The organism is Rhodococcus sp. WB9, from assembly GCF_007558985.1.
GTDB lineage: Bacteria > Actinomycetota > Actinomycetes > Mycobacteriales > Mycobacteriaceae > Rhodococcus_F > Rhodococcus_F opacus.
Map to the genome: position 1 here is coordinate 1,805,832 of NZ_CP041769.1, position 113,572 is coordinate 1,919,403.

Annotated in this window: 108 protein-coding genes and 1 pseudogene (2 of these 109 only partly in view); 53 read left to right on the forward strand and 56 right to left on the reverse strand. The window is 68.3% G+C overall.

Annotated features, from left to right (window positions below; translation table 11 throughout):
* The 6 genes from couL to FND50_RS08420 form a co-directional block, all read right to left on the reverse strand.
* Positions 1–888, reverse strand: the 5' portion of a protein-coding gene (gene couL / locus FND50_RS08400; RefSeq protein ID WP_144285424.1) for a p-hydroxycinnamoyl-CoA synthetase. 648 nt of this gene lie to the left of the window's left edge; 888 of the gene's 1,536 nt are visible here — the first part of the coding sequence; it begins with the start codon at positions 886–888; its stop codon lies off the left edge, out of view.
* Positions 889–943: 55 nt separating this feature from the next.
* A complete protein-coding gene (gene couT / locus FND50_RS08405) occupies positions 944–2,272 on the reverse strand; it encodes a p-hydroxycinnamate MFS transporter (protein WP_144285425.1) in 1,329 nt (442 codons plus the stop codon).
* Between the two features lie 127 nt (positions 2,273–2,399).
* On the reverse strand, positions 2,400–3,566 hold the full coding sequence (gene couH, locus FND50_RS08410; RefSeq protein WP_144285426.1) for a dihydro-p-hydroxycinnamoy-CoA dehydrogenase: 1,167 nt from the start codon (positions 3,564–3,566) through the stop codon (positions 2,400–2,402).
* Between the two features lie 116 nt (positions 3,567–3,682).
* Positions 3,683–3,838 (reverse strand): DUF6131 family protein, encoded by a 156-nt coding sequence (locus FND50_RS36030; RefSeq protein ID WP_005263616.1) that lies wholly within the window; start codon positions 3,836–3,838, stop codon positions 3,683–3,685.
* Positions 3,839–3,869: 31 nt separating this feature from the next.
* The gene (locus tag FND50_RS08415) at positions 3,870–4,076 is read right to left on the reverse strand and encodes a hypothetical protein (protein WP_005571421.1); all 207 of its coding nucleotides are present in this window, start codon (positions 4,074–4,076) and stop codon (positions 3,870–3,872) included.
* Positions 4,077–4,148: 72 nt separating this feature from the next.
* Positions 4,149–4,685: a hypothetical protein gene (locus tag FND50_RS08420; RefSeq protein ID WP_144285427.1), complete on the reverse strand. Its 537-nt coding sequence runs from the start codon at positions 4,683–4,685 to the stop codon at positions 4,149–4,151.
* A 104-nt stretch (positions 4,686–4,789) separates the two neighbouring features.
* On the opposite strand from FND50_RS08420, the gene FND50_RS08425 reads away from it, so the two are divergent.
* From FND50_RS08425 to FND50_RS08435, 3 genes are read left to right on the forward strand one after another with little or no spacing between them, the layout of a single operon-like run.
* Complete coding sequence (locus tag FND50_RS08425; RefSeq protein WP_397493567.1) at positions 4,790–5,122, forward strand: alpha/beta hydrolase; 333 nt, start codon at positions 4,790–4,792, stop codon at positions 5,120–5,122.
* Positions 5,119–5,757: an alpha/beta fold hydrolase gene (locus FND50_RS08430; protein WP_144285428.1), complete on the forward strand. Its 639-nt coding sequence runs from the start codon at positions 5,119–5,121 to the stop codon at positions 5,755–5,757. Before FND50_RS08425 ends, FND50_RS08430 begins: the two co-directional genes overlap by 4 nt.
* Positions 5,758–5,798: 41 nt before the next feature.
* Complete coding sequence (locus FND50_RS08435; protein WP_144285429.1) at positions 5,799–6,695, forward strand: alpha/beta fold hydrolase; 897 nt, start codon at positions 5,799–5,801, stop codon at positions 6,693–6,695.
* A gap of 1 nt (position 6,696) precedes the next feature.
* Here FND50_RS08435 and FND50_RS08440 read toward each other — a convergent pair whose 3' ends face one another.
* The gene (locus FND50_RS08440) at positions 6,697–7,284 is read right to left on the reverse strand and encodes a phosphoribosylanthranilate isomerase (protein WP_005571426.1); all 588 of its coding nucleotides are present in this window, start codon (positions 7,282–7,284) and stop codon (positions 6,697–6,699) included.
* 67 nt (positions 7,285–7,351) lie between these two features.
* Here FND50_RS08440 and FND50_RS08445 point away from each other — a divergent pair, with 67 nt between their 5' ends.
* The 5 genes from FND50_RS08445 (at position 7,352) to FND50_RS08465 (ending at position 11,559) form a co-directional block, all read left to right on the forward strand.
* The gene (locus FND50_RS08445; protein WP_144285430.1) at positions 7,352–8,656 is read left to right on the forward strand and encodes an esterase family protein; all 1,305 of its coding nucleotides are present in this window, start codon (positions 7,352–7,354) and stop codon (positions 8,654–8,656) included.
* A gap of 27 nt (positions 8,657–8,683) precedes the next feature.
* On the forward strand, positions 8,684–9,409 hold the full coding sequence (locus FND50_RS08450; RefSeq protein WP_144285431.1) for an ABC transporter substrate-binding protein: 726 nt from the start codon (positions 8,684–8,686) through the stop codon (positions 9,407–9,409).
* Positions 9,406–9,816, forward strand: coding sequence for a hypothetical protein (locus FND50_RS08455; protein WP_144285432.1), 411 nt, complete (start codon positions 9,406–9,408; stop codon positions 9,814–9,816). Before FND50_RS08450 ends, FND50_RS08455 begins: the two co-directional genes overlap by 4 nt.
* Positions 9,817–9,872: 56 nt before the next feature.
* Positions 9,873–11,111 (forward strand): acyl-CoA dehydrogenase family protein, encoded by a 1,239-nt coding sequence (locus FND50_RS08460; RefSeq protein WP_144285433.1) that lies wholly within the window; start codon positions 9,873–9,875, stop codon positions 11,109–11,111.
* A 70-nt stretch (positions 11,112–11,181) separates the two neighbouring features.
* Positions 11,182–11,559 (forward strand): VOC family protein, encoded by a 378-nt coding sequence (locus FND50_RS08465; RefSeq protein ID WP_005263638.1) that lies wholly within the window; start codon positions 11,182–11,184, stop codon positions 11,557–11,559.
* Positions 11,560–11,562: 3 nt separating this feature from the next.
* On the opposite strand, the gene FND50_RS08470 is transcribed toward FND50_RS08465, so the two are convergent.
* Genes FND50_RS08470 through FND50_RS08480 form a run of 3 tightly spaced genes read right to left on the reverse strand, consistent with a single transcriptional unit; the run spans position 11,563 to position 13,811 of the window.
* Positions 11,563–12,369, reverse strand: a complete 807-nt coding sequence (locus tag FND50_RS08470; protein ID WP_144285434.1) for an alpha/beta fold hydrolase — start codon at positions 12,367–12,369, stop codon at positions 11,563–11,565.
* Complete coding sequence (locus tag FND50_RS08475) at positions 12,370–13,383, reverse strand: aldo/keto reductase (protein ID WP_144285435.1); 1,014 nt, start codon at positions 13,381–13,383, stop codon at positions 12,370–12,372.
* Entirely contained in the window at positions 13,380–13,811 is a 432-nt protein-coding gene (locus FND50_RS08480; protein ID WP_144285436.1) for a MerR family transcriptional regulator, read from the reverse strand. Before FND50_RS08480 ends, FND50_RS08475 begins: the two co-directional genes overlap by 4 nt.
* A gap of 139 nt (positions 13,812–13,950) precedes the next feature.
* On the opposite strand from FND50_RS08480, the gene FND50_RS08485 reads away from it, so the two are divergent.
* A complete protein-coding gene (locus FND50_RS08485) occupies positions 13,951–15,375 on the forward strand; it encodes a cytosine permease (protein WP_144285437.1) in 1,425 nt (474 codons plus the stop codon).
* Here the strand turns inward: FND50_RS08485 and FND50_RS08490 are convergent.
* Positions 15,340–16,869: a PucR family transcriptional regulator gene (locus FND50_RS08490; RefSeq protein ID WP_144285438.1), complete on the reverse strand. Its 1,530-nt coding sequence runs from the start codon at positions 16,867–16,869 to the stop codon at positions 15,340–15,342. The two genes, FND50_RS08485 and FND50_RS08490, sit on opposite strands and share 36 nt — an antisense overlap.
* 104 nt (positions 16,870–16,973) lie before the next feature.
* Between FND50_RS08490 and FND50_RS08495 the strand changes: the two genes are divergently transcribed.
* A complete protein-coding gene (locus tag FND50_RS08495) occupies positions 16,974–17,453 on the forward strand; it encodes a nucleoside deaminase (protein WP_052024015.1) in 480 nt (159 codons plus the stop codon).
* Positions 17,450–18,406, forward strand: a complete 957-nt coding sequence (locus tag FND50_RS08500; RefSeq protein WP_144285439.1) for an isopenicillin N synthase family oxygenase — start codon at positions 17,450–17,452, stop codon at positions 18,404–18,406. The genes FND50_RS08495 and FND50_RS08500 overlap by 4 nt, the downstream gene beginning before the upstream one ends.
* 32 nt (positions 18,407–18,438) lie before the next feature.
* Here the strand turns inward: FND50_RS08500 and FND50_RS08505 are convergent, their stop codons facing one another.
* A complete protein-coding gene (locus FND50_RS08505; protein WP_144285440.1) occupies positions 18,439–20,037 on the reverse strand; it encodes an ABC-F family ATP-binding cassette domain-containing protein in 1,599 nt (532 codons plus the stop codon).
* A 141-nt stretch (positions 20,038–20,178) separates the two neighbouring features.
* Positions 20,179–20,745, reverse strand: coding sequence for a hypothetical protein (locus FND50_RS08510; protein WP_005243791.1), 567 nt, complete (start codon positions 20,743–20,745; stop codon positions 20,179–20,181).
* A gap of 95 nt (positions 20,746–20,840) precedes the next feature.
* On the opposite strand from FND50_RS08510, the gene FND50_RS08515 reads away from it, so the two are divergent.
* The 3 genes from FND50_RS08515 (at position 20,841) to FND50_RS08525 (ending at position 25,253) form a co-directional block, all read left to right on the forward strand.
* Positions 20,841–22,649 carry a penicillin-binding transpeptidase domain-containing protein gene (locus tag FND50_RS08515; protein ID WP_144285441.1) on the forward strand — a complete coding sequence of 603 codons (1,809 nt, stop codon included), beginning with the start codon at positions 20,841–20,843 and terminating at the stop codon, positions 22,647–22,649.
* Between the two features lie 96 nt (positions 22,650–22,745).
* Entirely contained in the window at positions 22,746–24,425 is a 1,680-nt protein-coding gene (locus tag FND50_RS08520; RefSeq protein ID WP_081276677.1) for an NTF2-like N-terminal transpeptidase domain-containing protein, read from the forward strand.
* A 90-nt stretch (positions 24,426–24,515) separates the two neighbouring features.
* Positions 24,516–25,253, forward strand: coding sequence for a sulfite exporter TauE/SafE family protein (locus tag FND50_RS08525; protein WP_144285442.1), 738 nt, complete (start codon positions 24,516–24,518; stop codon positions 25,251–25,253).
* Between the two features lie 8 nt (positions 25,254–25,261).
* On the opposite strand, the gene FND50_RS08530 is transcribed toward FND50_RS08525, so the two are convergent.
* Together FND50_RS08530 and FND50_RS08535 are read right to left on the reverse strand one after the other, a co-directional pair.
* Positions 25,262–26,734 carry a peptide MFS transporter gene (locus tag FND50_RS08530; RefSeq protein WP_005263665.1) on the reverse strand — a complete coding sequence of 491 codons (1,473 nt, stop codon included), beginning with the start codon at positions 26,732–26,734 and terminating at the stop codon, positions 25,262–25,264.
* A gap of 56 nt (positions 26,735–26,790) precedes the next feature.
* Positions 26,791–27,171, reverse strand: coding sequence for a DUF3054 domain-containing protein (locus tag FND50_RS08535; RefSeq protein WP_007299218.1), 381 nt, complete (start codon positions 27,169–27,171; stop codon positions 26,791–26,793).
* Between the two features lie 105 nt (positions 27,172–27,276).
* Here FND50_RS08535 and FND50_RS08540 point away from each other — a divergent pair, with 105 nt between their 5' ends.
* Positions 27,277–27,912: a TetR/AcrR family transcriptional regulator gene (locus FND50_RS08540; RefSeq protein ID WP_144285443.1), complete on the forward strand. Its 636-nt coding sequence runs from the start codon at positions 27,277–27,279 to the stop codon at positions 27,910–27,912.
* On the opposite strand, the gene FND50_RS36695 is transcribed toward FND50_RS08540, so the two are convergent.
* On the reverse strand, positions 27,868–28,374 hold the full coding sequence (locus FND50_RS36695) for a hypothetical protein (RefSeq protein ID WP_260850941.1): 507 nt from the start codon (positions 28,372–28,374) through the stop codon (positions 27,868–27,870). The two genes, FND50_RS08540 and FND50_RS36695, sit on opposite strands and share 45 nt — an antisense overlap.
* A 93-nt stretch (positions 28,375–28,467) precedes the next feature.
* Here FND50_RS36695 and FND50_RS36700 point away from each other — a divergent pair, with 93 nt between their 5' ends.
* On the forward strand, positions 28,468–28,929 hold the full coding sequence (locus FND50_RS36700; protein WP_260850942.1) for a flippase-like domain-containing protein: 462 nt from the start codon (positions 28,468–28,470) through the stop codon (positions 28,927–28,929).
* 23 nt (positions 28,930–28,952) lie between these two features.
* On the opposite strand, the gene FND50_RS08550 is transcribed toward FND50_RS36700, so the two are convergent.
* Both FND50_RS08550 and FND50_RS08555 read right to left on the reverse strand, forming a co-directional pair.
* The gene (locus FND50_RS08550) at positions 28,953–29,507 is read right to left on the reverse strand and encodes a YceI family protein (protein ID WP_144284550.1); all 555 of its coding nucleotides are present in this window, start codon (positions 29,505–29,507) and stop codon (positions 28,953–28,955) included.
* Positions 29,508–29,608: 101 nt separating this feature from the next.
* Positions 29,609–30,187 carry a TetR/AcrR family transcriptional regulator gene (locus tag FND50_RS08555; RefSeq protein WP_144285444.1) on the reverse strand — a complete coding sequence of 193 codons (579 nt, stop codon included), beginning with the start codon at positions 30,185–30,187 and terminating at the stop codon, positions 29,609–29,611.
* A gap of 77 nt (positions 30,188–30,264) precedes the next feature.
* Between FND50_RS08555 and FND50_RS08560 the strand changes: the two genes are divergently transcribed.
* Complete coding sequence (locus FND50_RS08560) at positions 30,265–31,104, forward strand: alpha/beta fold hydrolase (RefSeq protein WP_144285445.1); 840 nt, start codon at positions 30,265–30,267, stop codon at positions 31,102–31,104.
* A 21-nt stretch (positions 31,105–31,125) separates the two neighbouring features.
* Here the strand turns inward: FND50_RS08560 and FND50_RS08565 are convergent, their stop codons facing one another.
* Positions 31,126–32,259, reverse strand: coding sequence for a YbhN family protein (locus FND50_RS08565; RefSeq protein WP_144285446.1), 1,134 nt, complete (start codon positions 32,257–32,259; stop codon positions 31,126–31,128).
* A gap of 28 nt (positions 32,260–32,287) precedes the next feature.
* Positions 32,288–33,745 carry an adenylate/guanylate cyclase domain-containing protein gene (locus tag FND50_RS08570; protein WP_005258596.1) on the reverse strand — a complete coding sequence of 486 codons (1,458 nt, stop codon included), beginning with the start codon at positions 33,743–33,745 and terminating at the stop codon, positions 32,288–32,290.
* Positions 33,746–33,933: 188 nt separating this feature from the next.
* Between FND50_RS08570 and FND50_RS08575 the strand changes: the two genes are divergently transcribed.
* From FND50_RS08575 to FND50_RS08595, 5 genes are all read left to right on the forward strand, one after another.
* Positions 33,934–35,184 (forward strand): AI-2E family transporter, encoded by a 1,251-nt coding sequence (locus FND50_RS08575; RefSeq protein ID WP_144285447.1) that lies wholly within the window; start codon positions 33,934–33,936, stop codon positions 35,182–35,184.
* On the forward strand, positions 35,168–36,370 hold the full coding sequence (gene macS / locus FND50_RS08580) for a MacS family sensor histidine kinase (RefSeq protein ID WP_144285448.1): 1,203 nt from the start codon (positions 35,168–35,170) through the stop codon (positions 36,368–36,370). Before FND50_RS08575 ends, macS begins: the two co-directional genes overlap by 17 nt.
* Positions 36,363–37,031, forward strand: coding sequence for a response regulator transcription factor (locus FND50_RS08585; protein WP_144285449.1), 669 nt, complete (start codon positions 36,363–36,365; stop codon positions 37,029–37,031). Before macS ends, FND50_RS08585 begins: the two co-directional genes overlap by 8 nt.
* Positions 37,032–37,092: 61 nt before the next feature.
* Positions 37,093–37,743: a DUF1707 domain-containing protein gene (locus FND50_RS08590; protein WP_144285450.1), complete on the forward strand. Its 651-nt coding sequence runs from the start codon at positions 37,093–37,095 to the stop codon at positions 37,741–37,743.
* 66 nt (positions 37,744–37,809) lie between these two features.
* Positions 37,810–39,681: a DUF2339 domain-containing protein gene (locus FND50_RS08595; RefSeq protein ID WP_144285451.1), complete on the forward strand. Its 1,872-nt coding sequence runs from the start codon at positions 37,810–37,812 to the stop codon at positions 39,679–39,681.
* Here the strand turns inward: FND50_RS08595 and FND50_RS08600 are convergent.
* From FND50_RS08600 to trmB, 3 genes are read right to left on the reverse strand one after another with little or no spacing between them, the layout of a single operon-like run.
* A complete protein-coding gene (locus FND50_RS08600; RefSeq protein WP_144285452.1) occupies positions 39,656–42,619 on the reverse strand; it encodes an MMPL family transporter in 2,964 nt (987 codons plus the stop codon). The genes FND50_RS08595 and FND50_RS08600 overlap by 26 nt on opposite strands.
* Positions 42,620–42,629: 10 nt before the next feature.
* On the reverse strand, positions 42,630–43,361 hold the full coding sequence (locus tag FND50_RS08605; protein WP_005258582.1) for an NYN domain-containing protein: 732 nt from the start codon (positions 43,359–43,361) through the stop codon (positions 42,630–42,632).
* Positions 43,358–44,134, reverse strand: coding sequence for a tRNA (guanosine(46)-N7)-methyltransferase TrmB (gene trmB / locus FND50_RS08610; RefSeq protein ID WP_186301322.1), 777 nt, complete (start codon positions 44,132–44,134; stop codon positions 43,358–43,360). Before trmB ends, FND50_RS08605 begins: the two co-directional genes overlap by 4 nt.
* 122 nt (positions 44,135–44,256) lie before the next feature.
* Here trmB and FND50_RS08615 point away from each other — a divergent pair, with 122 nt between their 5' ends.
* The 5 genes from FND50_RS08615 to FND50_RS08635 all read left to right on the forward strand — a co-directional run bounded on the left by FND50_RS08615 (position 44,257) and on the right by FND50_RS08635 (position 49,748).
* A complete protein-coding gene (locus FND50_RS08615) occupies positions 44,257–45,132 on the forward strand; it encodes a hypothetical protein (protein ID WP_144285454.1) in 876 nt (291 codons plus the stop codon).
* Positions 45,129–46,577 carry a hypothetical protein gene (locus FND50_RS08620; protein ID WP_144285455.1) on the forward strand — a complete coding sequence of 483 codons (1,449 nt, stop codon included), beginning with the start codon at positions 45,129–45,131 and terminating at the stop codon, positions 46,575–46,577. The genes FND50_RS08615 and FND50_RS08620 overlap by 4 nt, the downstream gene beginning before the upstream one ends.
* Before the next feature lie 105 nt (positions 46,578–46,682).
* The gene (locus tag FND50_RS08625) at positions 46,683–46,994 is read left to right on the forward strand and encodes a DUF6802 family protein (protein ID WP_144285456.1); all 312 of its coding nucleotides are present in this window, start codon (positions 46,683–46,685) and stop codon (positions 46,992–46,994) included.
* A gap of 274 nt (positions 46,995–47,268) precedes the next feature.
* A complete protein-coding gene (locus FND50_RS08630) occupies positions 47,269–49,098 on the forward strand; it encodes a phosphoenolpyruvate carboxykinase (GTP) (protein WP_144285457.1) in 1,830 nt (609 codons plus the stop codon).
* A gap of 149 nt (positions 49,099–49,247) precedes the next feature.
* Positions 49,248–49,748 (forward strand): hypothetical protein, encoded by a 501-nt coding sequence (locus FND50_RS08635; RefSeq protein WP_037204339.1) that lies wholly within the window; start codon positions 49,248–49,250, stop codon positions 49,746–49,748.
* A 29-nt stretch (positions 49,749–49,777) separates the two neighbouring features.
* Here the strand turns inward: FND50_RS08635 and FND50_RS08640 are convergent, their stop codons facing one another.
* From FND50_RS08640 to FND50_RS08665, 6 genes are all read right to left on the reverse strand, one after another.
* Positions 49,778–50,737, reverse strand: a complete 960-nt coding sequence (locus tag FND50_RS08640; RefSeq protein ID WP_144285458.1) for a cation diffusion facilitator family transporter — start codon at positions 50,735–50,737, stop codon at positions 49,778–49,780.
* A gap of 71 nt (positions 50,738–50,808) precedes the next feature.
* Positions 50,809–52,257 carry an aldehyde dehydrogenase gene (locus FND50_RS08645; protein ID WP_005258574.1) on the reverse strand — a complete coding sequence of 483 codons (1,449 nt, stop codon included), beginning with the start codon at positions 52,255–52,257 and terminating at the stop codon, positions 50,809–50,811.
* 28 nt (positions 52,258–52,285) lie between these two features.
* Entirely contained in the window at positions 52,286–53,431 is a 1,146-nt protein-coding gene (locus tag FND50_RS08650) for a hypothetical protein (RefSeq protein ID WP_054248604.1), read from the reverse strand.
* Entirely contained in the window at positions 53,428–54,597 is a 1,170-nt protein-coding gene (locus tag FND50_RS08655) for a phosphotransferase family protein (protein ID WP_144285459.1), read from the reverse strand. Before FND50_RS08655 ends, FND50_RS08650 begins: the two co-directional genes overlap by 4 nt.
* 80 nt (positions 54,598–54,677) lie before the next feature.
* Positions 54,678–55,565, reverse strand: a complete 888-nt coding sequence (locus FND50_RS08660; RefSeq protein WP_144285460.1) for an ROK family protein — start codon at positions 55,563–55,565, stop codon at positions 54,678–54,680.
* A 2-nt stretch (positions 55,566–55,567) separates the two neighbouring features.
* Positions 55,568–56,323, reverse strand: a complete 756-nt coding sequence (locus FND50_RS08665) for a class I SAM-dependent methyltransferase (RefSeq protein WP_005566981.1) — start codon at positions 56,321–56,323, stop codon at positions 55,568–55,570.
* A gap of 174 nt (positions 56,324–56,497) precedes the next feature.
* Between FND50_RS08665 and FND50_RS08670 the strand changes: the two genes are divergently transcribed.
* Positions 56,498–57,718, forward strand: a complete 1,221-nt coding sequence (locus FND50_RS08670; protein ID WP_144289006.1) for a glycosyltransferase family 4 protein — start codon at positions 56,498–56,500, stop codon at positions 57,716–57,718.
* Here the strand turns inward: FND50_RS08670 and FND50_RS08675 are convergent.
* Positions 57,659–59,380, reverse strand: a complete 1,722-nt coding sequence (locus FND50_RS08675; protein WP_144285461.1) for a hypothetical protein — start codon at positions 59,378–59,380, stop codon at positions 57,659–57,661. The two genes, FND50_RS08670 and FND50_RS08675, sit on opposite strands and share 60 nt — an antisense overlap.
* Positions 59,381–59,443: 63 nt before the next feature.
* Here FND50_RS08675 and FND50_RS08680 point away from each other — a divergent pair, with 63 nt between their 5' ends.
* A complete protein-coding gene (locus FND50_RS08680) occupies positions 59,444–60,643 on the forward strand; it encodes a polysaccharide biosynthesis protein (RefSeq protein WP_144285462.1) in 1,200 nt (399 codons plus the stop codon).
* Between the two features lie 138 nt (positions 60,644–60,781).
* On the opposite strand, the gene FND50_RS08685 is transcribed toward FND50_RS08680, so the two are convergent.
* Entirely contained in the window at positions 60,782–61,936 is a 1,155-nt protein-coding gene (locus FND50_RS08685; RefSeq protein ID WP_144285463.1) for a DUF3068 domain-containing protein, read from the reverse strand.
* Between the two features lie 286 nt (positions 61,937–62,222).
* On the opposite strand from FND50_RS08685, the pseudogene FND50_RS08690 reads away from it, so the two are divergent.
* Positions 62,223–63,152, forward strand: a pseudogene (locus tag FND50_RS08690) (acyltransferase family protein); the annotation flags it as partial.
* A 71-nt stretch (positions 63,153–63,223) separates the two neighbouring features.
* On the opposite strand, the gene FND50_RS37565 reads toward FND50_RS08690, so the two are convergent.
* The 4 genes from FND50_RS37565 to FND50_RS08710 all read right to left on the reverse strand — a co-directional run bounded on the left by FND50_RS37565 (position 63,224) and on the right by FND50_RS08710 (position 69,473).
* A complete protein-coding gene (locus FND50_RS37565) occupies positions 63,224–67,537 on the reverse strand; it encodes a DUF3367 domain-containing protein (RefSeq protein WP_144285464.1) in 4,314 nt (1,437 codons plus the stop codon).
* A 46-nt stretch (positions 67,538–67,583) separates the two neighbouring features.
* Positions 67,584–67,757, reverse strand: a complete 174-nt coding sequence (locus tag FND50_RS08700; protein ID WP_005258546.1) for a DUF2613 domain-containing protein — start codon at positions 67,755–67,757, stop codon at positions 67,584–67,586.
* 127 nt (positions 67,758–67,884) lie between these two features.
* A complete protein-coding gene (locus FND50_RS08705) occupies positions 67,885–68,976 on the reverse strand; it encodes an isochorismate synthase MenF (protein WP_144285465.1) in 1,092 nt (363 codons plus the stop codon).
* Between the two features lie 29 nt (positions 68,977–69,005).
* Positions 69,006–69,473, reverse strand: coding sequence for a universal stress protein (locus FND50_RS08710; protein WP_144285466.1), 468 nt, complete (start codon positions 69,471–69,473; stop codon positions 69,006–69,008).
* Between the two features lie 118 nt (positions 69,474–69,591).
* Here FND50_RS08710 and FND50_RS08715 point away from each other — a divergent pair, with 118 nt between their 5' ends.
* Positions 69,592–70,773, forward strand: coding sequence for a glycoside hydrolase family 3 N-terminal domain-containing protein (locus FND50_RS08715; protein WP_005575010.1), 1,182 nt, complete (start codon positions 69,592–69,594; stop codon positions 70,771–70,773).
* Between the two features lie 102 nt (positions 70,774–70,875).
* On the forward strand, positions 70,876–71,475 hold the full coding sequence (locus tag FND50_RS08720; protein ID WP_005258535.1) for a TetR/AcrR family transcriptional regulator: 600 nt from the start codon (positions 70,876–70,878) through the stop codon (positions 71,473–71,475).
* Positions 71,476–71,523: 48 nt separating this feature from the next.
* On the opposite strand, the gene FND50_RS08725 is transcribed toward FND50_RS08720, so the two are convergent.
* Entirely contained in the window at positions 71,524–72,387 is an 864-nt protein-coding gene (locus FND50_RS08725) for a MaoC/PaaZ C-terminal domain-containing protein (RefSeq protein WP_005258534.1), read from the reverse strand.
* A complete protein-coding gene (locus FND50_RS08730) occupies positions 72,387–73,733 on the reverse strand; it encodes a 3-oxoacyl-ACP reductase (protein ID WP_144285467.1) in 1,347 nt (448 codons plus the stop codon). The genes FND50_RS08725 and FND50_RS08730 overlap by 1 nt, the downstream gene beginning before the upstream one ends.
* A 130-nt stretch (positions 73,734–73,863) precedes the next feature.
* On the opposite strand from FND50_RS08730, the gene FND50_RS08735 reads away from it, so the two are divergent.
* The gene (locus FND50_RS08735; RefSeq protein ID WP_144285468.1) at positions 73,864–75,198 is read left to right on the forward strand and encodes an acetyl-CoA C-acetyltransferase; all 1,335 of its coding nucleotides are present in this window, start codon (positions 73,864–73,866) and stop codon (positions 75,196–75,198) included.
* A 330-nt stretch (positions 75,199–75,528) separates the two neighbouring features.
* Entirely contained in the window at positions 75,529–77,802 is a 2,274-nt protein-coding gene (locus FND50_RS08740) for a VanW family protein (protein ID WP_144285469.1), read from the forward strand.
* Positions 77,803–77,874: 72 nt separating this feature from the next.
* Here FND50_RS08740 and FND50_RS08745 read toward each other — a convergent pair whose 3' ends face one another.
* The 5 genes from FND50_RS08745 to FND50_RS08760 form a co-directional block, all read right to left on the reverse strand.
* Complete coding sequence (locus FND50_RS08745) at positions 77,875–78,660, reverse strand: hypothetical protein (RefSeq protein WP_260850944.1); 786 nt, start codon at positions 78,658–78,660, stop codon at positions 77,875–77,877.
* 43 nt (positions 78,661–78,703) lie between these two features.
* On the reverse strand, positions 78,704–78,856 hold the full coding sequence (locus tag FND50_RS36710) for a hypothetical protein (RefSeq protein ID WP_260850945.1): 153 nt from the start codon (positions 78,854–78,856) through the stop codon (positions 78,704–78,706).
* Positions 78,857–79,086: 230 nt separating this feature from the next.
* Entirely contained in the window at positions 79,087–80,922 is a 1,836-nt protein-coding gene (locus tag FND50_RS08750; RefSeq protein ID WP_005575004.1) for an acyl-CoA dehydrogenase, read from the reverse strand.
* Positions 80,923–81,004: 82 nt separating this feature from the next.
* Positions 81,005–81,628, reverse strand: coding sequence for a bifunctional 2-polyprenyl-6-hydroxyphenol methylase/3-demethylubiquinol 3-O-methyltransferase UbiG (locus FND50_RS08755; RefSeq protein ID WP_005575002.1), 624 nt, complete (start codon positions 81,626–81,628; stop codon positions 81,005–81,007).
* A 21-nt stretch (positions 81,629–81,649) separates the two neighbouring features.
* Positions 81,650–82,765 carry a DUF4185 domain-containing protein gene (locus FND50_RS08760; protein WP_025431974.1) on the reverse strand — a complete coding sequence of 372 codons (1,116 nt, stop codon included), beginning with the start codon at positions 82,763–82,765 and terminating at the stop codon, positions 81,650–81,652.
* Positions 82,766–83,050: 285 nt separating this feature from the next.
* Between FND50_RS08760 and FND50_RS08765 the strand changes: the two genes are divergently transcribed.
* Together FND50_RS08765 and FND50_RS08770 are read left to right on the forward strand one after the other, a co-directional pair.
* Positions 83,051–84,070, forward strand: a complete 1,020-nt coding sequence (locus tag FND50_RS08765; RefSeq protein WP_005574998.1) for a beta-ketoacyl-ACP synthase III — start codon at positions 83,051–83,053, stop codon at positions 84,068–84,070.
* A gap of 34 nt (positions 84,071–84,104) precedes the next feature.
* The gene (locus FND50_RS08770) at positions 84,105–84,728 is read left to right on the forward strand and encodes a DUF3060 domain-containing protein (RefSeq protein ID WP_007299181.1); all 624 of its coding nucleotides are present in this window, start codon (positions 84,105–84,107) and stop codon (positions 84,726–84,728) included.
* Here the strand turns inward: FND50_RS08770 and FND50_RS08775 are convergent, their stop codons facing one another.
* The 3 genes from FND50_RS08775 to FND50_RS08785 form a co-directional block, all read right to left on the reverse strand.
* Positions 84,729–85,490 carry an HNH endonuclease family protein gene (locus tag FND50_RS08775; RefSeq protein WP_144285470.1) on the reverse strand — a complete coding sequence of 254 codons (762 nt, stop codon included), beginning with the start codon at positions 85,488–85,490 and terminating at the stop codon, positions 84,729–84,731.
* A 73-nt stretch (positions 85,491–85,563) separates the two neighbouring features.
* The gene (locus tag FND50_RS08780) at positions 85,564–86,724 is read right to left on the reverse strand and encodes an alkaline phosphatase family protein (protein WP_144285471.1); all 1,161 of its coding nucleotides are present in this window, start codon (positions 86,722–86,724) and stop codon (positions 85,564–85,566) included.
* Positions 86,725–86,796: 72 nt separating this feature from the next.
* On the reverse strand, positions 86,797–88,155 hold the full coding sequence (locus tag FND50_RS08785; RefSeq protein WP_005574990.1) for a cytochrome P450: 1,359 nt from the start codon (positions 88,153–88,155) through the stop codon (positions 86,797–86,799).
* Between the two features lie 86 nt (positions 88,156–88,241).
* On the opposite strand from FND50_RS08785, the gene FND50_RS08790 reads away from it, so the two are divergent.
* A complete protein-coding gene (locus FND50_RS08790) occupies positions 88,242–88,859 on the forward strand; it encodes a TetR/AcrR family transcriptional regulator (protein ID WP_144285472.1) in 618 nt (205 codons plus the stop codon).
* Positions 88,860–88,908: 49 nt separating this feature from the next.
* Complete coding sequence (locus FND50_RS08795) at positions 88,909–89,838, forward strand: alpha/beta fold hydrolase (RefSeq protein WP_005258512.1); 930 nt, start codon at positions 88,909–88,911, stop codon at positions 89,836–89,838.
* A gap of 33 nt (positions 89,839–89,871) precedes the next feature.
* On the opposite strand, the gene FND50_RS08800 is transcribed toward FND50_RS08795, so the two are convergent.
* Positions 89,872–90,645, reverse strand: coding sequence for a VOC family protein (locus tag FND50_RS08800; RefSeq protein WP_144285473.1), 774 nt, complete (start codon positions 90,643–90,645; stop codon positions 89,872–89,874).
* Between the two features lie 110 nt (positions 90,646–90,755).
* Between FND50_RS08800 and FND50_RS08805 the strand changes: the two genes are divergently transcribed.
* Entirely contained in the window at positions 90,756–92,042 is a 1,287-nt protein-coding gene (locus FND50_RS08805; protein WP_144285474.1) for an alpha-hydroxy-acid oxidizing protein, read from the forward strand.
* A gap of 4 nt (positions 92,043–92,046) precedes the next feature.
* On the opposite strand, the gene FND50_RS08810 is transcribed toward FND50_RS08805, so the two are convergent.
* The gene (locus FND50_RS08810; RefSeq protein WP_005574983.1) at positions 92,047–92,343 is read right to left on the reverse strand and encodes a response regulator transcription factor; all 297 of its coding nucleotides are present in this window, start codon (positions 92,341–92,343) and stop codon (positions 92,047–92,049) included.
* Positions 92,344–92,450: 107 nt separating this feature from the next.
* On the reverse strand, positions 92,451–93,527 hold the full coding sequence (locus FND50_RS08815) for a DUF1524 domain-containing protein (protein WP_144285475.1): 1,077 nt from the start codon (positions 93,525–93,527) through the stop codon (positions 92,451–92,453).
* Between the two features lie 173 nt (positions 93,528–93,700).
* Between FND50_RS08815 and FND50_RS08820 the strand changes: the two genes are divergently transcribed.
* From FND50_RS08820 to FND50_RS08830, 3 genes are all read left to right on the forward strand, one after another.
* Positions 93,701–94,693: an alpha/beta hydrolase family protein gene (locus tag FND50_RS08820; RefSeq protein WP_144285476.1), complete on the forward strand. Its 993-nt coding sequence runs from the start codon at positions 93,701–93,703 to the stop codon at positions 94,691–94,693.
* Positions 94,690–95,151 carry an alternative ribosome rescue aminoacyl-tRNA hydrolase ArfB gene (gene arfB, locus FND50_RS08825; protein WP_005258505.1) on the forward strand — a complete coding sequence of 154 codons (462 nt, stop codon included), beginning with the start codon at positions 94,690–94,692 and terminating at the stop codon, positions 95,149–95,151. The genes FND50_RS08820 and arfB overlap by 4 nt, the downstream gene beginning before the upstream one ends.
* Before the next feature lie 125 nt (positions 95,152–95,276).
* Positions 95,277–95,759 carry a sigma factor-like helix-turn-helix DNA-binding protein gene (locus tag FND50_RS08830; RefSeq protein WP_144285477.1) on the forward strand — a complete coding sequence of 161 codons (483 nt, stop codon included), beginning with the start codon at positions 95,277–95,279 and terminating at the stop codon, positions 95,757–95,759.
* Positions 95,760–95,765: 6 nt separating this feature from the next.
* On the opposite strand, the gene FND50_RS08835 is transcribed toward FND50_RS08830, so the two are convergent.
* The 4 genes from FND50_RS08835 to FND50_RS08850 are packed head-to-tail and all read right to left on the reverse strand — an operon-like array spanning position 95,766 to position 97,684.
* A complete protein-coding gene (locus FND50_RS08835) occupies positions 95,766–96,116 on the reverse strand; it encodes a VOC family protein (protein WP_144285478.1) in 351 nt (116 codons plus the stop codon).
* 40 nt (positions 96,117–96,156) lie between these two features.
* Positions 96,157–96,720 carry an SRPBCC family protein gene (locus FND50_RS08840; RefSeq protein ID WP_144285479.1) on the reverse strand — a complete coding sequence of 188 codons (564 nt, stop codon included), beginning with the start codon at positions 96,718–96,720 and terminating at the stop codon, positions 96,157–96,159.
* Positions 96,717–97,034: a helix-turn-helix transcriptional regulator gene (locus FND50_RS08845; RefSeq protein WP_005258499.1), complete on the reverse strand. Its 318-nt coding sequence runs from the start codon at positions 97,032–97,034 to the stop codon at positions 96,717–96,719. The genes FND50_RS08840 and FND50_RS08845 overlap by 4 nt, the downstream gene beginning before the upstream one ends.
* Before the next feature lie 32 nt (positions 97,035–97,066).
* Positions 97,067–97,684, reverse strand: a complete 618-nt coding sequence (locus FND50_RS08850) for a TetR/AcrR family transcriptional regulator (RefSeq protein WP_144285480.1) — start codon at positions 97,682–97,684, stop codon at positions 97,067–97,069.
* 125 nt (positions 97,685–97,809) lie between these two features.
* Here FND50_RS08850 and FND50_RS08855 point away from each other — a divergent pair, with 125 nt between their 5' ends.
* The 10 genes from FND50_RS08855 (at position 97,810) to FND50_RS08900 (ending at position 109,381) form a co-directional block, all read left to right on the forward strand.
* Positions 97,810–98,736, forward strand: a complete 927-nt coding sequence (locus tag FND50_RS08855; RefSeq protein WP_144285481.1) for a diiron oxygenase — start codon at positions 97,810–97,812, stop codon at positions 98,734–98,736.
* Positions 98,733–100,544 (forward strand): DUF4873 domain-containing protein, encoded by a 1,812-nt coding sequence (locus FND50_RS08860; protein ID WP_144285482.1) that lies wholly within the window; start codon positions 98,733–98,735, stop codon positions 100,542–100,544. Before FND50_RS08855 ends, FND50_RS08860 begins: the two co-directional genes overlap by 4 nt.
* A 51-nt stretch (positions 100,545–100,595) precedes the next feature.
* Positions 100,596–101,738 carry an XdhC/CoxI family protein gene (locus tag FND50_RS08865; RefSeq protein WP_186301255.1) on the forward strand — a complete coding sequence of 381 codons (1,143 nt, stop codon included), beginning with the start codon at positions 100,596–100,598 and terminating at the stop codon, positions 101,736–101,738.
* Positions 101,739–101,814: 76 nt separating this feature from the next.
* The gene (locus tag FND50_RS08870; RefSeq protein ID WP_005566273.1) at positions 101,815–102,720 is read left to right on the forward strand and encodes a xanthine dehydrogenase family protein subunit M; all 906 of its coding nucleotides are present in this window, start codon (positions 101,815–101,817) and stop codon (positions 102,718–102,720) included.
* A gap of 2 nt (positions 102,721–102,722) precedes the next feature.
* Complete coding sequence (locus FND50_RS08875; protein ID WP_005258492.1) at positions 102,723–103,307, forward strand: (2Fe-2S)-binding protein; 585 nt, start codon at positions 102,723–102,725, stop codon at positions 103,305–103,307.
* Positions 103,304–105,706 (forward strand): aerobic carbon-monoxide dehydrogenase large subunit, encoded by a 2,403-nt coding sequence (locus FND50_RS08880; protein ID WP_144285484.1) that lies wholly within the window; start codon positions 103,304–103,306, stop codon positions 105,704–105,706. The genes FND50_RS08875 and FND50_RS08880 overlap by 4 nt, the downstream gene beginning before the upstream one ends.
* Before the next feature lie 29 nt (positions 105,707–105,735).
* Complete coding sequence (locus FND50_RS08885) at positions 105,736–106,629, forward strand: XdhC family protein (protein WP_144285485.1); 894 nt, start codon at positions 105,736–105,738, stop codon at positions 106,627–106,629.
* Positions 106,626–107,513, forward strand: coding sequence for a MoxR family ATPase (locus tag FND50_RS08890; RefSeq protein WP_005258486.1), 888 nt, complete (start codon positions 106,626–106,628; stop codon positions 107,511–107,513). The genes FND50_RS08885 and FND50_RS08890 overlap by 4 nt, the downstream gene beginning before the upstream one ends.
* A 12-nt stretch (positions 107,514–107,525) precedes the next feature.
* Positions 107,526–108,167, forward strand: a complete 642-nt coding sequence (locus FND50_RS08895; protein WP_144285486.1) for an SRPBCC family protein — start codon at positions 107,526–107,528, stop codon at positions 108,165–108,167.
* Positions 108,164–109,381: a VWA domain-containing protein gene (locus FND50_RS08900; RefSeq protein ID WP_144285487.1), complete on the forward strand. Its 1,218-nt coding sequence runs from the start codon at positions 108,164–108,166 to the stop codon at positions 109,379–109,381. The genes FND50_RS08895 and FND50_RS08900 overlap by 4 nt, the downstream gene beginning before the upstream one ends.
* 421 nt (positions 109,382–109,802) lie before the next feature.
* Here FND50_RS08900 and ligD read toward each other — a convergent pair whose 3' ends face one another.
* From ligD to FND50_RS08915, 3 genes are all read right to left on the reverse strand, one after another.
* On the reverse strand, positions 109,803–110,774 hold the full coding sequence (gene ligD, locus FND50_RS08905; RefSeq protein WP_144285488.1) for a non-homologous end-joining DNA ligase: 972 nt from the start codon (positions 110,772–110,774) through the stop codon (positions 109,803–109,805).
* 117 nt (positions 110,775–110,891) lie between these two features.
* On the reverse strand, positions 110,892–111,326 hold the full coding sequence (locus FND50_RS08910) for a PAS domain-containing protein (RefSeq protein ID WP_039952173.1): 435 nt from the start codon (positions 111,324–111,326) through the stop codon (positions 110,892–110,894).
* A gap of 57 nt (positions 111,327–111,383) precedes the next feature.
* Complete coding sequence (locus FND50_RS08915; protein WP_144285489.1) at positions 111,384–112,415, reverse strand: serine/threonine-protein kinase; 1,032 nt, start codon at positions 112,413–112,415, stop codon at positions 111,384–111,386.
* 187 nt (positions 112,416–112,602) lie between these two features.
* On the opposite strand from FND50_RS08915, the gene FND50_RS08920 reads away from it, so the two are divergent.
* Entirely contained in the window at positions 112,603–113,091 is a 489-nt protein-coding gene (locus tag FND50_RS08920; protein ID WP_144285490.1) for an FBP domain-containing protein, read from the forward strand.
* A gap of 207 nt (positions 113,092–113,298) precedes the next feature.
* Here FND50_RS08920 and FND50_RS08925 read toward each other — a convergent pair whose 3' ends face one another.
* Positions 113,299–113,572 carry the 3' portion of an AbrB family transcriptional regulator gene (locus FND50_RS08925; RefSeq protein ID WP_144285491.1) on the reverse strand. The gene runs 845 nt beyond the window's last position, so 274 of the gene's 1,119 nt are visible here — the last part of the coding sequence; the start codon falls outside the window, past its right edge; its stop codon occupies positions 113,299–113,301.

Consider the following 113,572-nt stretch of genomic DNA (forward strand, 5'->3'; position numbering starts at 1 on the left):
GTTCTGCCACGGGGAGATCAACGCTTCGGGCAGGGGAGCCCCCGCAACGCAGATGGCCCGCAGACTGGACAGGTCGGCGTCCGCGAACCGGGGGTGGTGCCACAGTTCCTGGATCATCGTGGGGACCGCGAAGAACGTGGTGATGCGTTCCTTCTCGATCGTGTCGAGCACGACGCCGGCATCGAACTTGCGCAGCAGCACCACGGTGCCGCCGTTGAGCAGTGTCGGTGTGACGGCGCCGCCGATCCCGCCGATGTGGAACAGCGGCGCCACCGACAGTGTGCGTTCCTTCGACGTCATGTCCTGGGCGAGAAGCTGGTTCAGCGCGTTCCACAGCATGTTTCCGTGGCTGAGCATGACGCCCTTCGGTGCGCCGGTGGTGCCCGACGAGTACATCAGCACGGACAGGTCGTCGAGGCTCACGTGCTCGTCGATGCGGGTGTCCGGCTGCCCGGCGCGCACGCCCTCGTACGTGCGGGTGGACCACGAGTCGCTTAGGCCGATCCAGGTGGTGACCGGGGTGTCCGACTTCGCCAGCTTCTGCGCGACGTCGGCCTGCTGATCGCCGAAGATCACTGTGGTGCAGCGTGAATCGCCGAGCACGTAGCGGGCTTCCTCGGCGGTGAGGCGTGCGTTGAGCGGGAGATACGTGGCGCCGAGCAGCCCAGCCGCGAACATCACCTCGAGCGCCGCGGGGTCGTTGAAACCGAAGAAGCCGACGCAGTCACCCTTCTCGACGCCGAGGGCGCGCAGGCCGTGGGCGAGTCGGCGGGTCCGCAGGGCCATCTCCTCGTACGTGACGGCCCGTCCGTCGAAGACGAGCGCCTCGTTCTTCGGCGTCATGGTGATGCGGCGCTCGAGCCACGAGCCGATGCCTTCGTTGTCCATGGTGACTCCTCGTTCTCTTCGAAGCTACTCTCGAGCTTGTGGCGGGATGGGTGTGTCAGGCCGACGGGGTCTCGGCGCTCAGGTCGTTGTCCTTGCTCTCCTCCGTCGCGACGAGGAAGACGGCGCTGACCACGCACAGTGCGATGATGAACAACCCGACCGGGAGGATCGACTTGCCGGACGACGCGAACAGCGACGCGAGGATGACGGGGGTGAATCCCGCGCCGATGAGGGTGGCGAGCTGGTATCCGAGCGACGCTCCGGTGTAGCGCGCCCGGGTGCCGAACTGCTCGGAGATGAACGCGGCCATCGGACCGTAGGTGGCCGAGTGGCAGAGGGTGTAGCCGACGAAGGCGAGCGCGACGAACAGGAAGTGTCCCGTGCTGAGCAGCAGGAACAGTGGGTAGACGCTGAGGATCATCGCGCCGAGTCCCGCGAGCATGACCGGGCGGCGGCCGATCCGGTCGGACAGTCGCGCAGATCCGAGGACCAGGAAGATCGCACAGAACTGGCAGAAGGAGAACGCCAGCAGCGCGTCGGACCGCGGGGCGCCGCTCGACACGGCGTAGGTGATGGCGAATGTGGTGAATGCGGTCTGCATTCCGAAGCTCGCGATGCAGCTCATCGACGCCACGACGACCGCGCGGGGCCGCTTCAGGATGGTGACGATGGGCGGGGTGGTCTCCTTCTTCGCGGATTCCTTCAGCGCCGCCGTGAACAGCGGGCTCTCCGACACCTTGGACCGGATGAACAGGCCGAGGGCCAGCATGAATGCCGAGATCAGGAACGGGATGCGCCAGCCCCACGTCAGGAACTGCTCGTCGGGGAGAAGCGACACGGCCGCCAGAGCGAGCGTGCCGAGCAGCGCGCCGGTGGGGGCGCCCGCGTTGGTGAACGCCGCGGCGAATCCGCGCTTACCTGATTCGGCGTGCTCGAGCGACATCAGCGCTGCGCCACCCCATTCGCCGCCGACGGCGAGTCCCTGGCAGACGCGGAGCAGTACGAGGATCACCGCGGCCCAGGACCCGATCATCTCCGGCGGCGGAATGAGCCCGATCGCGAACGACGCGATGCCCATGACGGTCATCGAGATCAGCAGCATGGCCTTGCGGCCGACGGTGTCCCCGAAGTGACCGAAGACGATTCCGCCCAGGGGGCGCGCGACGTAGCCGGCGGCGAACGTTCCCATCGACGCGATGCTCGCGGCCAGAGGGTCCAGATCGGCGAAGAACACCGGACCGAAGACGAGGGACGCTGCGGTGGCGTAGAGCAGGAAGTCGTAGAACTCGATGGTGCTGCCCAGGTAGCTCGACAGGATCACCCTGCGAACTTCCTTCTTGCGTTGGGTGGCCGACATGGTGCCGGCGGTGGCGGTGACCGTCATCGATACTCCTTGGCCGAGCGTGGGACAACAGAGCGGATCGCGCGTGTAGCGCGGATCACAATTAAACATTAATCATTGAAGTTGTCAATGGAAGAGATCGCCAACGCTTCGGCTGCAATCGGACCCGTCAGGCGCGCGTGAGCTTGCGCCCGATGATTTCCTTCATGATCTCGGTGGTGCCGGCGTAGATCGGCCCGCCGCGGCAGTCGAGGTAGTCCTGGGCGACGTCGTACTCGCGCATGTATCCGTAGCCGCCGTGCAGTTGAACCGCGCGCTGGACGACCCGCTGCTGCAGCTCGGTGATCCACCATTTGGCCATCGCCGCGGTCACCTCGTCGAGGGTGCCGTGTGCGGCGTCGAGGATGCAGCGGTCGGTGAAGCACTGCGCGATCTCGATCTCGGTGGCGAGTTCCGCGAGGTAGAAGCGGTTGGCCTGGAAGTCGGCTACCCTCTGGCCGAACGCGGTCCGATCGCAGCTGTACGTCAGGGCCTGGTCGAACGTGCGTCGCATCGACGCCATGGACGTGACGGCCACGCTGAGGCGCTCCTGGGGCAGATTGTGTCGCAGGTAGCCGAAGCCGTCGTTCAGTTCACCCAGGACGTTCTTGCGGGGGATGCGGACGTCGTAGAATACGAGCTCGGCGGTGTCCTGGGCGGTCAGGCCGACCTTGTGCAGCGGCCCGTTGCGGGTGAAGCCGGCCGTCCCGTCCTCGACCACCAGCAGGCTCACGCCCTTCTTGCCCGCTGCCGGATCCGTCCTGGCTACGACGATCACGAAGTCGGCGAGCATTCCGTTGCTGATGAAGATCTTGGTGCCGTTGAGGACCAGATCGTCCCCGTCGGGGAGGGCGGTCGTGGAAATCGCGGCCAGGTCGCTGCCCGCACCCGGCTCCGTCATGGCGATGGCGCCGATCTTCTCGCCGGTGCACAAGGGCGTCAGGAACCGATGCTTCTGCTCCTCGTTCGCCACCGAGACGAGGTAGGGGGTGACGAGGTCGTTGATGCCCGCCAGGCCCATCACCACGGCGGGGGCCCCGACGCGGCAGAGTTCTTCGATGACGATGGCGTTGAAACGGAAGTCGTCGATTCCGCCGCCGGCGAATCGCTCCTCGACATTGATCCCGAGGAGTCCGAGCTTGCCGGCCTGGCGGAAGACGTCCCGGTCGACCTGTCCCGCGTCGGCCCAGTCGCGAAGATGCGGGGCGACGTCACGTTCGGCGAACCGGCGCACCGTTTCCCGAAACGCATCGTGATCGGCGTCGAAAATGGTCCGTTCCAGTGCAACCGAAGACATGCGAGGTTCCTTTCGACGGCACGCGTGCGGCGCACGCATGCATACTCGAAAGGAACCTAACTATCAATCATTGATAATGTCAATGATTGATTATGTCGAACGGATGAGCGCCGACGTCAATACCAGTACTTCCGCCCGCCGACCGCGCGGCCCGTCGTGCCCAGCAGTAGCAGCACGAGGCCGATGACGAGAAGGATGATTCCAATCGTCGTGAGGATGGAAATCCCCGCGACGAGGCCGATGACGAGCAGGATGATCCCGAGAACGATCACGGTCTTCCCTCTTTCGGTTGACGGTCTGGAACTACTGACTCGGTTGCGGCACTTCACAATCGATCTTCGGGTTCACACCCGCGTAGTTGAGTGGTCCGGCGATCACGGTGACCGCGATCGTTCCGGCGCTGGCGCAATCGGCCGTCGTGTCCTTGAAGTAACCGCGCTGCCACACGGCAACGGCGCCGATGATCAGCCAAATGATCACGATGAGCGTCACGAGCCGTCCGATACGCATTTCCGACCTCCCGTGTGGGCACCGGCGCAAGGCTGATGCACGTGTCGTACTCGAACGCTATGTCCTCGAACGCTATGTCGACGACGTGTCGGTCGGCTTCGCGTGTGCTCCATGGGTATTCGTGGAGTCCGTGCCGGTGGGCCGACCGTTGGCAGGCCCTGCACCCGTGGTTCGGGCATCGGTGGCGCGAGCGTTCGTCGGCCCCGTTCCAGTGGTCCGAGCGTCGGTGGCTCTGGCGTCGTTTGGCGGAGTGTCCGTCGTCTTGACGTCGGGATCGAGCTCGTCGGCCCGCTGCCACTCGCGCTTCAGGTCGTCCCGAGACGTGGTCGCCGTGTTCTGGTGCGTTTGCGCGTCGACCTGCAGTCTCTTGGCCTCGGCCGCCTTGGCCTCTGCTTCCGCTCGAGCCCTTCTGGCGTCGGCCGCAGTCTCCTCCGCGATCGCCTCACGCTTCTCGACGACGGATGTCTGCTCCTGTGCCCTCGCGCGGATGCTGTCGGCCTCCTGGTGGCGGCGCTCGTTGCGCTTGCGTGATGCGGCAACGAGCAGCGCGATGACGGCGAGCACGACGACGATCGCGACGATGATCCAGATGATGGTCATGGTGTCCATTGGCTACTCCCAGCAGTCGTGTTGTTAAGGTACCCCGCACCGAAACCCGGCAAACAGACCGAGAGCCAATCGCAATCAACCGTCGGATTTCGGCACGACAGAGGGTGCGGGCGAATGAGGACATGGGGGCCGGCTACCTCCTAGACCGCAGCCTGTCTCTCGACCCCCGCGTCTCACCGATCGAGGGCGACCTGACGGCAGTGGCTCCCGCCATCGTGTGCGGGGCCGGATGTGATCCCCTCCGAGATCACGCCCCCGCGTACGCCGCTGTGCTGGAGGCCGCGGGCGTGCCGGTTCGACTCCGGATCTTCCCGGGCATGCTGCGCGGGTACTGGAGCATGGGCGTCGTGCCACGCGCCAACGAACTCGCGGACCAGCCGTGCGAAGAACTGGCGGAGTTGCACGCGCCGGAGCACACCGACATTCCACTACCGTGAACCGCATGAGCGAGTTGCTGGAACGTGACGGTGTGCGCGGACATCTCCATCACCCCGAGGGTGACGGGGTGGCGGGGCTGGTCCTGACGCATGGAGCGGGAAGTGACTGCGACACAAAGCTGTTGCGCGCCTTGACCGATGGGTTCGTGGAGCGGGGGGTCCTCGTGCTGCGGTTCGATCTCCCGTTCCGTCAGCGCCGCGCGTCGGGTCCGCCGCATCCGTCGAAGGCAGCGGAGGACCGGGACGGCATCGCGGCCGCGGTGGCCGTGATGCGGGAGCTGGTGACGGCGCCGGTGTGGGCCGGCGGGCACTCGTACGGCGGGCGGCAGGCGTCCATGTTCGCTTCGGAGCGACCGGGTCTCGTCGACGCCCTGCTGTTGCTGTCGTACCCGCTGCATCCGCCGGCCAAGCCGGAGAAGCTCCGCACCGAGCACCTGCCCGGTCTCCGCACCCCGTCCGTGGTGGTGCACGGTTCGAAGGACCCGTTCGCGAGCACCGACGAGATGCGGTCGGCGGTCGAACTGATCCCCGCACCGACGACGCTCGTCGAACTCGAGGGAGCCCGCCACGATCTGGCCCCGGACCGGTTCCCGGTGGTCGAACGAGCGGTCACAGCCATGCTCGACCTTCTTTAGGGCGGTCGGGGACGGCCGCACGTGGTCGGTATGTTCGGTGAATGAGCAACCTGCAGATGGACGCGCCCCGCTGGTTCACCACGGCGTTGGCGTCGCCGGTCGACACCGGCCGGGTCGACGTCGCCGGTGCACAGGTCCACTACCGTGCGTGGGGGCCGCCGGGATCACCGGGAATCGTGCTCGTTCACGGCGGCGCCGCCCACAGCAGGTGGTGGGACCATGTGGCACCCATGCTGGCCACGGACCGTCGCGTCGTCGCACTCGACCTCACCGGGCACGGCGACAGCGACCGGCGCGCGGAGTACGGCCTGGAACAGTGGGCGGAAGAAGCCCTGGCGGTGGCGAAGCCGGCGGGCATCTCGGGGGCGCCGGTGTTCGTCGGGCACAGCATGGGCGGCATGGTGTCCTACGTGGCCGCGCAGCTGTTCGGCGAGGATCTGGCGGGTGTCGCGCTGATCGATTCGCCCGTCCTCGCCCGCACACCGGAGGAGGAAGAAGCGCGGAAGCAGCGTGCCTTCGGTCCGAAGAAGGTCTACCCGTCCAGGGCCGAGGCTCTCGAGCGGTTCCGGTTCGTCCCGCCGCAGGACACCGCGGTGCCCGCGGTTCTGCGGCACGTCGCCGAGAACTCGATGGAGGAGGTGGACGGCGGCTGGGCGTGGAAGTTCGACTCCGCGTTCTTCGCGCGTCACGGCAGCGATCACCTGGGCGGATCCGACCCACGCTGCCGGATCGCCTACTTCCGCGCCGAGAACGGCATCGTCACCGACACCATGATGGACGGCATGCGCCGCCGGTTCGGGCCCACGGCGGTGGTGGTCGAGATCCCCGACGCCGGACACCACGTGATGATCGACCAGCCGCTCGCGCTGGTCGTGGGTATCCGGACGGTGCTCGCGTCGTGGGACGTCGAAGATTCAGTGGCCGGGATGCCGGGCTGACTCAGTCGCCGGATCGGACGGCGGCGACGAACTGCTCGATCAGCGCCGCATCCTTCACACCACGCGAGGATTCGACACCGCTCGACACGTCGACACCCCACGCGCCGGTCGCGTCGACGGCAGCCCGCACGTTGCCCGGATGAAGTCCGCCGGCCAGGATCCACTCGCCGTCGGGTCGGCTCTGGTTCGCCCAGTCCCAGGGCACGCCTGCCCCGGCGGTCGCTCCGTCGACCAGGATGCGGTCGGCGCCGAAATCGCCCGACGTGTCACCGGCGACCACGGCACGGATCACGCCGAGCCCCGCCTCCCGCAACCGGGCCACGTCGTCGGCGGACTTCAGGTCGTGCATCTGAACGGTTCCGAGACCTGCGGTGGCGGCGACCTCGATCACCTCCGACACGGGACTCCCCTTGAACACGCCCACCGCGACGGTGTGACCGGTGACCCGGCGGACCAGCGGCGCGGCGTCCTCGGGGGAGATCCGGCGGACGCTGTCGGCGAACACGAACCCCACGGCGTCGACGCCGAGTCGCACGGCCAGATCGACGGAGGCCACGTCTCGCAGACCGCACACCTTGATGAATGTCACCCGCGCAATTTTACCGGTCGTTCCGAGTCGCCGACGTAGTGTGGGTTCGCGCTCTAGGCTTCGTGACGTGGAATGGCTCAGCGACCTCAGCGTGATCTCAGGGCCTCTGCCCTGGATCCTCACGGTGATCGGTGTGCTCGGCGGCGTGTGGCTGCTCGCCGCCCGCGCACCCTGGTACCCCAGGAAAGCGATTCCGATCTGCCTGGCCGTGTCGGTGGTGGTCACCGTCGTCCTGTACGTGACGGTCGAGAAGGTGCTCCGGCCGTTCCCCGATCCCATCGAGATTTCCATCTACGTGTGGATCGGTCTGGGGCTCTTCGCGATCGTCCTGCTCGTGCCGAGGATCCGCGCCGGCCGGACGGTGAAAGCCGCCGTCGTGTCGGTTCTCGCGGTATTCGCCGTCCTTCTCGCGTCCGCGACGCAGATCAACCTGGTGTTCGATGCCTATCCCACGGTGGGCACGGCATTCGGGGCGGAGCCGTTCGACCGGGTTCAGATGAACGACCTCGGCAGCACCACCGAGACCGTGGTGACGGGAACGCCTCTCGACGCGTCGTGGACCGCCCCGCCCGGAATGCCGAGCGAGGGGCGGGTCCTGACGGCGGCCGTTCCCGGGACGGCGTCGGGTTTCGCCGCCCGCGACGCCGAGATCTACCTCCCGCCCGCCTACTTCGCCAACCCACGCCCCCTGTTGCCGGTGCTCGTGATGCTGGCCGGTCAGCCCGGTTCGCCGGAGGACTGGTTCGCCGGAGGCAAGCTCGCCACCACGATGAACGAGTTCGCTGCGAAGCACGGGGGACTGGCCCCGATCGTGGTGGTGGCGGACGGCACCGGCTCGCAGATCGCGAACCCCCTGTGTGTCGATTCGAAGCTGGGCAACGTGGCCACGTATCTGGCGAAGGACGTTCCGTCCTGGGTGAAGTCGAACCTGCAGGTCAACCCGGACCCCAAGGCGTGGGCGATCGGCGGCCTCTCCTACGGCGGCACCTGTTCGCTCCAGATGGCCACCAACTATCCCGACGTGTACCCGACGTTCCTCGACATCTCGGGTCAGGAAGAACCCACGCTCGGTGACCACCAGCGCACCCTCGACGACGGATTCGGCGGTGACGAGGCGGCGTTCAAGCGGGTCAACCCGCTCGATCTGATGGCGTCGAAGCAGTACCCGGATTCGGCCGGGGTCTTCGTGATCGGCAGCGACGACGACGCCTACAAGCCGGGTGCCCAGAAGGTCTATCAGGCCGCGAAGGACGCGGGCATGGACGTGCAGTACGTGGAAGTGCCGGGCGGGCACAGCTTCGCGGTGTGGTCTGCCGGACTGGAGAAGGAATTGCCTTGGCTGGCACAGCGGTTGGGGCTGATCGGCTCGTAGGTACTCGTGACGGCGGAGAGGGATGGCATGACGGCGGCAGCGCGGGTACTGCGGGTGGGTTCGGCGTTGCCCGACCCGCCGTTCGAATTCCGGGACGGTGGGGCTCCGGCGGGTTTCGATGTGGAGTTGACGCGGGCGGTCGCGCAGGTGCTCGGCGTCGAATGGTCGCTCGTCCCGTACCGGGGCACCGACTTCAACGGCATTTTCGACGCGCTGACGGACGGTGAATTCGACTGCATCGCCTCGGGAACCACCGTGACGTCGGAGCGGCGGGCGCGCGCGGATTTCTGCGCTCCGTACCTCGTGTCGGGTCAGTCCCTCGCCGTCGACACGTCGCGGCATCCCGGAGTGCGCGGGGTGGACGATCTGGCTGGTCTGACCGTCGGTGTCCAGCACGGCAACACCAGTCAGCCGATCGTGGAGAGGCTGGTCGCGGAGGGCCGCGCGGGCGCGATCCGGGTGTATGCCTACGACCGGATCGGCCAAGCCCTCGACGACCTGTCCTCGGGCGGGTGCGATGCCGTCATGAAACTCGCGCCGGTCCTCACCTGGCTCGTCCGGGATCGTCCGCACGTGGAGGTGGTCGAACGGGGAATCTCCCGCGAGGAGATCGCCGTCGCCGTCCGCACGGGTGATGACGCGCTGCGCGAACGCATCGAGTCGGCGCAGCGCACCCTGGCCGCGGACGGCACCCTCGCCCGGCTGAGGTCGAAGTGGCTCGGGATCGGTGAAACGAAAGGTGGCTCGGCATGATTCGATGTGTGCGGCTGTGGACCGGGGCGGACGATGCGTCCCACGTCGAGTTGGGTTTCCTCGCCATGGACCCGGGGCGGAACGGCGATCTCTGCACCGCGGGTGTAGACGTGACCCGCGTCAGCTTCGAGGAGACGACTTCGGGCGGATCCTTCGACTGGCACACCGCGCCGGTGCGGCAACTCGTGCTGACCCTCAGCGGCACCCTCGACTTCCGGACCCGCAACGGTGAGCAGTTCCGCCTCCGTGAGGGCGACGTCCTGCTGGCCGAGGACACCGCCGGGAGCGGGCACGAGTGGACGCTCGTCGGGACGGACCCGTGGCGTCGCGCGTACGTGGTGCTGGCCGAAGGGGCTCCGGTGCCGTTCCGAACGGGTGCGCCGGCCGGCACACCTGTCCAAGAATAGGAACGTGTTCTATATTTGCGGCAACCGTTTGTCTCTCAGTGACTGGAGTGCCCGGCATGTATGAGTGGTCAGATACCGACCTGATGTTCCGCGATGCGATCCGCGGCTTCATCGACAAGGAGATTCGACCGCACGTCGACAAGTTGGAGACCGGCGAGCTGCCTCCGTTCGACATCATCCGCAAACTCTTCGCCACCTTCGGCCTGGACGAGATGGCCCGGGACGCGCTGACGAAGTCGCTGGACCGCGAGCGAAATGGGGACGCCGCGTCCGGCGCGAAGGAGGAGAAGTCCGGCGCCCTCGGCGGTGCGGGCAGCATGGGCGTCATCATGAACGCCGAACTGGCCGGCGTCAGCCTCGGACTCGTCGCTTCGCTCGGGGTCAGCCTCGGGCTGGCGGCGGGCACCATCCGCAGTCGCGGGACGCTGGCGCAGAAGGAGCGCTGGCTACCCGGACTGGTCACGTTCGAGAAGGTCGGAGCCTGGGCCATCACCGAGCCCGACTCCGGCTCGGACGCGTTCGGCGGCATGAAGTCGTACGTGCGCCGCGACGGCGAGGACTACATCCTCAACGGGCAGAAGACGTTCATCACCAACGGTCCCTACGCCGACGTCATCATCGTCTACGCGAAGCTCGACGAGGGGGATTCGTCCGTCGATCGCCGCGACCGGAAGGTTCTCGCCTTCGTCCTGGACGCGGGCATGGAGGGGCTCACCCAGGGGGCGCCGTTCAAGAAGATGGGCATGAACTCCTCACCCACGGGAGAACTGTTCTTCGACAACGTGCGCCTCACCCGCGACCGCCTGCTCGGCGAGACCGAGGACGGCGGCAAGTCCGACGGCAAATCCAGCGCGAAGGAGAGTTTCGCGGCCGAACGGATCGGCATCGCGTCGCTGTCGCTCGGGATCATCAACGAGTGTCACCGGCTGTGCGTCGACTACGCCAAGTCCCGAAAGTTGTGGGGTAAGGAGATCGCCCAGTTCCAGCTCATCCAGCTCAAGCTCGCGGAGATGGAAATCGCCCGCATCAACGTGCAGAACATGGTCTTCAACGCCATCGAGCGCACCGCGGCGGGCGATCAGGTGAGCCTCGCGGAGGCGTCGGCGATGAAGCTCTACTCCTCGCGGGCGGCTACGGAGGTGGCGATGGAGGCGGTGCAGTTGTTCGGCGGCAACGGGTACATGGCCGAGTATCGGGTCGAGCAACTCGCGCGCGATGCGAAGTCGCTGATGATCTACGCCGGCAGCAACGAGATCCAGGTGACGCACATCGCGAAGGGTTTGCTGGCGATGTGATGCCGGGCCCTCGGGAACAAATATCGTACGTCGTACGTTAGTGGGGTCTCGTCAACGAAAGGACACCACCGTGAAGGTCACCGCGAGCGCACTGTCGCTGAACGTCGCAGATCCCAGTGCGTCGGCCGAGTTCGCCAAGTCCCACCTCGGCTTCGTCGAGGAGATGGCCGCAGAGGGCTTCGTGTCACTGAAGCGCGCGGACGTCGGCTTCAATCTGGTCTTCCTGAAGACCGGACTGGAGACCTTCAAGCCGGCGCGGATCGCCGGTGACGCCGGCCAGGGGTTGCTGATCGCGCTCGTCGTCGACGGTATCGACGGCGAATACGAGCGACTGCAGGCGGAGGGCGTCCCGATCGTGACGCCCATCGAAACCGAGCCCTGGGGCGAACGCTACTTCCAGATGAGCGACCCCAACGGGGTGATCATCCAGCTGGTCGAATGGATGTAGGGGTCACACCGAGGCGAGGAACGGCTCGACGGCCGCGAGTACTTCGGTGCTCGCGGCCACCGTCGTCGAGTGGTCGAACCCGGGCAGGACCGTCAGCGACGCACCGGGAATCAGTGCCGCCGCCCGCTGGGTATCGCGGATCCGCTCGGCGTCGTTCGAACCGACGAACAACAGGGTGGGGACGGCGATCCCGCGCAGGACCTCGTCGTCCACACCCGGCTCCACACCGGAACGCCGCATGTACGCGGCGAGTGCCTTCGCGTCGTTCGCCATGAACGCCGCCCGGGTGCCGGCGTCGATCGGCCACGCGCGCCGGGCATTCCACTGCCCCAGGAACGCATCCATGCCGTCCCGCTCGAGGACGTCGATGCAGCCCGGGAAGAACAGACGGTCGAACGCGCCGGCCTGCGGTCGGCTGCTGCCGCCGCCGACGATCAGGCTCTCCAGTCGTTCGGGCGCCCCGACCGCCAACGCCAGCGCGACCCGGCCGCCGAGCGAGTACCCGAGAACATGTGCGCTGGGAAGGTCCAGGTGGTCGAGGACCGCCAGGACGTCGCCGCTGACCAGATCCATCGCGTATGCGTCCTCGTCGTGCGGCTTGTCGCTGCGCCCGTGGCCCCGCAGATCGACAAGGATCAGCCGGTACCGATCACGCAGCGCGGCGACGTAACCGAAACCCCGCCAGATCGCGTGGGAAAGCGCCGTGCCGTGAAGGAGAACGAGCGGCTCACCGTCGCCGACGGTCTTGTGCGCGATCCGGACACCGTCGACGGGATTGGTAGCGTGCTGCACCCGCCCAGTCTGCATCACTCAGAAGTCGCGGCCCTCCGACACCCACTGCAGATCCTCCGAACGCGCACCCTCCACGTGCTCCCCGGCCGAGTTCAGCACCGCCAGCTGCGCCGCATCGAGTTCGATACCGAGAGCACCGGCGTTCTCCGTCACCCGTTCCGCACTGCGGGTTCCGGGGATGGGTACGACCGGAAGTCCGAACGCGCGGCCTTGCGCGTAGAGCCACGCCAGCGCAACCTGTGCGGGCGTGGCACCCAGGTCGCCTGCGACCGAATTCACCGCGTCCACCACGCCGAGATTCCGCTGCAGCGTGCCCGCCGCGAACCGGGGGAGGGTCCGGCGGAAGTCGTTGGGCGCCAAGGTGTCGACGCCGGTGACGGTCCCGGTGAGGAACCCCCGGCCGAGCGGCGAGTAGGGGACGAACCCGACACCCAGTTCGGCCGCCGCCGGCACGACCCGCGCCTCGACGTCGCGGCTCCAGATGCTCCACTCCGACTGGACTGCCGTGATGGGATGCACCGCGTGCGCGGACGCCAGCTCCCCGGCCGTCACCTCCGACAGTCCGAGGTGTCGCACCTTGCCCGCCGCCACCAGTTCGGCCATCGCACCGACGGTGTCCTCGATCGGAACCGAGGGGTCGGGGCGGTGCAGGTAGTAGAGGTCGATCGTGTCGATGCCGAGTCGGCGCAGGCTGGCGTCCACCGCCTCGTGGACGTAGGCGCGGTCGCCGCGGGTCGAGGCGCCGCCCTCGCTCCGCTTCCTCGGATCCCCCACAATCCCGAACTTGGTTGCCAGCGTGACTTCCTCGCGCCGGTCCCTCAGTAACTGCGCGATCAACCGCTCGTTGTCGCCGGCCCCGTACACGTCGGCGGTGTCGAGGAAACTCACTCCGAGATCCACCGCGTGATGCAGCGTCGCGAGCGCCTTTCCCGGTTCCACCCCGCCATAGACGGGTGTGAGGGCCATTCCTCCGAAACCCATGTCGGAGACGGTGATCGAGTCACCCAGGGTGGTCGTACCGATGTCGGTCATGCTTCTCCTCGTCGTTGTCGGGCACGGTCTTCGTCGGTCCCTGCGATGAGGGCGCGGTAGTGATCCACCTTCGTGTCGAGGGCCGCCAGAGCGTCGTCGAGCCTCGCCTGCTGGGCGAGGATGCGTTCGCGGTGCTCGATCAGTAGCGACAACCGCCGCTCGTGGGTCTCGGCGCCCCCGGCCAGCAGCACCGCGAAACGCTGCATGTCACTGGTCGGCATGCCCGTGGTCCGCAGTTTCACCAGCAATTCGATGAGCCGCACGTCCCGCTCGCTGTAGCGGCGACGACGGTCCGAACCCCGCGCGATCCTGGGAATCATCCCCTCGCGCTCATACCAGCGAAGGGTGTCCTGCGTGAGGCCCGTGATGGCCGAGACCTCCGAGATGCTCGCGAACGCTCCGGGTGACTGCTCCAACTGTGTGGCCATGACTGAACAGTACGACCTGGTGTGCACTCCAACGCAAGACCCGGGGCGACTGCGTCCCGTCGATCTGTCCGCCCCGAGCGCACGTTTGACGGACACATTGTCGGTTGTCGGCGCCGGCCTGGGCGAACACAGTGCTTCTATGGCAATTACCGAGGGCACCACCAGCGATGCGACCGCTGCCGAACGCGAGTACGGCGACCGCGTCCTGGCCGTCGAACCGGGCGGAAACGAGTTCATTCCGCACGAGGTCCGCCACGGAACTCCACGCCAACTCTTCTGGACGTGGATGTCGCCGAACCTCGAGTTCGCCACGATCTTCATCGGCGTCCTGTCCGTGTCGGTGTTCGGGATGACGTTCTGGCAGGCGACGCTCGGGCTCGTCCTCGGGACGGGTCTCGGGGCTGCCGCGCATTACGTTCTATCCGCGCGCGGTCCCCTGCACGGCGTTCCGCAGATGGTGCTCGGACGCCTCGGCTTCGGGTATTGGGGCAACGCCCTTCCGTCGGCGTTCATGTCGATCATGTGCGGCGTCGGCTGGTTCGCCACCAACAGCGTCAGCGGCGCGTTCGCACTCAACACGCTGACCGGTCTGGCGCCCCTGCCCTCACTGCTCGTGATCGTCGTCGTCCAGACCGTGTTCGCGTTCTTCGGGCACAACCTGGTCCAGGCGTTCGAGCGTTACGCGTTCCCCGTGCTGGCCGTGATCTTCGCGATCACCGCAGTGGTAATACTCGCGAAGTCGAACCCGGGCGCGCCCGCGGTCGAGGGTGGTGTCGGCGGAATGGGCGGGTTCCTCCTCACCGTCGGAACGGCGTTCGGCTACTCGGCCGGGTGGACGCCGTACGCCGCCGACTACACCCGGTATCTGCCGGCCACCGTGTCGAGGGTCCGCACCGGGCTGTTCGCCTCGGCCGGGCTGTTCGTCTCGTGTGTCGCACTGTCGGTCGTCGGCGCCGCCTCCGTGACGATCGGCGCACCGTCCTCCGACAACCCGACCGACGCGTTCACCGCGAATCTGCCCTCGGCACTGGCGAACCTGACGCTGCTCGCCATCGCCCTCGGGGCGGTCGCCGCCAATGCCCTCAACGTGTATTCCGGGTCGATGGCCTTCGTGACCATCGGGCTGAGGTTGCCGCTGAAGACGCAGCGGGCGGTGGTCACCATGATGTTCGGAGTCGTCGGATTCCTCGTGGCGTGGTGGGCGCTCGCCGACGCCGCCGCGAGCTACGAGGCCTTCCTGCTCATCGTCGCCTACTGGATCGGACCGTGGCTGGGCATCATGTTCGCCGACCAGTATCTGCGCCGCGGACAGCGGATCGACAACCTCCTGTACAACCGCGAGTACAGCAACTGGGGTGGTCTGACCGCGTTCGTGGTCGCCCTCGTCGGCTCTGTTCTGTTGTTCTCCAATCAGGAGAAGTTCGTCGGCTTCGTGGTGCGCGCGGTACCCGAACTCGGCGACATCACGTTCTTCGTCGGCTTCGTGCTGGCCGGAGCGCTGTACCTCGCGATCAACGGTGCGAAGATCTCACGTGGCCAACCTGTTGGCGCACAGGGCAAGTAGCAGCGAACCGTACATCGACGGTGAACCCGGGTCGTATCCGAGGAGGGTCCGGATACGCTCGAGTCGCTGGTACAGCGATTGCCGGCCGAGATGCAGCGCCGACGCCGAACTGGTGGCGCTGCACCCGTGCCGAAGGTGCACCTCCAGGGTACGGACCAGGTCGCTCGAATGGGTTCGATCCCACTCCACCAGCGGCGCAATGGTTGTCGCGACCATCCGCTCCCTGACGTCGGGAGGCAGCCGATCGAGCGCGAGTTCCGGGGCGAGTTCCCGCGTCGTCGTCACTACCTGGCCCGACAGCCACGACCGCCGGGCAGACATCGCGAGGCGCAGTCCCGAGCGGGCGGTGTGCAGCGCGGTGCCGACGTCTCCGGGAGCGAAGTCGCACGGATCGCCGACCACCACCGTCACCCCGTCGGTGATGTTGGACGCCAAAGATTCCTGAAAGCAGTCGACGGCAGTCCCCACCGGGTCGACCACGGGTGCGGGGACCGCGATCAGGCCGAACGTGCTCGCGTGCACCTCCGCACGCAGGCACGGCTGCCCGAGCAGTTTGGCGGCCGAATCCAGCAACCGGGTCGCGATGCGCGAACCCGGCGAATCGATGGCGACCGCGACCACCCGGTTGCCCGGCGCGGGATGGAACCCCGCCGCGGCGGACCGCACCGTGAGGTCGATCTGCCGAACGTCTTTGCGGTCCAGCAAGTCCGACACCAGTGCGGCTGCGGCGCGCTGCGGACGTCCCGCGAGGCTGCCCGAGTAGGTGAGTGCGAGCCCCAGCGACGCCGTGGACCGTTCGAGTAGCGCACGCAACACGGGCGAGTCCATCGTGGAACCCGGCCCGGCCGTCAACGTCCCCCACGCGCCGTCCCGCGAATGGATGGTGGCCGTGACGGTTCCGGCGTCGGCTGCTGCCCAGGCCGCGCGGTCGTCGTCGACGCCGTGCGCCGCGACCAGCGCCCCGCTGCCGCTGGTGACGATCAGCGGGCAGCCGGTCGCTTCGCTGATGCGCTCGAGCAACCGGGCCACCCCGTTGCCTGCCATCAGTTCGGCCTCCAGGACGCGGGACAGTTCGTTCTGGGTCCGCAGGGCAGACACCTCCCGGGAGATGATCTCCGTATTGGCGTTCTGGCAGAGTTCGATGAACGGGACCACTGTCCGTAGCGCGATCAGCGGCAGGTCCAGGGCGGCCGCCTCCTCGATCATGTCGCCCGGAACGGCGTCGAACGTCCGGCCCAACTCGATCGCCACGGCCGCCACATTGCGTTCCCCGACCTCGCGGAGATAGTGCCTGCGGGTGCCGGGATCCACACCGGACAGACCCAGCCCGGTGGTCAGCAGCAACTCGTCCCCGGACAGCAGCGGGCTGATCTCGTAGATTTCACTGGAATGTACCCAGCGCACCGTGCGGCCGAGCTGCGACTTCCCGGCCAGAACCTGCGGGTTCGCGCTGAAGAACTGGTTCCGGAGCAACTCGCGCACGGTCAACGACATCGTCGAACCCTCCTCGGGAGGCGGACAGTCTGTACAGGTTAAGGCCCGTTCGTTACCACAGTGTGTCCGTTGTGGTCGCGGCGTCCGAGACGCAAGGTAGAGGCATGTCGATCTCTGTGAACTCTGCGCGGATGGCCCTCGACCCCGAGGAACTGCTGACCGTGGCGATCGCCGAAGCCGAACTCGGCAAACGCGAGGGCGGGATACCGATCGGGGCCGCGCTCTTCGCCGGCGACGGAACCCTGCTGGGCAGTGGCCGCAACCGACGGGTCCAGCACGCCGATCCGTCCGTCCACGGTGAGACGGACGCGTTCCGGGCCGCCGGGCGCCAGCGCGACTACCGCTCGACGATCATGGTGACGACGCTGTCACCGTGCTGGTACTGCAGCGGTCTGGTCCGGCAGTTCAACATCGGCGCGATCGTCGTGGGGGAGAGCGTCACGTTCACCGGCGGCCACGAATGGCTCCGCGAGAACGGCGTGGACGTGACCGTCCTGCGCGATCAACACTGCATCGACCTCATGACCGAATTCATCGAGAACCAGCCCGAACTCTGGAACGAAGACATTGGAGTAGCCGAATGACCCCGATCGCCACCGTCGACATCGCACTCTGGCGGGCGGGCGGACCCTCCGCCGCGGCCGTCGCCCGGGACGTCGACGAGGGACTGCAGCGCGCCGGTTTCCTCCTCGTCCGCGGCCACGGGGTGACGCGCGAACTGGCCGCGGACGTGCGGGTCGCCGCGCGCCGGTTCTTCGCACTTCCCGAAGAGGTGAAGGCGCGGTACTCGGCGATCGTGGGCGAACGCGGCTGGATCGGGCCCGGGGTGGAGGCCAACGGCTATGCCGAGGGCACCGAGACGCCCCCGGACCTCAAGGAGACGTTCGCCATCGGGGCCGAGACGCGCACCGGGGATCCCCTCGTCGACGACGTGTGGTTCAAGCCCAACGTGTGGCCCACCGAAGTGGTGGAACTGCGCGCCCTTCTCACCACCTACACCGAGGCGATGCGCCGGCTCTCGGATGACCTCCTCGCCCTGTTCTCGGCGGCACTCGCACTGCCCGTCAACCCCTTCGACGGGCTCGCGGACCGCCCGACGTGGACGTGCAACATCAACCACTACCCGCCGATGTCGTCGGTGGGCGAGCCTGAGCCGGGCCAGTTCCGCATCGGGCCGCACACCGACTTCGGCACCGTCACCGTCCTGGACCGGCAACCCGGCGCAGGCGGACTCCAGGTGTACACCGACGAAGGCGGCTGGGAGGACGCGCCCTACGACCCCGACGCTGTCACCGTCAACATCGGTGACCTTCTCGAGTACTGGAGCGGCAAGCGCTGGCCGTCGGGCCGGCACCGCGTGCTGCCGCCGCAGGCCGACGCCCCCGAAGAAGACCTGGTGTCGCTCATCTACTTCTACGAACTCAACCACGACGCGCAGGTGACACCTCTGGAACCGCCGATCGGAACCGTCGCCGGGCTCGGGCCCGTCACGTCGGCGGATTTCATCAAGACCCGCCTCGACGCGATCACGCTTTAGGCTCCGCCCGTGCGCCTTTCTGGTAGCCGGAGCTACCGAAAAGGCGCACAAGCCCGAAGGGCCTCGTCGGTCAGTTCCAGCCACCGGGTGACGCCGATGTCGTGGAGGAACTGCCGGTCGTGGCTGACCACGATCAGCGCGCCGCGGTAGCTGCGGAGCGCCTGCGTGAGGTGGGCGAGACTCGGCAGGTCGAGGTTGTTCGTCGGCTCGTCCAGCAGCAGCAGCCGCGGGGCGGGTTCGGCCAGCAAGATGGTCGCCAGCGCCGCCCGCAACCGTTCCCCGCCCGACAACGCCGATGCGAGCACGTCGGAATCGTTGCCCCGGAACAGGAACCGGGCCAGCTGCGCGCGGATCTGTTCCTGCGACGCGTGGGGCGCCGCCGCCGCCACGTTCTCGGCGACCGTCAGCGACTCGTCGAACACGTCGAGTCGCTGCGGCAGGGCCTTGAACGGAACCCGCGGTCCCGCGGCCACGACGGCGTCGAGCAGGGTCGTCTTCCCGACGCCGTTGCGTCCGACGAGGGCGATCCGCTCGGGACCGACGACGTCCAGAGACACCTCCTGTCCGCTGAGCAGGCTCACGTCCCGGACCGAGACCACCTCCTGGCCCGAGTGCACCTCCGTGGCCGGGAGGTCGATGCGCACCTCGCGGTCGTCCCGCAGGGCACTCTCCGCTTCCGTCAACGACTCCCGCGCCTCGTCGACCTTCGCGATGTGGTTGTTTCGCAGCTTCCCCGCGGATTCCTGCGCCTGGCGCTTCCGCAGTCCCATCACGATCTTCGGCTCGCGCTTGTTCTCGAACATCTTCTGCCCGTACCGCTTACGACGGTCGATCTTGATGCGGGCCTCGACGAGCTCCCGCTTCTGCTTCTGCACGTCGCTGCGGGCATCGCGCACCGCAGCCCGCGCGGCCTCCTGCTCCGCCTCGACGATCTCCTGGTAGGCACTGAAGTTCCCGCCGAACATGCGGATCTCTCCACCGCGCAGCTCCGCGACGGAATTCATGAGATCGAGCAGGTCACGGTCGTGGCTGACCACCAGCAGGGTGCCCGGAAACTGTTGCACCACCTCGTAGAGCTTGCTGCGGGACGCGCTGTCGAGGTTGTTGGTGGGCTCGTCGAGGAGCAGCACCTCCGGTTCCTTCAACAGCTGCGCGGTGAGGCCGAGCAGCACGGTCTCACCGCCGGACAGGGTGCCGACGGTGCGATCGAGATCGGACGTGCTGCCGAGCACGCGTTCGAGACCGAGGCGGTGCAGGGTCGACACCGCCCGCTCCTCGATGTCCCAGCGGCCGGTCGCGGCATCGAAATCCTCGGGTGTGCCGTCGCCGGACTCGATGCGGTGCAACGCCGCCCGGAGGTCGGCGATGCCCAGGATCCGGTCGACCTTCAGTGCGGGATCGAGCGTGATGTCCTGCGGCAGGTACGCCACCTCGCCCTGCGCCGTCACCGACCCGCGGTCGGGGTGCAGGCGGCCGGCAATCAGCCGGAGCAGGGTGGATTTACCGGAACCGTTCAGACCGACCACCCCGGTGCGTCCGGGGCCGAAGACGGCGTCGAGGCTGTCGAAGACCGGCTCGCCGTCGGGCCAGGTGAACGTGAGGTCGGACAGGGACAGATATGACTGGGCCATAGGGGACTCCCGAGGTGTGTGCGGATGAAGACTCGCGTGACTACCTCGTCAGGAGCAATGGACCGTTCCCCTCTGTCAAACGCGCCCGGTGCGCATCGGTGCCGTTCACGATAGGACGGCGCCGATGCCCGCGCAATCGAATTAAATCTGGGGGCCGTCGGCCCTGAGTTCGTCCACCTTGGCCATGGCGTCGCGGAGTTCGGCGAGCCACTGTTCGCTGTGCTGGCCGGCCAGGCGCACCGTCCACATCAGGGCGTCCGATCGCGACCGCGCCACACCGGCGTCGACGAGCGTGTCGAGAACCTTGCGTTCTGGTTGGCGGAGCCGGGTCATCACCGGAACGGCGAGGTGGGTGAACAGCGTCTTGTGGCCGTCGAGGCTGACGCCCCACGCGACCTTGCGCCCGTATCGTCTCTCGGCCTCGTCGGCGATGCGCATCCGATCGCCCCGGGTCGTTTCGCGGAACCGGGAGATGCGTCCGTCGATCGCCGCCTCGGAACCGGAGTCGGCGGACTCGACGGGCGGCAATTCGCCGACCACCACGATCTCCTCGCGGTCGACCTCGACGGTCGCGGGGCCGGTGAACCAGTCGTCGGGAAGACGGCCGGCGAACCATTCGGCCGCGTCGCTCGCATCGGGGACATCCGCCTGCTGCCATCCACCGGGCCGGCCGAAGCGGCGCGGGCCCGGACCTTGTGTGTTTCTCATGGCGTCCTCCTGGGGACCCTGGTGCCGCGATCACTGCGATGCAGCACTGATTACATGATTACACCGATTATTCGAAGCGCGCCACCACGTCAGGCATGATCGAGTCCGTGCGCACCTCAACCGTTCGTCACAGCCCCATCCGTCCCACCCCCACCCGGAAGGCAGCGGCCGGAATCGCCGTCCTCGCGACGGTGCTCTCCGCCTGCGGACTCTTCGGACCGGACCAGCCCGACACCGTCTCGCAGCAGTTTGCAGACGCCCTGAACAGCGACGACGTGCAGGCCGCCGCCGAACTCACCACCGATCCGGCCGCCGCCACCGCCGCGATCACGGCGATGTACGACGGGCTCGGAAACAAGGACGGGACGTTCATCCGCACCGACGTGCAGGAGTCCGGCGACGACGGCGGCACGTTCACGATGGACGTGTCGTGGCCGTTCGCCCCGGGGCAGGAGTGGAAGTACAGCACCACCGGCAACGCCACCAAGGAAGGCGACGACTGGAAGATCGTCTGGGACCCGGCCGTGCTCGCACCCGGTCTCACCGACGACACCACCGTCCGGTACACCACCACGACCGGGACGCCACCGAAGGTCCTCGCCGCGGGTGGGGCACCGATCCTCGAGCAACAGGTCGTGACGCTGGTCAACCTCGAACAGGGGGCCGACACCGCGGCGGTGGCGGCGTTGCTGTCACCCATCGCGCCGACGATCACCGCGGCCTCGCTCCAGCAGGATCTGGCCGACGCCCAGGGCAAGCCGGTCACGGCCATCTCGTTGCGCGCCGAGGACCTGGCGCCGATCGAACCGCAGCTGCGGCAACTCGCCGACGTGACGCTGGCGCCGCAGACCAGGCTGCTCAGCACCGACAAAGCGTTGGCCTCACCCACACTGGCGGGCCTCGGTGACCTGTGGCAGGAGGGGCAGGACGCCTCCGCCGGCTGGGCGGTGCAGTTGGTCGGTCAGGACGGCTCGGCCAAGAGCATCGCCGGTGAACAGGGGCCCGACGCCCCCGACATCGCGACGACCCTCGATCTCCCGATGCAGATGGCTGCCGAGCGGGCGCTCGCCGACGTCCCGCAGCAGGCCGCGATCGTCGCCCTGCGACCCTCCACGGGCGAGGTGCTGGCGGTGGCGCAGAACGCTCCGGCCGATGCACTCGGCCCGATCGCGCTGACCGGCCTCTACCCGCCGGGATCCACGTTCAAGACGGTGACCACGTCCGCGGCCCTGCAGGCCGGTGCCGCCACACCGGACACCGTTCTGCCCTGCCCCGGCACCGAGAACATCGAGGGCAGGCAGATCCCCAACGACGACGAATTCGACCTGGGCGCGGTCCCGCTGCACACCGCGTTCGCCCGTTCGTGCAACACCACCATGGGACGGCTGGCGGTCGGGTTGCCGCCCGACGCCCTGCAGCAAGCCGCGCTGCAGTTCGGGCTGGGCGTCGACTACGTGACGCCCGGGCTGACGACCGTGACCGGCAACGTGCCCGTCGCAGACAGTCCGGCGGCCCGTGTCGAGTCCGGGATCGGGCAGGGGCAGGTGACCGCGACGCCGTTCGGAATGGCCATGGTGGCCGCCTCCATCGCGAACGGTTCGACGCCGTCGCCTATGATCGTGCAAGGCCAACCGGGAACCGCCGACAAGACGGCGCCCACCGTGCCTGCGAACGTCACTTCCGACCTCCGGACGATGATGCGCGAAACTGTGACGGGCGGTACCGCGACTGCGCTGCAGGACATTCCGGGACTGCTCGGCAAAACGGGCACGGCCGAGTCGGGAAATGGTCCCGCACACGGCTGGTTCGTCGGAATCAAGGACGACCTAGCATTTGCCGTTTTTATAGCAACAGGTGACAGTTCGGCCCCTGCTGTGCAGGCTGCGGGGCGTTTTCTTCGATAAACCCGTTCGCGCGTTGCTGTTCGGGGATAAGTTGTGGCTCAACCGTAACTCCTTCGTAGGCAAATGGTGCTTGTTACGCATGTGACTGAAAGCAAGATGGTGGACATGGGGAATGGACGATCGCTTGGCCGCCGCAACAGATACGTGATCGCCCTGACGTCGGCAGTCATTTTGGCGGTGATTCTGGCGTCGTGTGTGCTGTCGAAAGAGGAGGCGACCGCTCAGTCGGTCGTCGACGACTTCGTCAACGCGCTGAACGAGGGCGACGCCGCTGCCGCGGCAGCGCAGACCTCCTATCCCAACGCCGCGGAGACGGCGATTCAGCAGATGTTCGACGGTCTCAAACCCGAGGACGCCAAGTTCGACCTGACCCAGTTCATGGATCTCGGCTCCGACTCCGGCTTCTTCACCGTCGGTGCCGCTTGGCATTTCGGTGAGGGCAAGGATTGGACCTACCAGGTTCAGGGTGGTGTGCGGAACCTGTCCGTCGGCTGGCGCATCTCCTGGGATCCGTCGATCCTCGCGCCCGACCTGGGCAACGGGCGTATCGTCCGCTACGACCGGACGGACGCCGCTCCGCCGCGGGTCTTCGACGCGTTCGGCGGGTTGCTCATGAACGAGCAGACCATCAACTCGGTCACCCTCGATCCCGCCACGATGCCCGATCCCGTCGCGACCACCCGGCGTCTCGCGGAGGTCCTCGAGCCGGTGGCACCCCTCGTGACGTCCGACACGATGATGGCGGAGATGGCCGAGAAGCCCGGCCAGCAGGTCACCGCCGTGCTGCTGCGCGACCAGGACTGGGAGTTCCTCGAGCAGGATCTTGCGATCCCCGGCGTCATCACCATCAAGACGCCGAAGCTGATCACGGCGGATCGGCGCATCACGACACCGCTGCTGGATCCGCTGCGCAAGGTGTGGCAGGCCAACCGGGATGCCACGGCCGGCTGGGCCGTCCACCTCGTGGACCCCGACGGCACGCTGATTCCGCAGGCAGGTTTCCAGGGCCCGCCCGGACCGGACATCGTCGCGACCATGGACTCCCGCCTGCAGCTGGCAGCCGAGGAAGCCGTGGTCAGTGTCGGCACCCCCGCGACGATCGTCGCGATCCAGCCGTCCTCCGGCGCCGTGCTGGCCGCCGCACAGAACAACCAGGCGATGGAGCAGGGGCCGATCGCGTTCCAGGGGCTCTACCCGGCCGGATCGAACCTCGACCTGGTGAAGAAGGCCGCCGGACTGCAGAAGGGCGTCGACCCGTCGTCGCTGTCGATCGAGGACATCGAGAAGGCAGGCAATCAGCTGGGGCTCGGCATGAACTACAAGATCCCGGGCCTCGACCATCAGACCGCCGTCTTCACCGCCGACCAGTCGGGCATGAACCAGGTGATGAACCGTCAGGACAGCGACCTGCCCGCCGTGACGCCGTTCGGGATGGCCATGCTGGCCGCGTCGATCGCGCGGGGCAGCGCGCCGACACCGATGATCGTCCAGGGGCAGCCGGGCACCACGGATGTGGCCGCTCAGCCGCTTCCGGCGAACGTCAACGACCAGCTCCGCGGCATGATGCGCGACAACGTGGTGCGGGGCGGGGCGTCGTTCCTCAACGGCTACCCGGACCTCATGGGCATGAACGGTGCGAGCGGCGACGACCGCTGGTTCTACGGCTCACGCGGCGACCTGGCCTTCGCGGTCTTCGTCGCCGACGCCGACGGTGGGGACCGCGCGGTGAAGATGACCGACATGCTGTTCCGTGAGATGGCGAAGCCGGCGAACTGAGGACACGGTGATGGCGAAGCCGGCGAACTGAGGGAATGGCGGGGCCGTCCGCGCTGAGGGAGTAAGTGAGCAAGGGTAAGTTTCTACCTTGTGTCCCTGCTTGATATCGGTCTTCTCGTCGTAGCGGGGTTCTTCGCGGGACTGGTCGGCTTCGTCACCGGCCTGGCGTCCATCGTGTCGTATCCCGCACTTCTCGCGGTCGGTCTTCCGCCGGTGACCGCGAACGTCACCAACACGGTCGCGATGGTGGCGGTCGGCGTCGGCGCCCTGTCCAACTCGACGCGGGAGGTCGCCGACACCGGCCCCAAGCTGTGGCGCTGGGCGCTGTACTCGGCTGCGGGCGGCCTGGTCGGCGCGGGAATCCTCTTGGTGGCCCCGGCGGGGTCGTTCGAGGCGAACGTTCCGTTCATGGTGGCGTTCGCCGCGCTGGCGCTGCTGTTGCAGCCCCGGCTCCGCGCGCTCGCGGGCGAGCGGGACATGCCACGCGCGTACTCGGTGTCGCTGTTCGTCGTCGCCATCTACGGCGGGTACTTCGGCGCGGGCGCCGGCGTGATCTTCCTGGCGATCGCGCTGATCCTCACCTCGGAGAAGATCTGGCGCGCGACCATCCTGAAGAGCTTTCTCCTCGGCGTCGCGAACCTGGTGGCGGCGATCGGGTTCGCGGTCTTCGGCCCCGTCCACTGGGGCGCCGCCGCCGCGATGGCGATCGGCGCCCTGGCCGGTGGCTGGTGCGGCCCGCCCGTCGTCAGGCGGATACCACCGTCCGTCCTCCGCATCGTCATCGCGATCGCGGGATTCGGGTTGGCCGCGTGGTTGTGGGTGCGCTGAGACGACGCTCAGTGCACACCTTTCATCAGACGCCGGATCCACGGTGACCCGATGGCGAGGAGCACACCGACGGCGATCGAGCCCAGCCCGACCGCGGTGAAGTACGGAACTTCGTTGTTCTCGTCGTAGTAGCCGGCCAGTGTGCCCGCCATGGCGGTGCCCAGGGCGACGGACAGGAAGAACAACGCCACCATCTGGGTGTGGAAGGCCTCGGGCGCCAGCTTGGTCGACAGCGACAGCCCGACCGGGGACAGCAGCAGTTCGGCGAACGTGAACAGCAACAGGATTCCGGCCAGACCCAGCAGCGGTGCGCTGTTCGCGCCGCCACCCGACATCGGGATGAACGCCAGGAACGCGATACCCATGATGACGGTGCCCGCCGCGAACTTGATCGGCGACGACGGCTGACGGGGTCCGAGCTTCGTCCACGCGGCCGCGAAGACGCCGGCGAAGATGATGATGAAGACCGGGTTGATGGACTGCACCCACGACGGCGGGAAATCCCAGCCGAACAGGTTGCGGTCGAGTCGCTTGTCGGAGTACACCGCGACGGTGGTGAACTGCTGCTGGAACAGCGACCAGAACACCGCGCTGGCGATGAACATCGGGATGAACGCGTAGACGCGGCTGCGTTCGACGGCGGTGATGCGGCGGCTCGACAACATGATCGCGAAGTAGCCGATCGCCGCGACGATGGTGAGGCCGACCACGATGTCCGACATGTTGGCCGCGGTGATCACCCCGGTCAGGGACAGGGCCGCGATCACCACGACCGCGGCGGCGCCGATCGCGATCCACTTGGGCCGCTGAGCGCGGGGGAGGGGATTGGGCGGTTCCGCACCGATGCCGCGGAGGTGCTTGCGGCCGAGCGTGTACTGGATCAGTCCGAGGGCCATGCCGATCGCGGCGAGCGCGAAGCCGGCGTGGAATCCGATGGAGTCCTGCGCCCAGCCCGTGAGCAACGGGCCGACGAGGGCGCCGAGGTTGATACCCATGTAGAAAATGGAGAATCCGGCGTCCCGGCGGTCGTCGTCCTCGTCGTAGAGATCACCGACGAGAGATGTGGCGTTGGCCTTGAGCCCGCCACTACCGAATGCGACGCAGACCAGGCCGATGCCCACACCCCACAGCCCCGGGAACACGGCCAGGGCGATGTGGCCGAGCATGACGAGGATGGCGCTGTAGAACAGGGTCCGTTCGGAGCCGAGGAGCCGGTCGGCGATCCACGCGCCGAGGATGGTGGACAGATACACCGTGCCGCCGTAGGCGCCGACGATGCTGGTCGCGGACGACTCGGCGATTCCGAGGCCACCGTCGGCGGCGGAATAGTAGAGGTAGTAGATCAGGATGCCTTGCATCCCGTAGAAGGAGAACCGCTCCCACATCTCGACGCCGAACAGGTTCGCGAGGGCGAACGGCTGGCCGAAGAAGCTGCGGTCGGACCGCTTCTCGTCCCGGGCCGGATCGATGGTGTCACTCATGGGAAAACTGTCTCACCTCGAGCGGGTGTGCGTGTGCCGTCGGGGCGGATTCGCCGCTATCGGGTGGTGGCGCGCGACTTCGTCAGGATCTTCGCGACGGCCCGCCAGCCGAGGAGGAACACGGCGAGCACCGTGCCCGCCACGAGGACGAAACTGAACGCCGTTCCCTGGCCGCTGACGACGCGCAACAGCATGCCCACCACGAGCGTCGACAGCCACACCACGATGCCGGTCGGGACGATGAGGAAGGCGTCGAACTTGTCGCGGTAGAGCGCGACGGTGGCGAGCCAGCCGACCGCCAGGCCGGTCAGGAACGGCCACGCCGTCGTGGCCAGACCCGTCAGGGCGTTGGCTTCGTCGTGGCTGCGGCGGCCGATGGCGCAGAACACGATCACGAGGACGACGTCCAGGACGAGCGCGGGGAGGTACTTCTTCACACGGCCAGCCTAGAGGGGCCGCATTCCCGGCGAGATGCGGACTCACACCAACAGTGGACCGGGAAGAAAATTGTACTCGGTCCAAGTTTGGACTAGGGTCGATTCATGGCGACGGACAGCGGATCAGGTCTCCGCGTCTCGAAGAAGATCGAGACGTGGCGGACGCTGCACGCGTGCGCCCTCGACCTGGTGGACACCCGCGGTTACGACGACGTCAGCGTCGAAGAGATCGCCGCCGCGGCGCGCGTGTCCAAGAGCACGCTGTTCAACTACTTCGAGTCCAAGGAAGCGCTGCTCTTCGACCCCGGACCGGGTGACTGTGAGCGGTGGCAGGCACTGGCAGACGAGCGTCCCGCCGGCGAACCGATGTGGGTGTCGGTCCGCGAGATCATCCGCGCGAATATCGTCCACAACGCCGCCACCCTCACAGTGCAACGGCGGATTCTGGATGCGGCGCCCCACCTCGCGCAGTCGACGAAGGCCGCCGGCGAGCGATTCCAGCAGTTCGTCCAAGAGTGGGTCGACGCCCGGGTCGAACCGGATCAGGTTGACGCGCTCTGCAGTGTGCTGCTCGTCAACACGGCGTTCGCCGTCCTGCGCACCGCGTATCTGCAGTGGCAGCCCGGCGACGACGCGCAGCGGTTCCTCGGGTTGCTGGATTCGGCGTTCGCGGAGATCGAGGCCGGGGTCCTCGACCTACCCCGGTCGCGGACCGGCGTCGCCTCCCATGAACGTCACTGACGTGTGGCGCGGGCGCTCGGTACCCAGAACGGCAGTGGCGCTCGCCGCGGCCGGAGCGCTGGTCGTCGAGGTTCTGGTGTCGAGTCCGTACATCGCGCGGGCGTCGGGCACGTTGCTGCACCCGCGGTGGCGGTGGCTCGTGCTGGCGGTGATCGCCGAGATCGCGTCGATGACGACGTTCGCGCGACTGCAGCGGCAACTGCTCGCGGCGGGTGGTCTCCGGGTGGCACTCCATCGTTCGATCGCACTGACTTTCGCGTCCAACGCGCTGTCCGTCACGCTCCCCGCCGGACATCTCGTGTCCGGCGGATTGACGTTCAGGAGATTGCGCACGTCGGGTGCGAGCAATCCACTGGTCGCCTGGACGATGCTCGCGTCGGGAATCATCAGTTCGCTCGCGCTCGGGGCCCTCGGAATTTTCGGGGCGACCGTCGGCGTCCGGGCGCATGCCGATCCGCTCACCGTCGGCGGCGAGATCCTGGGGTCCTCGGCCTCGCCTTCGCGATCCGGGAACTCGTGCGTCGACCGGAACTGCTCGTGCGTGCAGGGGAGCGGATGCTCGGCTGGGCTAACGCGTTCCTACGCAGACCCGCGGCCTCGGGCGTCGAACGCGTCCGCGCCCTCGTCGAGCAACTGTCCCTCATCCGGCCGCGCCGGCGGGACTGGGTGCTCGGGGGTGTGTTCGCGGCACTGAACTGGATCAACGACCTGCTGTGCCTGATCGCCGCGTGCCGCGCGGTGGGTGTCACCGACGTCGGGATCGGCCTCGCGATGACGGCCTACGTCGCGGGCATGGCCGCGTCGAGCATCCCCTTGATTCCCGGCGGGATCGGCGTCGTCGACGGCGCCCTGATCGTGGCGTTCGTCGCCGGCGGGCTCGGCACGGACGAGGCGACTGCCGCCGTGATGCTGTACCGGCTGATCAGCTTCGCCCTCATCGGTGCGATCGGGTGGGCAGTGCTGTTCGCCGCCGGGTACGCCCGCGGCACGACCGCGCCCCGTCGTCCTGGTGGATGACGGGGCGCGTGGTGCGGGTGGGGTCAGGCCTGCAGGCCGGCCTCGATCTCGAGGGTGATGGTGATCTTGTCGCCGACGACGGCTCCGCCGCCTTCGAGGGGCATGTCGATGGTGATGCCGAAGTCCTTGCGGTTGAGGACGGTGGTGGCTTCGAAGCCGGCGACCGGTCCGTTGCCCATGCCGGGGTTGACGCCGTTGAACTCGAGGGCGAGCTCGACGGGGCGGGTGACGCCGTGGAGGGTGAATTCGCCGTCGACCACGTAGTCGTCGCCCTTGGCGCGGACGGCGGTGGAGGTGAAGGTGGCGGTGGGGTACTGCTCGGCGTCGAAGAAGTCGGCGGACTTGATGTGGGCGTCGCGGTCGGTGTTCTTGGTGTCGATGGATGCGACCTGGATTTCGGCGGTGACGGCGGCGGTGCCGTCCTCGGCGACGGTGATCGCGCCGGTGAAGTCGTTGAACGTGCCGCGGACCTTGCTGACCATGAGGTGGCGGACGGAGAAGCCGACGGTGGAGTGGACGCTGTCGATGGCCCAGGTTCCGGCGGTGAGGTTGGGCAGGGTGGCGGTGGCGGTGGTCATGAAACTCCTCGGATCGTCGACTCAATTAGTTGAATGTTCAAGTCTTGTAGGTTCAACTATGAACCCGGTGGATTTCTTCCGCAACTCGAATGTGACGCCTGTCACTCGCGCAACGGGAGGCAGGCCCGCGCGGCGGCGAGGACCGTGGCGCCGGCGGCATCGAGGGGTTCGGTGCTGCGGAGTGCGCGGGCCAGGACGAACGCGCCCTCCAGGCTGGTGACGAAGCCGAGGATCAGACGCCGCGCATCGGTCTCGGCGAATCCGCGGGCGCGCAGCAGGGCGCTGCCCGAGTCGATCCAGCTCGTGAATACGTCGGCCGTGGCCACGCGGAGCACCTCGTTGGTGCTCGCGACCTCGAGTGCGACCGTGGCGATGGGGCAGGCGTCCGCGTAATCGGTGGCCACCAGGGTCTCGCCCGCCAACCGGAACCCCACCTCGATCCCCTCGAGGATGTCGGGATGCGCGTCGAGGATGGAGAACACGAGTCGGGCGTACTCCTCGCCCGACGAGCGGATGACCTCCTCGCCGAGTTGCTGCTTGCCGCCGGGGAAGAAGTGGTAGATCGATCCGAACGGGGCGCGCGCCTCCGCCGCGACCTGTTTGAGTCCGGTCCCGGTGTATCCGTTGCGGCGGAAGAGTTCGCCGCTGGTGCCGAGGATCCGGGCCTTCGTGTCTTTCACTTTCCTGCCTCCGACCGGTGCGCTCGGTGCCTACCTGATCGTAACGTGAAGTCCAGTAGAACGATCTATCAAATGGAGTGAGCGCCACGAAGCCGATCGACCGCTCCGCAGGCACCGTCGAGTACCACGCCACCGGTGGCGACGGCCCCGTCCTCGTGTTCATCTCCGGGCTGACGATCGACGGCACCGTGTGGCGACACGTGGTGGAGCGACTCGCTCCGGACTTCCGCTGCATCCTCCCCACCCTCCCGCTCGGCGCGCACCGCATTCCGATGCACGAGGACGCCGACCTCTCGCTACGCGGCCTCGGACTGCTCATCGGGGAGTTCCTCGAGCGACTCGACCTCGCGCACGTCACCCTCGTGCAAAACGACTGGGGCGGCGCGCAAGTGCTCATCGCGCTCGGTGACACCAGCCGCGTCGCGGCGCTGGTCCTCACGCCGTTCGAGGCATTCGACAACTATCCGCCGGGAATTCCCGGTCGCGCGATAGGTGTCGCGGTGGCGATCCCCGGTGGGCTCGCCCTGACCATGCAGGCGTTGCGATTCCGGGCGATGCGCCGGGCGCCGGCGGCGTGGGGCTGGATGAGCAAGCGACCGGTACCGAAACCGGTGATGGACGGGTGGTTCCGGCCCGCGACCACCGACCGCCGGGTGCGGCGAGACCTGCGCAAGTACACGACGTCGCTGCCACCCAAGCCGACGCTGCTGGACTGGGCGGAAGCTAACCGGAGCTTCGACCGGCCGGTCCTCGTGCTGTGGGCCGTCGAGGACAAGGTGATGCCCCGCGACCACGGCCGGCGGTTGGCGGAACTGTACCCGCACGCCCAACTACGGGAGGTCGAGGACAGTGACACGTTGATGCCCGAGGACCGGCCGGACGTGGTGGCGGCTTCGCCACCCGTGAGTACTTCTTAACGTCCGGCGGTTAAGGAGTACTCACGGCTGGGAGTCGGGCTCGGGGTTCCCGGTGTGCTTCGTGCGCTTGGTGGTCGGTGACGATTGCTCCCGGCGCTCGAACTCGAGGTCCATCTCCAGGTCCTCGTGCTGGTTGTGCCGGAACAGGATGAAGAACACCACCCAGCCGACGAGCGCGACGAGGATATAGCTGACGACGCGGTAGACGAACACGGCCGCCAGGGCCTGCGAGGCGGTGGCTCCCGCCGCCGTCAGCGTCGCGATCAGGGTGCCGTCGACGAACCCCAGCCCGCCCGGCGCGAGTGGAATGCTGCCCACGGCCTTGGCTGCGGCGAACGCGATCAGCAGGCCCGCGAACGACGGTTCCGCGCCCACCGCCCAGCAGGCGAAGCCGAGGCACGCGACGTCGGCGAGCCGGTGCACCGCCGACCACCCGAACGTGATGACGGAATCCCTGCGGCTCAGCTCGACCGAATCGAGCTGGCTCAGGATCTCCTTCCACCGTTCGACGCCCGTCTCGGGGGGATTCTTGCGGAACTTGTTGTACCGGGTCAGCACCCAGTGTCCGATCGACTCGATCGAGTCGGGGTTACGTGAGATGTATCGCAGTCCGTAGAACAGTCCGAACGCGGCCACCAGCGACAGTGCCAGCGTGACCGGACTCACCTTGGTGCCCACCGCGAACGCGCCTGCGGCGCCGAGCAGCGCGAGGCTGCCCGCGGCGATCACTCCGGATATCGCCAGCTGCCAGGACGCGACGATAGGGGTGGCACCCCACTTGCGGGTCTGCTTGTAGGTGAAGGCGGTGGAGAACACCTGACCGGCGGGCAGGCTCACGGCCATCGCCGTGCTCGCGTAGATCACCGACACCGACTTCAGCTGGCTGACGACGACACCGCCCGCCTGCAGCAGCCGCTGCTGGACCGCGCCGTACCCGCTCAGGGAGACGGCCTGGGCCGCGATACATGCCGCGACCCACCCCCAGTGGATCTCGGTGAGTGCTTTCCACGAGTCGCTGAGGGTGGGCCACAGGTAGATGCCCTCGACGGTCAGCAGGGCCAGGAGGCCGGCGCCGAGTAGCCATTTGATCCACCAGTATCGGCTTCGCTGCCGAGGAGGCTCGGCAGTGGGCGGGTCGGATCGAGGCTGGGCCACCTGGCCAGCGTAACCAACGGGTAGCGGATTACTCCGGATAGTCCTCCGGCCAAGCCAGATGGGTATTGCGGCGGCGCCCCCGCAACTGGACCTGTTCGCCGAGTTCCCAGTGCGCCTGTTCGTCGTCGTCCGCGAAATACAGGGCGCTCGTCGAGGCCAGCACACGGCTGGGGTGGAGCTTGGCGAGTTCGGTGAGCCGCGACGCCTCGTTGACGGGGTCGCCGATCACCGTGTACTCGAAGCGTTCGGCGGCGCCGATGTTGCCGGCGACGGCGAGGCCTGCGGAGACGCCGATACCGACGTCGAGGCCGGTGATCTCGTTCAGCGCGAACCGCAGCTCCCGGGCCGCCGCCAGCGCCGCCGTCGGTGCGTCGGGGCGGTCGAGCGGGGCGCCGAAGATCGCGAGAGCCGCGTCACCCATGAACTTGTTGACGAAGCCGTGGTGCCGGTCGATCACGTCGACGACGACGCGGAAGAACTCGTTGAGCAGGTTCACGACCTCGCCCGGGGGACGCTCCGCGGCGGCGCCGGTGGAGCCGACCATGTCGACGAACAGCACCGCGACGAACCTCGTCTCCCCGCCGAGTTCGGTACCGAACTGCAGGGCCCGCCGTGCGACGTCCTCACCGACGTGCTGACCGAACAGTTCGCGCAGCAGCCGCCGTTCGTCCGATTCGCGCATCATGCGGTTGAACCCGACCTGCAGTCGCCCGATCTCGCTGCCGTCGAACACCTCGACCCGGACGTCGGTGGCGCCGCGCTGGACGCGTTCGATGGCCCGTCGCAGCTGTTTGATCGGGTCGGAGATCTGGCTGGCCGTCAGCATCGACAGCGCGAACGCCTGCGCGATCGCGATGATCGACAGCAGCATGATCGCCCACGCGAGCGCGTTCGGGGAGAACACCAGGTCGGTGGTTATTTGCGTCACGCACAGCAGGATGATGCCGATGACCGGCATCAGCGTTCCGAGACCCCACGTCATGGCCATCCGGGTACCGACGCCGGGTGCCATGGTCCGGTCGAACTCGCCCTCGCTGAGCGCGCGGGCGGCCACGGGACGCAGGATGCGTTCGCCGAGCATGTAGGTGAAACCGAACGTCGTGGTCGCGGCCATGCAGACGGTGACGATCACCGCCACCGCGAGTTCCGGCATCTCTGTGATGGTGAGCAGCACGAAGATGATGCCGCCGAGGATCCACAGCACCAGGTGCACGATCGCCTGTCGCAGCGGTGCGTGCAGCGCCGACATCTGCTCGCTGCGCGTCGGCGGACCCCCACGCAACTGCCAGCGGACGACCGACCTCAGCATCATCGCCGCGGCCGTGAGACTCACCACGGCGGCGAACGCGAGATAGCCACCGAAGATCGCGACGTTGCGGACCCGGTCGGCGATGATTTCCTGCGATTCGGGGATGGGCACGCCGTAACGCACGAACGCGAAGACGAGGATGGCGCCGATGAAATTGGCGAGGAGCATCGAAACCATATAGAGCGGCCATCTGCTGCGGACCGTCGCCGCGATCGCTCTATAGGATTTCCGCACGCCGTTCAATTTAGCGGGGGGTGTACCGGGTGGCGTAGGACACGTCCCCCAAAAGGCGCATATGCGTGCCCTGCGCGCGTGTTTCGTACGCGAATCGCCCGGCACTGTCCGAACCTCGATACGCTCCGCACGTGAACGCGAACGAGCAACGCTCGGACACTGCCGCGGTAACACAGGGCGGGGGTCACCCCTCGGCGTCCGTGCACCCGGTGGTGCGGGTGGCGGCCGAATGGACGTGGCGGCTCCTCGTCATCTTCGCGGGCCTGCTGACCCTCGGATACATCGTGACCAGGCTCGACACCGTCCTCATTCCAATAGGTCTGGCGTTGCTCTCGTCGGCGCTGCTGGTGCCGCTCGTCGACTGGTTGCAGGGCAAGGGCGTGCCGCGGTCGGCTGCCGTCCTGGTCGTCCTCATCGGTTCGATCGGCATCGTCGCCGGGATCATGACGTTCGTCGTCGAGCAGTTCATCGAAGGTCTTCCCGGCCTGACCGAACAATTCGAGGCGAGCGTCACACAGATCCAGGGGTGGCTCACGGACGGCCCGTTGCACTTCAGCGAGGATCAGATCCGGCAGGCCGGCGACTCGGTGGTGAAGTCCATCCAGGACAACCGCCAGCAGCTGACGAGTGGGGCACTGACCACCGCCACTGTCGTCGGCGAGATCTTCACCGGAGCCCTGCTGACGCTGTTCACCCTCATCTTCTTCCTCTACGGCGGATCTCAGATCTGGGAGTTCGTCACCCGCCTCGTCCCCACCGCGTCGCGGCGACGGGTCCGGCTGGCGGGGAGTCAGGGGTTCGGCTCGCTGATCGGGTACGTCCGGGCCACGGTGGCGGTGGCCGCCGCGGACGCCATCGGAATCGGCGCGGGACTGGCGATTCTGGGGGTTCCGCTCGCCCTGCCGCTGGCGTCGCTCGTGTTCATCGGTGCGTTCATCCCGATCGTCGGTGCGTTCCTCACCGGGTTCCTCGCTGTGCTGGTTGCCCTCGTCACCAAGGGATTCCTCACCGCGCTGATCGTGCTCGGCATCATCATCGGGGTGATGCAACTCGAGGCCCACGTGCTGCAACCCCTGCTGCTCGGCCGCGCGGTCCGGTTGCACCCGCTGGCGGTGGTGCTGGCCATCACCACCGGCATCGTGCTCGCCGGGATCGTCGGCGGCCTCCTGGCGGTGCCGATCGTCGCGCTGCTGAACACGGCGGTGCGCTCGCTCATGTCCGCGGATCCCGAGGCCACCTACGACGCACTCGAGGTCGACGACCCGGCAGTCCCGCTCTATCCCGCCGAGGCCGACGTCCCGCACCCGCCGCATCCCGCCCACCCGCGCCTCGACGACCCGCACTTCGACGACACCGCCCAGACCCATGACCGACCGGAATGAGCACCGCTCCCGCCTGCACTACCGGCCGCGGGCCGCGACCGAGCTCGATACCCAGCCGGACGCACCGCTGTGGCGGGCGGCGCAGGCCTTCCGCCTCGTCACGCTGGTGTACGCGATCAGCTACCAGATCGTGTCGGTGCAGTACTACACCCATCAGCGGCTGAGCTGGTTCCTCGTCGCCCTGATGGCGGTGTGGTCGGGACTCTCGGCCGTCCTGCTGTCCCACGGGAAGGTCCCGCGCTACCAGGTGGTGATCGCCGACCAGCTGATCGTCATCGCGCTGATGGCGTCGACCCGCCTTGTCGCCGATCATGATTGGTACAACCACCATCAGACGCTGCCGACGACTCTGTGGGTCACCAACGCGGTGATCTCCGCCGCCGTCTTCGGCGGGCCGTGGCTCGGGATGGCGTCCGGTGTGCTGATGGCGACGGTGAGCGCGGTGGTGCGCGACCAGGTCAACCTCGACCTGTGGCGGGACGCGACGGCGCCGGTTCTGGTGTCGGTGGGGCTGGCGCTCGGGCTCGCCACCACCACCGCGAGGCGTGCGCAGGCCCAGCTGGAGCAGGCGGTGCGGTTGGCCGCCGCCACCGAGGAACGGGAACGACTCGCCCGTGAGGTGCACGACGGCGTCCTGCAGGTGCTCGCGCTCGTCCGCCGCCGCGGCAACGAGATCGGGGGACCCGCAGCCGAACTCGCGGATCTCGCCGGCGAGCAGGAGGTGGCGCTGCGCATGCTCATCTCCGAGCAAGGCGCGGGTGTGGCGTCGGATCTGGGTGGAAGCTTGATCGATCTGCGACTGTTGCTGGGCACGCGGGCGAGCACCACCGTGTCCGTGTCGACCCAGGCGGATCCGGTGACTATCGAGCGCGACCGGGCGACGGAACTCGTAGCGATCGTCGACACGGCACTGTCCAATGTCGCACTGCACGCGGGGACCGGCGCCCGGGCGTACGTGCTGCTGGAGGATCTGGGCGACGAGGTGATCGTCAGCGTCCGCGACGACGGCAGCGGAATCGCCCCGGGACGGCTGGCCGAAGCGGAGGCGGAGGGCCGCATGGGAGTATCGAAATCCATTCTGGGCCGCGTCGGCGCGCTCGGCGGCACCGCCGAACTCGACACCGAACCCGGTCAGGGCACCGAATGGGAGATCCGCGTGCCGAAGGGAGACGAAACGCATGGGTGACACGGAGACCGGCGAGCAGATCACCGTGATGGTCGTCGACGACCACCCGATGTGGCGGGACGCGGTCGCCCGCGACCTCGAAGGCGCCGGGTTCACCGTGGTCGCCACGGCCGACGGCGTCGCCGCGGCGGGACGTCGGGCCGCCGCGACCCGTCCCGGCGTCGTGCTCATGGACATGCAACTGCCCGACGGAAACGGCGCCGCGGCCACCGCCGCCGTCCTCCAGGTGTCGCCGGACAGCCGGGTGCTGGTGCTGTCGGCCTCGTCCGAGCGTGACGACGTCCTCGACGCCGTCAAGGCCGGTGCGTCCGGGTACCTCGTGAAGAGCGCGTCCGTGGAGGAGCTGCTGGACGCGGTGCGGGCCACCGCGGCGGGGCAGGCGGTGTTCACGCCGGGGCTTGCCGGACTCGTGCTGGGGGAGTACCGCCGGATGTCGAGTGCGCCCGCCGACGACCAGGGTCCCGCCGTCCCCCAACTCACGGAACGAGAGACCGAGGTTCTGCGGTTCGTCGCGAAAGGGCTCAGCGCCAAGCAGATCGCAACCAAGCTGTCGCTGAGTCACCGCACCGTCGAGAACCACGTCCAGGCCACGCTCCGCAAGCTGCAGCTGGCCAACCGCGTCGAGCTGACCAGGTACGCCATCGAGCAGGGCCTCGAGTAGCCGTGAGTACTTGTTAACCGCGGGCGGTTAACAAGTACTCACGGGCGCTAGCCTGGTCGGTATGGAGGCACGGGACCTACGCGTATCGGATGCGGAGCGCGAACACGTCGGCGAATTGTTGCAGCGGGCGGTGGGCCAGGGGATGCTCTCGCTCGGTGAGTTCACCGAACGGATGGACACGGCACTCGCCGCGAAGACGCGGGCAGAGCTGAACGTCGTGCTGGTGGATCTGCCGGGAATCCAGCTGATCTCCGACTTCACGCCGCCGCCGTACCCCGACCAGCCGTATGTGTCTCGACCGGCGCCGCCGGTTCCGCCGGTCGCGCACCGGTCGCCCGCGCCACCGCCGGGCGAGGTCATCCGGGGCCGGATGTCGTCGGTCAGCCGCACCGGCTTGTGGAACGTTCCCCCCGCCCTCGAGGTGAACACCCGGCTGTCGACGGTCACGCTCGACTTCACGCGGGCCGTCATGACCACGCAGGTGGTGCACGTGACGATCGACGACTACGCGAGCACGATCTCGCTGATCGTGCCGGAAGAGGCGACAGTCGACCTCAACGGCGTGGAAACGGTCGGTGGTTCCGCGACCAACAAGGTGCGGACCGGCCCGCCCATCGGCCCGCTGCACGTCGTCGTGCGAGGCAAGGTGAGGTTCGGGAACGTGACGGCCAAACACCCTTTCGGCACCTCGATTCGCCGAATGTTCGGGTAGCACGACGCAGGCCTCTCGAGTAGGCCTACTCATGTGTGGGTGCCGTCGCCGCAGGACGATTGATCTATGTCCACACCTGGTACTCCTTCGATCGACCCCCGGTTGGTCGCGCAGCTCTCCGGTGACTTCTCGGCGCTCGGGCAGCAGATGCGTCACGTGGGTGAGAACCTCGCCGTCCTGCAGGCGCAGCTCGCGAGCGTCCCGCGGCCCCAGCCGCAACCCCAACCCCAGCCGCAACCCCAGCCGGCGTCGCAGCCGATGTACCGACCCCCGGTCGCCCAGCCGCCCCCGCCGCTCGCACCGGCCGTCCCGTACCGTCCCGCTCCGCCGCCACCTCCCCGGGTGGCTCGCGAACCCTGGTGGCAGCGCGACGGGGTGATTAGCCGCGTGCTGGCCGTCGCGGGCGTCGCCGTCACCCTGATCGGTGTCGTGATGCTGCTCGTGCTGGCGGCGCAGGCCGGCTTCTTCGGTCCGGAACTGCGCGTCGTGGCGGGCGGGTTGTTCTCGGCCGGTCTCGTCTACACCGGTACCCGTGTCTTCGGACGGCCCGGCGGCCGGGTCGGCGGGATCGCGCTCGCGGCGACGGGTATTGCCGGCGCCTACCTCGACGTCATGGCCGTGGCGGTCGTCTATCACTGGTTGCTGCCGGTGCTCGCCATGGTCGTGGCACTCGGGATCGCGGGAGCCGGTGTCGCACTGGCGGTCAGGTGGGGTTCGCAACCCCTCGCGCTGCTCGTGGTGACCGGCGCCGCCGTGCTCGCACCCGTCCTCACCGACGGCATCACGCTCACCCTCATCGGATTCCTGTTCGTCATCCAGGTCGCCAGCTTCCCCGCGCAACTCGGTCGCGACTGGCTGTACCTGGCGATCGCACGGACGTGCCCGGTGGTGATCGCGCTGCTGATCGCGATCGCGAGTTCCGGACTGTCCGACCGACCGGAGAGGTTCTGGCTGCTCGCGTCCGCCGCCCTGGTCGCCCTGTTCGGGCTCGTCTCGTCGATCATCCTGTTGCGCAGCAACTCCCGTGACGTCACTGCGACCGCGATGATCGTCACGACGGCCGTCCCGACGCTGGTGATCGGCCACCTCTTCGACCGGCTCGGGTCCACGCTGATTGCGCTGGCATTGGCCGCCGCGATGTTCGCCGCGTTCGCGTCGGCGCGGTGGTTGCCGGGACACGCACGGATCGCGCTCGCGGGCGTGGGTACCCTCGCTCTGCTCGAGGCCTGCCTCATCGGTTCGAGCGAAGACCTCGCGCCGCTCGTCCTGCTAGGGGTGGCGGCACTGTTCCTCACCATCGGCGGGCAGGCGGAGTCGCGGATCGCGTATGCCGTCGGCGCAGTGTTCACCGTCGTCGGCGGGTTCGCCTTCGTGATCACCGCGCCGCCGTTCGTCCTCGTCGACGAGTACAGCGCGCTCGACTCGCTCGGGGTGACCACGGTGCTGTCCTCGCTGGTGCTGGCGGGAACCGTGTTCCTGTTCGTCTGGTACGCGCACACGCTGAAGCTGCTGAGCGACAATACCGCCCAGCCGTGGTGGGTGCTCGCCGGGCTGGTGATCCTGTACGCCGTCACCACCGCGACGGTGTCCGCGGGAACGGCGCTCACCGGGACGTCCGCAGGATTCATCGCCGGACACTGCGCTGCGACCATCGCGTGGATGGCGGCGGCGACAGCGGCGCTGGTGTTCGGACTGGCCCGCCGCGACTACGCGCACACCGCGCTCGGCGTCGGGCTCGGACTGACCGCCGCAGCGCTGGCCAAACTGTTCCTGTTCGACCTGGCCACCCTCGACGGCCTGTTCCGCGTCCTCGCGTTCCTCGTGGTCGGTCTGCTGTTACTCCTCGCCGGCACCCGCTACGCGCGTGAGTTCGCGGAGCGGGAGGCAGGATGCGGAACGCCGAACGGCTCCGTCAGCGCCGGTTCTGCCGAGCGATGAGCTCGCTGACGCTGACGGCGTTGCCGTCGTCCGCGCGGTGCCTGCCGCTCGAGGCGTCGTCCGGATCGACGGGCGGTTCCTCGACGCTGCGGCGACGCGAGCCATTGGTCGGGGCGCCGTTGGGCGGGGTTCCGTTCGCGGGCGAGCCGTTACTGCGCCTGCTGCCGTTCACGGGTTCCGAAGGCTCGGCGGCACGGCGCCTCGACGGAATCGGCGGCACCGGGCGGGCAGGAGACGACTGGGGGGTCTCCTGCTCGTACGGTGCGGGCACCGAGCGCGGCGAGCGGGTCGGCAGTGACGGCGCCGACGCACTGGGTCGCGGTTCGGCGGGTGAGGAGATCGGCCGCGGTTCGGCGGCCGACGTGGACCGGAGGTCCGCGAGCCAACTCTCGATCGGACGCGACTCGGTGGCCGGACCCGGGGCGGGGGCCGCCGGACGGGGCCGCGGAGCAGGACGCGACTGCGGTGCGGGCCGCGACTGCGTCGGGGCCGGACGCGGCGGAGCAGGCTGCGGCAGCACAGTGGTCTGCGGTTCCGCGGTCGGCGTGTCCTCGATCTCCTCCGGTGCCCGAGCGGGACGGCCGGTCGCCGACCGGCGAGCCTCGTTCTGCGCCCGGCGCGCCTTCGCGTCGTCCTCGGACATCTTCGCGGCCAGCGCCCGTGCGGTGACCAACGGGATCGGCTCGGTGAGCGGTTCCGGTTTCCGGGGTGCGGGCGGCGCCGCGAGCTTGCGCTGCGGCGGGACGGCTCCGATCGGGGTGAGCTCCGGGACGTCGGTGGGCATCAGCTCGTTGTCGAGGATGGGCTCACCGAGACCCGTCTTCTCCTGGATCCGCTTCATCCACGCCGGCGCCCACCAGCAGTCGTCGCCGAGGAGCTTCATCGTGGCCGGAACGAGGAACATACGGATGAGGGTCGCGTCGATGATCAGCGCGGCGATCATGCCGTAGGAGATGTACTTCATCATCACCAGTTCCGAGAACCCGAACGCGCCCGTGACGACGATGAGGATGAGAGCGGCCGCGGTGATGATGCGGCCCGTGTGCGCCGTGCCGATGCGGATCGACTCCGTCGTACTGGCCCCCTGCGCCCGCGCCTCGACCATGCGCGAGAGCAGGAACACTTCGTAGTCGGTGGACAGGCCGTAGACGATCGCGATGATCAGCACCAGCACCGGCGACATGATCGGGCCGGGGGTGAAGTTCAACCACTCCGAGCCGTGACCGTCGATGAAGATCCACGTCAGGATGCCGAGCGTGGACCCGAGGCCCAGCGCGCTCATCAACGCCGCCTTGATCGGCAGCACCAGCGAGCCGAATGTCAGGAACATCAGCAGCGTCGTCAGGACGAGGACGGAGATCACCATCGTGGGCAGGTGGTCGAGCAGCGCGGCGATACTGTCCTGCTCGATCGCCGGGGTGCCGCCCACCAGTACCTGCACGCCGTCCGGACTGTCCATGGCGCGCAGATAATCGATGGTCGGCTTGGACTCGTTGCGGTCGACGAGACCTGCCTTGAGGACGACCACACCGTCCTTGGCCGCGCCCTCCGGGGTGAATCGCTCGATCAGGCCCGGCGCGCCACTGGCTTCCTTGATGATCTGGCCGAGCGCCTTGTTGTCGGCGTCGGACACGACGAGCTTGACCGGTTCGGTGCGCAGATTCGGGAAGATCTCGTCGAACTGTTCCTGCGCGGCGCGGGTCGAGCTGTCCGGCGGAAGGTAGGTCTCGTTGATGCCACCGAACTTGATGCCCGTCAGCGGCACGATCAGCAGGAGCAGACCGACGACGATCGGGATGGTGACCTTGAGCGGGTTACGCATCACCCAGCGGGTGAGCCGGCCCCAGATGCTCGCCTCGATCTCCTCGGTGTTCTTGGTCTGACGGAAACGGTCGAGGCTGAGGGCGTCGATACGCTTGCCGAGGATGCCGAGGATCGCGGGCAGGATCGTGATCGACGTCAGCGCCGCCAGGCCGACAGTCGCGATGGCGCCGTAGGCGACGGACTTCAGGAAGCCCTGCGGGAACAGCAGCAGACCGCCGAGGCTGGCGACGATCATCGTCGCCGAGAAGACCACGGTGCGGCCCGAGGTCATCACCGTGCGGCGGACGGCGGAGCGGGTGTCGTACCCCTCCGCCATCTCTTCTCGGAACCGGCTGACGATGAACAACCCGTAGTCGATGGCCAGACCCAACCCCACGAGGGAGACCACGGGCGCGACGAACGAGTTGACCTCGGTGAAGTTGGTGATCAACCGGACGACGCCGTTGGCCCCGACCACGGTCAGGCCGCCGATGATCAGCGGCAGCGCCGCCGCGACGACACCACCGAACACGAAGAACAGCAGAATGCCGACGGCCGGGATCGCGAGGATCTCCATTCGCCTGATGTCCTTGGCCATCGTGTCGTTGAGCGCACCCGACACGGGCTGGAGTCCGGCGAGTTGCACGTCGACGCCGTCGATGTAGAACTCGTCCTTGACGTCGCGGAAATTGGCTGTGACCTCGGTGTCGTTGTCGCCGACGATCGCGATGCTCTCGATCGCGTGCTGCTTGTCGGCGTCCGCGGCGGACGCCAGCTGCGGTGCGCTGCCGACCTTGAAGTAACCGCCGTTGATCTTGAGGATCTTGTCCGGGTGTTCCGCGGCCAGCCGTTCGAGATTTTCGACGACCTTCGCCTGGAACTCGGGGTCTTCGATCGTCTTGCCCTCGGGCGCCGTATAGAGCGCCACGACGTCGCTGTTGGTGTCGCGACCGAAGGTGCCGTCAGCCAGCTTGGCCGCGGCGACCGACTCCGAGCCCGGATCGTCCCAGCCGCTCTGGCTGAGATGCTTCTCGAGGCCCAGGCCGTACGCGGCCGAACCGAGCAACAAGGCAACCATGATGCCGATGACGGTGAATCGGGCCCGGTAGACGACGCTTCCCCAGCTCGCGAACACTGATCAACTCCTACTCGGCAGCACTCTTCCGCCCGACGAGCAGGGCGGAAAGCGGTCGGAACGGCTGCAACCAGGCACCCTCGTCGGGCAGTGTGTCGAGGCTGACCCGAGGGAGTGGCTCCCGGAACACGCCGGGGATGTCCTCGAGATCGACGAAGTCCAGAAGGTCGGACGCGACCGCCCAGCTGGCGTGCTCGCGGAACCCGAGTATCTGGACCGGAATGCCGGTCGCGGCGATGTCCTCCAACGGTTCGCGAAACGCTTGACCGTCGGCGGAGGCGACCATGACACCGGCCAGCCCCTCGCCGTGACGAAGCGCGATATGGTCCAGCATGTCGGAATCGACGTCGCTGTCCTCATCGATCTTCGGCTTGGCGAACACCGCGAAGCCCACATTACGCAAGGCTTCGACCCACGGTCTCACGACATCGGCGCTGCCAGCCGCGATGTTGGTGAAGACCGTCGCCTCGGGTTCGAGTGTGTCGGTGCCGGACGCGGAGAGTTCCGCGGTCCGGGAGAGCAGCCAGCGGCCGAGCGCGTCGAATCGTGGCCGGTAGGCGGCCGTGGGCCGGCCGCCGAGGATCGCGCCGAGGCCCATGTCGAGGTTCGGGGCGTCCCAGACGAGGAGGACCCGCTTCTGGTGGCGTCCGTCACGTGCACCCGCCACGGGAGATCCTGACGACACGGCGGTGCCTGCCGGGACCGCGCCGGCTATGTCGGAGTACTGCTCGCTGACGCTCATGACCTGATCTTCCCCCAAATCAACTCGGTGATCGCACTGCCGACCTGGTGGGCCTTGTCCTCGAACTTCGTCACCGGACGCTCGTGCGTCATCGGCGATTCCCAGTCGAGGGAGGTCAGGAGGGGTTCCGCGTTGCCTGCCTCGGCGATGGCCTCGGCGTACTCGGCGTGATCTGTTGCGACATGCAACACACCGCCGGCCTTCAGCCGGCTCGCGATCAGGGCGAAAGTGGGGGACTGCAGCAGGCGCCGCTTGTGATGGCGGGCCTTCGGCCACGGGTCCGGGAAGAAGACACGGACTCCGGTGAGCGATTCCGGCTCGATCATGTTCTCCAGGACATCCATGGCGTCGCCGCGCAGGACCCGGATGTTCGGGATCTCGTCCCGTTCGATCTGTTGAAGCAACTGTGCGAGGCCGGGCCGGTAGACCTCGACGGCGATGAGGTTCACGTGGGGTTCGGCCTTCGCCATCGCCGCGGTGGCGGTACCGGTGCCCGAGCCGATCTCGAGGATCAGAGGGGCGTCGCGGCCGAACCACGACGGCGCATCCAGGCGATTGTCCGAGACGTCCGCGCCGATCTGGGGCCATTGCCGGTCCCACGACTCCTGCTGCGCAGCGGTCAGAGCGCCCCTGCGCGAGCGGAAACTGGTCACCCTCGGGTGGAGACGAGACCCCTTCGAGTCCTTCGTCTGCCCCTCCTCGGGGACGGCGGGTGCATCCTGATCAGCGTGGTTCACCGGACCATTGTCACGCATGAGGGGCGTTTCCGGGATTCGGGTCTGAAGTTCACCTTGAGACTTTTTCGATAATCCGGTGCCCAGCCTGCACGGTTGCCCACGCCGATTCGGGGCGAGTCTGACAGAATCGGCGCGGGACGAAGGGGGGTGACTGCGTCATGGGCACTGCAGATGCCGGGGGCGGGGAACTGGCGGATCTCGCCGAACGAGTGGCGGCACTGGACGGGGTTACCGGCGACCGTGTGCGCGGCGCCGTGGCCGCGTTTCGGGCGCCGATCCGGGTCCAGACCGCGGGTCGAGCGGGTGTGGGCAGGTCGACCGTGGCCTCGGCGCTGACCGCGAACGGGATCGCCGACGCCGTCGTGGAGGAAGCGGACGCCGTCGACGTGCCCGGTGCGCCCGACCCCACGCTGGACGGCGACGTCGTGGTCTACGTCCTCGTCGAGTCGGTGCGCGACGCCGACCGGGACGCCGCGCGGACGCTGGATCCGGCGCAGGCTCTGTTCGTCCTCAACAAGTCGGACACGTTGGGCGCGTCGCGCGTGGCAGCCGACGCCTGGGCGACGGCGACCGCGCGTGCCGCCGAGTGCTCGGAGGAAGGCGGCCTCCCGGCTCTGCCCCTCATCGGAACGCTCGCGATCGGAGGGCCGGCACCGGAGTCCGGGATCGACGCGGTGTCGGCCGCCGTCGCCGACCGGGTCACACGATCCCGGGCACGCCGCGCCGAGACCCTGCTGAACACCTTGCGGTCGCAGGCGGCGCGCAGCTCGGCATCCCGCAACGTGCTGGAGCGGTATCTCGCCGGGGACCATGCTGTCGCGCTCGCGGCCGCCGCGGCCAGGCTTCATCTCGCCGATTGCGTCGCGGAGGCGCCAGGGCCGCCGTCCAGTGCCGCGGACGCCGCCCGGTGCGCGGACTGGTGGCGGGCGCAACTCGCCCGGCAACCGACGGCCCGCCGGCGCCGGGCGGTCGTCGACGTCCGGCGTCACTACATTCGGGTCTGGCAGCAGCTGAGCGGCAGCCCCGGAACGTGACGACGCAACAGCTGTCGGATCTGCCCGCCGAGACCGTCGACGTGGTGACGCGATGGAACCCCGACGGCGTCGCCCGCCTGAAGTCCGGGGAATCCCCGCAGCGCGGTGTCTTCGTGGCGGGGCCGCGGCGCTCCGGGAAGACCACGCTCGTCGGCCGGCTCCGCGCTCTCGACGCGTCCGCGCTCACGTTCGTGGAGGACCCGATCGATGCCCGCGTGGTCCTGATGGTGCTCGACGCCGCGGCACCACTCGGACGGGAGGAGCTGTCCGTTCTGGACGTCGTCGCGCGACCGGCCTGTCCGGTGGTCTTCGCACTCTCCAAGACCGAGGTCCACCGGAACTGGGCAGGGGTGAGCGAACGCAACCGGGCCCTCCTCGCCCGGCATGCGGCGCGGTTCGCCGACGCAGAGATCCACCCGGTGGCGGCGGGTGGCTCCGGGGCCGAGGCGCTGCTCGCGGCACTCCTGCGTGCCGTCCGCGCCCAGGCCCCCGACCCGCGTTCCGCCACCGAGGCCGTGCTCGAGCAGACCCGGCGCATGATCGCGGCCACTGCCCGGTCCGTGCGGGAGACCGAGCCCGGCGCGGAACTGCGCGCCGAGCGGGTTCGCGCGATGACGCTGCGGGACGGCAGGCGCACCGAACGGGTCGCGCAGCTCCGCGGTCAGGTCCAGCTCGCGAAGGTCGAGTTGATGCACGAGGTGGCCGCCCAGTTTCGCGCGGCCGGAACGACCGCGCGCGCCGAAATCGACCGTGCCGGCCGCGGGACGCTCGAGGGCTACCCCGACCGGCTGGCCGAAATGGTGCGCGAGCGAAGTGGTGCGGTCGATGCCGCGGTCGCCGCGCGCCTCGCCGACCTGCGGTCGCGGGTCGGCGTCACCGTGTCCGCGCCCGAAGCCGTCGTTCCGCTGCCGGAGCCGGTTGCGCCGGACGGGCCCGAGCCGCGACACCGCGGACTCGAAGACCGGATGACGATCCTGATCGGTGCGTCCGCCGGGCTCGGGCTGGGCAGGCTGGTGGTCTCGCCGCTGTCGATGGTGCCCGCGCTGGACATCGCGACCATCCCGCTCACCCTCGCGCTGGGAGCCGTCGCGGCGTGGTGGCTGACCCGGGCGCGCGGGCACGTCGCCGAGCGTGCCCACGTGCGGCAGTGGGCCACCGAGGCGCTGGTGCACGTGCGGTCCCAGTGGGAGCAGTTCGTCCTCGCTCGGTTGCTCGCGGCCGAGGCTCAGGCGAGTGAGGCGATCATCGCCGAGAGCCGGGTCTGCGCCCGGGACGTCGACGAGCGGGTCGCGCAGATCGACGGTGAACTGCGTCGCCTCGCCGCGAGGCGCAACGGGCAGCTGTCGTCCTGTGAACGTGACCTCGGGGCCGTCGACCGGGGGCTGCAGGAGGTCCGCAGGCAGTCGGGGGAACCGAATCGCCGCATCGAACGTCTGAATACATAGGTGCCTGACCGGTGTTCGCCCGCTTTCGTGTGGGATCGTGTTGAATTATATTGATATGTCTTGATTTGTGCGGGAAACTGGTCCGAAATGTGAAGGGAGACCGCGGTGGCGACGACTGAGAGTTTTCTGGTCCCGGACGTGCCGGACGTCGATCCGAACACTTTCGGTCACGATTCCGGGGCGGTCGCGCTCACCGATCCGACCCACGACATCGACGGAGACGGCGTCCTCGACACCCAGACCTTCGACGCGGGCGACGCCGTCGTCATCGCCTCCGACCTCGACTCGGACGGCGAAGCAGACCATCTGACGATGATCCACGAGGACGGCGAGTACGCGTCTTGGGAGTTTCGCCGCGACGGCGACGGCGTCGTGCACTGGCAGCAGACCGATGGTGGGACTCTCGGTAACGGCTGAACACCACCGAAATCCGCACTGCAGACGCGGGAAAGGCCCCTGGTAGCTCTACTGAATCGTTTCTGTGACCATTCCAACCGCACCCGATTCCCCGAGATGGGACTCGCGGCGTTAACCTCTAGGGATAGGACACCCGGCGCCCGCGTCTTCCATGTGGCATGGACGGCCTGGCTGGACCCCGCCGAGAGGGGAAATCGGACCGTCTGGCACTCGCTGCGAGGTTCTCTCAGCGGACGGCAGATGGTCCGGTTCCGGCTCACCCCAGGAGAGTTTGATGACCTCAGCGACCATTCCCGGTCTGAACGGAACTGACGGCACGCCCCCCACGGAGCACAGTGAGCTGCTCGCCTGGGTTCGAGAGGTTGCCGAACTCACTCAGCCCGATCGCGTCGTCTTCGCCGACGGCTCGGACGCAGAATGGGATCGACTGACCGAGCAGCTCGTCGAGGCCGGTACGTTCACGCGACTCAACGACGAGAAGAAGCCGAATTCGTTCGTCGGCAACTCCGACCCGTCGGACGTCGCACGCGTCGAGTCCCGTACCTACATCTGCTCGCGTGAAGAGATCGACGCCGGGCCCACCAACAACTGGATGGACCCGACCGAGATGCGGTCGCTCATGACCGACCTCTACCGCGGCAGCATGCGCGGACGCACCATGTACGTGGTGCCGTTCTGCATGGGTCCCCTCGGTGCGGACGACCCGAAGCTGGGTGTCGAGATCACCGACTCCGAGTACGTCGTCGTGTCGATGCGCATCATGACGCGCATGGGTTCCGCCGCGATGGAGAAGCTCGGCACCGACAAGCCGTTCGTGAAGGCGCTGCACTCGGTCGGCGCACCTCTCGAAGAGGGCCAGGCCGACGTCCCGTGGCCGTGCAACGACACCAAGTACATCACCCACTTCCCCGAGGATCGCGAGATCTGGAGCTACGGTTCCGGCTACGGCGGAAACGCTCTGCTCGGTAAGAAGTGCTACTCGCTGCGCATCGCGTCGGCGATGGCCCACGACGAGGGCTGGCTGGCCGAGCACATGCTGATCCTCAAGCTGATCTCCCCGGAGGACAAGCCGTACTACATCGCGGCCGCGTTCCCGAGCGCCTGCGGCAAGACCAACCTCGCGATGATCCAGCCGACCATCCCCGGATGGCGCGCCGAGACCCTCGGCGACGACATCGCGTGGATGCGCTTCGGTGAGGACGGCCGCCTGTACGCCGTCAACCCGGAGTACGGCTTCTTCGGCGTCGCGCCGGGCACCAACTACGGGTCGAACCCGAATGCGATGAAGACCCTCGAGGCCGGCAACTCGCTGTACACGAACGTCGCGCAGACCGACGACGGCGACGTCTGGTGGGAGGGGCTCGAGGGCGACCCGCAGCACCTCACCGACTGGAAGGGCAACGAGTGGACGCCCGAGTCGGGCGAGAAGGCCGCGCACCCCAACTCGCGCTACTGCACCCCGATGTCGCAGTGCCCGATCCTCGCGCCGGAGTGGGACGACCCGCAGGGTGTGCCGATCTCCGCGATCCTGTTCGGTGGACGCCGTAAGACCACGGTTCCGCTGGTCAGCGAGTCCTTCGACTGGCAGCACGGCACGTTCCTCGGTGCGACGCTGTCGTCCGAGCAGACCGCTGCCGCCGAGGGTGCCGTGGGCACCGTCCGCCGCGACCCGATGGCGATGATCCCGTTCATCGGCTACAACGCCGGCGACTACCTGAACCACTGGATCAACCTCGGCAAGCACGCGGATTCCGAGAAGCTGCCGATGATCTTCTACGTCAACTGGTTCCGTCGGGGCGACGACGGCCGCTTCCTGTGGCCCGGTTTCGGCGAGAACTCCCGCGTGCTGAAGTGGATCGTCGACCGTATCGAGCACAAGGCCGGCGCCGAGTCCACCCCGATCGGTTTCGTTCCGACCGCAGCCGATCTGGAGCTCGGCGGCCTGGACGTCGACGCCGCCGACGTCGACGAGGCGCTGAAGGTCGACGTCGACGAGTGGAAGCAGGAGCTGCCGCTCATCGAGGAATGGTTCGAGTTCCTCGGCGAGAAGGTTCCCTCCGGCATCCGTGACGAGTTCGAGGCCCTGAAGCAGCGCCTGAGCTAGTCCCCCCGGTGACCGAATGTCACAGTGGTTCAGTCCGACTGAACCACTGTGACATTCGTCGTTTCAGGGGAGGATTCTGCAGTAAACGCATACCATTCGGTTTGTAAAGCCTCGATTCTCGAAGCTCGCACCCGACGAAAGGATTGCAGATGCAGACAGGGACCAGTAGGGGCATGAAACGACTCGCCGGAGGTGCCGCACTCGCTGCCGCGGCCGCCGCCACCGTAGCCGTCACCATGCCGGCGACCGCATCCGCAGCGACGGAAGTCCAGCCTCCCACCGTGGTGACCGCGGTCGACGGAAACACCCTCGACATCACCGTCACCAACCCCAACGTCCTGAATCTGCTGGACGCCCAGTCCTGCGGTGCAGTGGCATTCGACGCCACCAAGCTGCCCGCCGTCCTCGCCGATCCCACCGTCGTCCTCGAACCGGGATTCGTCGCGTGGGCCACCAACCCGATCGAGCGCGTCGTCGCGAACGCCGCAGGCAACGCGGTCAAGACGTTCACCACACCGGAGCTTCCGGACGGCGCGTACGCGGTCATCGGCGAATGCCTGTCGCTGAGCACCGTCGCCAACCCCCAGACCACGATGCCGCAGATCGTCCTCGTCGGCGGCCCGCTGGGCGGGGTCCAGTTCGGTAGCTAGACCGCAGAAACAGCGGCGAGCCGGCGATCTCACACGGTGATGGTCGGCTCGTCCTCTGTCGACAGGGTGAGTATCGCGCGGACGACGTGCGAGTTTCGTTCGAGCCGGGCCTCGAGGTCGCGGAGGGTATGGGCAACACGGGACTCCGCGTAGTCACCGACCAGGTCGACGCTCGCCACCAGGTACGCCTGTCGTGGTCCCAGGTACTCCATGCGCAGAAACGTCACCCGGTCGACCTCGGGCAGGGCCTCGAGCGCCTCGATGCCGGCCTGGCGCAGGGCGGGGGATGCCTCCTCGCCGATCAGGAATCGCCGGTTGCGGTCGATCAGAATCAGCGCGATGACGCCGAGCAGGATCCCGACCAGGATGGAGCCAATTGCGTCGGGGATCGCCGATCCCGTGATCTGGTGCAGCAGAACGCCCAGGAACGCGATGACCAAACCGATGAGCGCCGCGGCGTCCTCCGCAAACACGGCCCGGGTGGTCGGGTCGGACGTGCGGAGTGCGTGGGCCAGGACGTCGCGGTCGATGGCGATGGCCTCGGCGCGCAACTGTCGGTACGCCTGCTGGAAGGAGATGGACTCGAGCACGAACGAGACACCGAGCACGACGTATGCGACGGCGAAGTTCGTTGCTGGCTCGGCGTGCACGAGCTCCTGGATGCCGTGCGTGACGGACACCCCCGCGCCCAGCGCGAACAACCCGAGCGCCGCGAACATCGACCACACGTAGGCCTCGCGCCCGTACCCGAGCGGATGGATGCGGTCCGGCGTGCGCTTGGCCCGCGAATTGGCGACCAGGAGCAGGATCTCGTTGCCCGAGTCGGCCCACGAGTGGGCGGCCTCCGCCACCATCGACGCCGAGCCGGTGACCACCGCGGCGACGGTCTTGGCCAGTGCGATCAGAATGTTCGCGCCGAACGCGAGAACGACGGTGAGTGCACTCTCACCGTCGGCGTCGTGGGTGGTGTCCGGAGTCGATGCGGTCACCCGATCACGCTAACGCCTGTGCGCCTTTCTGGTAGCTGCAGCAACCAGAAAGGCGCACGGGCGCGGAGCGCCTATCCGCTGTAACCGGGCGGCATGAGGACGGACTTGGTCTCGCAGAACGCTTCGAGCCCCTCCGGTCCGTTCTCGCGACCGATGCCGGAGGCCTTGTAGCCGCCGAACGGTGAGCCGGGGTCGAACGCGTACCAGTTGATGGCGTAGGTGCCGGTGCGGATCTGCTTCGCCACGGCGAGACCGTGATCGATGTCGGTGGTGTACACCGAGCCGGCGAGTCCGTAGTCGGAGTCGTTGGCGATCTTGATCGCCTCGTCCTCGGAGTCGTAGGGAATCACGGACAGGACGGGTCCGAAGATCTCCTCGCGGGCGATCGTCATCGAGTTGTCGACGTCCGCGAAGATGGTCGGCTCCACGTACCAGCCCTTGTCGAGGCCTTCCGGACGGCCGCCGCCGAGTACCACGCGGGCGCCCTGTTCCTTGCCCTTGGCGATGTAGCCCTCGACGCGGTCGCGTTGCTTCTCGGAGATCAGCGGACCGAGTTGCGCGGCCGGGTCGGAGGGATCGCCGACGGTCATGAATCCGGCACCGGCCACGAGGGCGTCCAGAACCTCGTCGTAGCGGGAACGCGGGGCGAGGATCCGGGTCTGCGCGACGCATGCCTGCCCGGTGTTCATGAGCCCGGACATCACCAGCATCGGCATCGTGGACGCGAGGTCGGCGTCCTCGAGGATGATGGCCGCCGACTTGCCGCCCAGTTCGAGGGAGCAGCGCTTGAGGTTCTGTGCGGCGATGGCGCCGATCTTGCGGCCGACGGGACTGCTGCCGGTGAACGTGATCTTGTCGATCCCGGGATGCGACACCAGGTATTCGCCGGTCTCGGCGCCGCCGGGCAGGACGGAGATGACACCCTCGGGGACACCCGCCTCGGCGAAGATTTCGGCGAGAAGGTGTGTGGAGAGCGGGGATTCGGGTGCGGGCTTGAGCAGGACGGTGCAGCCGGCGAGCAGCGCCGGGGACAGCTTGTTGACGGCGAGGAACAGTGGCACGTTCCAGGCGAGGACCGCGGCCACCACACCGACGGGCTCCCGCAGCACCTTCGTCTGTCCGAACGCGCCGGTGCGGGTCTGCTCCCACTCGAACTCGTTCGCGAGGCCGGCATAGAAGTTCAGGGTCGCGAGCGACGGCGTCTGCTGCATCATCCCGACCATCGCGGGTGGCTGGCCCATCTCGGACGAGATCAGTGCGTTGAGGGTGTCGCCGCGTTCCTCGATGAGTTTCGCCGCCTTCGCGAGGATCTCCCCGCGCTCGGCGGGAGTGGTCTGCGGCCACGGACCTTCGTCGAATGCCCGCCGGGCAGTGGCGACGGCGTCGTCGATGTCGGCCGGCGACGCGACGGGACAGCTGCCGACGCGTTCCTCGGTTGCCGGGGAGAACACTTCGAGCACCTGATCGGTGGCCGGGGCCACCCACTTGCCGCCGATGTAGAGCTTGTCGTAGTCGGTCATGAGTCCATTCCTCGTGTCGTTCCCCCGGTCAGGAGGCGGTGTCGGTGAAACTGTCGAATCCGTACCGTGCGTGTGGGCCGATCGCCGCGACCTCGAACAGCCCGGTCCCGACGACGGTCTCGCCGCCGTCCTCTAGCCGGAAGCGGGTGAGATTGTCGACGGGGCAGAACATCCGGAGTCCCGGTTCGATCTCGGACGCTCGTTTGCGCAGTCCCTGCACCATGAGTTCGCCCTGCCACATGCCGTGACGCCAATCGGCTTCGAGGCCGTACCCCGTGCCGATACCGATGTAATTGGGAACCAGCAGGTCGCAGGTGACGGTGACGACCTCGCCGGTCGGGCGGTGGAAACTCAGCGACGCCGACGTGACGTCCCGTGTCCCCGGTTCGAACTTCAGCTCGTGTTCGGGTCGGCCCAGCCATTCGGGTTCGCGGTCGGCGTCCGGCCAGATGCGGACGGCTTCCTCGACGATGCGCCTGCCGAGTTCGTCCTCCTGCAGGACGACGGAGACGGAGTAGTCCTCGAACTGCATCACCGAGTAGATCCAGAAGAAGTTCTGGATCCCGTCGACCGCGCGCCGTCCGGGCGGCTCGGACTCGCCGACGGGGCGCACCCCCCACGACCGGTCGCGGTTACCGCGCCAGGTGTCGGGGGTGACGGGGCGGCTCTGCCCGTCGATCGTGAGTTCGCCTGCCCAGGTGCCGGTCTGGACGAATCGGCTCGTATCGAACGTGACGCGCTCGAGTTGCCTGCGGAAGTGGCGGGGCTCCAGCGTCGCGGGGATCGCGCCGTCGAAGGTGAGGTCGAAGGAGAGGTCGTAGTCGCCGGGCTCGAGCACGACGCGCAAGCGTTGCAGACCCTCGAGGACCTCGACGCGGAACGGTCCGACGGTGCTGTCGGAGCGGTCGTGTCCCAGGGCCGCCGACCCGCGGACGACGATGTGGTCGTCGCCGCGGCGGAGCACCGCGAACGCGTCCGTCACGCCGAGGTTGGGGTACTGCCCGAGACCGATGATGAGGAAGAGGTCGGACTCGGCCGAGGGATAGCAGTTGAAGTAGTAGCGGTCGTAGAAGTTGCGGTCGGAGGTGGCGACGCGCCGGATGGGTTCGGCCACCTGATGGATGGGGTAGTCGTCCATCGGGGACAGCGGATTTCCCGCGTAGTCGGCGGTCATCGGATCTTCTCCCAGTACGTGCCGTCGAGCATCGCCTCCAGCGACGCGCGGTGCATGATCATGTCGTCCGGATCCTCCGGAGCGACGGCCTGTCCGAAGTGGATGGCGCGCTCCTGGATCCGCAGCATGATGGTGGCCTGCCGCAGTGCCGCGTAGGCGGTGTAGTACTCGAGATCGCGGGGCGTGTGACCCGTCAATTCCTCGTACAGCGCGGCGAGGTCGTCGAGTCGCAGGAAGTCGGGCATCCCGTCCAGTCCGGCGGCCGCGGCGATGTCCTCGAAGAACCGGTGCAGGTACGTCATCCAGCCCAGGTCGAGTTCGCGGGGTCCGAGTGCGGCCATCTCCCAGTCGAGTACGGCCACGGGCCGGAAGTCCTCGAACATCACGTTGCCGATGCGGGCGTCGCCCCAGCAGAAGACGGCGGGGGAGGGGTCGTCCGGGAGGTTCTCCTCCATCCACGCGAAGCCGCGTTCGATCAGCGGGGACCGGGGACCGGACAGGGTCGTCCACTCGTAGTAGTCGCGTTGCTGCCGGATGTGCGCGGCGAGCGCCTCGGTGACGGTGGGACCCGAGCCGGGCAGTCGCAGGAACGCGAACCGCTCCCACGGCCGGTCGATGTCGTGCAGCAGCGCAAGCACATTCACCGCACTGTGCTGCAGCAGCGCGCGCTGCTCCTCGGTCGCCTCCGTCACCCACGACCCGAAGTTGTAGGGCATCACGTCCGGCGGGACCTGCCCCGAGACGCGGGCCATGACGAAGAACGGGGCGCCCAGCGGACCGGGATCGGATTCGGACCAGTAGACGACCGGGACCGGGACGGCGGAGTGCTCCCGGACCTGCGCCATCACGTGGAACTGCCCGTCGAGGTCGTACTCCGGGAAGACAGGCATCGTCGAGTCGGCCGGCGCGACCCGCGCGACCAGTGGGTGAATCTCGCCGGACCAGGTGGCGTCGAACAGGATGGTCTCGCTCGACATGCCGTTGGCGTCGGGGAGGTGGACGTGCGTGACCTCGGGTGCGGCGTCGGCGGGCAATTGGGCGGCGAGCCAGCGTTGCAGCGCGTCTCGCAGTACCTCCGGATCGCGACGGGAGTCAGTGGGCCGGGCGACTTCGGACGAGTGATCGGAGTCGTCGGCGGATCGGGCGGTGCTCGTGCTCACGGTCACCTCCTCTCCTGGACGTGGTGTGACCCTGAACACTAGAACACGTTACAGAATTTCGGAACAGGTGAGGAGATCCCGCTGCGTCAGCCCTCGTCGACGGCCAGCACTCCCGCCCCGACGAGGGTTCCGGAGGCGCCGAGTTCCGCCGGGACCACCCTCAGATTCGCGACGAAGGACAACCGGGCGTGGCGGGCGGCAGCCCTGCGCATCGGGTCCCACAACGGCGGTCCTGCCTGCGCGAATCCGCCACCGATCACCGCGAGCTCGACGTCGAGGAGGGCTGCGGCGGACGCGATGGCCTGCCCGAGTGCGGTCCCGGCGCGGTCGAGGGCGGCCACGGCGACGTCGTCCCCGTCCGCGGCCGCCCTCGCCAATTCGACGCCCGTCGTCCCGCGCCATCCCCGGGAGCGGGCCCAGCGCACGGACGACGGTCCGCTCGCCACCGTCTCCAGGCACCCGGTCCCGCCGCACGTGCACGGCTCGGTTCCGCCGGGGACCACCAGGTGACCGATGTGTCCCGCGTTGCCGGTCCGGCCGGTGGCGATGCGGCCGCCGAGGACCACTCCGCCGCCGATGCCGGTGGACACGACCAGGCTCAGTAGGTCGGGGACACCGCGCCCGGCACCGTGGTGATGCTCACCGAGAGCGGCGGCGGCGCCGTCCATCGCCAGCCTCGCGGGGACGCCGGGAAAAAGTTCCTGCACCAAGCCGACCAGGCCGAAGCCGCCCGACCACTCGTCGATGTTGATGGGTGACGCGGTGCCGGCGTCCGTGTCGACCGGTCCCGCGCACGCGATACCGACCGACGTGATCGTTGCCGCTCCCGCGACCTCCCGCAGCAGGGCGGCGCACGCGTCGGCGACACCGGTCGCCGGCGTCGGGGTGGTGGCGGGATGCGGCACGGTGCCGTCCGCGTCGACGATCCCGGCGGCCATCTTGGTGCCGCCGATGTCGAGAGCCAGCGCGACCACGGTCAGTGCTTCCGCATCACGAGAACGAGGTTGCTCACCAGGAACTCCCGCAGTCCGGGGATTCGCACCATCCACCACGCCCAGCGCGGGTGGTAGCGGGGGAACGCCGCGAGGAAGTCCGCGTCCGGGGCGCGGCGGGCCCACCGAAGCCCGTCGGCCGCACCCACTTTGAACAGGGAGACGCCGTACCGGTTCTTGGGTTCGCGGCCGTTCTTGCGCAGGTAGCGGCGAGCGGCGTACTCACCGCCCAGTGCATGCCACGGCCCGGTCTCGTGGCCGCCGAACGGGCCCCACCACAACGTGTAGGACAGCACGATCAGGCCGCCGGGTTTCGTCACCCGGACCATCTCGTCCGCCATTGCCCACGGTTCGCTGACGTGCTCGGCGACATTGGAGGAGAAGCAGATGTCCACCGACGACGTCCGGAACGGCAGCGCCAACCCCGACCCGCGCACCGCGCCGCCCACGGCCAGGCCCGCGGCATGCATCTCCGACGGATCCGGCTCCACCGGGACGTACCGGGCGCCGGCCTGCTGGAACACGTCCGCGAAGTAACCGGGGCCGCCGCCGACGTCCAGCACCGTCGTCCCGGTGAGATCCGATTCGGTGAGACCGCCGTACAGGTCGCCGATCAGTTCGACGGAGTCGCGGGCGAGGGCGCCGTAGAACAGGTCGGGTGCGGTCTGTTCGTGCCGGAAGTCGCTGAGCAGGCCGAACGACCGCTTCAGGGTTGCCCGTCGACCGAATCGCCGGGTCACGGGAGGCGTCGTCACGAGACTGAACCTTAGCGAGTGCCGCCGCCGGGGCCGCAATCCGTTCGCGGTGGCTGCAACATCCGGTGGAACGCGACCGATAGGGTGTTCGGGGACTACAGCGCGGAACGTCCCGCCCCGAGACCACATGTACCGCACCGACCACAGGAGTATATGAACGTGCGAGAGGTTCTGCTGCTCTGCTGGCGCGACACCGGTCACCCGCAGGGTGGCGGCAGTGAGCGGTACCTCGAGGAGGTCGGCGCCCAGCTCGCGGCGCGGGGAATCAAGGTCACCCTCCGCACCGCCGGTTACCGCGGCGCCGCCAAGAAGGAGACCGTCGACGGCATCGAGATCAGCCGGGCGGGCGGACGGTACAGCGTCTACCCCCGCGCCCTCGCCGCGATCGCCGCGGGCCGGCTCGGGTTCGGACCGCTACGAGGGATCCGGCCCGACGCCGTCATCGACACCCAGAACGGCATCCCGTTCTTCTCCCGCGTCGTCGCCGGTGCACCCGTGACGCTGCTCGTGCATCACTGCCACCGCGAGCAGTGGCCCGTGGCGGGCCGATTGATGGGCAAGATCGGCTGGTGGGTGGAATCCCGGTTGTCGCCGCGCACCCATCGGGACGACCAGTACCTCACCGTGTCGCTGCCGTCCGCCGACGAACTCGTCGAACTCGGCGTCGAGCGCGAACGGATCGCGGTGGTGCGCAACGGCGCCGACGACATCCCTCTCGGTGTGGACATCGGCGGCGCCGACACCCGGACCGCGCATCCCAGCGTGTGTGTCCTGTCCCGGCTGGTGCCGCACAAGCAGATCGAGGACGCCCTCGAAGCCGTCGCGGCGCTGCGTCCCACGATCGCCGACGTGCACCTCGACGTCATCGGTGGCGGCTGGTGGGAACAGAATCTCCGCGACCGCGCGCACGAACTGGGCATCGGCGACGCCGTCACGTTCCACGGGCACGTCGACGAAACCCGTAAGCACCAGTTGCTGTCGCAGTCCTGGGTGCACGTGATGCCGTCCCGCAAGGAGGGCTGGGGTCTGGCCGTCATCGAGGCCGCCCAGCACGGCGTCCCGACCGTCGGTTACCGCAGCTCCAAGGGGCTGACGGATTCGATCGTCGACGGCGTGACCGGTGTTCTGGTCGGCAGTGCGGGAGCGTCGACGGCCGACGTCGGCGAACTGACCGCAGCCGTCAACGCCCTCCTGCTCGACCCCGAGACACGCATGGTCCTCGGTGAGAAGGCTCGGGTACGCGCGGGTGAGTTCTCCTGGAAGCACACCGGTAACGGCGTCCACGAGGTGCTGGCGGGCACGGCCGCGGGCCTGCGGACGTCAGGGCTGGTGTCGCCGGCGCTGGCGCGTCCGGGCCTCGAGCACGCCCGCGCCGAGTAGACCGCCGGCCAGCAGCAGCGCCCACAGCACGTGGGCCGCGACCACCGTCGCCCGCGCCCGGTCGGACGCCTCGTGCCGCGCGACGTCGCCGCCGACGCGGTACAGATCCAGATGCTCGTCCGAGAACTGTCGCTCCAGACCGGCCAGGGTGGTCGCGGATTCGCCGCGCGGTCCGGGCGTGTCGCGCTCGACCAGGACCCACCGGACGCCCAGCGACGCGAGATCGTCGGCGGAACCGCCGGTGAGCAGCACCCGTTCCACCTGCTGCGCCCGGGACCCCTCGCCCTCCACCATGCCACCGGCCACCACCAGCTCGCCCGTCTGCAGGACGTCCTCCGGCAGCATCCTCGGGGCGGGGTCCAGAACGGGAGCGGCGCCGCTGTAGGAGAACTTGCGGAACATGCCGGTGGGCAGCACGGCGACGTCCCCGCTGTGCGCGTCGCGCGCCACCTCGGCGGCTACCTGCTGCCACGACGTCGGATAGTGGACCGGGCGCAGCGCGCCCCCGACGCCCCACGCGAGGTCGGGGAGGGCGAGCAGCACGACCAGGACGGCCGAGACGGACCACGTGCCGGGGCGTCGCAGCACCGCGGCCGCGGCGGCGAGCGCATACAGCGGCGACGCGAGCGCCACCCATTTCTGCGCGTCCCGGAGCAACCCCGCGCCGGGGACGTTCTGCACCATCCAACGACCGACGTCGAGTCCCCACGCGGTCGCGCCGAGTGCGGGCAGGAGCACCGCCACCAGTGCGAGTGCGGTCAGTGCGGCCACCACGGGATGCCGTCGCCGCCGCCACAGCGCCGGGAGTCCGCACAGCACGACGCCGAGCAGCAGGACCGTTCCGACGAGGGCGAACAGTGTGGTCCGGGTATCCGGGACGGCGGTCTCGTTCCACACGCCGCCGAGGCCGGCGAGACTGCCGAGAGTCGCCAGCCCCGGTTCGGCGCGCGCCGCGAACGCCGCGACCCCGGCGGGATCGGAGCCGTCCCCGCCGCCTCCGGCGAGGGCCGTGGCCACCAGCCACGGCGCGCTCGCAGCGACGCACAGGCCCAGCGCGCCGGATACCCGGAACCACGCGGCCGATCGTCCGCCAGGCAGTGCGAGGACGGCCACCGCCGTCACCGCGGCGAGCAACACCCCGGTGGGGGTCAGCCCGGCCGCCGCGAGGCAGGCCGCGAGGGCGAACCACCCCCGGCCGTGACCCCGTCGAATCGCGACTGCTGCGCACACCGTCCACGGCAGCGCCGCATACCCCGTCAGCAGGCTCCAGTGCCCCTGCAGCAGTCGCTCGGCGACGTACGGATTCCACACCGTCACCGTCGCGGCCACGAGCCGCGGTCCGAGCCCCGCCGTCGGCAGCACGGCGCGGACCATCCGGGCCGCGCCCCAGCCGGCCGCCCACAGCGCGAGAAGCAGGATCGCCTTCACCACCAGGCCGCCGTCGACGACGACGCTCAGCGTCGCGAGCAGAGCGTCCTGCGGCACGGCCCGCGCGGCGGCATCCGTGAGACCGAGCGCCGAATCCGTCAGATACGAGCGGGGAGTGCTGACCGCGTCCCGCAACAGCAGATAGCCCGGCCCGAGCAGCGGCCCGAGGATCAGCAACGCCAGAAGGAGGCTGTAACCCGGCACGACGAACGGTGCTCGGCGCCGGGCGGTCATGGGCCGTCACGATACGTGGTGCATCGACCCGGCTCGCACGGCACGTAGTGCATCATGGGGCGCATGCCACGCCAGACCCTCACCAGCTCGGCGGTCGCCGGGGTGACGATGGTGACGGCGGGCTCGATGATCGCGAACATCGCGTCCTACCTGCTGCATCTGCCGGCGAGCCGCTGGCTCGGACCGGCGGGCTACGGAGAGTTCGCGAGTCTGCTGGCGGCCCAGCTCGTCCTCGCCGTCCCCGCTCTCGCACTGCAGACCGTCGTCGCCCGCGAGGTGGTCCGGGGTAAGGGAGCCCACGCGGTGCGGCTGCTGGGATACCGCTGCGCGGTGATCGTCGCGGTCGCGGCGATGCTGCTCGCCCCCCTCGTGTCGTGGGCGCTCGACACCGGCATGCTCGCCACGTTCTCGGCGCTCGTCACGGCGCCCGTCCTCGTCCTGCTCGCCACCGAGCAGGGACTGCTGCAGGGCTCGGCGCGGTTCGGTCCGCTCAGCGTCGTCCTCGCGGCAGCGGGTGTCGCGAAGGTCGTTCCCGCGGTCGTGGTGCTGGCCGTCGGCGCCGGGCCGGGGCTCGCGCTCGCCGCCAGTGCGGTGGGCACCGGGCTGGTAGCGCTGTGCGCGCGGCTGTTCGCCGATTCGGGGATCACCGGGGAGTCGAGCACCCGGATCGGCGTCGCGGCCGTGCTGAGGGCGTCGCAGGTGCAGTTGGCGCTGATCGCGTTGTCGTCGATGGACCTCGTGATCGCCCGGATCGTGCTCAGCAACGACGACGCCGGCCTGTACGCACTGGGCGCCGTCGCGACCAAGGCCGCATTCTGGCTCCCGCAGGCCGTCGGGGTGGTGCTCTACCCGCGGATGGCGAATCCCGCGCACTCCGCGCAGGCGATCCGGTCGGCGCTCGCCGTCCTCGTCGGACTCGGTGCGGTACTCGTCGCGGGCGTCGCGGTGGCCGCCCCCCTCGTCCCGCTCCTCGTCGGCGACGCGTACCAGCCCGTCCAGTCGCTGCTGTGGCTGTTCGCGCTCCACGGTGCCTGCCTGGCCGTCCTGCAGGGCGCGCTGCTGTCCGCCATCGCGGGGGAGCGGACGCACCTCGCCGTGATCGCCTGGATCGGTCTTGCCGTCGAGATGACCGGCATGCTGACCCTCGCGTCCACGATCGGGCAGTTCATCGCCGTCGCCGTGACGGTCGCGTCGAGCACGGCACTGATCGCCGGCGTCCTCGCCGTGCGCAGCGCGCGGCGCGATGCCCCGCGCCCGATGTGACATCCGTTCAACCCGACGAGCAGCCGGCGACATCGGGCGACGCTGTGCACAGGCCGCCCCCGGCACGACGAAGGGGACCTCGGTGCAGTACCGAGGTCCCCTTCGCGACCGGACTACGTGGCGTCCGGCTGTATTGCTCTATCGCTCGTCGTACCGGCGCGGATCTTGCACGGGAATCTCTTCCGTCTTGTCCGTGGTCCAGTCGTGCTGCTCGGTGGGAGCCTCCGACTTGTCCAGGTCGACGTGGCGGCCACCGTCGCTCGGCGGGTAGTCGTCGCCGGCGGTGTGCGCGGGCTGCCTGCCCTTGCCGCCGCGCAGACCCAGGACGATTCCTGCGATCAGGGCGATGACACCGAGGATGCCGGCGATGATCGGCACGGTGCGACCGAACGTGCTGATCTTGTCCATGCCGTCCTTGGCCTGCTGGACCTGGTATTCGATGGTCTGCTCGTTGAACGGCAGTTCCACCTTCAGGACGTCGATCTCCGGCTTGTCCTTGTTGCGGGCGTAGTACTGGTGCAGCTGCTCCTGGCCCTTGACGACGACACCGGTCTCGGGCTCGACCCACACGTCGCGTACGTTGGTGTACCAGCGGGTCATCGTGACGGGGAGGGTGCCACCGGGGACGCCCCACGCCTCGGCGGGGAGCGTCAGCTTGTTGGTGGGCGAGCTGACCACCTTCGACAGGTCGACCGGATCGATCGTCTGGTTGTAGTGGTACACCTTCAGGCCGTTGATCTCCGTCTCCTCGACGAAGTTGATGTCCTGCGTGGCGCGCGCGCTCAGGTCGAAGTAGGGGTAGCTCTGCTTCTCCGAGTTGAACGGGAACTTGTACTGCAGTCCGTCGCGCGGAACTTCCTCGGCAGGCTGGTTGGGCTGCGTCTGGATGGTGCCCACCGGGTCGTTGGTCGGCATCGACGTCTTGCGGTCGACGGTGTTGCGGTCGACGATGGCGGACAGCAGTCCGGTGTCGCCCTGCTTGTCGGTGCGCCGCAGCGTCTGCCCCGCCTGGAGAGTGACGACGTCCGCGTTCGCGGGATCTTCGGTGGTGACGTAGCGCTGTGACACCAGTGGAACGTTCGTGTTGACTTCGGCCTTGCCTGCGAGAAGAGCCTGCGAGTTGAGCACGCTGCCGGAACCTTCGGCGATCGTGGTCACTTCGAGGTCCAAGGGCGTCTTCTCCAACTTGCCCACCGTGTAGGTGGGAATGAGAACGGCGACGGCCAAGAGGAAGGCACCGAGGCCCACCAGAATGCAAGCAAGTATCCGGCTCGGCCCTGAGCGCTCCGCCATGCTTTCTCTCCTAACCCAATTCTGTCGATTGAGATTCCCCCACCGGCAGCACGGCTGCACGGATCGCATGGAGCCCACATCGACACCACGTGAGGCAAAACACTAACAGTCTCGAACGCGCATTTGCCCCATCGGATAGTAAACGCATCGGCCGTTCGCCAGCGAAGTGGCTCGGACGGAGTTTTCCGTCACAGCCCCGGGACCAGGCACACTGTTGGTGATGAGCACCTCGGCCACCACGCGCACGACCGCAACCCCGCGCAGTTTCATTCCCGCACTCGAGGGAATGCGCGGTCTCGCGGCGCTGGGTGTGCTCGTGACGCACGTCGCGTTCCAGACCGGTGCCACGCACGTGCCCGTCCTCGGCCGGATCTGGGGACGATTCGATCTGGCGGTGGCGGTCTTCTTCGCGCTGTCCGGATTCTTGTTGTGGCGCAGCCATGCCGGCGCGGCGCGAGGGATGGGCCCCGCCCACGGAATCGTCCGGTACTGGATCTCGCGGGCGACGCGCATCCTGCCCGCGTACTGGGTCGCCGTGGCGGTGGTGTTGACGTTCCTGCCCACCGCGAACGCGAGTTACCGCACGTGGTGGGCGAATCTCGGACTCGTGCAGGTGTTCGTGCCCCTCACGCTCACCGACGGTCTGACCCAGATGTGGAGTCTGTCGGTGGAGGTGGCCTTCTACCTGGTGCTTCCGTTGCTGGCGTTCGCGCTGGTCGGGCTGCGGGGTCCGGCTGCGCGGCTGCGTGTTCCGGCGATTCTCGCGCTGATTGCGGTGAGCCTGACGTGGGCATTCGTGCCGGTGTCCACGCCGGGCGGCATCCATCACGACAACTGGCTGCCGGGGTACCTGCCCTGGTTCGGAGCGGGGATGTTGCTGGCCGAACTGGCGGTGAGTCCGCCCGGGCGGATGCACCGCTGGGCGCATCATCGCGTCCGGATGTTTCTCGTCGCCGCTGTGGCATTCGCCCTCACGGCGACCGACCTCGCCGGTCCGGAGGGGCTGGTGCGTCCCGAACCGTGGCAGTACGCCGTCAAGATGGCGCTCGGCGCCGTCATCAGCTTCGCGCTGATGGCCCCGCTGGTGCTGTCCGACACATCCAGCCACCGCTACCTCGCGAGTCCGCTCGCTCTCGCCGTGGGCCGCTGGTCGTACGGCATCTTCATCTGGCACCTCGCAGTGCTGTCGATCGTCTTTCCGGTGTTCGGGCTCGTTCCGTTCACCGGTCACTTCGTCTACATCCTGTTCCTGACGACCGTGATGAGCGTCGCGGTCGCGTCGGCCAGCTACGCGTTGGTGGAGGAACCGGCTCGCCGCGCCGTCAAACGCTGGGAGGCGCGCGCCAGGAGCGCCGACCGTCCGAGCGGCAGCACCGCCAGCCCGGTGGCGACGAGCGCCAGCAGTAGCGGGAACTGAACGAGGAACGAGTGCCCCACGTAACCGCCGGGCGTCCGCCACGGGCCGGTGGAGAGCATCGCCATGCCGAGCATCGTCGACGCTCCGGCAACCCCCACCAGCACGCGCGCCGTGGTGGCGGCCCCCCGTAGGCGGACGAGGGTCACGGCCAGCAGCGTCACCACGACCGTCGTCACCGCGCCGACGGGACCCCCGATCACGGTGGCGGCAGCAAGGATTCCCAGCCACCCGACCGTCGCGCTGCCCCAGGTCCGGGGCGCCGGGCCGGGATCGCGCTCGCGTGCGCGACGCGGCCACAGCGCGGCGGCGATCAGAGGAATCAGCAGCAGCAGACCGCCGAAGATCCCCAGGCGGTACCAGTGGTCGGTCGGGAAGTCGAGGGTCACCGTCCCCTCGGTTCCCGCGGGCAGGATCCACCCCTGCTGCCAGCCGTCCACGACGATCGGTGTCAGTTCGCTGCCGTCCGGTGCGGTGGCCACCCAGCCGACGTTGGTGCTCTCGGGGACGACGATGACGCGCTCGGCGTCCGAGTGCGGCACCGTGAGTTCCCGGTGGTTCTCCGTCCACGCGGTGGTCGACACCTGCTCGGTCGGAACGGCCTGGGCCTGCGGTCCGGCGTCGAGGCGGAGACTGTCGACGAAGAACGCCGACCCGGGGTCGACGGTCACGTCCTGGGATCCGGCTCCCAGCGGAACGGGGCCGGCGGTGTCACAGAGGCTCGCGGGAACCGGGTCACCGGAGAGCAATTGCCCGACAGTTGCCGTGACGCTCGTGCGAACCGGCTGCCCGCCGACCGTCACGACCGGCCCCTCCTCGCAGGGAACCGTCACCGGGCGGGCGCCGGCATCGTCGGCCGGACCCGAACCGGGCAGCAGGACGCCGTCCTCGCCCAGCACCCCGACCTCGGCGAGACCCGCGGGCTGCAGCTGCGCGAAACCCAGCGCGTTCTGATCGAGGGTGCTCTTCCAGGACACGAGGCTGAGCACGATCCGGTCGGTCACCCGGGGTTCGACCGTGACGGTCCCGTCGTCCTCGTCCACGTCGCGCACCTGCGGTCCGTTCCCGAGGTCGACGGCGACCCGGTCGGGGGCGGCGGGCACGGCACCTAAGCTGGGGGTCAGTTGCAGGCCGGTGACCAGCGTGGGTTCGGGAAGGTCGATCGGGAGAGTCGGTTTCGCGCCCTTGCCGGTGGTGGTGTCCTGCATCGCGGACCAGCTGGTGCGCGGATCGTTGTCGGTGGCGGCGAACGCCGACCCGCGAAGGTCGGCGATGTTACTGGTGCCGTGCGCGGACGGCCGGTCCCGTTGGGTGAGAAGCTCTTCCAGCGGTGCCCCGTGCCGCGCCCGCAGCATCAGTTGCGGTGTGACCGCGGTGGGCTCGGGCACCGACAACGTCCTCTCGAACGTGCCGACCTCCTCGGGCGGCAGGACGAAGGCGTTGCTGCACCGCACCCGGTCGGGCGCCTCCGCGCAGGCGTTGCGGCCGGGCAGTTCCTGGCTGAGATCCCACTCCGAGACGGTTGCGCCGTCGGGGGTGGGCGGCAACACGGTCCGGTACCGGATCGGCACGGTGACCGGGGCGTCACGCTGGGAGAAGTCCTCGACGGACACCTCGCTGATCCCGAACTGCGTTCCCGCGGAACCGTTCTCGGTGCGGGTGGCGGTGATCCGCACCCACGGGGTGACGCCGCCCGGGACGGACACGGCGATCGGCTTGCCCGGGGCGTCCACCTTCACGGCCGTGCTGCCGTTGGGCGTCGACACCTCCATCCAGCGGACGGGGGCGCCGATCGCGGCCGGGCTCGTCGTGATGTGCAGCAGCGAACTGGTGAGCGGGGTGTCGAAATCGATCTGGAGCCACTGTCCCAGCGCCCGCTCGATGCCGTTGCTGAACCAGCCCGTCGCCGGATCCCCGTCGACGGTCGCGGCGGCGCTGCTGGCGGGGGAGGCGCCGCCGAGTTGCGTGGCGTCGGACGCCGCACTCGACACGCTCAACGTCGCGCCCTCCCACTGCCCCTCCACCAGCGGGGTATCCGCCACCGGATAGTCGGGAACGAGATTGAACGTGCGGCGCGCGTCGTCCGGCGTGCGCAGTGCCGAACTGTGGTTGTCGACTTGGCCGTAGTCGGTTTCGCGGTTCCGGGGCGTGTCCGTGACGGTGACGTCGTCGACCGGCAGTCCGGCGCGCTTCGCGTCCGCGGCCAGCAACACCGGTCCGGCCCCGGGCAGGACGCCGTTCTCCCGCAGACGTTGCAGCGATTCCGGACCGCCCTGCACGCGGGGGACGCCGTCGAGGTTCGCGGTGTACGGCCCGCTCGTCGTCGGCGAACCGTCCGGCATCGACACCTCGAAGATCTCGATCGCCGGGTATCGGGGCCGCAGGTCGCTGTCGATCACCAGACCTTCGACGTCACCGGGGCCGATGTCCTCACCGAATTCCGCGACCTGCGTCAATCCGGGTGAGCCGGTGACGGCCTGGTGCGCGAGCAGCGGACGCGTCGACCGCGACGTCTCGGGGTCGAGGTCGTTGCGGAGGACGAGGTAGTGGATGCCCTGGCCGAGCAGGGTCTGCGCCATGCCGTCCGAGGGGCGGCCGTCCGTGACGAGCCGCTGGATCGAGTCCATGGCGCGGATGGTGCCGGGCGGGGTGAGCGGGACGGCGTCGCGGGACGCCCACGGCGTGGACGCCAGCGCCTGCATCGGCTCGTCGCGGGTGAGACCCCAGAGCTGGCTGCCGAACGGTGCGCCCGGCACCACGAGCGCCCGCTCCGCGTCGGAACCGTCGGGGCTCGTGCCCCCGGCGTTGTCCTCCAGCCACGAGGCGGCCTGCTGCCAGTAGTCGGGGACCTCGGGATACGTGCCCCGGGGTGCGAGCTTGCCCGTCCACGCCAGCGACGTCGCCAGGGTGAGGGCGACCAGCACCAGGCTCGTCACCGCGACCATCGGTTCGCGCTCGGGGTGCGCGAACGCGCTGCGCCATCGCGCGACCGGCACGGACCCGGGCAGCGGCACCTTCGCCAGCAGGTGCGCCAGCCCGAGCACGAGGGGCAGTCGGACGAGTGGCTCGAGTTTGTGCACGTTCCGGAGGGGCGCCCCGGTGGAGTCGAGGAACAGTCGGACCTGCTCGGCGAACGGGGAGCCCAGTTCGCCGATGTACCCGGCCGCTAGCCCGGCGACACCGACGAACAGGATCAGGGTGAGGCGACCGCGGGCCGGCATCGACCGCATGCACAGTCCGGCGAGCCCGGCGGCGGCGATCAGGCCGGTCGCCGCGACCGCGGCGGGCTGGGTGACGAGGACCGCGCCTGCGATCCGCTCGGGGGAGACGAACGGCGTCCAGCTGTCGGTGCCGCGAAGGATTTCGGCGAGCGACGTCCACTGTGTGGTCACCCCGGACGACTCGATGTAGTCGAGGAACGGCGGGCTCACCTTGCCGAGCAGCAGCAGCGGCACGATCCACCACAACGTGGCCAGTGCCAGGAACGGGAACCACCACGCGGTGAACACCCACCACCGGCGGTTGGGCCGGTGCGAGATCCACCACAGAGCTGCGACGAGGCACGCGGCCACGGTCGCGACGGCGTTCACCGCGCCCATCAACGCGACGGCGAGCGCCGACTGGGCCGCCAACCGTGCAGGTGAGTGCCATCGCGTGTCCCGGGACGCTTTGTCACTCACATGGGAGAGGGCGACGACCACGGGCAGAAGAACCCACGGCGCCAGCATCATCGGGAGGGTTTCCGACGAGATCGAACCGAGGGTGGTGAGGACACGGGGGGAGAACGCGAACGCGACACCGGCGATGATTCGGGACGAGCGGCTGCCGACACCGAGTGCTTCGGCGAGACGGACGATGCCCCAGAATCCGGCGACGAGCAGCAGGGCCCACCAGACCCGCTGAGTGATCCACGGCGGGACGCTCAGGACGTCGCCGAGCGCGAAGAACGCGCCGTGCGGAAAGAAGTAACCGTAGGCCTGGTTCTGCACCTGGCCCATGGGGGCCTGGCTGCTCCACTGATGCGCGGCCCGTTCCAGGAATCCGATCGGATTCTGGGACAGGTCGTACTTGGTGTCAGCGGCGAGCCGGCCGGGGGTTTGGAGAAATGCGAGAAGAAACGCTATGACAGAGGCGCCGAACAGCCACCGCCGTGACAGAGGCTCCGCCGAGGGCGCCATGGACGACATGGCCGCCGACTCGGGGGAAGTGCGGGAACTTGTTGAGCCGGCGCTCTCAGCGGCTGCCGTACTCAACCTGGTTCAGGAGCGAGGAATCCGCGTTGCCGCTGCGGTCGATCTCGGGACGCGTGTTGTCCTGTGCGGCTGCGGTGATGCCGAGCGTCGCCACGGTGCCGAGAGCGACACCGACCACGGCGCTGACCACACCGGGCACAAGGAACTTCCCCATCAGACATCTCCCACCGTCGTGCCATCGACGCACACGGCTACTCCCGCGTACGAATTGCTCGGGTCAAGGTATCACCCGTGGGCTGCCGAACTGCTGATTGGTGCTCGTGGGCCACCGTTTCTGCAGTTCACGGTCTCTGCTGCACTCCGAGCGCCCGAAGCAGCGTGCGCAGTTTGGTGGTCGTCTCGTCGAGTTCGGACTCCGGGTCGGACTCGGCCACGATGCCCCCGCCCGCCGTCGCCAGTGCCTCGAGTCCGTCCGCGGCGATCTCGGCGCACCTGATGGCCACCACCCAGTCGCCGTCGCCGTCGCCGCCGCACCACCCGACGGCGCCGCCGTAGAACCGCCGATCCTCCTCGACGTCCCGGATGGTGGCGAGAGCGAGGTCGGTGGGGGTGCCGCACACCGCGGGCGTCGGGTGCAGCGCGGTGGCCAAGCTCAACGCGCTGGTCGACGGGTCGCGCAGCACGCCTTCGATGGGGGTCGCGAGATGCCACACCTCGTGCGTGCTCGTCAGTACCGGGGAGTCCGGGACGGTCAGCTCGGTGCAGAGCGGCGACAGGACCTCCCTGATCCAGGCCGTGACGAACGCGTGCTCGGCCAGGTTCTTCGTGGACTCCAGGAGTCCGCGACCTTCCTTCTCGTCGGCCTCCGGATCGGTGCGCCGCGGCGCGGTTCCGGCGAGGGGACGGCAGGTGACGCGTCGCCCGCGCCGGCTGAGCAGCACCTCGGGGCTGGCGCCGACGAGACTGCGTCCGCGGAAGCTCTCGCCGGCCGCGGAGAGGTCGACGGCGAACCCGTTGGCGGTGGGATTCTGGTGAATCATTCTCGCGGCCAACGCTTCTGCGGAGATGGGGGTGTCCGCGCGGAGGGTGACGCTGCGTGCGGCCACCACCTTGCCGAGCGTGCCCTCGCGCAGGCGGTCGACGAGTGATCGAACCCGGGCCACGTGCTCGGCGGGGTCGGGGACCTCCCGGGTGAGGTGTACGGAGGGAAGGTCGACAACGGTGCCGGGGCGCCACGGGCCGTCCGTGAACTCCCACGATTCCGGGGCGGTCAGCGCGGCGGGACGATCGGGATCGAACGGCAGCGCTCCGACGATCAGTTCCGTGTCACCGTTCGCGAGGGCCGCGACAGCGGCTGCCGCGGTGTCGTACCCGTGCCGCGCACCGGACGTGCGCAGCGTCCGGTCGGCGCGGGAGAGAAGGAATCCGTCCATGGTCACCCGACAGTAGTCGGGCGGCCGGACTACTGTCCGGGAGGCACGATCAGCACCGGGCGGTGGCTGTGGCGCAGCACGTGGTCGGCGACGCTGCTCTGCAGCAACGACCGCAGACCGGTGGTGCCGCGGGTGCCGGTGACGATGATGTCGACCGCGAGTTCGTCGGACGTCTCGACGATGGCCGTCCAGATCGTGCTGGTGCACTCGATGCAGCGGCCCTCGGTGGCGAGCCCGGCGGCCTCGGCGAGTTGGACGCCCTCTTCGTTGGTCACCTTGGCGTCGGAGTACGCGACGTCCTCGGTCTCCTCGTCGGGCACCCACTCGGGTTGCATCACACCGGACAGGCCCGACATACGCGCGGCCTGGCGGACCATCGGCTCCCATACCGTCACCAGCACAGCGCGATTGGAGGCGAGGAAACGACCTGCGCACTCCACCGCACGCTTGGCGTTGTCGGATCCGTCGTAGGCGATCAACATCAAACCACCGGGCACTACGACCTCCTGAGTACGGGCTTCCTCTGTGTCCAGATTACCAAGACGGGCGGCAGCGGTCGCCGATTCGGGGCCTACCACGGGGGTGCCGGTGGCGAATTGGGCTACCGTCGAACCCATGCGGATCAAGTATGCACTCGCGCTCGCTGCCTGTACCGGCCTCGTCGCCGGATGTTCGTCGGGTGGTGGCGAGACGGTCGCGGAATCGTCGTCGGCGACAGCGACGCCGTCGCCGTCCTCCGTCGAGCCGGCGTCGCACACCGGCACCGCAGCGCCCGCCGCCGCACCGGCGTCGTGCGAGACGGAGTTCCTGCAGTCGTTGCCGTTGCGGCGCAAGCTCGCTCAGCTGCTGAACGTGGGAGTGACCGGCACCGCGGATGCGGCTCAGGTGGTCCGGGACGAGCAGATCGGCGGGATCTTCGTCGGGAGCTGGACCGACGAGGCCATGCTCGCGAACCGTGAGATTCCCCAGGTGGCGTCGGCGTCGTCGCTGCCCCTGATGGTGACGATCGACGAGGAGGGTGGACGCGTGTCGCGCGTCGAGAACCTGCTCGGAGCCGATCCGTCCGCCCGGCAGACCGCAGCCACGATGACGGAGGAGCAGACGTACCAGATGGCGCTCGAGCGCGGTCGCGGACTGAAGGACCTCGGTGTCACCGTGAACTTCGCCCCCGACGTGGACGTGAGCAGCCAGCCCGACGACAGCGTCATCGGCGACCGCTCCTACTCCGACGATCCCGCCGTGGTCACCCGCTACGCCGACGCGTACGCGCGCGGGATGCGGGACGCGGGAATCCTGCCCGTCATCAAGCACTTCCCCGGCCACGGATCGGCGTCCGGCGACTCGCACACCGGGGCCGTCACCACCCCGCCGCTCGAGCAGTTGCAGACGAAGGACCTCGTCCCGTTCCGGAACCTGGTGTCCACGGGTGTCGGCGTCATGCTCGGCCACCTCGAGGTGCCGGGTCTGACCGCCCCCGGGGTCCCTGCCAGCATCAGTCCCGACGCCGTGGCGCTGCTGCGCGGCGGCACCGGATACGGCGCGCCACCGTTCACCGGCCCGATCTTCACCGACGACCTCAGCGGCATGCAGGCGATCACCGACCGCTACGACATCACGGTCGCCGTCGAGACCGCGCTGGAATCCGGTGTCGACGTCGCCCTGTGGCTCACCACCGACGACGTCCCGCGGGTCCTCGATCACCTCGAAAGCGTTGTGGCCTCGGGCAAGCTGCCGCAGCAGCGTGTCGACGAGGCGGTCCTGACCGTTGCGCGCGCCAAGGGCGTGCTGGCCTGCTAGTGCCCGGTCCGCGACAGGGTGCTGGTATTCTTCTCGTCCGCCGGTCGGGCCCGCTTTATTACCGTAGAGTAAGATAGCGGGTTCGACGATGATGGAGGACGAATGGCCGGCGGCACCAAGCGACTGCCGCGCGCAGTGCGCGAGCAGCAGATGCTCGACGCTGCTGTCGACGTCTTCTCCGACAGAGGTTTTCACGAAACGTCCATGGACGCGATCGCGTCCAAGGCGGAAATTTCGAAGCCGATGCTGTACCTGTACTACGGCTCGAAGGACGAACTGTTCGCGGCATGCATCCAGCGGGAGGGTCTGCGCTTCGTCGAGGCGCTCGCTCCGGCGGGCGATCCGGGGCTGAGCCCGCGCGAACAGCTGCGCCGGGCCCTCGAAGGGTTTCTCGGGTTCGTGGGCAAGCACCGCAAGTCGTGGATGGTGCTGTATCGCCAGGCGATGGGGCAGCAGGCGTTCGTGGGGTCGGTGCAATCGAGCCGCGACCGGCTGATCGAGCTGACCGCGCACCTGCTCGAGTCCAGCACCAAGGATCCGGAGCCGGGGCAGGATTTCGAATTGATCGCCATCGCCCTGGTCGGTGCGGGCGAGGCCGTGGCCGACCGCGTCGCGGGCGGCGAGATCGAGGTCGACGCCGCCGCAGACCTGCTGGAATCCCTGGCGTGGCGCGGCCTCGCGGGTAAGAAGAAGCCGGAGTGAGCGGGACGTTCGTTCGATCAGATCGAACGAACGTCCCGTTCGTCCCCGTCAGCGCAGCGTCGCGGTGAGGTGCGGGTATCCCTTCTTCGGGTGCTTGATCGACAGATCCCAGCCGTCGCCGGTCTGATCGGCGTACACGTTCAGCGTGGACGGCAGCAGGATCGGCTTGCCGAAGCGCACGCTGTAGGTGACGGCGTCCGGGATCCGGCCCTCCACCGACCCGAGGACGGCGGCCGCGCTCCACATGCCGTGCGCGATGGTCTTCGGGAATCCGAAAGCCTTGGCGCCCAACGTCGACACGTGAATCGGGTTCCGGTCACCGGACACCGCGGCGTATTTGCCGATCGTCTTCTGATCGACCCGCAGCGTCCGCAGCGGACGCGGCGGCTCCTCCTCGGCCTTCGGCTCGGGACCGGGCTGACCGGACAGCGACGTCTTCTGCTGACGCAGGAACGTCGACGTCTGCTTCCACACCAGTTCGCGTCCGACCCGGATCTCGCTGATCACGTCGATCAGGAGTCCCTTGCGGTGCTCACGCAGATTCTCCGCGTGCACCGACACGTCCAGGGGCTCGATCACCGAGATGGGCCGGAACTGTTCGATGACGTTCTCCGCGTGCACGGAACCGATGGCGGGGAAGGGGAAGCCTTCGGACACCATCAGCTTCATCACGACCGGGAACACCAGCGTGAACGGGTACGTGAGCGGCAGGTGGTCGCCGAAACGCAGACCGGTCACCCGGTCGTACGCCGCCAGGTTGTCGGGGTCCACGCGGACGCCGTTCAGGACCAGCGTCGTGTCCGGGGCACTGTGCCCGCTCGCGCCGATGACTGGCAGCGCACTGCGCACGGCCCGGGCGTAGATGTCGAGCGTGCCCGGCTTCTCCGTGAGTTGCACGACCTTGCCGGACATCAGGCGCCCAGCAGGCTCTGGCCGCAGACGCGGACGATCTGTCCGGTGACGGCGTTGGACGCGGGGCTCGCGAAGTAGGCGACGGTCTCGGCGACGTCGACGGTCTCGCCGCCCTGCAGCAGGGAGCTCATGCGACGTCCGGCCTCGCGGGTGGCGAACGGGATCGCCGCGGTCATCGCCGTCTCGATGAAGCCCGGTGCGACGGCGTTGATCGTGATCTTCTTCGTCGCCAGTACCGGCGCCGAAGCCTGCACGAGTCCGATGACACCGGCCTTGGACGTGCCGTAGTTGGTCTGGCCCCGGTTGCCCGCGATACCGGCGATGGAGGAGACGTCGATGACGCGGCCGCCTTCCTTCAGTGCCCCCTTGGCGACGAGGACGTCGGTGATGCGCTGCGGCGCAAGAAGGTTGACGCCGATCACCATGTTCCAGCGACCCTCGTCCATGTTGGCGAGGGTCTTGTCGCGGGTGATGCCGGCGTTGTGGACGATGATGTCCGCGCCGCCGTGCCGTTCGAGGACGAACTCGGCGAGCTTGTCTGCCGCGTCGTCCGCGGTCACGTCCAGGGCGAGGGAGGTGCCGCCGACCTTGTTGGCGGTCTCCGACAGTGCCTCACCGGCGGCCGGGATGTCGGCGCAGATGACGTGTGCGCCGTCGCGGGAGAGGACCTCGGCGATGGTCGCGCCGATGCCGCGGGCCGCACCGGTGACGATGGCGACCTTCCCGTCGAGCGGCTTGTCCCAGTCGGCGGGTGCGACGGAATCCTCGGCGCCGACCCGGATGACCTGGCCGCTGACGAACGCGGACTTGGCCGACAGCAGGAAACGAAGCGTGGATTCGAGACCCGACAATCCTGCGGAAGCCTTCGGCGAGACGTAGACGAGCTGAGCCGTGGCGCCGCGCTTGACCTCCTTGCCGACGCTGCGGGTGAAGCCCTCGAGCGCGCGCTGGGCGATGTGCTCGTCGACGCCGGACGTCTCCTCGGGGGTGGTGCCGATGACGACGACGCGCGCGGATGGCGCGAGGTTGCGGACGACCGGCTGGAAGAACTCGAACAGCTGCTCGAGCTCGGTGACCGAACCGATGCCTGTGGCGTCGAACACCAAAGCGCCGTACGTGTCGTCGCCCGTTCCCGCGGCGGGGTAGTCGGACAGCAGTTCGCGCAGCGGTTCGACGAGGCGGCCCTTGCCGCCGATCAGGACCGGACCGGCGAGCGGCGGTTCGCCGTGCTTGTATCGGCGCAGGTTCTCGGGTCGCGGCAGTCCTGCTTTCGCGGCAATGAACGCGCCGGGTGCGGATGAGAGGAACTGGGAATAGAGGTCGGGAGCTCCCTTGCTGGCTGCCACGGTCCTACCTTCTGTCGTCGTTTGGCGGTCAGTCACCGAGCACCGAGTGAAGTGCGGTGTCGACAAGTAACTTACTCCTGAGTAAGAATAGTAGCCAACAGGTAATCGCACCAGATCCTTGGAGACGTCAGTGACCAGCAAAGCTCGCACCAATTCGAACTCCGCAGCGGCGCCGAAGCCAGGCGGAAAGCAGCAGCGTCCCGTCGCGATCGTCGGCGGAAACCGCATTCCGTTCGCCCGCTCCGACCGGAAGTACGCGCAGGCGTCCAACCAGGACATGTTCACCGCCACCCTCGACGGACTGGTGAGCCGCTTCAACCTCCAGGGCGAGAAGCTGGGCCTCGTCGCAGGCGGCGCCGTGCTCAAGCACAGCCGCGACTTCAACCTGATGCGCGAATGCGTCCTCGGCAGCGCCCTCAGCCCGTACACGCCGGCCTTCGACCTGCAGCAGGCCTGCGGCACCGGACTGCAGTCGATCGTCGCCGTCGGTGACGCGATCGCGGCCGGACGCATCGATGCGGGTGTCGGTGGCGGCGTCGACACCACGTCGGACGCGCCGATCGGCGTCAACGACGAACTCCGCGAGTTCCTGCTGTCGCTGAACCGGGCGAAGAGCACCGGCGACCGCATCAAGCTCCTCGGCAACGTCCGCCCGTCCATGCTCGGCATCGAGATCCCCCGGAACGGCGAGCCCCGCACCGGGCTGTCCATGGGCGAGCATGCCGCCATCACGGCCAAGGAATTCGGCGTCCGCCGCGAGGACCAGGACGCACTCGCCGCCGCCAGCCACCAGAACATGGCCGCCGCCTTCGACCGCGGATTCTTCGACGACCTGGTGACGCCGTTCCTCGGGCTCACTCGCGACGACAACCTGCGGCCCGACTCCAGCGCCGAGAAGCTGGCCAAGCTGAAGCCGGTCTTCGGGGTGAGGGCGGGCGACGCCACGATGACGGCGGGTAACTCCACCCCGCTCACCGACGGCGCGTCAGCGGTTCTGTTGTCCACCGACGAATGGGCCGCCGAGCGCAAGCTTCCGGTGCTCGCGCATCTCGTCGACTCCGAGACCGCGGCCGTCGACTACATCCACGGCAAGGACGGGCTCCTGATGGCGCCGACGTACGCCATCCCGCGCCTGCTGGCCCGCAACGGCCTCACCCTGCAGGATTTCGACTACTACGAGATCCACGAGGCGTTCGCGTCCGTCGTGCTGGCGACGCTGCAGGCGTTCGAATCGGACGAGTACTGCAAGGAACGCCTGGGCCTCGACGGCGCACTGGGGTCCATCGACCGCAGCAAGCTGAACGTCAACGGGTCCTCGCTGGCGGCGGGGCACCCGTTCGCCGCGACCGGCGGCCGCATCGTCGCCTCGCTCGCCAAGATGCTGGCGGAGAAGGGCTCGGGCCGCGGCCTGATCTCGATTTGCGCCGCCGGCGGCCAGGGTGTGACGGCAATCATAGAGGCGTGATCCGACTGGCCTTTCCGGTAGCTGGGAGACCGGAAAGGCCAGCGTGCGCGCAGTGCGAGCGGGGATCCGGCAACGAGGGGTGGCCGGATCCCCGAAATCTTTTCCGACAGGTGTAACGCTGGAGATTAGCTGGCGATATCCCTGTCAGCCCCGTGTTGCTGCCTGACCCCCGACCTGGCAGCAGCGCGGGGCTCTTGCATTTCCGGCGGCCGGTACGCTGACGTGGGGGTCTCGACCGGGCCTCGCTCGGATCGGATCGCGCTTGAAATGCAACGAGCACCGACGGCAAGCTGAGGCCCGCACGAAGGACAACTCGGTGAGAGGGCCACGGTGAACGACGAAGACGGCGACAAGGGGAGCACGGCACCCGAACGGTCGACGCCGGACCCTTCCGCGGCGCCCGAGAGTGTCGAACCCGAGAATGTGGCCGACCCGCCCGCTCCGGAACCGGACGAGATCTCGGAACCCGAAAACGCTCCGGCTCCCGAGGACGCTCCGGCTCCCGAGGATTCGGCGGAACAGCCGAGTGCCGACGACGCCCCGACGACGCAGCTGGACCTCGGTGAACTGGGGGAACGCGCCGAGGAGCAGGCTCCCGACGCGCCGTTGTGGGTTGAGCCGCCGGCGAACGAGGACGTCACTCAGGTGATCCCCGCGATTCCGCCGGGTCCCGTTCCCATGCCGACGCCGGCGTACACCACACCGGCCGACGAGCCGACCGTGGTGGCGCCCGCCGCCGCGGCGCAGGTCCCACCGCAGCCGGCACCGGAACCTTCCGCGCCCGCCGAGCCCTCCGCAGAACCGACCACCCCGGCCCGCGCGCCCTGGGTGAAGATCGCAGCAATCACCGGCGGTGTGATCGCCCTGATCGGCATCGCGTACGCCGCGGACCTCGCGGTGTCCTCCGGGAAGGTCCCGCGCGGGGTGACGGTGGCAGGCGTCGACGTGGGCGGTTCGTCCCGCGAGGAGGCCGAGGCCATTCTGCAGGCGGAGGTCGGCCCGCGCGCCGACCAACCGCTGACGGTGACGGCCGGCGACGTGTCGACGCAACTCGTTCCGTCCGCCGCCGGGCTCGGGGTCGACTGGGAGGCCACCCTCGACAGGGCCGATTCGCAGCCACTCAACCCGTTCACGAGGCTCACGTCGTTCTTCACCACCGACGAGATCGGTGTGGTGTCGACCCGCGACGAGGCCGCGCTGGCCTCCGCCGTCGACGGCCTCCGCAGTGAGACCGATCGCGCGTCCCGCGAGGGGACCGTCGTGTTCGAGGGGCCTACCCCGGTTCCGGTCGACCCGTCGACCGGGCAGAACCTGAACGGTGAGGGCGCCGAGGCGGCGTTGACCGAGGAATGGGCGTTCGGCCGGACGGTGGACCTGCCCGTCGACGTCGTGTCCGTGACGGTGACGAAGGAAGGCGTCCAGAGGGCGCTCGACGAGGTGGCGGCGCCCGCTGCCTCCGCCGATCTGGTGGTGACCGGACGCGACGGCAAGGTCGCGACCGCGGCGCGTCAGCAGATCGGTGCCATCGTCGGCTTCGAACCGGACGGCAACGGCGGGCTGAAGCCCACCTACAACATCGAGGCTGCCACCGGCATCCTGGCGCCGCAGCTGGTCTCGACGGAGATCGCACCGAAGGACGCGACGATCACGCTCGACGGCGGATCACCCACCGTCGTCCCCGCGGTCGTCGGCGACCTGGTGCAGTGGCCCAAGACGCTGGAGACATTGCCCGAGTTGTTGCGCGGCAACGGTTCTCACACCACCGCCGCGGTGTACGGACCCGTCCCGCCCGCCCTCACCACGGAGGCCGCGCAGGCGCTCGGCGTGAAGGAAGTGATCGGCGAGTTCACGACCGGCGGCTTCTCTGCCGCGTCGGGTACCAACATCCGGCTCGCCGCCAGTGAGATCAACGGGGCGCTGATCAAGCCGGGCGACACGTTCTCCCTCAACGGGTACACCGGCCCGCGCGGCACGGCTCAGGGCTACGTGGAGTCGGGCATCATCAACAACGGTCGCCCGGACACCGCCGTCGGTGGCGGCGTGAGCCAGGTGGCGACGACGCTCTACAACGCCGCGTACTTCGCCGGCATGGAGGACGTCGCGCACACAGAGCACTCGTACTACATCTCGCGTTACCCCGAGGCGCGCGAGGCCACCGTCTTCGAAGGCGCCATCGACCTGCAGTTCCGCAACACCGCCAAAACGGGTGTGATGATCCAGGCCATCGGCGGCGCCTCGGATCTGACCATCCGGTTCTGGGGAACCAAGTCGGTCGACGTCGAGTCGATCACCGGCAACCGGACCAAGCCGACGGAGCCCGACACGGTCACCCTGCCCGCCGGCGATCACTGCATCGCCTCCAGCGGCGCACCGGGATTCACCGCCAGCGACACCCGGGTGATCTCCGACCACGCCACCGGCCAGGAAATCTCCCGGAACACCAGGACCGTCCGGTACGACCCCGTCCCGATCGTCAAGTGCGAGGCCCCCGCCCCCGCACCCAAACCCGAGGAGCGCACCCCCGCCGCCTCGCCGGCCCCGTCCGCCCCGGCGGAAAGCCCGAACCCCACCACCCCGAAGCCGAAGCCGAACGACGGCGAGTAGACGCACTACTTCTCGGTTCGCGCACCGCTTTTCGAGCCCGAAAAGGAGAGCGCGAACCGAGAAAGGGTGCGGCTACAGCGACCGCACCGTAAGCCGCTGGGCGGACGGGAGCGGGGCCTGCGTGACCCAGCCTCGTGGCGTCGCGGCACGCGCGATCGCGCGGCGGACACGCTCCGCCACCTGCCCCGGGGACTCGAGATCGTCCCAGGTCCACCGCACCACCTGGAAGCCGAGGTCGCGCAGGGCGTCCTCGCGCTGCTTCTCGGCGAACACCGCGTCGCCGGGGGATTGCCCGGGTTTCAGCAACCGGCCGTACTTGACGCGTCCGTCGAACTCCCCGAGCACGATGCCGTGGAAGTGGAAGTCGACGCGGCCGATCCGGCGCCCGCCGGGTTCGAACACCTCGCCTTGCTGGGACGGGACGGGCAGGCCGGCACTCGACAACATCACCCGGCTTCGAGATTCACCGACGCTTTCGCTGTGCCCGCTCAGCAACCGGACGACCCTCCGCGCTGCATCGACGCCGTGGCGACGCGCAGCGCGGGCGAGTTCGGCGTCCAGATCCTCTCGGCTGACGCCGAATCTGCGGACGGCCGCGTCTCCCACCACGACGGCCTGCTCGAACGGCAGAGTTCTCGCGAGGTCGATCACGGTCCGCGCCGGGAGAGTCAGCGAGTGCCCGTCGACCACCGTCACGTGCTCTCCGATCGGGGCGCAGTGCACCGTGATCCGCCGTTTGATCCGGCCACCCCCGCGTCGATTTCTGGTGATGTGCACGCGGTCGAGGGCCGTCTTCCACAGTGGCAGCCCGTACACGACGTCCGCGGATTGGTGACTGAGCACCGCGTCGTCCGACACGGCGTGAACTGTCGAGTCGATCAGGACGCGATGACGTTCCTCCTCACTCAGCGCCGAGTACATCGACGCGGAGAGGTACGCGCCGCGCCCGATGCGCCGCCACTCGCCACGTGTACAGGCGTCGGATCTCGTCGTCGCTGTAGCCGCGGCCCAACGCCTCCTGGCGTCGTAGCATCGCCCCCGGGCCGTGTTCCATGGGAACGATTCTCGCCGGAGCCACCGGAAGAATCCGGTCCGAAGGAGCCTGCTGTGGATGAACTGGAGCTTGTGGACAACTCCTGCACTCTTTCTCGGCTCGCGCACTGCCTGTGGGGGCTGAAAGGGGGTGCGTCGACCGGGAAAGAGTGCCCGAGGTCGGCCGGTCGGGACACGAAAAAAGCCCGGCGGCCAGGGAAGAAACCCGGCCGCCGGGCCGTGTGAACCCGATCAGAACGCTGCTTCGTCGAGCTCCATGATGTCGTTGTCGATGTTGGCGACGATGCTGCGGGTGGCGGTCAGTTCCGGCAGGACGTTCTTCGCGAAGAAGGACGCGATGGCGACCTTGCCCTCGTAGAACGCCTTGTCCTTGTCGGAGGCACCCTCGTCGAGGGCCTTGATCGCGATCTCGGACTGGCGCAGGAGCTGCCAGCCGATGAGCAGGTCGCCGACGGACATCAGGAAGCGGACCGAACCGAGGCCGACCTTGTACAGCTCGGACGGCTGCTCCTGCGCACCCATGAGGTACCCGGTGAGGGTGGCGGCCATGGTCTGGACGTCCTCGAGGGCGGTGGCGAGCAGGGCGCGCTCGGCCTTGAGGCGACCGTTGCCTGCCTCGCTGTCGATGAACTTCTTGACCTCGCCTGCGACGTGGGCGAGTGCCACACCGCGGTCGCGGGCGATCTTGCGGAAGAAGAAGTCCTGCGCCTGGATAGCAGTGGTGCCCTCGTACAGCGAGTCGATCTTGGCGTCGCGGATGTACTGCTCGATCGGGTAGTCCTGCAGGAAGCCGGAGCCACCGAAGGTCTGCAGGCTCTCCGTCAGGTACTGGTAGGCCCGCTCGGAGCCGACGCCCTTGACGATGGGGAGCAGCAGGTCGTTGACGCGGAACGCGAGGTCCTTGTCGGCACCGGACACCAGCTTGGCGGTGGCCTCGTCCTGGTGCGCCGCGGTGTACAGGTACACGGCGCGCAGGCCCTCCGCGTACGCCTTCTGCATGGCGAGGGCGCGACGGACGTCGGGGTGGTGCGTGATGGTGACGCGCGGTGCGGCCTTGTCCGTCATCTGCGTGAGGTCTGCGCCCTGGACGCGTTCCTTCGCGTAGTCGAGGGCGTTGAGGTAGCCGGTGGAGAGGGTGGCGATGGCCTTGGTGCCGACCATCATCCGGGCGTGCTCGATGACGTCGAACATCTGCGCGATGCCGTTGTGGACCTCGCCGACGAGCCAGCCCTGGGCGGGAATGCCGTGGCCGCCGAAGGTGACCTCGCACGTGGCGGAGACCTTCAGGCCCATCTTGTGCTCGACGTTGGTGACGAAGACGCCGTTGCGCTCGCCCAATTCGTTGGTCTCGAAGTTGAAGTGCGTCTTCGGGACGAAGAACAGCGACAGTCCCTTGGTGCCGGGGCCTGCGCCCTCGGGGCGGGCCAGGACCAGGTGGAAGATGTTCTCGAACAAGTCGTCGGAGTCGGCGGACGTGATGAACCGCTTGACGCCCTCGATGTGCCAGGAGCCGTCGTCCTGCTTGATGGCCTTGGTGCGGCCTGCGCCGACGTCGGAGCCGGCGTCGGGCTCGGTGAGGACCATGGTGGCACCCCAGCCGCGCTCGACGACGGTGGCGGCCCACTTCTTCTGCTCTTCGGTGCCGTTGTGGAACAGCACGTCCGCGAATGCGGGTCCGGCCTGGTACATGTGCGCGGCCGGCTGGGAGCCGAGGATCAGCTCACCGATGGCCCACACGACGGACCGGGGGACGGGGACGCCGCCGATTTCCTCGGAAAGTCCCATGCGGTACCACTCGGCGTCCCACAGTGCGCGGAAAGACTTCTTGAAGGATTCCGGCAGTGTGACGGTGTGGTTCTCGGGGTCGAAGACCGGAGGGTTGCGGTCGGCATCGGCGAAGGACTCGCCGAGCGGTCCCTCGGCGAGGCGGGCAACTTCGCTGAGCATGTTGCGGACGGTGTCGGCGTCGAGATCGCCCCACACGCCTTCACTCAGCGGCTGCTCGAGACCGAGTACCTCGAAGAGGTTGAACTCCAGGTCGCGGACGTTGCTCTTGTAATGGCCCATGTCTTCTGTCTCTCCCAGTGAGATGGTGCGGTCTATCCGTTAGTACCGCCCAAGTTATTACTCGTCGGTAACATCAGCGATATTACGCCCGATTTACCTGACTGCCAAGACTCGGGTGGTGCGCGACGACGAGCGCGTCGATCGCCGTTCCGGCGTCCGTCTCGCGGAATCGCCGTTCGGCGACGTCGACGACGAGCCGCCCGCCGAACGAGTTCACCAAATCATCTGGCGTGTACAGAATTTCAGCGTCTTGGGGACCCCCGACTCCCTGTGACAAGTTAACGGCGTCATGCCCCAAAATCATGAGGATTCCATCAGGTTTCAGCGCAGATATGGCGCGGTTCACAACCTGCAGACGCTCCTCGGGGGCGAGATGGAGGTAGATCATGAGGACGAGGTCGTACTCGCCGCCGAGGTCTGCATCGGTGACGTCGGCGACGCGGTAGTCGAGCCGTTCGCGGACCGAGCGGGGTGCTTCGGCGGCCACCCGGCGGGCCTTGTCGACGGCCACGGCAGAGTAGTCGAGCCCCGTCACCTCCCAGCCGCGGGTGGCGAGCCAGTGCGCGTTGCGGCCTTCCCCGCACGCGAGGTCGAGCGCGCGGCCGCGGGGGAGCGAGGTGACCCGCTCGACCACTACGGCGTTGGGTGGCGCGCCCCACACCAGGTCGCTCTGTGAATACCGTTCGTCCCAGGCAGCTGCATCCATGCCCCGACGCTAGTACGCGGGCTACGGAGTGAGTGTGGTCCGCATGAGGAGCACGTTGTAGTTGTTGTGCACCGTCGTGAGGAAGTAGAGGTCGCGCCCCGACGACCACGGGTGGATGTAGGCGCCGTACGCGGTGGGCAGCTCCCGGGTGTCGACGAGCACCTCCGGTGGGCCCCACGGTCCGGTGACCGACGGTGATCGGCGCATGACCACGGAGTTGTACTGGTCGGTGGTCAGCATGAGGTATTGGCCGAGGTACTCGTTGTACGCGACGGACAATTCGCCGACTCCGCCCGGCATGATCGGCTTGGCGACGTCGGGGTTGCCCTTGATCCACTTGGCGCCGTCGAAGTACTCGTACGCGCCGAGGTCCATGATCTGGGGTTCCGGGACCCGCGCGATGTGGACGAGTCCGCCGCGGCCGGCAGGCGTGCCGTATTGGTAGACGAAGCCGTCGGCCTTGACGAATGCGCTCATCTGGAAGTTGGCGTTGCCGCCGACGTTCGGGCGCTGCGTCTCGGGGGCGACGGTCCAGTTCTCGCCGTTGTCCTGTGAGTAGACGAGACCGGAGTAGTTGGTGTCCCACGTTCCCGCCGGTCCCCAGTTCTTCACCGACATCATGCTCAGAACCTGGGTGTTGCCGACGGCGACGCCGGCGGTGGGGATTCGGCTGATCTCGACGAACGGGATCTTCGGGCTCGGGACGAGCTCCTTGGATTGGCCGAAGATGTCGCGCGGTGAGCTGTCGAAGTTCATCCCGTCGGAGAGGATGCCGTCCGAGCTGCGGAACAGCGTGCTGCTGCGCCAGGCCCACAGGCTGCCCGACAGCAGGTTGGGCAGCCCGAGCCCGGCGGAGTCGCCGAACGCCGTGAGGACCTGGCCCTGGCCGTTGTCCCACATGATGCCGAGGTCGGTGCCGAGGACGTTGGCGTCCTGGGTGCGGTTCGGACTGAGCATTCCGGTCTGCTGTGCGACCGCCTGGGTGCGTCCGGTGAGGTGCGGAATCCCGTTGGTGCCGTTGAGTCCGGGGATCGGATTGATGGCGTTGGGATTCGCGGCGGCCGGGCCGGCGAATGCGATCAACGTCACGGCCGCGCCGACGAGTGACGCTGCTGCAAGAGCTCTGGTTCGCTTCACGAAGGACACTCCATCTCTAGCAGCAGGCGGCACTGCGTGGCCCGAAGAGACCACTCCCCCTACCGGTGATCAACTGCTGGAAATCGCCAGAAGTCTAACAAGTCTGTTCTTCCGAAAGTGTCGGTTTGACCGCCGTGTTCGTTTCGTCGGCGCCCCCACCGAATCGATATTACCGACGAGTAACAGGAACCGGTGCTACCCGCTGGGCGGTCGCCGACGTAACGTGTGCTGGCGACAAGTCCACACTGCGCGTAACCACGCGGGACCTGATGAGGAGATCGATCGATGGGAAAGCAGATTGCCACCGTGGCTGGAGGTCGGCAGTCCGCCCTTCTCGGGCTCGGCGTGTACCGGCCCGAACGGGTCGTCACCAACGACGAGATCTGTGAACTGATCGACTCGAACGACGAGTGGATCCAGTCGCGCTCGGGAATCCGCAACCGGCGGTTCGCGGCGGAGGACGAGAACGTCGTCACGATGTCCATCGAAGCCGGGCGTAAGGCGATCGAAGCGAGCGGGATCGATCCCGAGCAGATCGGCTGCGTCATCGTCGCCACGTCGACGTACCTCCTGCTGACGCCGCCCGCCGCGGCGGTGGTGGCCGACGCCCTGGGCACCAACGGGCCCGGAGCGTTCGATCTCGGCGGGGGCTGCGCGGGCTTCTGCACCGCGCTGACCGTGGCGTCGGACCTGGTTCGCGGAGGATCCGTCGACTACGCCCTCGTCGTGGGTGTCGAGAAGATGAGCATCACCACCGACCCCACCGACCGCTCGACGCGGTTCATCTTCGGTGACGGCGCCGGGGCCGTGGTCGTGGGCAAGAGCGACGTCGCGGGCATCGGACCGGTGGAGTGGGGTTCGGACGGCGCCCAGGCCGACGCCATCGTGCAGGATCTCGATTGGTACGAATACATCACGACGCCGGGTGCCACGCGCCCGTACATCAAGATGGCGGGTACCGCGGTGTTCCGCTGGGCCGCCTTCGAGATGGGCAAGGTGGCACTGCGGGCGGTCGAGAAGGCCGGCATGTCGGTCGACGACCTCGACGCGTTCGTGCCGCACCAGGCCAACTCGCGGATCACGGAGGTGATCGCGCGCAGCATGAAGCTCCCCGAGAACGTGCCCGTGTCCGACGACATCGCCGAGAGCGGCAACACGTCGGCGGCATCGGTGCCGCTCGCCATGGAGGAGATGCTGCAGTCCGGCGCCACCAAGCCCGGCGATACCGCCCTGCTGCTCGCCTTCGGTGCCGGGCTGTCCTACGCGGCCCAGGTCGTGACGATGCCGGTACTCGCGAAGGACTGACCCGGCCCCGGAGGGGACAGGAAAGCAGGGGTCGATGAGCGTCACCCGGCAGTCGATCGCCGTCGCCGTGCTGATGTCCGGCGCCGTGGCCCTCGCGGGCTGCGGCGGCGGGAGCACCGGCGGCGGCAGTACCTCGACGGTGTCCGGCTCTGCGGTGGAACTGAATTCGGGCGGTGACTGCGCGGGCCGCGACGTGATCGTCAACCGGGACGGTGCCGGGGTCGTCCTCGACGGCGAGTGCGGCATCGTCACCATCGAGGCCAACGGCGTGTCGGCGAACGTCGCCACGTCGAACGCGGTCATCGTGCGCGGTCAGGACACCAACGTCGTCGGAGGGCAGACCGGAACGCTCACCATCGCGGGGCGCAGCAACAGCTCCACCATCGACGTGGTCGAGTCGATCGAACTGCAGGGCAACGCCGTGACCGTGCTCGGCAAACAGGCGGAGCGAATCTCGGTCAGCGGAAGCGGGAACTCCGTGAACGTGGACGACTCCGGTGCGATGACGGTGAGTGGCAACGACAATTTCGTGCGCGCCGTGTCCCTCGACTCCCTCGAACTGACCGGGTCCAACAACTCCGTCGACTGGGATTCCGGCGCGACGACCCCGTCGGTCGACACGGGCTCGGAGAATCGGCTCACCCCACCCGGAGCGTGATCACCGGGCGCCGCAGCCGGTGAGCACCGCGGCCATCGCATCGCGCTCGGGCGGCGTCACCCAGAGCCGGTACGCCACTTTCACTTCCACCTGCCGCGCCACATAGGTGCAGCGGTACGCCGCCAGTGGGGGCAGCCACGTCGACGCGTCGGCGTCGCTCTTGCGCTGATTGGTGGGCCCGTCCACCGCCTGCAGATTGCGCGGATCGTTCGCAAGGTTCGCCCGCGTCTGCGCGTCGAGGAGCTGAGCGCCCTTCTGCCACGCGTCCGACAGTGCCACCACGTGATCGATCTGCACGGCGTCCGACGTCTTCGTGCCTCGGGTGAACGCAATGATGGTGCCCGTGTAGAGATCCCGCAACGTGCCCGACTGCACAACGCAGTTGCGGGTGCGGTCCCGTGAGGTGATGTCGACCAGGTCGCGCCGCAGGATGTCGTTGCGGGTGTCGCAGCCGTTGCGCCCGAGGTCGACCGACACGTTGTCGGTCCAGCTGGCACCGAACAGTTCCCGGTCGTATCCCGTCTTGGGTGCCCGGCCCTTCACCTCGAGGGTGGACAGCTGGGCGAACGCCATCTGTATCTGTTGTGCGTCAGTGACTTCCGAGGGCGCGACCGGTCCGGTTCCGGCGGCGAGGGTGTCGTCGGGGTCGGGCGAGAGCATCGTGACGAGTACGACGACGAGCAGCCCGGCGAGGATCCAGGACCACTTGGTGCGGATGGTCGTGATGATGGAGCCGGTGTTCGGTACCGCAGAGCGGGGCATGAATCTCTCCTGAAATCAACGCTGTTCGTCATTTCTATCAGGAGTGGCCCCACGGGCCGGTGATCGGCCCGGGTTACGTGGCGGCGCCTTGCAGCAGGGGAATCAGCAACTCGTCGTCGGTGAGGGCGCCGTGTTGCCCGGGGAGGGCGGACAGCCTCGACTCCGCCTTGCGCCGGACCACCGCGACGCCGCCCTGGGCGATGGCGACGACGTCGCCGATGCGGCCCTGGACTTCGGATCGCACGGCCGGCCCGAACAGTCCCGCGGTGACGGCCTCGTCTCGTGTGCCGATCCACATGCGGTGTCCCAGTTCGTTCCGCCACCGGGCGGCGACGTCGTGCCCGGCTCCGGCTCGGGTGTGGACGTGCCTGCACCGGGGTTCGCCGGCGAGCGCCACCACGTCGTCCGACAGGGCGGGAGTGGCATCGAAGTCGATTTTGTCGGCGTCGTCGACGGTGACCATGCCGTGGTCGGCGGTGACGTACAGAGTGGTGTCGGGTTGTGCCGCCGCGAGTCCCGCGGCGAGCTTCTCGACGAGCCGGTCGACGAGGGCGACCTGGTGCAGCCAGGATTCGGATCCCGGTCCGTAAATGTGCCCGAGCGTGTCGATTTCGCTGAGGTAGCAGTAGGTGAGGGTCCGTTCGCCTCCCCGGGCGGCGGTGACGACGTGCGCGATCAGGTCACCGTACGCGTGTATTCCTGTGAACGTGCCGCCGCGGAGGACGGCGCGGGTGAGCCCGGACCCGTCGAACTTCGCGGGAACTACGGTCGTGCACGTGATGCCGGCTGCCGCGGCGCGTTCGAACACGGTCGGTGCGGGCTGGACGACCTCGGGCACCAGGCGGGTGAGTTCATCGCCCTTGTGGCCCGCGCGCCACGACAGCCAGTTGAGCGTGCCGCGGACCTCACGAACGTATGACTGGTAGCCGGTGATGCCGTGACCGCCGGACGGCAACCCCGTGCCGAACGACGCGATGCTGGTGGCGGTCGTGGTGGGGAAGCCCGCCCGGAGCGGCCGTCCGGTCAGGCTGTCGAGGTACGGGGCGTGGTCGCGGTGGCGACGCAGCAATGTCCAGCCGAGGCCGTCGATCAAGAACACCACGGTGTGCCTGCTGTCCGGCAGGTGCAGCCGGTTGGGTTCGCCGGCAACGCCGAGTGCGGCGAGGACGGACGGCATCAGGGCAGATAGTGTCGGCTGCGAATAGACGTCGAGCGGGGGCGCCGTAACGGTCATGACTTCCACTATGGTGGATCGGCTCAGGCTGCACTTGGGATATCGGCTCAGCCTGCAATACGGAGAGTCGGCTCAGCCGACGCGGTGGTACAGGTCCACGGGCTGGCCGTCGGAGGGAAACGGCAGCGAGGTGTAGTTGAGCGGGGCGACGTAGCCGGGGCTCACCTGCCAGTCGAATCGCCGCAGCAGGTGATGCATGACCGTCTTGATTTCGGCTCCCGCGAAGTGCATCCCCAGGCATTTGTGCACGCCGCCGCCGAACGGCTCCCACGCGAACCGGTGAACCTTGTCCTCGCGGCGTTCGGGTGCGAACCGTTCGGGGTCGAACCTCTCCGGATCGGGCCAGTACTCGGGCATGTGATGGGTGAAGTGCACGACCACCGACATGTACGTGCCCCGGGGGATGTAGTGGCCGAGCACCTCGGTGTCCGCGACCGCGCGACGGGCGACCACCGGGACCGGCGGAACGAGGCGCAGGCATTCCTTCATGACGAGGTCGAGGTCGGTCAGTTCGTCGAGTTGACCGTAGGTCGGGGTGGACGTGCCCAGTGCCGCCGACTGCCGCCTGCACCGCTCCTGCCAGTCGGGGTGCTGACCGAGGTACTGCATCATCGTCGACAGCGTGATGGTGGATGTGTCGTGCGCCGCCATCAGCAGGAAGATCATGTGGTTGACGACGTCGTCGTCGCTGAACCGTTGCCCGTCTTCGGATTCGATGTGGCACAGCGCGGAGAACAGGTCGTCGCCGGCACCCGCTCGCCGCGCGGGCAGGTAGCGGCGGAAGAACTCCTCGAGTCGTGCGCGCCCGTCGATGCCGCGCTTCCACCGCGTTCCGGGCAGGGGATACCGCACCACCGACGTGGCGGCCTGCACGCTGTCGATGAACGCCTTGTTGATCTCGGCCATCTCCCGGGGCGTCGACCCCTCGGCGCCACCCATGAAGATGCTCGTGGCGAGATCGAGTGTCAGCTCCTTGAGCGCGGGGTACGCGGCGAAGCCCGGGGTGGGCTGCCAGCCGTCGAGCCCCTCCTCGACGGCCGGATGGAGTGCCTCGGTATAGCGCGACAGCCGGTCCCGGGTGAAGGCCTGCTGCATGATTCGCCGGTGGGCGAGGTGTTCGTCGCCGTCGAGGAGCATCAGCCCGCGGTGGAAGAACGGCCCGATCAGCACGCTCCACCCGTCGCTGTTGACGAAGGCTCGGTCCTTGTTCTGCAGCACCGTCTGGCAGCCGTCCGGTCCGAGCACGGTGACCCACCGCTTGCCGGCCATGCTCAGCCACGACACGGGGCCGTAGCGATCCCAGCGACTCTGCAGCAGTCCCATCGGGTCGCGGAAATAGTCCAGCGAGTGTCCGATGACGGGGAATCCGGCATTGCCCGAGATGGGTTGCAAGGTGCTTTGCGGTGGGGGAGCAGCGAGAACTTTGGGCATCGGCCCTCCTCGTGGCGTATGTGACAGAACCCTCTGTCAGATGTGTGTAGTGTGCGTCACACCTGCGGGTCTGTCAACATCGAGTCATGAGTCAGCCGGCGCGCCAGTACCGCGGTCGAAGTTCGGAGGAACGCGCCGCGGACCGTCGCGCGCGACTGCTAGAGGCGGGACTGCAGGTGTTCGGCACCGTCGGCGGCGAGAAGGCGACCATGACCGCGATCTGCGCCGAGGCGAAACTGACGGAACGCTATTTCTACGAGAGCTTCCACGGCCGGGACGACCTGCTGGTGCAGGTGATCGAGGGCATTGCCGCGGAGATCGCGGAGGCGACGCGGGTCACCCTCCAGACCGTGACCGGCGACCCCGAGGTGCGGGCGCGGGCCGCGATCTCGACGTTCGTCGAGATCCTGACGGCGGACCCGCGGAAAGGGCGGGTGTCGATCATCGAATCGGCGGGCGCCGAACCGCTGCGGACGCGTCGGCGTGAATTGTTGCGGGCGTTCGCCCTGCTGGTCGCGGAGGAATCGAAGGAACTCTACGGCGACCGGGCGTGGTCGTCGCCGCAGGACGAGATCACCGCGCTGCTGTTCGTGGGTGGGCTCGCGGAGCTCATGACGGCGTGGCTGAACGGCGAGATCGAGGTGTCTCCCGAGGAGATCGTCGATGCCGCGACCTACCAGTTCACATCCACCGCACACCGCTGAGCGGGTCCCGGGCGGAAACGTGACGGGTGTCACGTGCGAAGCTGTGGGCATGGTGGATATCGCACGCCCGCAGTTGGAGGGCACGGTCGCGGTAGGCGAGGGGCGTCGGCTCGGCTTCGCGGAGTTCGGTTCGGCACAGGGCAGGGCGGTGTTCTGGCTGCACGGCACGCCCGGAGCGCGGCGGCAGGTGCCGATGGAAGCGCGCGCGTTCGCCGAACGCGAGCACGTCCGGCTGATCGGAATCGACCGGCCGGGGGTCGGGTCGTCGACGCCGCACCGGTACGGCGCCGTGATCGACTTCGCCGAAGACCTGCGCACGGTCGCCGACACGCTGGGCATCGATCAGATGGCCGTGGTCGGCCTGTCCGGAGGCGGCCCCTACACGCTGGCCGCGGCGTACGCGATGCCCGACCGCGTGGTCGCGACCGGCATCCTCGGGGGTGTCGCGCCGACGAAGGGTCCCGACGCGATCCGCAGCGGGCTGATGGATCTCGCCGTCCTGGCGGCTCCCGTGCTCTCGGCGGGCGGTGTCCCCGTCGGGTTGGCGGCGAGTTCCGTGATCAGGCTGGCGAGGCCGTTCGCGTCGCCGATCATCGACCTGTACGGGCGGCTGTCGCCGGAGGGCGACCGTCGTCTGCTCGCGCGGCCGGAGTTCAAGGCGATGTTCCTCGACGATCTGCTCAACGGCGGCCGTAAGCAGCTCAGTGCACCGTTCGCCGACCTCGTCCTGTTCGCGCGGGACTGGGGATTCCGGGTGAACGCGGTGAAGACCCCGGTGCGGTGGTGGCACGGAGACTGCGACCACATCATTCCGCTCCGGCACGGGCAGCACATGGTGTCGCTTCTTCCCGACGCCGAGTTCCACACGATGCACGGGGAAAGCCATCTCGGGGGCCTGGGCATGTCCGAGGAGATTCTCCGCTCGCTCCTCGACATCTGGGACGCCAAGGAGGCACAGGCGCCGTTCGGCCCGGTGTGACGGTGGCGCGGTCTGCACGCCACCGTCTCCGGGTCAGGACTGTAGGGTCGTGATCTGGAACGTGGCGCCGAGGGGGTCGGCGACGGACGCGAGCCGCCCGAACGGTGTGTCCTCCGGTTCGCGCCGGACGCTGCCGCCCAGTTCGGTCACCTTCGCGACCGCCGCGTCCGTGTCGTCGACGCCGATGTAGAACTGCCAGAACGAGGGGACGCCTTCGGGCAGGAACGAGTCGGCGTCCATGACTCCGGCCACCGTGCGGTCGCCGAGGTCGGCCTGCGAGTACCGGAATTCGTCCGTGTCGCCGAGAGCTCGATAGGTCCAGCCGAAGACGTCCGCGTAGAAGGAGAGCGCCGCCGCGTAGTTCCGCGACAGCGTTTCGTGCCAGACGGGCGCGCCGGGTTCGTCCACGAGACCGAAGCCGCCGTGTCGATCGGCCTGCCACACGCCGATGACGGCGCCGGCGGGATCGCCGAGGATGGCCATCGTGCCCTGGTCGCCCACGGTCATCGCGGGCATCATCACCTGCCCGCCCACCTCGGCCGCCTTCGCGGCGGTCGCCTCCGCGTCCTCGGACGCGATGTAGGTGGTCCACACGTTGCCGTACGGGTTGCCCTGTTGTTGCGGACCAAGGCCCGCAATGGGTTTGCCGTTCTTGCTGAAGATGGAGTACCCGCCGTACTGCGGATCCTCGTTGGTGTCGGACCTCCACCCGAACAGCCCGGTGTAGAACGGAATGACCTGTTGGGGGTCGGAACTGGTGAGATCGATCCAGCAGGGAGCGCCGGTGAGGGACGGGCGGTCGGGCATCGCGGTCTCCTAGGGCATGGTCGGGGCACCGCGAGGTATGGTGCCGGTCACAAACCTACGCGTCCCCACGACCTGCCTCGGTTCGCGACGCGCTGTGGAAGACTCGGCGCATGTCTGCGAGCGAGAACCAGGACAGCCCGGGCCGGGCCCGCCAGAATCTGATCTACCGCGACGGCGTCCTCGGCCGCACACCCTCCGTTCCCACCGATTTCGACACTCTGGAGCGACGCGCGCGGAGGAAGATGAGCGCGAAGGGGTGGGCGTACGTCCACGGCGGCGCGGGGCTGGGTCGCACGATGCAGGCCAACCGCGACGCGTTCGACAAGTGGCAGATCGTTCCCCGGGTGCTGCGCGACGTCTCGAAGCGCGACATCGGCGTCGAGTTGTTCGGGCGCAGGATTCCGGCCCCGGTCCTGCTCGCCCCGGTGGGGGCCGCCGAACTGGCCAGCCCCGAGGCGGATGTGGCGATCGCCGCTGCTGCCGCCGAACTGGGTGTGCCGTACATCTTCTCCAACCAGGGCTGCGCACCGATGGAGGAGAGCGCCGCGGCGATGGGCGACGCGCCCCGGTGGTTCCAGTTGTACTGGAGCACCGACGACGATCTCGTCGACAGCCTGCTCCAGCGCGCCGAGAACATTCGTGCGGACGCCGTCGTCGTCACCCTCGACACGACCATGCTCGGCTGGCGCCCGGAAGACCTCAACCTCGGCTCGCTGCCCTTCGCGCAGGGCCAGGGGATCGCGCAGTACACGTCCGATCCGGTGTTCCGCCGGATCGTGCACGAGCGGATCAAGGCTGCCGCCGGCAAGGCGGACGTCGAGGTGACGCTCGGCGCGATCCGGTCACTGGTGTCGATGACTCGGCGCTTCCCGGGCCGCTTCCTCGACAACCTGCGGTCGCCGGAACCGCGGGCCGCCGTGGAGACGTTTCTCGACATCTACTCCCGGCCGTCGTTGAGCTGGGCCGATATCGAGACCCTCCGGAGCAGGACGTCGCTGCCGGTCCTCCTCAAGGGCGTACTGCACCCGGACGACGCCAGGCGCGCGCTCGATGCCGGGGTCGACGGCATCGTCGTGTCGAATCACGGTGGGCGGCAGGTGGACGGCAGCGTGTCGTCGCTGGACGCGCTCGTGGACATCGCGCCCGTCGTGGACGGCAGGCTGACGCTGCTCCTCGACAGCGGAATCCGCACGGGAGCCGATGTCTTCAAGGCCCTCGCGCTGGGTGCGGACGCGGTGACGCTCGGTCGGCCCCACCTGTACGGCCTGGCCCTCGCAGGTCAGGCCGGTGCGCGGGACGCCACGGCCAACGTGATCGCCGAGTTCGACCTCACGATGGGGCTCAGTGGCCTGACGTCGGTGACCGAGATCGACCGGGACGCCCTGCGCAGGGCGTAGGCAGTCAGAGTTCGGCGATCGTGATGATCCCGTCCTGAAGGGCCCGCACCAGCAGCGCCGTCTTGGTGGACGCGTCACGTCCGACCAGCGCGTACTTCTCGCGGATGCGGGTCAGGTGCGTGTTGACCGTTCCGAGCGCGATGTGGAGGTCGGCGGCGACGGCGAGCTTGGAGTCGCCGCGCAACCAGTGGCGGAGAACCTCGATTTCGCGCGCCGACAACGCCGGCTTCGGATACGTGCGGGCGACTGCCGGTTCGTCCGTATGTGGGGGGTGCCCGAGTGCGTCGGGTGCAGTGGTCATGCCGATCTCATCTTTCTGACATGTACGAAAGCGCTACAGGTACCCGACGTCCCTGCAGGCAATTCAGGTTAACTGGTGACGGCGGCGTGTGTCGCGCCAGGCCCGGATCAGCTCTCACAGCCGACGCCGTCGCCGTCGCGATCGAGGTGGGTGCCGTAGCCCGGCTCGCCCAGGTGGACCGGCGCGGCACCGGCCGCCTTGGCGGCCGAACAGTTCTTGTAGTAGACGTCGCTCGGCGGTGCCGTGTCGACGAACGGGACGGGTGCGGGCGCGGGTGCTGGTGCTGGGACCGCTTCCGGGGCCGTGACGGTGCTCGGAGCGGGCGCGACGGCAGGCGTCGCGGCCCCGCAGTCCTGGAGAACCCGGGCGATCGCATCGTGCTCGGCCTGGGTCACCCACAGCCCGTACGCGGCCTTCACCTCCACCTGATCGGCCACGTAGGTGCACCGGTAGCCCTTGTTCGGGGGCAGCCAGGTTGCGGCATCGCCATCCGATTTCTGCTGGTTGGTGGGGCCGTCGACAGCTTTCAGGTTCCGCGGATCGTTGGCGAAGTTCACGCGGGTCACGGTGTCGAGCTGCTGCGCCCCCTTCTGCCAGGCGTCGGACAGCGCGACGACGTGATCGATCTGTACGGCATTCGACGTGCCCTCACCGCGGACGAAGGCGATGGTATTGCCCGTGTACGGGTCGCGCAGCGTTCCGGTCTGTACCGCGCAGTCGCGGGTGCCCGGCTTGAACACGATCTGTTCGAGGTCGCGCCCGAGGATGTCGTTCCGCGTGTCGCACCCGTTGTGGCCGCCCTCGACCGTGACGTCGTCGGTCCACGCCTGGCCGAAGAGATCCCGGTCGTAGCCGGTCTTCGGTGCGCGCCCCTTGATCTCGAGTTCGGCGAGTTGCTGCAGCGCGGCGGTCGCGTCGGCACCGCCGTGTGTGGCGGGTGCGACCGGCGAGAGGGCGAGCGCAGACGAAACCGGCACCGGTGTCGACGAACTCGACGCGGCACGCGGGGTCGTCGAATCGGCGACCGTGGGCGTCACGGACGCGGATACCGCTGTGGCCTGGGCCGATTGGTCGTCCTGTCCGGGGCTGAGGAACGAGACCGCGGCCACGACTACGACGATCCCGCCGGTGATCCAGGGCCACTTCTTGGGAGTGGCAGGTGATGAGGGCGGGGGAAGCGTCATGCCGGTCCTTCAATGAACGTGGGGGGGTCGGATGTTCATCGCGCGGAAGGGCTCTTCCGTTACTCGGCATCGCGGGAACTGTTAGCATGCCCGGGACCGGAATTCGTGCGGGTGGAGGGCGGTAGTCGGTCGTGACACGACAGATCGTTCGGGGGAAATTGCGAACAGCGGCCGTGACGGCCGTGACCGTGGTCTCTCTCTGCCTCGGTGGCACCGGTGCGGCGGCCGCCGATCCGATCGGCGACACCGGTCAGGCGCTCGGTTCCGCGGTGGCGCCGAACGGGTCGACGCTCGATCACGTCACCGTGATCGATCCGAGACACCTGACGTTGCACGTCTTCTCGGCGTCGATGCAGCGGGTCGTTCCGGTGTACGTGCAGCGCCCCGCCGACACGAGCGTGCCGAGGCCGACGCTGTACTTCCTCGACGGTCAGGTCCGTCGGGAGAAGACCGACGTCGAAGAGTTCCTGGCCGACCAGAACGTGAACGTCGTCAGCCCTTCCGGCGGCGAGAACGCGTATTGGACGGACTGGAAGAGCCCCGACCCGGTGATGGGGGTGAACAAGTGGAAGACCTTTATGACTCAGGAACTTCCGCCGGTCGTCGATGCGGCCCTCGGCACCAACGGAGTCAACGCGCTCGCCGGCATGTCACGGGTGGGTACTGCCGCTCTGCAGTTGGCGATCGCCGCCCCCGGCTTGTTCCGTGGCGTGGCCGCCTACAGCGGTTGCGCTCTGACCAGTGATCCGCTCGGTCAGCTCTTCATCAAGATCACCATGGACAACTACGGCTACGGCAACCCGGCCAACATGTACGGCGAGGCGGACGATCCGGCGTGGGCGGCGAACGATCCCTACGTCCACGCCGCCGAACTGCGCGGAACGGAACTGTTCCTCTCCAACGGCAACGGTCTGCCGGGGCGCCACGAGACCCTGGACGGCCCCGGGATCGACGGGAACGTCGCTACGCTCGCGCGTCAGATCTACGCGGGCGGTCCCATCGAAGCGGTGACCAACTACTGCACCCATCGGTTCACGGATCGCCTGGGGGAACTGGGAATACCTGCAACCGCGAGTTTCCGTAACTCGGGTACACACTCGTGGGGGTACTGGCAGGACGACCTGCACGATTCCTGGTCGGTGCTGGCCCGGGCGCTGGGAGTGTGAGCGACGTTCCTCCGGTGTTTCCCGGTGGCGAGGTCACCGACGACCTCGAGATCACGCGGTCGCTCGTCGTTCCGGCCGCCGAGTTGCAGTGGCGGTTCTCCCGCGCCGGCGGTCCCGGCGGTCAGGGAGTCAACACCACGGACTCGCGGGTGGAGTTGCGGGTGAACCTGTGGACGTTGTCGACGCTGTCGCCGTCCCAGCTCGAACGCATGCAGGTTGCTCTGGGGCACAGGCTCATTGACGGGGTGGTCACCGTGACGGCGTCCGAAACCCGTTCGCAGCTGCGCAATCGGCGCGCGGCGCGGGCCCGGATGGCAGCGTTGTTGCGCGCGGCGGTCCTCGCCGAAACCCGCACCCGGCGTCCGACCAAGGCGACCAAGGGTTCGCACCGACGAAGACTCGACGCCAAGAAGCAACGCGGCCAGACCAAGAACCTGCGGAGGAAGCCGGACATGTAGGTGGTTTCACGCACCGGGAAATGGGGAATCTCCCGGATGTGTTGACCCCTGGTGTGCCGGAAGATGAGTACGGAAGCGCCGTGACGGATGACCGGAGGCGGCGAGGTCGGGGGATCGAGGGCAACATGAGTGTGCTTGACGAGGAATTACATTCGGCAGCGACGGCCGCCGCGGCGGGGGATCGCGAGGCGGTCGAGCGAGTGATGACGACGCTGTGGCCGCAGGTAGTGCGCTATTGCCGTACCCGCGTGGGGAATTCCACGCAGATCACGCGGCCGGCGGACGAGGTAGCGCACGAAGCGCTGCTCGCGGTCGCGCGCGGACTTCCGGCTCTCGCTCGCAGTGACCATCCTGTCCGCGAGGTGTATCGCGTCGTGAGCCGGACCGTTTCGGAGGTGCACGGCGGCCCGGCCGGAAGTCCCGACGTTCCGGCGGAAGTGGCCGGACTGCTGCACCATCTCGACGCCACGGCCCGGGAGATTGTTCTGCTGCGGGTCATCGACGGGCTGTCCGTGCACGACACCGCGGGCCTCCTCGGCCTCCCGGTGGGCCGGGTCCTCGTCGTGCAGCACGAGGCGCTGCGGACCCTGCGGGCGAAGGTGGCCTGACCGGTGTCAGCGCCGGCCGGACAGGACGCAGAACTCGTTGTCCTCGGGATCGGCAAGCACCACCCAACTCTGCTCGCCCTGACCGACATCCGCGTGCCGGGCGCCGAGCCCGAGAAGCCGCGCGACCTCGGCCTGTTGATCGTCGGGCCGGAAGTCGAGATGCAGCCGATTCGGAATTCGCTTCCGATCCGGAACGGTCACGAACAGGATTTCCGGGTGGCTGTCGGCCCGGGGCCGGATGTGGACGTCGCCGTCGGAGTCGGTCACGGCGCCCCAGCCCAGGGCCTCGGCCCACCAGCGTCCCAGGGCTGTCGGATCGAGAGCGTTGACCACCACGGCTTCCCATTGCAGTCCCATGCGTCAACGGTACGGCGAGCGGTCGGCGCGCGTCACGGATTCACTGCAGCGTCGGATCGACCGGTTCGACGCCGAGGCGTTCGGAGTACTGCTCGTTGAGTTCGCGCCAGCCGTAGTTCATCGCCTCGGCACCGACGATCGGTCCGATCGGATTGCCGTCGAGCAGGGCGTCGGCGACGTCGAGGCACATGTGCCACCCGGCGGCCGTCATCGCCGCGGTGTGCTGGTCGTCGACCGTGTGGCGCAGGATCAGTCGCGTGCCGGCGTCGGTTTCGTCGATCGTCCAGAGCAGGACGTCGTCGCCCCAGGCGTGTTCGAGGACGTGAGGTGAGTCGGCCCGGGTGACGGTGCCGTCGAGTTCGGTGCGATTCTGCCCGTCGACCATGATCAGGGTCGCGGGACCGACAGTTCCGAGGTTCCGGTCCGCGGTGTACGGCGCCCACAGCGGAAGTTCGCCGGGGTCGGTGAGCGCGGTCCACAGCGCCGACGGCGAGTGGGTGAACTCGCGAACGAAGGTGAGGGCCCATCGGGTGCCGTCGGGTCGTGCTTCGACGTGCCGCAGTGGGCCGGGGCGGTAGTCGCGTCGTGCGTCTGACTCGGTCATGACGGGGTCTCCTTCGAATCGAGGTGCCGCTCCAGGGCATCGAGGTGATGCGTCCACAGCCGGCGGTAGGGCTGCAGCCACGCGTCGAACTCGTCGAACGGTTCGCGGTGCAGGCTGTAGATGCGTTGCTGGGCCGCGGTGCGGCAGGTGACGAATCCGGCCTGTCGCAGCACCCGCAGGTGTTTGGACACGGTCGGCTGGGGCAGTGCGAGCTGGTCGACGAGTTCGCCGACACTGGCGTGACCGGCCCGTAGCTGTTCGAGGATCCTGCGCCTCTGCGGTTCGGCGACCACGGTGAACACGTCCGGTGCCATGGTCCGAGTATGCTCCTACGCGTATATACGCGTCAAGGAATATGAACGTCCGGTTGTGGTATGAACGCGATCGACAGCAGGGATCGGACGAACTCGCGCAGAGCCCGCTCGTCGGACGTGTCCATGATCCCCTCCGTGATGATGAGCGAACCGATGATGCGGAACGCCCACTCGGAGATGGCGATGGGGCTCACGCCCGACAGTTGGTCGGGAGAGAACAGGCGCTCGAAATGGGGGGTCAGCAGTTGCGCCCCGAGTTCGATCATCGGCTTCGCTTTGACCGTGAACCAGGGAAGTACCACCTCGGGGTCGTCGCGCAAGCCCTTCTGCAGCAACTGGTGTTCGCGGGCGTACTGGACGGCGAACACGACGGCGTCGACGAATCGCACCTGGAGGCGGCTCTGCCGTCCTCGCAGCACCGGGTCGAGCACGACGAAGAATCGCGAGATCTCCCGCTGGAAGAGGGCGTCGAGGATGGCGGACTGATCGCCGACGTATTTGTAGAGCGTGGGCCGGGACAGTCCTGCCCGCTCGGCGATGACCGCGTGAAGCCGGGTGCTGTAGCCGAGTTCGATCAGGCATTCCTCGGCCGCATCGAGGATCCGTTCCCGGAGTTCGCCGGGGGTCGGTGTCGTCGGCTGCGTCCTCACGGCCCTGATTGTGCTGTTCGGGTGGGGTGGGTGCAAACAGAAGCCGCAAATGTGAACTCGAGTCACAGATAACCATTGACCTACGTCACACCCGGGTTTACGTTTTACCTATAAACGGCAACGAGATGGAATCGCGCTCGATGAAGGGAACAGCGATGTCTCAGCGTTCACACACGATCGCCCGGGAAGAAGTCGCCGGCCGGCTCCTCGCGGGCTCCGTCAAGCGTTCGTACGCTCCCGTCGTCGACATCGACTGGGACGCGCCCCTCGACGACGGCAAGTACTTCCTGCCGCCGCAGGTCCTGTCCCTGTGGGGAACCGAGATGTGGGACCGGATGAGCGAGGCGCAGCGCATCGAGCTGTCCCGGCAGGAATCGGCGAACATCCTCAGCGTCGGAATCTGGTTCGAGAACATTCTCAACCAGGCGCTCCTGCGCGCGCTGCTGCACAACGACCCGAGCTCGCTGCACACCCGGTACATGCTCACCGAGATGGGCGACGAGTGCAGGCACATGACGATGTTCGGGCGTGCCATCGAGCAGATGGGCGCCAAGCCCTTCCAGCTCCGGTGGCATCAGGCAGTCGTGGTCAACGTGCTGCCCAAGACGTTTCGCGGGACCATGCTGTGGGTGGCCGCGCTGATCGGTGAGGAGATCTTCGACGCCACGCAGCGGCGAGTCCTCGAGGACCCGCAATTGCAGCCGATGATTTCGCGGCTGATGCGGATCCACGTCACCGAGGAGTCCCGGCACATCCGACTCGCGCGCGAGGGGGTGCGTCGCCGCGTCGCAGAAGGCCACCGGATCGACCGGCTGTGGGTCGGAACGCTGCAGGGGATCGGCGGCCCGCTGTTCCAGCGGCTGTTCACCAACCCGGCCATGTACGAGCGGGCCGGACTGGATCCGAAGGAGGCGCGTCGACAGGCGCTGGCAAATCCGAACTTTCGCGAGAATCAACGTCGCGGGTTCGAGTCGCTGGCCGCGTTCCTCGAGGAGAACGGCCTCATGCGAGCGACGTCCCGCGCGCTGTGGCGGCGCGGAGGATTCCTGTGACACCCGGGGTCGCCGAGCCGGACGTCCTCGTCGTCGGCACCGGATTTGCCGGATTGTGTATGGCGATCAAGCTGAAGGAGGCGGGGGAGGAGAACTTCGTCGTCCTCGAGAAAGCCGATCGGGTGGGCGGGACGTGGCGGGAGAACACGTATCCCGGGTGCGGTTGCGACGTGATGTCGCTGATGTACTCGTTCTCCTTCGCGCCCAACCGGAAATGGACGCGAATGTACGCGCGGCAACCCGAGATTCTCGACTACATCGAACGGGTGGTCCGCGACCACGATCTGGCACCGCACATCCGGTTCGGCTCCGAAGTGATCTCCTACGAGTTCGACGAGAGAACGGACCGGTGGCGGGTGGAGACCCGGTCAGGTTCCGTCTACCGGCCGCGGATCGTCGTCGCCGGTCCGGGACCGCTGCACAAACCCAGCGTCCCGGACATTCCCGGGCGGAAGTCGTTCTCGGGTGCGGCATTCCATTCCGCCGAGTGGGATCATTCGGTCGACCTGACCGGTAAGCGGGTGGCGGTCGTCGGCACCGGAGCCAGTGCCGTGCAGTTCGTTCCCGAGGTCGCGAAGACGGCTGCGCACATCGACGTCTTCCAGCGGACTCCGCACTGGATCCTGCCGAAGTTGGACCGCCCGATCACGGCCGGGGAGAAGGCGGTGTTCAATGCCGTTCCCGGAGTCCAGAAGGCCTACCGCGGTGCGATCTACTGGAGTCACGAATCGCTGATCGCCGGGTTCCTGCACCCGCGGCTGATGACGGTGCTGGAGTCGGCAGCCCGGGGTCTGCTGCGCAGGCAGGTGCGTGATCCCGAACTGCGCGCCACCCTGACCCCCGACTACACCATCGGCTGCAAGCGGATTCTGGTGTCCAGCAATTTCTACCCGGCCCTGCAACGCGGGAACGTCGATCTGGTCACCTCGGGCATCTCGGAGGTCACCGAGCGCGGGATCCGCACCGAGGACGGAACGATGCACGAGGCGGACGTCATCGTCTACGGCACCGGTTTCGCCGTCGGCGACCGGTTCGAGAACGAGCGCATCGTGGGCCGGCGCGGGCTGACGATCCAGCGAGCGTGGCGCGACGGCATGGAGGCGTACCTCGGTGTCGCGGTCGCGGGGTTCCCGAATTTCTTCCTCATGATGGGGCCGAACTCCGGTGGCGGCAATCAGTCGATCGTCTTCGTCATCGAGGCCCAGGCGCACTACGTCACCCGGTGCCTGGCGCTGATGAAGAGGCGCGACGCGACGCGGATCGAGGTGCGTGCGGGCGCGCAGCGCGAATTCAACCGGGTGGTCCACCGCAAACTCGCGCGCTCGGTGTGGAATTCGGGTGGTTGCGACAGCTGGTACCTCGATTCCACCGGCCACAATCGGGCGGCGTGGCCCGGGTCGAGCGCATCCTACTGGCGGCGCATGCGCAACCCCGACGATCGGCACTTCGAGCTGAGTTCGCTCGCCGAGCGCGAGGACGACACCGAGTACCGCGGGCCGGGCGTGCTCACGTCCGGCGACCTGAGGGTGGCCGTCGAGGTCTTCCTGAGCGGTCACATCGAACCGCTGGACGGCCTCTACCACTGGTACGGCCGCGTCGTCGGCGACGGCGTCGACGCGGCGAAACGGCGCAACCGCGCCCCGTTGTTCCTCACGATCGGGGACGGTCCGGAAGTGCCCGCGGCGCTCGCCGAGCGCGACCCGTGGGGCCACTACCGGATCTCCGGGGTGGGGACGCCACCGTTCCCGCTGACGCCGGTCGAAGTCGAGGTTCCCGTCTCCCGGGCCAAACTCGCCTCGGCGGAATAGGCTTGTAGCTGAGCGTGTATCACACGTCGGACTCGAGCGGGAAGGGTGCTGATGCGCGACGTGCTGGCGGACCTGATGGCGGTGTGGACCGCGGGTGGGACGGCGGGTGTCGGGACGGTGGTCCGCACGTTCCGCTCCGCGCCGCGACCGCCGGGGGCGTCGATGGTCGTGGCACCCGACGGCAGCGCGTCCGGTTCGGTGTCCGGCGGGTGCGTCGAGGGAGCGGTTTACGAACTCGCGTCCGAGGTCACGGTGTCCGGCACGCCGGTGCTGCAGCGGTACGGGATCAGCGACGAGAACGCGTTCGAGGTGGGTCTCACCTGCGGTGGAATCATCGACATCTTCGTCGAGCCCGTGTCGCGGGACAATTTTCCGGAGCTCGGTGAGATCGCCCGGGACATCGAGAACCATCTGCCGGTCGCGGTGGCCACCGTCGTGGCGCACCCCGATGCGGCTCGGGTGGGGTGCCGGCTGGTCGTCCGGCCCGAGCACGTGAGCGGTTCGCTCGGCTCGGACCGGGCCGATTCCGCGGTCACCGACGACGCCCGGGGCCTCCTGGCGGCGGGCGGCAGCACGGTCCTGACGTACGGAACCGACGGTCAGCGTCGCGGCGAGGGCATGGAGGTGTTCGTCGCCAGTTACGCGCCGAGGGCGCGCATGCTCGTGTTCGGGGCCATTGACTTCGCTGCCGCGGTGGCCCGGCAGGGCGCCTTCATGGGATACCGGGTGACGGTCTGCGACGCCCGTCCGGTGTTTGCGACGCACGCGCGGTTCCCGACGGCCGACGAGGTGGTGGTGGATTGGCCGCACCGGTATCTCGCTGCCCAGGCCGAGGCCCAGGCGATCGACGGCCGGACCGTGATCTGTGTGCTCACCCACGACCCCAAGTTCGACGTCCCCCTTCTCGAGACGGCGCTGCGCCTCCCGGACGTCGCCTACATCGGTGCCATGGGATCACGCAGAACGGACCTGGACCGGCGCGAACGCCTGCGCGAGGCCGGTCTGACCGACACCGAGCTCGACCGGCTGTCGAGCCCCATCGGCCTGGACATCGGCGCCCGGACACCCGAGGAGACGGCCGTGTCCATCGCCGCCGAGATCATCGCCCGCCGGTGGGGTGGCACGGGGCGCCCGCTGGCGGAGTCGAGCGGTCGGATCCACCACGAGGAACCCGTCGATTTCTGCGTCGACTAGGGCGGTTCACCCGGGGTTGACGGACCGTCGGTTCTTGCGGAGGCTGAGAGCATCCACGTTTGTGAGGTAGGTCACAATGCAAGTACCAGGATCCTTCGAATACGAGCGTGCCACGGGCGTCGAGGACGCCATCGCCCTGCTCGACCGGCTGGGCGACGAAGCCCGCCTCGTCGCAGGCGGCCACAGCCTGCTCCCCATGATGAAACTTCGCCTCGCCAATCCCGAGTACCTCATCGACATCAACGACCTCGAGGGCGAACTCGGCTACATCACGACCGAGCGGTCGAGGCTGCGGATCGGTGCGATGACGCGGCACCGCCGGCTGCTCGAATCGGACGAGCTCGCGGCGGCGTTCCCACTCTTCCGTGACGCGGAGAAGGTGATCGCCGACCCGGTGGTCCGCAACCGCGGGACCATCGGCGGATCTCTGTGCCAGGCGGATCCGGCCGAGGATCTCACGACTGTCTGCTCTGTTCTCGATGCCACCTGCGTGGTGCGCGGGCCCGGTGGGCGCCGCGAGATCCCGATGTCCGAGTTCCTCGTCGGACCGTACGAGACGGCGCTCGCACACAACGAGATGCTCATCGAGATCGTGATACCGGTCCACGGTCACAGCTCCAGTGCGTACGCCAAGGTCGAACGGCGGACCGGAGATTGGGCGGTCACCGCGGCCGGAGCGGCCGTCACGGTGGAGGGCGGCGAGATCGCCCGGGCCGCTGTCGGCCTGACCGCGGTCAACCCGGATCCGTCCGGACTCTCGGATGTCGCCGACTACCTGACCGGACGTCCCCCGTCCGAGGAGGCGTTCGCCCAGGCCGGGCGGATGGCCGCGCAGGCCTGCGAGCCCGTCGCGGACGCACGCGGCACCGTCGACTACAAACGCCATCTCGCATCCGAACTCACGATCCGCACACTCCGTACAGCGGTCGACCGGGTGCTCCGCAGCGACGTGGAGCACGAGCCGACCGGAGAAGAGGCATAGCCATGCAGGTGAACATGACCGTCAACGGCGAGGCAGTGAGCGCCGAGGTGGAACCGCGCATGCTGCTGGTCCATTTTCTCCGCGACCAGCTGGGCCTGACCGGGACCCATTGGGGCTGCGACACCAGCAACTGCGGCACGTGCGTCGTCACCGTGGACGGCGATCCGGTCAAGTCGTGCACGATGCTCGCCGCGATGGCGAGCGGGCACGACGTCCGCACGGTCGAGGGCCTCGAACACGACGGCGAACTCGATCCCGTCCAGCAGGGCTTCATGCAGTGCCACGGACTGCAGTGCGGTTTCTGCACCCCCGGCATGATGATGACGGCGCGGGCACTGCTCGACCGGGAGGAGAGCCCGGACGAGGCCACGATCCGGGAAGCGATCTCCGGGCAGATCTGCCGCTGCACCGGGTACACCACGATCGTGCGCTCGATCCAGTGGGCGGCGGACCATCGGGCGGGCGAGGCCGCCGAGCCGGAACCCGCCGGCGACTTCGACGCGGAGGTCCAGGAGGACAAGACACGGGGCGCCGAGGGCGCACCGATGACAGTCGAGGAACACGCACCCACCGGAAGTGCATCATGACCACCGTCGAATCCCGTCCGCCGTCGGGCGGCGCCGACATCGTCGACAACGACAAGAAGCCCTGCGGCCACGGTCGCATGTTGCGCAAGGAGGACCCCCGCTTCATCCGGGGGCTCGGAAATTACGTCGACGACATCACCCTCCCCGGCATGCTGCACCTGGCGATCCTGCGGTCGCCGGTCGCGCACGCGCGGATCGTGAGCATCGATACCACTGCGGCGCAGGAACACCCGAAGGTGACGGCAGTGGTGACGGGCGCCGACCTCGCCGCGAAGAACCTCGCCTGGATGCCGACGTTGTCCAACGACGTGCAGGCCGTGCTGGCCACCGACAAGGTGCGTTTCCAGGGCCAGGAGGTGGCGTTCGTCATCGCCGAGGACCGCTATTCGGCCCGGGACGCGCTGGAACTGATCGACGTCGAATACGACATGCTCGATCCCGTCGTCGACGCGCGCGCCGCGCTCTCGCCCGATGCGCCGGTGATCCGCGACGACCTCGAAGGCAAGACGGACAATCACTGCTTCGACTGGGAGACAGGCGATGCCGCCGCGACCGAGGCCGTGTTCGCGAGGGCGGACGTGGTGGTGAAGCAGGAGATCGTCTACCCCAGGGTGCATCCGGCGCCGATGGAGACGTGCGGTGCGATCGCAGACGTCGACCGGGTGTCCGGCAAGCTCACCCTGTACACCACGTCGCAGGCCCCGCACGCGCACCGGACGATCTACGCCTTGGTCTCCGGGATCCCGGAGCACAAGATTCGGGTGGTGTCTCCGGACATCGGCGGCGGATTCGGTAACAAGGTCCCGATCTACCCGGGATACGTGTGTGCGATCGTGGCGTCGCTCGTGACGGGCAAACCGGTGAAGTGGATGGAGGATCGCAGCGAGAACCTGATGAGCACGGGCTTCGCACGCGACTACATCATGGTCGGCGAGATCGCGGCGACCAGCGAGGGCAAGATCCTCGCGATCCGCACGAAGGTATTGGCGGATCACGGTGCGTTCAACGGCACGGCGGCCCCGGTGAAGTATCCGGCCGGTTTCTTCGGCGTCTTCACCGGTAGCTACGACATCGAGGCCGCGCACTGCGCGATGACGGCGGTTTACACGAACAAGGCGCCCGGCGGGGTGGCGTACGCCTGCTCGTTCCGCATCACGGAGGCCGTGTATCTGGTCGAGCGGCTCGTCGACTGCCTGGCGTTCGATCTGAAGATGGATCCGGCGGAACTGCGGCTGAAGAATCTGCTGAGGCCGGAACAGTTCCCGTACACCAGCAAGACCGGGTGGGTGTACGACTCTGGCGACTACGAGACCACCATGCGCAAGGCCATGGACATGATCGGCTACCAGCAGTTGCGCGAGGAGCAGAAGGAACGCCGCGAACGCGGCGAGCTGATGGGAATCGGCATCTCGTTCTTCACCGAAGCCGTCGGTGCCGGACCCCGGAAGGACATGGACATCCTGGGCCTGGGCATGGCCGACGGCTGCGAACTGCGCGTCCACCCGACGGGCAAGGCCGTCGTGCGGTTGTCGGTGCAGACCCAGGGGCAGGGTCACGAGACGACGTTCGCGCAGATCGTGGCGGAGGAACTGGGGATCCCACCGGACGACATCGACGTCGTGCACGGCGACACCGACAACACGCCGTTCGGGCTCGGCACGTACGGCAGCCGGTCGACACCGGTGTCGGGGGCGGCCGCGGCGCTGGTGGCCCGCAAGGTGCGGGACAAGGCGAAGATCATCGCCTCGGGCATGCTCGAGGCCTCGGTCGCGGATCTGGAATGGGAGAAGGGCGAATTCCATGTGAAGGGCGATCCCTCGGCCAAGGTGACCATCCAGGACATCGCGATGCGGGCACACGGCGCCGGCGACCTGCCGGAGGGCATCGAAGGCGGACTCGACGCGCAGATCTGTTACAACCCCGAGAATCTGACGTACCCCTACGGCGCGTACTTCTGCGTCGTCGACATCGATCCCGGCACCGCCGTGGTGAAGGTGCGGCGGTTCCTCGCCGTCGACGACTGCGGCACCCGCATCAACCCGATGATCATCGAGGGGCAGGTCCACGGCGGCATCGTCGACGGCATCGGTATGGCGCTCATGGAGATCATCGAGTTCGACGAGGACGGCAACTGCCTCGGCGGATCATTGATGGATTACCTGATCCCCACCGCGCTCGAGGTTCCGAAGCTCGAGACCGGTTTCACCGTGACCCCGTCGCCGCATCACCCGATCGGCGCGAAGGGCATCGGCGAGTCCGCGACGGTCGGATCGCCCGCGGCCGTGGTGAACGCGGTCGTGGATGCGCTCGCCCCGTTCGGTGTCCGGCACGCCGACATGCCGCTCACCCCGTCCCGGGTGTGGGAGGCCATGCAGGGCCGCGCGACACCCCCGATCTGATTGTCGCCCGTCGGCTGCGAGGAGGCCCGATGGATCTGAAAGAGCGTGCGGCGCAACTGGCGCGCGACCGCAGGCCGTTCGTCCATGCGACCGTGGTGCGGGTGCAGCCGCCCACGTCCAGTCATTCCGGCGATGAGGCGATCCTCCTGCAGGACGGCACGATCGAGGGTTTCGTCGGCGGTCAGTGCGCGCAGAATTCGGTGCGCACGGCCGCCCTGGGGGCGCTGGCGACCAACGAGAGCGTGCTGTTGCGGGTCCTTCCCGACGGGGCCGTGCAATTCCCGGAGACTCCGGGCGCGTCCGTCGTGGTGAATCCGTGCCTGTCCGGCGGTGCCATGGAGATCTTCCTGGAGCCGCAACTGCCACCCCCGTTGGTTAGGATCTTCGGCACCACGCCGATCGCGCAGGCGTTGGGGGGCATATCGGAACTGCTGGGATTCACCGTCGAGCACGACGACGCCGGTTTCGAGCAGTTCTCCGGCACCACGGCGGTGGTGCTCGCCGGTCACGGCGGACCCGAAGGGGAGGTCATCCGTGCGGCGCTCGACGCCGGGATCGGGTATGTCGGGCTCGTCGCCAGCCGAACACGCGGTGGGGCCATCCTCGACACCTTGGGTCTCACCGAGTCCGAACGGTTGCGGGTACACACCCCCGTCGGTCTCGACATCGGGGCGCGGACGTCGGCGGAGATCGCGGTGTCGATCGCGGCCGAGTTGGTGCAGGAACTGCGGACCGCGGGACTTCGCGCGCCCGAGGGCGATTTGCCTCCGCGGGCGACGGTGACCGAGGCGGTCGATCCGGTGTGCGGGATGCGAGTCGTGGTGGGGCCGGATACCGCCCACGTGCGGCGGGACGGTGCCGACTTCTGGTTCTGCGGCCCGGGTTGCCGGACCTCGTTCGCGCGGGAGACGGGAGCGGTATGACGGAGGCGTTCGAGGACGTGGGGGACGTGGTCCGGCGCTTCGATGCCGAGGACTACCTTCTGGACTTCGGAACCGCGTCGGCCCTGTATCTCGCGGCAGCCCTGCGCCGCCCGCTCCTGCTCGAAGGCGAACCCGGAGTCGGCAAGACCACCGCGGCGAAGGCTCTCGCGACCGTCCTCGGCGCCCCGCTGATCCGGTTGCAGTGCTACGAGGGCCTCACCGCGAACGAGGCCCTCTACGACTGGAACTATCAGCGACAGTTGCTCACCATCAGGCTGGCCGAATCGCGGGGCGACGGCCTGACCGAGGACGACCTGTTCACCGAGGAATTCCTGCTGGAACGTCCCATCCTCCACTGTGTGCGATATCGGGGACCGACCCCGCCCGTACTTCTGATCGACGAAATAGACCGAGCCGACGACGAGTTCGAGGCACTCCTCCTCGAATTCCTGGGGGAGGCATCGGTCACCGTTCCCGAACTGGGAACGTTCACGGCCGAACATCACCCCGTCGTCGTGCTGACGTCCAACCGGAGCCGCGACCTCCACGACGCGCTGCGCCGACGATGCCTCTACCACTGGATCGACTATCCGGAGCCGGTGCGGGCCGCCGCCATCGTGCGCCGCACGGTGCCCGCGGCGGCGGCGCCCCTCATCGAGCACGCCACCCGCTTCGTCGGCCGGGCCCGCGAACTCGATCTCGACAAGCCGCCCGGAATCGCCGAGACGATCGACTGGGTGTCCGCCCTCGCGGCGCTGGGGGTGGCCGATCTGGTTCGCGACGACGCGATCCAGAGCCTGAGTGCCCTCGCGAAGACCCCGGACGACCGCACAATAGTTCAGGACGCATTCGCCGACTACGCGCACGGCCTGGCCACCGGATGAGAGGCAACTGCCATGAAGATCGCCAACGAGTTCACCGTCAGCGCCCCGATCGAGCAGGCGTGGGAGGTGCTCAGCGACCTCGAGGAGGTTGCCCCCCTGCTACCGGGAGCTCAGATGACCGGGCGGGAGGGTGACGATTACCTGGGGAAAGTGAAGGTCAAGGTCGGCCCGGTGACCAGTGAGTTCAAAGGCAAGGCCGCGTTCGTCGTGCGCGATCCGAAGGAGCACCGCGCCGTGATCGACGCCCGCGGGAGGGACTCGCGCGGTTCCGGCAACGCGTCCGCGACGATCATCGCCCAGTTGCACGAGGTGGGCGACCGCACCCGCGTCACCGTGGACACCGACATGAAGATCGTCGGCAAACTCGCGCAGTTCGGCAGCGGAATGATCCAGCAGGTGTCGGAGAAACTCATGGGGCAGTTCGCGGAGTCGCTGGAAGCGAAGCTCGCCGGGGGACCGGCCGACGAGGCCACGGCCGAGTCCGAGGCGGCCGGCACCACGAACCTTTCCGTGGCCCCGCCTGCCGCCGAACCGGCGCCGCTGGATCTTCTGGCGCTGTCCGGCGCGGGTGCGTGGAAACGGTACGCCCCCATTCTCGCTGCCATCCTCGCGGGAATCGTGGTCGTCCTCGTGGTGGGCCGCCGCAGGCGATGAGCACGTCGGGCGTCCTGCGGGGCGTCGATCTCGCGGCGTTCGCGGTGGCACTCGTCGCCCGGTTGCGCTCCCGTGGTGTCGTCGTGTCGGCAAGTGGCCCCGCGGTGTTCGTGCAGGCGCTTCATCTGTCACCGCCGGGTTCGCGGTCGCGGCTGTACTGGTCGGCGCGTCTGACCCTGGTCAACCGCGTCGACGACCTCGCGTCGTTCGACGCGGTGTTCTCCGCGGTCTTCGATGACGCCGTGCTGTCCGTGGATCCGCACGCGCGACGCGCCGCTGCGGGACGAGAGAAGGCCCTCGCAGGTGTCCGCGACGGTCGCGACCGGCCCGGTGAGGCGCAGGACGTCGAGGGCGTGCCGTGGATGACACGACCGATGATGACCGGTGGCGACGACAGCGGCGAGGACGACCTTCACGACGCGCTCACCGCCGTGCCGGACACCCTGCCCAGCAGGCTCGTGGCCCGCGCCGACGAACCCTTCGCCCGATTCGACGCCGGCGACCTCCGGCTCCTCGGATCCTGGCTGGAACAGGCCACCGCCGCGTGGCCGTCCCGCCGCACCCGGCGTCGCGAAGTGCATCGCCGCGGCCGGCGTATCGACCTGCGCGCCACCATGAACCGGTCGAGGGCCACGGGCTGGGAACCGGTGGTTCTCGCGCGGAGCCGTCCCCGGAACCGCCCGCGTCGCATCGTGATGCTGTGCGACGTGAGCCGGTCGATGCAGCCGTATGCCGCGATCTATCTCCATCTGATGCGGGCGGCGGTACAACGCCAGACCGCGGGCAGGCCGGAGGTGTTCGCGTTCTCCACGTCGCTGACGAGGCTCACGCCCGTGCTCGCCCACCGCAGCGCCGAGACCGCGGTCCGTAAGGCGAATGACAAGGTGGTCGACAGATTCGGTGGCACTCACATCGCGGGCAGCGTGAGCGAACTACTGGCGTCCCCGCACGGCAACGCGCTGCGCGGGGCAGTCGTGGTCATCGCGTCCGACGGCTGGGACAGCGACGACCCGAAGCGCCTGGCGCATGCCCTCACCAGGGTCCGTCGCCGCGCCCACCGACTGGTGTGGCTCAACCCCCGCGCCGGTGACCCCGACTTCCGGCCGCTCGCCGGATCGATGGCGGCTGCGCTGCCGTTCTGCGATGCCTTCCTCCCCGCGCACTCCGTGTCCGCGCTCCGCGACGTGCTGGACGTGATCGGCGGGATGGCATAGCGGGTGGCGCGATACCACCCCGAGGGTGCCTGGTCGCCGGCCCGTCCTTCGCCGAAGCTCTATGGACGGTGCACACCGCCCTTCAGCTCACAGGAGGAACCCACAATGTCGACTACCAGAACTTCCGCCAGAATCGTGGCCGCCATCGGGGCGATCCTCGCGGCTCTCTCGATTTCACTGGTGGGAACGGCCGAATTCGCCGGCGCCAGACCATGTCAGAACGATTGTCATGCGCCGGTTCCCAAACCGCCGGTCGACGGCTGCCAACTCTGCAATCCCAACCCACCGCCTCCGCCGCCACCGCCCCCGCCGCCACGGTAGGGAAGAGTTCGGCATGCCAGACACGCGCCTCGGCCGCACGGTCGGGGCGCGTGTCGCGTTGTGGGCAAACCGCGCCGGCAGCGCTGGCCGAGTGCCCCGACTAATCCTCCGCGCCGCCGGGATCCGGCTCGCCTTCGGCCTCGTCCCGGTCGGCCCACTCCAGCAGCGGTCCGAGCGAGAACACGGCGTCGTCGATTCCCGCATGCAGGTCACCGAGTTTCGCGAAGCGGTCGGGGACGGTGGCGATGGTGAACTCGTGCGGGTCCACGTCGTCGATCTCGTCCCACGTCACCGGTGTGGACACGGTCGCGTCGGGCACACCCCGCACCGAGTACGCGCTGGCGATGGTGTGATCGCGGGCGTTCTGGTTGTAGTCGACGAACAGTTTGCGCGGATCCCGGTCCTTCCGCCACCAGGTGGTGGTGACGTCCTGCGGGGCCCGGCGCTCCACTTCGCGGGCGAAGGCCAGCGCGGCCCGCCGGACGTCGCCGAAACCCCAGTCGGGCCGGATCCGGACGTAGACGTGCATGCCGCTTCCGCCCGACGTCTTCGGCCAGCCCGTCGCGCCCACTTCGTCGAGCACCTCGTGCACCACCCCGGCCACGCGCTGCACCGTGTCGAACCCGCACTCGGGCATCGGATCGAGATCGATCCGCCACTCGTCGGGACGTTCGACGTCAGCGCGGCGCGAGTTCCACGGATGGAACTCGACCGTGGACATCTGCACCGCCCAGATCACATCCGCCGGGTGCGTCACGCACAGTTCGTCGGCGTGACGGTTGTACCGCGGAAACGTCACCCGCACCGTCTGGACCCAGTCCGGCGCACCGTGCGGCAACCGCTTCTGGTGGACCTTCTCGCCGCTCAGGCCGTCCGGAAAGCGGTGCATCATGCAGGGGCGTTCGCGCAGGGCACGCACGATCCCGTCGCCGACGCTCAGGTAGTAGTTCGCGAGGTCGAGCTTCGTGGCACCGGTCGCGGGGAAGTAGACGCGCTCCGGGTGCGAGATCCGCACGGTCCGGTCGCCGACCTCCAGTTCGACAGCGGGAGCCTTGCTCTTGCCGGTCGCCATTCAGTCAACTTAACCCGCGTTCGAGCCCTTCCGCGCTGTTTGCAGACGGTTTCGCTGGATTCACAGGCGAATAGCGCGTGAATCCGGCCAATGTCCGTGCGTCTGTGGGGCGGGGGGTCAGAAGCCGGGCGCCCGGCCACCGTTCCACAGTTGTTCGGTGACGTCGTGGAAGCAGACGAGGGTCACCGGATCGTCCTCCCGACGGAGAATGGGCCGGCTGACGAGTGCACGGACTCGGGACCCGTCCTGATGTGTCAGGTCGACGGGTGAGGTGGCGGACTCGCGGAGGTGCTCGACCGCGTCGGCACCTGTCGGTGCGTCGTCCAGGGCGAGGAGTTCGGACACCGGGTGTCCGCGCAGTGAAGCGACGGGATAACCCAGCATCTCCTCGAAAGCACTGTTCGCGTGGACGACGGTGCCGTCGCTCTCGACCGCCAGGACGGGAACCGGAAGGCGTTCGAGCAGGACGAGGGCGGGTAGCTGCTCGAGGTAGCCCAAGGGAGTTTCCGGGGTCGGGCGACGTCTCTCCTCATGCTCTGCCTGTGCGCTCACAGACCTATACTCTCACCGATTCCGACCGCTCGTCCCGTTGTCGCCGCAGACGGCGATTCAGCGGTGCGCGGACTCGACCATCGGTTCGGTCGCGAGGATCCGTCCGTCGCCAGTGACGATGGTCAGGGCGGACGGGGTCAGCCGGTACTGAGTGCCGCCGTCGCCGGTGGCCACGAAGCCGGTACCGCTCGAGATCGGATCGTCGACGGAGATGGCGGCGCCGTCGCTGATGCGCACGCCCTGGTAGTAGTAGCGGCCCACTCCCGTCTCGCAGACCACGACGAGAGACTTCGTGGTGCGACCGATGAACACCGCCGGGTTGGTGTAGTTGCAGCGCGCGTCGGACGGGGCCAGGAAACCTTGCCGATCGGCGCCCGACACCTCGCCGACGATCGGTGGCGGGGGAGTCGTCGTCGTACGCGGCGTCGTCACGGCAGGCGGGACCGTCGCCGGCGCCGCGGACGCGACGGGTACGTCCGCCGTGGCCGGAATGCGAACCTGACTGCTGGTGGCCGCGGCGACGGTGGATGCGTCCGGTGTGTTCCGCGCCATGTACGCGTAGGAACCGACGGCACTGCCGAGCGTGGTCAGGCGGAGGTCGGAACTCGAGTGCGCGATACCGAAGTCGACGAGGTACGCGAACTCACCGGCGGTGACGAGGATGTTCTCCGGCTTGACGTCGCGGTGGATGAGACCGTCGGTGTGCGCGGCGTCGAGCGCCGCCGCGATCTGGTCGACGATCGCGACCGCGTATGCGGGACCCATCGGGCCCCGTGTGCGGAGCAGTGAACGCAGATCCTGTCCCACGACCAGGCGCATGTCGATGGACAACACACCGTCGATTTCGCCCCAGTCGTGAATCGGAATGACGTGCGGCTCCTGCAACCTGGCCGCGGCATGCGATTCGCGTCGGAACCGCTGCTGAAAGGTGGGGTCCTTCGCGAGGTCGACGTCGAGGATCTCGAGGGCGACGGTGCGATCCTTGGTGGTGTCGTACGCCTCGTACACCTCACCCATTCCACCTCGGCCGAGCAGAGCCCTGAGATGGTATTGCCCGAACTGCGAGCCGACCCGTGTACCTGCCACCATTGCCACCCCCTCGAAGCCGGAAACAGCACGATACACGCAGATGTCGCGCTGTCCTGGGACGCTCGCGACACCCGCCGCACCCGCCACCCGGCCAGAGATCGTTCGGAAAATCCGTTGCTCGACCTCACCGCTGTCCGTAGTGTCACGTGGCTTTGTCAACCCGTTCACAGAAGGAGTTCACCTCGACATGGAACCCGTCACCGAACGCGACATCAGGTCGTCGTTCATCAACTGCTCCAAAGGCGACGCCAAGCGTCTGCCCGTCCCTCGGGATCTGGACGATCGGCCCTGGGACGACCTCGACTTCCTCGGCTGGAGTGACCCGTCGTTTCCCGGCCGCTGCTATGTCGTCGTGCCGCGAGACGGTGGTCTGGTCGGCGTCGCGCTGCGCTACGAAACGGGCGGTTATCGCCGCGCACAGATGTGCACCGTCTGCATGACCACGCACGCCAACGGCGGCGTCTCGCTGATGACCGCCCGCAAGTCGGGTGAATCCGGACGCCGCGGCAACTCGATCGGCACCTACATGTGCGCCGATCTCGCCTGCTCGCTCTACGCGCGCCGGAAGAAGTCGCCCGCGATGGGCAGGCAGTACCGCGAGGATCTCGAGCCCGAGGAACGGATCGCGCGGGTCCGCGACAACCTCGATGCCTTCATCGCGAGGGTTTACGGCTGACCGACCCGACACCCACTCACCGTGCAGCTCGGTAGCTGCTGACAAGAATCGGAGGTAGATGCCATGCGCCGACATTCGAGGAACCCACATCCCGGTGGACCCCGAGTTCCGAGACACTGCAACGAGACTCGGGGTGTTCGGGACTCCTCTCCGGTCGAGACGGCCCGGACGCAAGCCGGACCGTCCTGTCCGGAGAGGATTCCCGGACTACGCTCGTCGACGCCGAGAACTGAAGTGGGCAAACACCTTCGCCATGATCGGGGTGGTGACGAGCATGATGACCAGGCGCAACACCTGAGCGGCCGCGACGAACGTGACGTTGGAGGCGGTGGATGCCGAGACGGCCAGCACCGCCGCCAGGCCACCGGGCGTGGTGGCGAGATAGGCCTCGAGCAGGCTCGCGCCGGTGAGGTGGGAGAGTAGGACGCCCAGCCCGGCGCAGGCCGCCCCGACCAGCAAGGTGAGCAGCGCCGCGTACGGC

Excerpts from the sequence above, each read along its gene's own strand:
- couT (WP_144285425.1), bottom strand. The coding sequence starts at position 2,272 with ATGACGGTCACCGCCACCGCCGGCACCATGTCGGCCACCCAACGCAAG.
- couH (WP_144285426.1), bottom strand. The coding sequence starts at position 3,566 with ATGTCTTCGGTTGCACTGGAACGGACCATTTTCGACGCCGATCACGAT.
- FND50_RS08415 (WP_005571421.1), bottom strand. The coding sequence starts at position 4,076 with ATGCGTATCGGACGGCTCGTGACGCTCATCGTGATCATTTGGCTGATC.
- FND50_RS08420 (WP_144285427.1), bottom strand. The coding sequence starts at position 4,685 with ATGGACACCATGACCATCATCTGGATCATCGTCGCGATCGTCGTCGTG.
- FND50_RS08435 (WP_144285429.1), top strand. The coding sequence starts at position 5,799 with ATGAGCAACCTGCAGATGGACGCGCCCCGCTGGTTCACCACGGCGTTG.
- FND50_RS08450 (WP_144285431.1), top strand. The coding sequence starts at position 8,684 with ATGACGGCGGCAGCGCGGGTACTGCGGGTGGGTTCGGCGTTGCCCGAC.
- FND50_RS08455 (WP_144285432.1), top strand. The coding sequence starts at position 9,406 with ATGATTCGATGTGTGCGGCTGTGGACCGGGGCGGACGATGCGTCCCAC.
- FND50_RS08460 (WP_144285433.1), top strand. The coding sequence starts at position 9,873 with ATGTATGAGTGGTCAGATACCGACCTGATGTTCCGCGATGCGATCCGC.
- FND50_RS08475 (WP_144285435.1), bottom strand. The coding sequence starts at position 13,383 with ATGACCGACATCGGTACGACCACCCTGGGTGACTCGATCACCGTCTCC.
- FND50_RS08480 (WP_144285436.1), bottom strand. The coding sequence starts at position 13,811 with ATGGCCACACAGTTGGAGCAGTCACCCGGAGCGTTCGCGAGCATCTCG.
- FND50_RS08485 (WP_144285437.1), top strand. The coding sequence starts at position 13,951 with ATGGCAATTACCGAGGGCACCACCAGCGATGCGACCGCTGCCGAACGC.
- FND50_RS08490 (WP_144285438.1), bottom strand. The coding sequence starts at position 16,869 with ATGTCGTTGACCGTGCGCGAGTTGCTCCGGAACCAGTTCTTCAGCGCG.
- FND50_RS08495 (WP_052024015.1), top strand. The coding sequence starts at position 16,974 with ATGTCGATCTCTGTGAACTCTGCGCGGATGGCCCTCGACCCCGAGGAA.
- FND50_RS08500 (WP_144285439.1), top strand. The coding sequence starts at position 17,450 with ATGACCCCGATCGCCACCGTCGACATCGCACTCTGGCGGGCGGGCGGA.
- FND50_RS08505 (WP_144285440.1), bottom strand. The coding sequence starts at position 20,037 with ATGGCCCAGTCATATCTGTCCCTGTCCGACCTCACGTTCACCTGGCCC.
- FND50_RS08510 (WP_005243791.1), bottom strand. The coding sequence starts at position 20,745 with ATGAGAAACACACAAGGTCCGGGCCCGCGCCGCTTCGGCCGGCCCGGT.
- FND50_RS08515 (WP_144285441.1), top strand. The coding sequence starts at position 20,841 with ATGATCGAGTCCGTGCGCACCTCAACCGTTCGTCACAGCCCCATCCGT.
- FND50_RS08520 (WP_081276677.1), top strand. The coding sequence starts at position 22,746 with ATGGTGGACATGGGGAATGGACGATCGCTTGGCCGCCGCAACAGATAC.
- FND50_RS08530 (WP_005263665.1), bottom strand. The coding sequence starts at position 26,734 with ATGAGTGACACCATCGATCCGGCCCGGGACGAGAAGCGGTCCGACCGC.
- FND50_RS08540 (WP_144285443.1), top strand. The coding sequence starts at position 27,277 with ATGGCGACGGACAGCGGATCAGGTCTCCGCGTCTCGAAGAAGATCGAG.
- FND50_RS36700 (WP_260850942.1), top strand. The coding sequence starts at position 28,468 with ATGCTCGGCTGGGCTAACGCGTTCCTACGCAGACCCGCGGCCTCGGGC.
- FND50_RS08550 (WP_144284550.1), bottom strand. The coding sequence starts at position 29,507 with ATGACCACCGCCACCGCCACCCTGCCCAACCTCACCGCCGGAACCTGG.
- FND50_RS08570 (WP_005258596.1), bottom strand. The coding sequence starts at position 33,745 with ATGGTTTCGATGCTCCTCGCCAATTTCATCGGCGCCATCCTCGTCTTC.
- macS (WP_144285448.1), top strand. The coding sequence starts at position 35,168 with ATGACCGACCGGAATGAGCACCGCTCCCGCCTGCACTACCGGCCGCGG.
- FND50_RS08585 (WP_144285449.1), top strand. The coding sequence starts at position 36,363 with ATGGGTGACACGGAGACCGGCGAGCAGATCACCGTGATGGTCGTCGAC.
- FND50_RS08590 (WP_144285450.1), top strand. The coding sequence starts at position 37,093 with ATGGAGGCACGGGACCTACGCGTATCGGATGCGGAGCGCGAACACGTC.
- FND50_RS08595 (WP_144285451.1), top strand. The coding sequence starts at position 37,810 with ATGTCCACACCTGGTACTCCTTCGATCGACCCCCGGTTGGTCGCGCAG.
- FND50_RS08605 (WP_005258582.1), bottom strand. The coding sequence starts at position 43,361 with ATGAGCGTCAGCGAGCAGTACTCCGACATAGCCGGCGCGGTCCCGGCA.
- FND50_RS08615 (WP_144285454.1), top strand. The coding sequence starts at position 44,257 with ATGGGCACTGCAGATGCCGGGGGCGGGGAACTGGCGGATCTCGCCGAA.
- FND50_RS08630 (WP_144285457.1), top strand. The coding sequence starts at position 47,269 with ATGACCTCAGCGACCATTCCCGGTCTGAACGGAACTGACGGCACGCCC.
- FND50_RS08635 (WP_037204339.1), top strand. The coding sequence starts at position 49,248 with ATGCAGACAGGGACCAGTAGGGGCATGAAACGACTCGCCGGAGGTGCC.
- FND50_RS08645 (WP_005258574.1), bottom strand. The coding sequence starts at position 52,257 with ATGACCGACTACGACAAGCTCTACATCGGCGGCAAGTGGGTGGCCCCG.
- FND50_RS08650 (WP_054248604.1), bottom strand. The coding sequence starts at position 53,431 with ATGACCGCCGACTACGCGGGAAATCCGCTGTCCCCGATGGACGACTAC.
- FND50_RS08675 (WP_144285461.1), bottom strand. The coding sequence starts at position 59,380 with ATGACCGCCCGGCGCCGAGCACCGTTCGTCGTGCCGGGTTACAGCCTC.
- FND50_RS08680 (WP_144285462.1), top strand. The coding sequence starts at position 59,444 with ATGCCACGCCAGACCCTCACCAGCTCGGCGGTCGCCGGGGTGACGATG.
- FND50_RS08685 (WP_144285463.1), bottom strand. The coding sequence starts at position 61,936 with ATGGCGGAGCGCTCAGGGCCGAGCCGGATACTTGCTTGCATTCTGGTG.
- FND50_RS37565 (WP_144285464.1), bottom strand. The coding sequence starts at position 67,537 with ATGTCGTCCATGGCGCCCTCGGCGGAGCCTCTGTCACGGCGGTGGCTG.
- FND50_RS08700 (WP_005258546.1), bottom strand. The coding sequence starts at position 67,757 with ATGGGGAAGTTCCTTGTGCCCGGTGTGGTCAGCGCCGTGGTCGGTGTC.
- FND50_RS08705 (WP_144285465.1), bottom strand. The coding sequence starts at position 68,976 with ATGGACGGATTCCTTCTCTCCCGCGCCGACCGGACGCTGCGCACGTCC.
- FND50_RS08715 (WP_005575010.1), top strand. The coding sequence starts at position 69,592 with ATGCGGATCAAGTATGCACTCGCGCTCGCTGCCTGTACCGGCCTCGTC.
- FND50_RS08720 (WP_005258535.1), top strand. The coding sequence starts at position 70,876 with ATGGCCGGCGGCACCAAGCGACTGCCGCGCGCAGTGCGCGAGCAGCAG.
- FND50_RS08725 (WP_005258534.1), bottom strand. The coding sequence starts at position 72,387 with ATGTCCGGCAAGGTCGTGCAACTCACGGAGAAGCCGGGCACGCTCGAC.
- FND50_RS36710 (WP_260850945.1), bottom strand. The coding sequence starts at position 78,856 with ATGGAACACGGCCCGGGGGCGATGCTACGACGCCAGGAGGCGTTGGGC.
- FND50_RS08750 (WP_005575004.1), bottom strand. The coding sequence starts at position 80,922 with ATGGGCCATTACAAGAGCAACGTCCGCGACCTGGAGTTCAACCTCTTC.
- FND50_RS08755 (WP_005575002.1), bottom strand. The coding sequence starts at position 81,628 with ATGGATGCAGCTGCCTGGGACGAACGGTATTCACAGAGCGACCTGGTG.
- FND50_RS08765 (WP_005574998.1), top strand. The coding sequence starts at position 83,051 with ATGGGAAAGCAGATTGCCACCGTGGCTGGAGGTCGGCAGTCCGCCCTT.
- FND50_RS08770 (WP_007299181.1), top strand. The coding sequence starts at position 84,105 with ATGAGCGTCACCCGGCAGTCGATCGCCGTCGCCGTGCTGATGTCCGGC.
- FND50_RS08775 (WP_144285470.1), bottom strand. The coding sequence starts at position 85,490 with ATGCCCCGCTCTGCGGTACCGAACACCGGCTCCATCATCACGACCATC.
- FND50_RS08780 (WP_144285471.1), bottom strand. The coding sequence starts at position 86,724 with ATGACCGTTACGGCGCCCCCGCTCGACGTCTATTCGCAGCCGACACTA.
- FND50_RS08785 (WP_005574990.1), bottom strand. The coding sequence starts at position 88,155 with ATGCCCAAAGTTCTCGCTGCTCCCCCACCGCAAAGCACCTTGCAACCC.
- FND50_RS08790 (WP_144285472.1), top strand. The coding sequence starts at position 88,242 with ATGAGTCAGCCGGCGCGCCAGTACCGCGGTCGAAGTTCGGAGGAACGC.
- FND50_RS08795 (WP_005258512.1), top strand. The coding sequence starts at position 88,909 with ATGGTGGATATCGCACGCCCGCAGTTGGAGGGCACGGTCGCGGTAGGC.
- FND50_RS08800 (WP_144285473.1), bottom strand. The coding sequence starts at position 90,645 with ATGCCCGACCGCCCGTCCCTCACCGGCGCTCCCTGCTGGATCGATCTC.
- FND50_RS08805 (WP_144285474.1), top strand. The coding sequence starts at position 90,756 with ATGTCTGCGAGCGAGAACCAGGACAGCCCGGGCCGGGCCCGCCAGAAT.
- FND50_RS08810 (WP_005574983.1), bottom strand. The coding sequence starts at position 92,343 with ATGACCACTGCACCCGACGCACTCGGGCACCCCCCACATACGGACGAA.
- FND50_RS08815 (WP_144285475.1), bottom strand. The coding sequence starts at position 93,527 with ATGACGCTTCCCCCGCCCTCATCACCTGCCACTCCCAAGAAGTGGCCC.
- FND50_RS08830 (WP_144285477.1), top strand. The coding sequence starts at position 95,277 with ATGAGTGTGCTTGACGAGGAATTACATTCGGCAGCGACGGCCGCCGCG.
- FND50_RS08835 (WP_144285478.1), bottom strand. The coding sequence starts at position 96,116 with ATGGGACTGCAATGGGAAGCCGTGGTGGTCAACGCTCTCGATCCGACA.
- FND50_RS08840 (WP_144285479.1), bottom strand. The coding sequence starts at position 96,720 with ATGACCGAGTCAGACGCACGACGCGACTACCGCCCCGGCCCACTGCGG.
- FND50_RS08845 (WP_005258499.1), bottom strand. The coding sequence starts at position 97,034 with ATGGCACCGGACGTGTTCACCGTGGTCGCCGAACCGCAGAGGCGCAGG.
- FND50_RS08855 (WP_144285481.1), top strand. The coding sequence starts at position 97,810 with ATGGAATCGCGCTCGATGAAGGGAACAGCGATGTCTCAGCGTTCACAC.
- FND50_RS08865 (WP_186301255.1), top strand. The coding sequence starts at position 100,596 with ATGCGCGACGTGCTGGCGGACCTGATGGCGGTGTGGACCGCGGGTGGG.
- FND50_RS08870 (WP_005566273.1), top strand. The coding sequence starts at position 101,815 with ATGCAAGTACCAGGATCCTTCGAATACGAGCGTGCCACGGGCGTCGAG.
- FND50_RS08875 (WP_005258492.1), top strand. The coding sequence starts at position 102,723 with ATGCAGGTGAACATGACCGTCAACGGCGAGGCAGTGAGCGCCGAGGTG.
- FND50_RS08880 (WP_144285484.1), top strand. The coding sequence starts at position 103,304 with ATGACCACCGTCGAATCCCGTCCGCCGTCGGGCGGCGCCGACATCGTC.
- FND50_RS08885 (WP_144285485.1), top strand. The coding sequence starts at position 105,736 with ATGGATCTGAAAGAGCGTGCGGCGCAACTGGCGCGCGACCGCAGGCCG.
- FND50_RS08890 (WP_005258486.1), top strand. The coding sequence starts at position 106,626 with ATGACGGAGGCGTTCGAGGACGTGGGGGACGTGGTCCGGCGCTTCGAT.
- FND50_RS08895 (WP_144285486.1), top strand. The coding sequence starts at position 107,526 with ATGAAGATCGCCAACGAGTTCACCGTCAGCGCCCCGATCGAGCAGGCG.
- FND50_RS08900 (WP_144285487.1), top strand. The coding sequence starts at position 108,164 with ATGAGCACGTCGGGCGTCCTGCGGGGCGTCGATCTCGCGGCGTTCGCG.
- ligD (WP_144285488.1), bottom strand. The coding sequence starts at position 110,774 with ATGGCGACCGGCAAGAGCAAGGCTCCCGCTGTCGAACTGGAGGTCGGC.
- FND50_RS08915 (WP_144285489.1), bottom strand. The coding sequence starts at position 112,415 with ATGGTGGCAGGTACACGGGTCGGCTCGCAGTTCGGGCAATACCATCTC.
- FND50_RS08920 (WP_144285490.1), top strand. The coding sequence starts at position 112,603 with ATGGAACCCGTCACCGAACGCGACATCAGGTCGTCGTTCATCAACTGC.